The sequence below is a fragment of the Kribbella capetownensis genome (assembly GCF_004331485.1).
Taxonomy (GTDB): domain Bacteria; phylum Actinomycetota; class Actinomycetes; order Propionibacteriales; family Kribbellaceae; genus Kribbella; species Kribbella capetownensis.
Genome location: NZ_SJKD01000004.1, coordinates 1 through 114329, shown reverse-complemented (window position 1 = coordinate 114329; position 114329 = coordinate 1). Strand labels below are relative to the sequence as shown.

The window sequence follows — 114329 nt, the reverse complement described above, 5'->3', positions numbered from 1 at the left end:
TTGTGCGGGCCGACTGGGCTTCCTTGAGGGAACGCGCGAGGGCTGTGCCGGCCGCGCGCGGCGTACGGACGACGGCCCGGACGGTCTCATCGTCGACGTCGACCGGGCCCAGCACCTCGAGCCCGGCGGCAACGGGGAGCAGCGGGCGCAGGCGGGTGATGAGGTCGGCGACCGCGTCGGCGGGTCCGGTGAGTTCGGCGAGCTTGGCGGCGGGCGCGAGGCGCGCGGCCCGGCGCTCCTCGATCTCGCGAGCGGCGAAGCCTTCGGGACTCCAGCGAACGACGGCCTGGAGGGGAGGCGCCGACGGTTCGCCGACCAGGATGACCGTTCCGCCGTCGCGGGCCGGCCGGACCAGAGCCGCCGCGTTGAACCACCGCCGCACCGCTTCCTCGGGTGCGCGCAGATCCGGGCGGGCGAGCATGAGCCACGTGTCGAGCAACAGCGCCGCGCTGTAGCCTCCCTCCGCGACGGGCTCGGCGCCCGGCGTAGTGACGATGAGCGCCGGCTTGTCCGGGACGACGTCCAGCACGTTGTCGCCGCCCGACGTACGAACCACCAATCCGGGAAAGGCTCGCCCCAACTCCTCCGCCGTACGACGGGCTCCGACGACGGCGGCGCGCATCCGGGTGTCACCACACTCCGGGCAACGGTGATCTGCCGCAGGACGACCGCAGATGCTGCAACTCGGAGGCCCGCTGCCACCAGTACGACGCAATGTCCCACCACACGTCGAACACCGGGACGGCGCCCGGCAGGTCTGACACACCAGGCTCGGCAGATACCCAGCCCGCGGAACCTGCACCAGCACCGGCCCGGACCGCAGCCCCTCCCGCGCGATCTCGAACGCTCGATGCGGCAGCCGCGCCGCCCGAGCCGCCGGGTCGCGCGCGAGATCCGTGTCCGACTCCCCCGCGATGTGCACGGCCGGAGCAGCCGCCCGGATCACACTCCGATCCGCGATCAGCTCATGCGCGAACCCCGACTCGATCAACGCCGCCGAATCCACCGAGCGCGCGAACCCACCGACCAAGGCCGCACATTTCTGCCGGAACGCCCGCAGCAGCAACACCTCACGAGCGTGCGGGTACGGCGCGCGCGGCTCGGCGTACGAGTCGTCACCGTCGTCCCACAACGCGACCAGCCCGAGGTCCGCCACCGGCGCGAACGCGGCCGCCCGCGTCCCGATCACCACCCGCGCGCACCCTCGCAATGCCGTGAGGAAGGCGCGGTAGCGAGCCGTCGGCCCGAGATCCGCCGACAGTGTGACGAACCCCGCCTCGCCGAGCACCGCCGTACACGCCGCTGCCAGCCGCTCGAGATCACGCGCATCCGGTGCCAGCAGCAACGCACCCCGCCCCGACGCCGCACACACAGCCGCGGCCTGGGCGAACGCGAGCGGCCATTCGGCCCCGGGCACGGCGGTCCAGATCGCGCGCGGAGACTCCGATCGCGCGATCGCGTCCAGGAATCCAGCCGGGTACGGCGACCATTCGGAGCGCGAGGTGGACGCCGGTGGTGGCGCAGGCTGGTTGCACCGCAGCGGCTCGCCCTCGACCTTCGCGTGGCGGGGCGGCACCGCCAACCGGGTCACGTCCGCGAACACCCCGGCGTACCGATCGGCGACCGCGCGGCAGAGGTCGGCGATCTCCGGCGTCAGCACCTGCTCGGGCGACACGACCCTCCGGATCCGGACGAGCTTGCCCTCGTGGTCCGACGACTCCAGCCGCTCCAGCACGAACCCGTCCAGGTCCTTGCCGGCGAAACGCACCTTCACCCGCGCACCGGGCTGCGCCGCCGCGGCCAGATCCTCCGGCACGAGGTAGTCGAACGGCCGGTCCAGATGCGGCAGCGAGACATCGACCGCGATCCGGGCCACCGGTAACGTCTCGGTGATCCCGGCCGGCTGCTTGGTGCGGGACTTGCGAACGGTGTCCCGCAGCAGAGTCAGCTGCTCCGGCGAGTCCCCGTTCGATGTCACCGGGAAACTCTAGTCCGGTGGGACGACAGTGCGAGTGAGCACTGCCGTCCCCCTGTGGACAACTACTTGTTGATCGCGGCCTTCAGCGCCTCGACCCGGTCGGTCCGCTCCCAGGTGAAGTCCTCGCCGGTGCGGCCGAAGTGGCCGTTGCGGGCGGTCTGGGCGTAGATCGGCCGGAGCAGGTCCAGGTCGCGGATGATCGCGGCCGGACGCAGGTCGAACACCTCGCGGACCGCGTCGGCGATCTTGTCGACCGGCACGTTCTCGGTGCCGAAGGTGTCGACGTAGAAACCGACCGGCGCGGCCTTGCCGATCGCGTAGGCGACCTGGCACTCGACCCGGTCGGCCAGGCCGGCGGCGACGATGTTCTTCGCCACCCAGCGCATCGCGTAGGCTGCGGAACGGTCCACCTTCGACGGGTCCTTGCCGGAGAACGCGCCACCACCGTGCCGCGCCATCCCGCCGTAGGTGTCGATGATGATCTTGCGGCCGGTCAGCCCGGCGTCACCCATCGGGCCACCGACCTCGAACCGGCCGGTCGGGTTCACCAGCAGCTTGTAGCCGGCCGAGTCGATGTCGAACTGCTCGAGCACCGGGTCGACCACATGCTTCTTGATGTCCGGCGTCAGCATCGAGTCCAGGCTGATGTCGGCCGCGTGCTGGCTGGACACCACCACGGTGTCGATCCGGACCGCCTTGTCACCGTCGTACTCGACCGTGACCTGGGTCTTGCCGTCCGGCCGCAGGTACGCCAGTGTGCCGTCCTTGCGAGCCTCGGACAGCCGCTCGGACAGCCGGTGCGCGATGGTGATCGGCAGCGGCATCAACTCGGGCGTCTCGTTCGACGCGTAGCCGAACATCAGGCCCTGGTCGCCTGCCCCCTGCAGGTCCAGCTCGTCGCTCGACGCGTCCGAACGCTTCTCGTACGCCGTGTCCACGCCCTGGGCGATGTCCGGCGACTGGCTGCCGATGGCGACCTGCACCCCACAGGACGCACCGTCGAAGCCTTTCAGCGACGAGTCGTAGCCGATCTCGAGGATGCGTGCCCGCACGATCCCCGGGATGTCGACGTACGCCGTCGTGGTGACCTCACCCGCGACGACGACCAGCCCGGTGGTGATCAAGGTCTCCACCGCGACCCGGCTGCGCGGGTCCTCGGCCAGCAGGGCATCGAGAATGGAGTCGCTGATCTGGTCAGCGATCTTGTCCGGGTGACCTTCGGTCACGGACTCGGACGTGAAAAGGCGCCTCGCCACAGTTCTCCCTCGGATTCCTCTTGTGCCACGCGGCTGTCTGCGGCAGCCGTGCGATCCCCCCATGCACCGGCGGTTGGCGATGCATCTTGGGAAGTATGCCAGCAGTTTCCGCCCGCGTCCCGGTGACGCTCCGAATTCATCCACCATACGGGACTCGGCGCCATATCGTGGACACCGGGTCGGGTTTCAGGCGTGCGGGCCAACCGCTACGTCGCCCACGGTGAGCGACGGTGTGCAGGCCAGGATCGCAGCCGACCGGTCCACCTCGGTCTCCAGCTGCCGGCGCCGGGTGCGGTTGAGGGAGGTGAGCACCTCGACGGTCACCTGCAGCGTCCGACCGGCCTTCTTGTGGTGCCAGACGCCCGCGACGATGCCGTCGATCAGCACCAGCGGGTAGTTGCCGGCCTGGCCGCGCGCGAGAGCTCTCGTGAATGCCTTGCCCGGGAACAGCAGTTCTCTGGGGTAACTGCCGACGCCGTACGCATCGAAGTACGGCAACAGCCTGACGCCTCGCGGGGGCTCGTCGTCGAAGTGACCGTCGCCGGGTGCGTGCCAGGCGGGCTGGCCGTCGAGCTCGACCTGCGGGAGGCCGGCGAAGTACGGCTTCACGAAGGTCGGCGTGGTGTTGAGCCAGCGGGCGAACTGCTGCGGCGTCGCGGGGCCGTACGAGTGCAGGTAGCGGTGGAGAAGCTCGGTGAGCGCTGCGTCGCCGTTCATCGGCTCGAAGGGCTGGAAGCGGTGCGGATTCGTGTACGTCGTCTTGCGGCCGCGGTTGGGTCCGTAGCAGAGGAAGCCGGCGTTGGCCGCGGCCGAGATCGCCTGCCGCCACCGTGGCCAGTAGCCCTGGAACGCCGGCATCACCAGGTCGCCAGCCCAGGGCCTAGTACGCCGTACGACCTCGTCGGAGAGTTCGTCGACGGTCAGGTCGTCGTGAACGAGCGCTTGACCGACGGCGACGATGACCTCGGCGGTCTGCTCCGGAGTCATCCGCATGAAGGGCGGCGCGAGCGAGGTCGGCAGAGCGGAGAGTGCCCCCGTCCACATCGGCAGATCGTCGAGCGGCAGCAGATGCACGGTCCCGCGCGGCCCGAACGTCTTCACAAGTCCGTCGGCCTGCTGCACCGTCTCCCGCGTGGCGTCCGCGAGCCGGAGAGCCACCGACATCTCCCCCGCCGACAACACCTGCGCATGCGCCCCACACATGGCCCGTACGACGTCGACCGCAGTGGCACCGGGGTCGGTCAGGTGGTGTCGCTCCATCCGCCGAGCAACGACGCCCTGCCAGCTGATCTCCATACCCCGACGTTAACCGCCGAAGAGGACAGAACCTGGCCTCTACTTCCAGCGCGCGGCGGCCAAGTCCAGATCACCCTCATTTCACTACTTCTGGTTTTCTTCACTTCCAGTGCGCGGCGACCAGGTTCCAGATCACACCCATTTCACAACTTCTGGTTTTCTTCACTTCCAGTGCGCGGCGACCAGGTTCCAGATCACTCCCGCCAGTGCGTCCTTGCTGCCCGAAGGGACCGGGAGAGCGCCGCCGTCGCGGTCGAGGATGACGGCCTCGTTGGTGTCGCTGCCGAAGACCTTGCCGCCGGACACGTCGTTCACGACCAGCAGGTCGCAGCCCTTGCGCTCGAGCTTGGCTCGACCGAGCTCGAGCACCGAATGCTCCGCGTCGCCGGTCTCGGCGCCGAAGCCGACGATCACCTGATCGGCCCGGCCGCGGTCGTGCGAGATGGTCTGCAGGATGTCCGGATTCTGCACCAGGCTGACCGCGGGGACGGAGCCGTCCGCGGTCTTCTTGATCTTGTGCTCCGCGACGTCGGCCGGGCGGAAGTCGGCCGGTGCCGCCGCCATCACGATCGCGTCCGCATCGGCAGCGCGGCTGGTGATTTCGTCGTACAGATCCCGCGTGCTCGTCACCGGGACGAGCTGTACCCCGGCCGGATCGGGCAGCTCGGAGTTCGCCGCGACCAGAGTGACCTTGGCGCCGCGTGCGGCGGCGATGCGGGCCAGGGCGTAGCCCTGCTTGCCGGACGAGGAGTTGCCGAGGTAGCGGACCGGGTCGAGGTGTTCGCGGGTCCCGCCGGCGCTGACCAGGACGTGCTTGCCGGTGAGGTCGGCGACCTCATGACCGGCCGCGCGGGAGGCCTCGTCGGCGAGCATCAGCTGGCTGATCGCGAAGATCTCCGACGGCTCGGGCAACCGGCCGCGGCCGGTGTCCGTGCCGGTGAGCCGGCCGACGGCAGGGTCGAGCACCGTGATGCCGCGGGACCGCAGCGTCGCGACGTTCGCCTGGGTAGCCGGGTGCTCCCACATCTCGGTGTGCATCGCGGCCGCGAACAGGATCGGGCAGCGCGCGGTCAGCAGCGTGTTGGTGAGCAGGTCGTCGGCCAGGCCGTGCGCGGCCTTGGCGATCAGGTTGGCCGTTGCCGGAGCGACCACGACGAGCTCAGCAGCCTTGCCGATCCGGACGTGCGGGACCTCATGCACGTTGTCGAACGGATCGGCCGTCACCGGCTGACCGGACAGCGCGGCCCAGGTCGCCGCGCCGACGAACTCCAGCGCACCCGCGGTCGGAACCACCCGCACACTGTGCCCGGACTCGGTCAGCCGTCGCAGCAGGTCACAGACCTTGTACGCCGCGATACCGCCGCCGACCCCGAGCACCACGTTCGGCCGGCCCGTGCCGGCGGACCCGGTCGCCATCGCCGGAGAACTACTCGGACTTCTCCGCGGCGGCGGCTTCCGCCTCGGCCTCGGGGTCGATGTCGGTGCAGGTCAGCACGCCGTCGTTGATCTCGCGCATGGCGATCGAGAGCGGCTTCTCCTGTACGTGGGTCTCGACCAGCGGCCCGACGTACTCGAGCAGGCCTTCGCCTAGCTGCGAGTAGTAGGCGTTGATCTGCCGCGCCCGCTTGGCCGAGTACAGCACCAGCTTGTACTTGGAGTCGGTGCGGGTGAGCAGGTCGTCGATCGGCGGGGACGTGATGCCGATGGCGACGGGCTGGTTGCCAGACAAGGTCAGCTCTTTCCAGAGATGGAGGGTGATCGAATCAACTTTACCAACTGATCAGCGGCTTCCCGAACCGACGCGTTCACGATCGTCGCGTCGAACTCCTTCTCGGCGGCCAGCTCGACCGTCGCGGTCTCGAGCCGGCGCTCCCGCTCCTGCGCAGTCTCGGTGCCGCGGAAGACCAGGCGCCGGACCAACTCGTCCCAGCTCGGCGGTGCCAGGAAGACGAACTGTGCCTCCGGCATCGTCTCGCGGACCTGGCGGGCACCCTGCAGGTCGATCTCGAGCAGGGCCGGCCGGCCCTCGGCCAGTTTGTCGAGCACCGGCTGCTTCGGGGTGCCGTAGCGGGCCGCCTTGTGCACCACCGCCCACTCCAGCAACTCACCGTCGGCGATCATCCGGTCGAACTCGGCGTCGGACACGAACAGGTAGTGCACGCCGTGCACCTCGTTCGGCCGGGGCTTGCGGGTCGTGGCCGACACGGAGATCCAGATGTCGGGGTAGCGTTCCCGGACGTCGGCGGCCACCGTGCCCTTCCCGACCGCGGTCGGCCCGGCGAGCACCGTCAGCACGGCTCCCCCACTCGTCGACTTGCCGGTCCGGCCGGAACCGGCCGGGTTGTCAGTCTGGTTCCTCGGGTGCGTGGTCATCGTCACACCAGTGTCCAACGAGCCGGGGAGAACTTCGGTTCGGCTCACTCGGCGAATTCGCGCTCGAGCGCGGCGATCTGGTTCGAGCCGAGGCCGCGCACCCGCCGCGTCTCCGAGATCCCCGCCCGCTCCATGATCTGCTGGGCGCGGACCTTGCCCACGCCGGGGATGCACTGCAGCAGCGCGCTCACCCGCATCTTGCCGATCACGTCGTTCTTCTGCCCCTCGTGGAGCACCTCCGTCGGAGACGCTCCCGAATGCCGGATCCGGTTCTTGATCTCGGCTCGCTCACGCCGCGCCGCCGCGGCCTTGTCCAGAGCCGCCGCTCGCTGCTCCGGGGTCAAAGAAGGAAGTGGCACCGTTTCACCTGTCCCGTTGTGTGGCTTCGCAAGGGAACCTAACACGGCTACAGGCGCCTCCAGCGCTCAATCGGCCATGTTCAGGCCCGCTGCGGGCGGAGTCGGCGGCCAGGCGGCGGATTGGATCGATCAGACGGTCAGTTCAGGGCCGGAACGTCGACCTTGCAGGAGTCCTTCGCGTGCGTGCTGATCGCCTTGTACGCCGTCATCACGGTGCCGGTCTCCTTGCTCAGGCGAGCCAGTTCGACCCGGTCCGAGCCCGCCTTCTGGGCCTTCTCGGCGAAGCCGACCACGACGCCCCAGTCGTCCTTCACGTCCGCGGGGGCGGAATCGCGCAACTTCTTGGCGTCCTCGAGGATCTTCACGTAGTCGGCCGGCTTCTGCGGGTCGACGTTCACCGCGTTGGCGGCGTACCCGGCGAGATCGACGCAGTAGGCCTGCTCCTCGGTGCAGGCGGTCAGCGTGGCGGTACCGGCGATGACGGTGGCGGCCAGGGCGAGGGTGCGCTTCATGCCAGCCGAGGCTACCGGCGGTGACCAAATCATCAGAAACGAATACTTTCCGCAGCCAGACCAGGACGGCGGGGACGGCCGCCGTCCTGGCGGGTCAGCCGTCGATGGTGACCTTGCAGGTGTCCTTGGCCTGCTTGGCGATGGCGGCGCCGGCCGACGCGACCTTCTCGCCGTCGTTCTTGCCCAGCTCGGCCAGCTTGGTCATGTCGCCGTTCGCCTCTTTGGCCTTCTCGGCGTAGTCGAGCACGACCTTCCAGTCGTCCTTCAGGTCGTCCGGCGCCGACTTGGACACCTTCTTCGCCTCGTCGAGCATCTTGCCGACCGCCTCGGAGTCCTTGATGTCGAGGTGCTTGGCCGCCTCGGCGTAGTTCTGGAGCTCGCTGCAGTAATCGCCACCCGAGCACGCCGTCAGCGTGCCGATGCCCAGGGTCAGTACCGCCGCGAGGGCCGCCACCTTACGCAAATTGCGTTCCTTACTCTGCTGCGAGGAGACCGTCACTCCCCGTCAGCGGACAGCTTTCCGGACCGTGGGGTCACAGCTCCGACAGAGATCGCGACGGCGTTGGCGGTCACGATCACCGCGATCGCGATCCAGTCGATCGGACCGAGGTGCTGATCGAGGACCACCAGTCCGACCAGGGCGGCCAGCACCGGGTTCACGCTCATGAAGACGCCGAAGAACTGCGCCGGCACCCGGCGCAGCGTCAGCAGGTCCACCAGGAACGGCACCGCCGACGACAGCACTCCGGCGACCAGCGCGTACGACACCGCCGCAACCGTCGGTGGGTGCTGCCAGAGCACGAGCACACCGATCGGGACGTACACCAGAGCGGACACCCCCGCCGCCGCGGCCGATCCGGTCACACCCGGCAACTCACGCCCGACGATCCCGTTCAGCAGGATGTAGCAGGCCCAGCAGACCGCCGCCAGCAACCCGAGGGCGATGCCGAGGTAGTCCGACGTCGCCTGCGGCCGGGTAAGCAGCAGGACCGCGGGTGCGGCAGTCAACGCGCACAACAGATCGACCATCCGCCGCGACCCGAGCAACGCCACCGCCAACGGGCCGAGGAACTCCAGCGTCACCGCCAGCCCGAGGCCGATCCGGTCGATCGCCGTGTAGAGCGACAGGTTCATCACCGCGAACACGGCGGCCAGCGCCAGCACCGCCCGCCACTGCCGCTTGGTGATGGTCCACAGCTTCGGCCGACCGACCGCCAGCAACACAGCCCCAGCCATCCACTGCCGGACAGCCACCACGCTGACCGGCCCGATGACCGGAAAGGCGAGCGCGGCGACAGACGCACCTACCTGAGTCGACAGCCCGCTCCCGAGCATCATCGCTACCCCACCCAGCCGACCTCTCTGCATGCTCAGAGGTTCCGTGCCGCCGCGTCTTCGGCAAAATGCATCAACGCAGCGATCTATACGCTGTGGTTATGGATCTCGAGCTCCGGCATCTGCGCTGCCTGGTCGCGGTGGTGGACACCGGGACGTTCACGGACGCGGCGATCGAGCTGCGGGTCTCGCAGGCCGCGGTGTCGCGGAACCTGCTCGCGCTGGAGGGCCGGTTGGGAGTTCGGTTGCTGCACCGGACCAGCCGATCGGTGACGCCGACAACCGCAGGTGTGCAGGTCCTCGCGCGAGCTCGCCAGATCCTCAACGACGTCGACGAGTTGGTGGCCGAGGCGACGACCGGGCATACGCGGTTGCGGATCGGGCATGCGTGGTCGGCGATGGGACGTCATACGGCCGAGTTCCAGCGGCGATGGGCGGCTGAGCATCCGGAGATCGAGCTGCAGTTGATCCGGACCAACACATCGACCGGCGGCCTCGCGGAAGGACTGTGCGATCTCGCGGTCGTCCGCACGCACATCGACCTGCGCCGGTTCGCGCACGCCACAGTCGCCCAGGAACGCCGGTACTGCGCGCTGCCCGCCGACGACCCGCTTGCCCGCAAACGCACCGTCACGCTCGACCAACTCCGCGACCGCGTCCTGGTGATCGACCGAAGGACCGGCAGTACGACGGCCGACCTCTGGCCCGAGGAAGCGCGCCCACGGATCGAATACACCCAGGACGTCGACGACTGGTTGTCCGCCATCGCGTCCGGCCGCTGTGTCGGTGTCACTCCGCAGGCGACGACAACGCAGTACCGCCGGGATGGCGTCGTCTACCGCCCGCTTCGCGACGCACCGCCAGTCGATGTCCACTTGATCTGGCACCGTCAGGACCCGCACCCCGCGACCCAGGCGGCTGTCGACCTCCTGTCCGGCCTGTATCAAGAGTCCACGAGCTCGACCAACTGACGGCGGTCGTTCACGCCCCAAAACACGTTGCGAACCCGCTCGATGCGACCCACCGGCCAGCGCTCGGCGATCCGCTTCACCTCCGGGTCCTCGATCCCCGCTGCGAGCGCGCCCGGGAAGTCACCCCAGACCACCTTGAACGGCCGGCCACACATCTGCTCGACCCCGAGCTCGACAGGCGGCGTGATCTCCAGCCGGTTGTGGAGTTCACAGATCGGCCGGTACGCCGCCATCAGCGCGGCCTCTCGCTCCTGCCACGTCCCGGCCCGCAGCACGTCGCGGAGCAGCGGTCCGACCGTCGGACCACAGGACAGCCGGCTGAACGCCGTACCGAACCACTTCCGGTACGGCGCGTACTGCCGCTCCAGCAGGAAACACAACTGCATCAGGTCGCGGACGAGTTGCGCACCGATCAGAGCCGATCCGAGCTCGTCCCCGGCATATCCGGCCCGGCCGACCAGATTCATCTCCGGGTGCACGCACCACCAGGCCGCGATCATCAAATAGCGCCAGACGTCCGGTGGATAGTAATTCAACCGGTCCCGCACGGCCTGCAACCCGATCTCGTCGTGAAAGACCGCACCGGCCGTGTGCTGCCGCAGGATCGGCTCCGGGAACGTCAGCCAATCCCGGGCCACGAGTTCCTGATCCGGATCGAATCCCACCTGCTTCTGGAAGTACGACCGGAGCGTGTGCACCTCGACGATCGCGGGCCGCCCCTCGAACCTGTCCGGCACATCCGGCTCCAGCGTGACGCCCTCCCGTACGAAGAGCAGCGCCCGCGGCTCCCAGTTGTGGTCGCCCGACATCTCGTCGTCGAACCCGAGCACCTCCGAGCCGCGACCCATCAGCCCCGCACTGTGCGGTACGCCGACAACCGGCCGGACCTTCTCCTGATAGAAACGCCGACTCAATTCCACCCCAGAAATGAACATACCGGAAAGATCGCATGCCGACGCGGTGGAATTCAAGAAAAAACACCAAATGACGCGAAATTCATCGCGCCATTTGGTAAATCAAATTCTACCGGAACAGACCGGCCTTTGTCAGTAACCCAGCACGGTCCGGAACGCGTCGTTGGCGCGGTCGGCCGCGTCCTGCAACGCACCGATGCCCGGACCGGCACCGAGGATCTCGCGCGAACTGGACGGTACGACGTTGCGCACCGCCGACCCGAAGACCGCCGCCAGGCCCTCGGCCGTGCCGCCCTGCGCACCAAGCCCCGGCGCCAGCAGCGGACCGTTGATGTCGAGGACCTCCTCGGTCGGCTTGATGGTCGCACCAACGACCGCACCGAACGACCCCAGCCCGTCAGCGTCGGCGTTGAGCGATCGCAGCCCGTCCAGCACGGCGCCCGCCACCGTCGGACCGTCGGCAGTGCGAGCCGACTGGAACTGCGGTCCCTCCGGGTTCGACGTCAACGCGAGCACGAACAGACCAGCGCCGGACTCCCGCGCCACATCGATGGCCGGCTGCAGCGACCCGAACCCGAGGTACGGGCTGACCGTCAGCGCGTCGCACGCGAGCGGCGCCTTCTCCGCCAGGTACGCGGCCGCGTACCCGTCCATCGTCGAGCCGATGTCACCGCGCTTCGCGTCGATGATCACCAGCGCGCCGGCCTCCCGCAGCCGGATCGTCGCTTCCTGGAGTACGGCGATCCCCTCCGACCCGAACCGCTCGAAGAACGCCGACTGCGGCTTGAACACCGCGACGCGGTCCGCCAGCGCATTCACCACGCCGTACGTGAATGTCGCGAGGCCGTGCGGGTCGTCGGGCAGATCCCAGGCGGCCAGCAGATGTGCGTGCGGGTCGATGCCCACGCACAGTGGGCCGCGGGTGTCCATGGCGGCCCGGAGCCGGGCGCCGAAGGGTAGGTTGCTCATCTCGCTCATCTCACTCCCCGATTGATCTGACGGACAAGACCGGGGCCGCGGTAGATCAGCCCGGTGTAGATCTGGACGAGACTGGCACCGGCGTCGAACAGCCGGGTCGCGTCGGCGGAGTCGAGAATGCCGCCGACCCCGATGATCGGCAACGCTCCCCCGGTCTCCGCATGGATGTGGGCGACCGTCTTGGCCGCCGTCTCGGTCAGCGGCCGCCCGGACAAGCCGCCGGTTTCGGACGCCAGCGGGTGCGACTCCACCCCGGGCCGGCCGATCGTGGTGTTGGTGGCGATGATCCCGGCGATGCCGACGTCGGTGCAGACCCGCAGCAGTTCGTCGATCGCCGACGAGGTCAGGTCCGGCGCGATCTTCACCAGGATCGGCTTCCCGTCCAGACCGCAGACGCTCAACGACGAAGCTTCAGCCCGCAGCGCCGTCAGCAGCTCCCGAAGGTGCCCGGCATCCTGCAGGGAGCGCAGCCCCGGCGTGTTCGGCGACGACACGTTGACCGCGAAGTAGTCGCCGTACCGGTAGAGCCGTCGCAGCGAGGTCACGTAGTCCTCGACGGCATCCTGGAGCGGGGTCACCTTCGATTTCCCGATCGAGACGCCCAGCGGATAGCCGAGCGGCCCGTACGCCGCCAGCCGGGCAGCGAGTGCCTCGGAGCCCAGGTTGTTGAACCCCATCCGGTTGATCACGGCCTCGTGCTCGACCAGCCGGAACAGCCGCGGCTTCTCGTTCCCGGGCTGCGGGTGCGCGGTGACCGTCCCGACCTCGACGAAGCCGAACCCGAGCGCCCGCCAGGCCGGCAGCGCGATCCCGTTCTTGTCCATGCCCGCGGCCAGGCCGACGGCGCCCGGGAAGCGGACGCCGAAGACCGTCCGCTCCGAGCCGGTCTGGATACGCGACATCACGCGGACGACACCCGGGACGCGGCCCAGCCGTCGCAGGGCGTTGAGCGTCTGCTCGTGCGCGACCTCGGCGTCGCCCTTCCCCAGGCGGTACAGGACCGGCCGGACGACGCGGCCATACGCCGACCGCCTAGACACCGCGGATCCTCGGCACCCAGTCCTGCAGCGACCGTACGCCGATGTCGCCGGCCCGCTGCGCCTCGATCCCCTGCACCGCGGCCGCCAGCCCCTGCACCGTGGTGATGCACGGGATGTTCCGGGCCACCGCGGCGCTGCGGATCTCGTAGCCGTCCAGGCGGGGCGAACCGCCCTGGGTGATCCCGATCGGGGTGTTGACGATCAGGTCGAGTTCGCCGTCGTGGACCATCTGGACGATGGTCGGCTCGCCGTTCGGGCCCGGTCCCTGGCTGTTCTTGCGGACCGTGATCGCCTCGACCCCGTTGCGGCGCAGTACGTCGGCCGTCCCGTCGGTCGCGTAGATCTCGAAGCCGAGATCGGCCAGCCGCTTCACCGGGAAGATCATGTGCCGCTTGTCCCGGTTCGCCACCGACACGAACACCTTGCCGGCGCCGGGCAGCGGCTGCGACGCCCCCGCCTGCGACTTGGCGAACGCCGTGCCGAAGGTGTCGTCGATCCCCATCACCTCACCGGTCGAACGCATCTCCGGCCCGAGGACGGTGTCCACCGACCGGCCGTCGACGGTCCGGAACCGGTTGAACGGCATCACGGCTTCCTTCACCGCGATCGGCGTCGAGGTCGGCAGCGTCCCGCCGTCGCCCTCGGCCGGCAGCATGCCCTCGTCGCGCAGCGACGCGATCGTGGCACCGAGCATCACCCGGGCGGCCGCCTTCGCCAGCGGCGTCGCGGTCGCCTTCGAGACGAACGGCACGGTCCGGGACGCGCGCGGGTTGGCCTCCAGCACGTAGAGCACGTCGCCGGCCAGCGCGTACTGCACGTTCAGCAGCCCGCGTACGCCGACGCCGCGCGCGATCGCCTCGGTCGACTGGCGGATCTTCTCGATGTCCGCGTTCCCGAGCGTGATCGGCGGCAACGCGCAGGACGAGTCGCCGGAGTGCACCCCGGCCTCCTCGATGTGCTCCATCACGCCGCCCAGGAACAACTCGTCGCCGTCGAACAGCCCGTCCACGTCGATCTCGACCGCGTCGTCGAGGAACCGGTCGATCAGCACCGGGTGCTCCCACGACCCCGTGCCACCGCTCAGCCGTCCCAGCGCCGCGGTCAGTTCGGCCTCGCTGTAGACGATCTCCATCCCGCGGCCGCCCAGCACGTACGACGGCCGCACGAGCACCGGGAACCCGATCTCCTCGGCAACCTCACGCGCCTCGTCGGCCGACATCGCCGTACCGTGCTTCGGCGCCGGCAGGGCCGCGTCGGCGAGCACCTTGCCGAACGCGCCCCGCTCCTCGGCCAGGTGGATGGCCTCCGGCGACGTACCCACGATCGGTACGCCGGCGTCCGCGAGCCGCTGGGCCAGACCCAGTGGCGTCTGCCCGCCGAGCTGCACGATCACTCCGGCGACCGGTCCGGCCTGCATCTCGGCGTACACGATCTCGAGCACGTCCTCACAGGTGAGCGGCTCGAAGTACAGGCGGTCCGAGGTGTCGTAGTCGGTCGAGACCGTCTCCGGGTTGCAGTTGACCATCACGGTGCAGTAGCCCGCCTCGCGCAGCGCCATCGACGCGTGCACACAGGAGTAGTCGAACTCGATCCCCTGCCCGATCCGGTTCGGCCCCGATCCGAGGATCAGCACCGCCGGCTCGGTCCGCGGCGCCACCTCGGTCTCCTCGTCGTACGACGAGTAGTGGTACGGCGTCTCGGCCTTGAACTCGGCCGCACAGGTGTCGACCGTCTTGTAGACCGGCCGGATCCCGAGCGCCTGCCGGACCCCGCGGACGACGTCCTCGGTCAGCCCGCGGATCTCGGCGAGCTGCAGGTCGGAGAACCCGTGCCGCTTCGCCAGTCGCAGTACCTCGGGCGTGAGCCGCGGCGCGGCCGCGGTCTGCAGGGCGATCTCGTGGATCAGGTAGAGCTGGTCCACGAACCACGGGTCGATCTTCGTCGCGTCGAAGACCTGCTCCGGCGTCGCACCGGCCCGGATCGCGTCCATGATGGTCCGCAGCCGGCCGTCGTGCGGCGTCTTGATTGCCTCGAGCAACGGCTCCAGCTCGGTCGCGGGCCGGCTGGCCCAGGAGAACCGGGCCTCCGGCTTCTCCAGCGAGCGCAGCGCCTTCTGCAGCGCCTCGGTGTAGTTGCGCCCGATCGCCATCGCTTCGCCGACGCTCTTCATGTGCGTGGTCAGCGTCGCGTCCGCGGCCGGGAACTTCTCGAACGCGAACCGCGGCACCTTCACCACCACGTAGTCCAGCGTCGGCTCGAAGCTGGCCGGCGTCTGCCGGGTGATGTCGTTCGGGATCTCGTCCAGGGTGTAGCCGATCGCCACCTTGGCGGCGATCTTGGCGATCGGGAAGCCGGTCGCCTTCGACGCCAGCGCGGACGAGCGGGACACCCGCGGGTTCATCTCGATCACGATCAACCGGCCGTCGGCCGGGTTCACCGCGAACTGGATGTTGCAGCCGCCGGTGTCGACGCCGACCTCGCGGATGATGCCGATGGCGAGGTCCCGCATGACCTGGTACTCGCGGTCGGTCAGCGTCATCGCCGGTGCGACCGTGACCGAGTCGCCGGTGTGCACGCCCATCGGGTCGACGTTCTCGATCGAGCAGATGATCACGACGTTGTCGGCCTTGTCGCGCATCACCTCCAGCTCGTACTCCTTCCAGCCGAGGATCGACTCCTCGATCAGTACCTCGGTGGTCGGGCTGGCCTGCAGTCCGGCGCCCGCGATCCGGCGCAGGTCCGCCTCGTCGTACGCCATCCCGGAGCCGACGCCGCCCATCGTGAACGACGGCCGCACCACCAGCGGGTAGCCGAGCTCGGCGGCCGCACCGAACACGTCGTCCAGCGTGTGACAGATCCGCGACCGCGCGACCTCCGCGCCGAGCTTCTCGACGATCTGCTTGAACGACTGCCGGTTCTCACCACGCTGGATCGCGTCGACCGACGCCCCGATCAGCTCGACGCCGTACTTCTCCAGTACGCCGTTGTCGTGCAGGGCGATCGCCGCGTTCAGCGCGGTCTGGCCGCCAAGGGTCGCGAGCAGTGCGTTCGGGCGCTCCTTCTCGATCACCTTCTCGACGTACTCCGGCGTGATCGGCTCGACGTAGGTGGCGTCGGCGAACTCCGGGTCCGTCATGATCGTGGCCGGGTTGGAGTTGACCAGGACGACCCGGAACCCCTCCTCGCGCAGCACCCGGCAGGCCTGGGTCCCGGAGTAGTCGAACTCGCAGGCCTGACCGATCACGATCGGACCGGAGCCGATCACCAGGACCGACTCGATGTCTGTACGCCGCGGCATCAGGCCCTACCTTCCATCAGTTCGACGAAGCGATCGAACAGGTACGCCGAGTCGTGTGGACCCGCCGCCGCTTCCGGGTGGTACTGCACCGAGAAGGCCAGCACGCGACCGTCCTGCCCGGTCAGCTTCAGCCCTTCGACCACGTTGTCGTTGAGGGAGACATGGCTGACTTCAGCCGTTCCGTACTCGGTCTCGACGGTCTCCCCGATCGGCGCGTCCACCGCGAACCCGTGATTCTGCGCGGTGATCTCGACCTTGCCGGTGGCCCGGTCGAGCACCGGCTGGTTGATCCCGCGGTGCCCGTACTTGAGCTTGAACGTGCCCAGTCCGAGCGCCCGGCCGAAGACCTGGTTGCCGAAGCAGATCCCGAAGTACGGCTTCCCCCGCTGCAGCAGGGCCTTGAGCAGGTCCGTCGGGTGCTCGGTGGTCTCCGGGTCGCCCGGGCCGTTGCTCATGAAGATGCCGTCCGGGTTCACCGCCAGCACCTCCTCCAGCGTCGCGGTGGCCGGCAGCACGTGCACCTCGATGCCGCGCTCGGCCATCCGCTTCGGCGTCATCGACTTGATCCCGAGGTCGAGCGCGACCACGGTGAACCGCTTCTCGCCTTCGGCCGGGATCACGTAGGGCTCGAAGGTGGTGACCTCGGAGGCCAGGTCCGCTCCAACCATCGGCGGCTGCTGCAGAACCTTCTCCAGCAGCGCTGCCGGGTCGAGGATCTCGGTGGAGATCCCGGCCCGCATCGCGCCGCGCTCGCGCAGGTGCCGGGTCAGGGCCCGGGTGTCGATCCCGGCGATCCCGACGATGCCCTGGCCCTTGAGCTGGTCGTCGAGCGAGCGGGTGGCGCGCCAGTTCGACGGCACCCGGGCCGGGTCGCGGACGACGTACCCGGCCACCCAGATCCGCTGCGACTCGTCGTCCTCGTCGTTCACCCCGGTGTTGCCGATGTGCGGTGCGGTCTGGGTGACGATCTGGCGGTGGTACGACGGGTCGGTCAGCGTCTCCTGGTAGCCGGTCATCCCGGTGGTGAACACCGCCTCGCCGAACGTCTCGCCGGTCGCCCCGTACGACGTACCGGTGAATGCCCGGCCGTCCTCCAGGACCAGCAGTGCTGGATTATGGGCGGTCTGGCTCATCTTTGCTCGACTCCGATCAGGGTCGCGATGGTTTCGGTCAGCGGGGCAGTGTCTGCCTTGCGGCGGGGGCGGAAGCCGGTGTCGAGCTCGCGACCGTCGTGGTTCCAGGTGACCACCACCAGGCCGGACTTCTCCGCGGTCACCTTGCCGGCGATGCCACGGTCGGTCCGGACGGCCGTCAGGTGGTCCGCGGGGATGAACACATCCGCCGCGCCCTGCCGGTGGAAGATCAGGCCGGCCGCACTGACGGCGAGGTCCGCGGTACTGCGGACGCCCAGTTCGTGCACGGCGATCCGGTCCATCCAGTCGCCGGCCGAGGTGGTGGCGACGTAGACGCCCTCCACGCCTCTGGTCTTGTCGTTCTCGGGCACCGCAGGCAGCGGTGCCAGCTCGGCCTGCCGGGCCTGGCGGTTCCGCCAGCCCCGGAGCATGCCGTAGTAGGCCAACGCAAGCACCACCAGCGTGCCGAGGATGCCCAGGAAGTCCTTCACCGGGCCGGCTTTCCGTTCAGGACGGTCGGCCTACCGCGCAGGAACGTGGCCACCACCCGGCCCGGCAGGGTCATCCCCTCGAACGGCGTGTTCCGCGACAGCGACGTCGACTCCGACGGTACGACGGTCCGCTCGACCGCCGGATCGATCAGTACGACGTTGGCCGGCGCACCGGCCTCGAGCGGACGGCCGTGGTCACCGATCTGGCCGATCTCGGCCGGGCGGTAGCTCATCCGGTCGGCCACCTCGGCCCAGGTCAGCAGCTTGGTGTCGACCATCGCGTGCTGGACCACGCTCAGCGCGGTCTCCAGACCGATCATGCCGGGCGACGCCGCGCTCCACTCGCAGTCCTTGTCCTCGACCGGGTGTGGCGCGTGGTCGGTGGCGACGATGTCGATCGTCCCGTCGGCCAGGCCCTCACGAACCGCCTCGACGTCCTCCTTGGTCCGCAGCGGCGGGTTCACCTTGTAGACCGGGTTGTAGGAGGCGGCCAGATCCTCGGTCAGCAGCAGGTGGTGCGGGGTGACCTCGGCGGTCACGTCCAGCCCGCGCTGCTTCGCCGCCCGGACGATCTCCACCGAGCCCTTGGTGGACAGGTGACAGATGTGCAGCTTCGAGCCGACGTGCGCGTTGAGCAGGATGTCGCGGGCGATGATCGCCTCCTCCGCGACGCTCGGCCAGCCGGTCAGACCAAGGACGCCGGAGAGCGCTCCTTCGTTCATCTGCGCACCTTGGGTCAGCCGCGGCTCCTGCGCGTGCTGGGCGATCACGCCGCCGAACGCCTTCACGTACTCCAGCGCCCGGCGCATCAGCGCGGCGTCCCAGACGCAGTCGCCGTCATCGGAAAACACCCGCACTCGGGCCGCCGAGTCCGCCATCGCGCCGAGCTCCGCGAGCTGCGACCCCTGCCGGCCGACCGTGACCGCGCCGATCGGGACCACATCGGCGTACCCACCCTCGCGGCCGAGACGCCAGACCTGCTCGACGACACCGGCGGTGTCGGCAACCGGGTCGGTGTTGGCCATCGCGAACACCGCGGTGAACCCGCCCACCGCGGCGGCGCGGGTGCCGGTCAGGACGGTCTCCGCGTCCTCCCGGCCGGGCTCGCGCAGGTGCGTGTGCAGGTCGACCAGCCCGGGCAGCGCGATCAGACCCCTGGCGTCGATCGTCTCGACCTCCGCGGGCGTGTCGAGGTTGGTGCCGACAGCAACGATCTCGCCGTTGTCCAGCAGCAGATCCGCGACCTCACCGCCCACGATCTTGGCTCCGGTGATCAGGTACGCGGTCATGCGGTGGGCTCCTCTTGGTTGCTTCCGGACAGCAGTAGGTACAGCACGGCCATGCGGATGGCCACTCCGTTGCTGACCTGCTCGACGATGACCGAGCGGGTCGAGTCCGCGACGTCGGCGCTGATCTCCATGCCGCGGTTCATCGGGCCGGGGTGCAGCACGATCGCCTCGTCCGGCAACTGCGCCATCCGGTGCACGTCGAGCCCGTAGCGGCGGGTGTACTCGCGGGCGCTCGGGAAGAACGCGTCGTTCATCCGCTCCCGCTGCACCCGCAGCATCATCACCGCGTCGCTCTTCGGCAGCGCGGCATCCAGGTCGTACGACGTGACGCACGGCCAGCTCGTCATGTCGACGGGCAGCAGCGTCGGCGGCGCCACGACGGTGACGTCCGCACCGAGCGTGGACAGCAGCAGCACGTTGGACCGGGCGACGCGGGAGTGCAGGACGTCGCCGACGATCGTGATCCGGCGGCCCTCCAGCGAGCCGAGGTGACGGCGCATCGTGAAGGCATCGAGCAGCGCCTGGGTCGGGTGCTCGTGGGTGCCGTCACCGGCGTTGACCACCGAGCCGGTCATCCAGCCCGATGTGGCGAGCAGGTGCGGCGCGCCGGACGAGCCGTGCCGGCAGACCACTCCGTCGGCGCCCATCGCCTGCAGGGTGAGCGCGGTGTCCTTCAGGCTCTCGCCCTTGCTTACGCTGGAGCCCTTGGCGGAGAAGTTGATCACGTCCGCCGACAGCCGCTTGGCGGCCGCCTCGAACGAGATCCGGGTCCGGGTGGAGTCCTCGAAGAACAGGTTCACCACGGTCCGGCCGCGCAGCGCGGGCAGCTTCTTGATCGGGCGGTCGGCCAGCGACCGCATCTCCTCGGCGGTGTCCAGGATCAGGTTCGCCTCGTCCCGGCTCAGATCCCCCGCACTCAGCAGGTGCTTCATCATGCCTTCGCCCCCGTTCCGGTCTTGTCCGCGATCAGTACCGCGTCGGCTCCGTCGTACTCGGTGAGGTGGACGGTGACGCGCTCGACCAGGGAGGTCGGCAGGTTCTTGCCCACGTAGTCGGCGCGGATCGGCAGTTCGCGGTGGCCGCGGTCGACCAGAACGGCGAGCTGGACCGCCCGCGGCCGGCCGATGTCGCCGATCGCGTCCAGCGCGGCCCGGATGGTGCGGCCGGAGAACAGCACGTCGTCGACCAGCACCACCACCTTGCCGTCGATGCCACCGGGCGGGATGTCGGTGTGCTCCAGACCGCGGGGTGGTTTCAGCCGGATGTCATCGCGGTACATGGTCACATCGAGTGACCCTGTCGGCACGCTCTGCCCCTCGACCGCCGCGATCCGGTCGGAGACACGCCGGGCCAGACCGACGCCTCGGGTGGGGATGCCGAGCAGGACGACCGGGTCGGCACCGCGGTTGCGCTCGAGGATCTCGTGCGCGATCCGGGTCAATGCCCGGGAAATGTCGGAAGCGTCCAGGACCGTGCGGGGCGCCGGTTTCGGCGCGGCCGCGACGTCTGGGGACTCTGCGCTGTGGGCAGGGCTCATCGCTACCGTTCCTCCTTTCCCGCCTCTCTGGACGGGTCTTTAAAGGACGTTCGGACCGCTTGACATGGTATCGGATGTGACACGCCGTCTTGACGCTGGCCTCTGGCCCGGAATATTGTTACTCTGTGTAATCGAGGGGGGTTTCACCGACCGGCCCGTTCCGGCGGGCCGGACTAGACGAAACTAGTCGGAGGGAAGAACCAGCGTGCCTAGCGAATACGCGAAGACACTGGGTGGCAAGCTACGTGCCATCCGCCAGCAGCAGGGACTGTCGCTGCATGGCGTGGAAGAGAAGTCCAAGGGTCGCTGGAAGGCGGTCGTCGTCGGCTCGTACGAGCGCGGCGATCGAGCCGTCACGGTCCAGAAGCTCGCGGAGCTCGCCGATTTCTACGGCGTGCCGATCCGTGAACTGCTGCCTGGTTCCGCCAGCGCGGCCGCTGCGGCTGCCGCTCCGCCCCGGTTGATCCTCGACCTGGAGGCTCTGCAACACCTCGACGCGAGTGAGGCCGGTCCGCTGACGCGGTACGCGGCCACGATCCAGGCTCAGCGCGGGGACTACAACGGCAAGGTGCTGTCGATCCGTCAGGACGACATGCGCACGCTCGCGGTGATCTACGACGAGTCGCCGACGACTCTGACCGAGCGCTTCATCTCCTGGGGAGTTCTGAACCCGGAGGCGAAGGGCGACGTCGAGGAGTCCGAGGTAGCCGGCGCCTGAAGCGAGGCGTGAGAGACGGTCGGGGCTCGTAGCAGCTGGCCCGCGGCCGCCCGCCCGCTCCCTTCCGGGGCCGGGCTCGACCAGAAGAGGCAGGAACGCAGTACCGAGAACGCAATACCGCAAAATGCAGGACCAGTGGCGGGCACCACCTCATCCGCCGCACCAGGCCGGGGCCGTTCCCCCCGCGCCACACCACGGGGACGCCAAGCCGGCCCGGGACCGTACCGAGACGGTCACCGGGCCCCGATTCCCGGCAGGGCTCGCCCCCCTCGTTCCTCGGTCAGACGCCCAGAGTGGGCTTCAACTGCAGCAGTCTTGCCAGCAGGCCGTTCACGAACGCCGGCGACTCGTCCGTCGACAGGTCGCGCGCCATCGCGACCGCTTCGCTCACTGCGACCACATCCGGCACCTGGTCGTCGAACAGCAGCTCGTAGGTGCCGATCCGCAGGATGTTGCGATCGACCGCGGGCATCCGGTCCAGCGACCAGCCCACCGAGTGCGTCTGGAGCAGGTCGTCGATCACGTCGATGTGCTTCGCGACACCCTCGACCAGCGCCACGGTGAACTCGTTCACCGGCGGGTCGTTGTCCGCCACCCGGTCGGCCAGGGTGCCGCCGACCGGCAGCCCCCTGACCTCGGACTCGAACAGCACGTCGAGTGCGCGTTTACGGGCCTTGCTACGGGCAGACATGTTCTGTTGTCAGCTCTCTCGAACGTCAGGAGGTGACGCGGCCGAGGTAGTCCCCGGTGCGGGTGTCGACCTTGACCTTCTCGCCGGTGGTCAGGAACAGCGGGACCTGGATGTCGTAGCCGGTCTCCAGCTTGGCCGGCTTGGTGCCGCCGCTGGAGCGGTCGCCCTGCAGACCCGGCTCGGTGTACTCGACCGTGAGCTCGACCGAGGCCGGGAGCTCGACGTACAGCGGCAGGTCGTCGTGCACCGCCACGATGGCGTCCTGGTTCTCCAGCAGGAAGTGGGAGGCGTCGCCGACCACCTCGGGCTGGATCTGCAGCTGGTCGTAGGTGGACTTGTCCATGAAGACGTACGCCGAGCCGTCGTTGTAGAGATAGGTCATGTCGCGCTTGTCGACCTGGGCCACCTCGACCTTGACGTCGGCGTTGAACGTCTTGTCGACCACCTTGCCGGACAGCACGTTCTTCAGCTTCGTCCGGACCACGGCGCCGCCCTTGCCCGGCTTGTGGTGCTGGAACCAGACCACGGACCACAGCTGCCCGTCCAGGTCGAGCACCATGCCGTTCTTGAGGTCGTTCGTCGTTGCCACGCGGGTATGCCCTTCGAAATCGATCAGCGGTCAGAGTGCGTCCGGGGACTCAGCGCCGTCGCGAGCAGCTACTCGGCGGAGTGCCGCGCAGTAGGCGCTGAGTTCCCGGACGCGCTCTAGCAGTGGATTGTAGCGGTCACAGCCGGCATCCTCCGATTCCGTGGTCGCGGCGTAATGTGGGCGGCCCCCGTCGACCCGTAGGCTTGGCTTCCGGACGTGACGACCGGGAGGTCAGCCGTGGAGTTCGCGATCTTCGTCGTGATCATGATCATCGTCAGCCTGGTCGCCAAGGCCAAGCAGCAGAGCAAGGGAAGCGGTACGCCGAACGCCCGCGTCCAGGCGGTGATCAACCGGATCCAGGCCGAGGTGCAGAAGAACGGCGGCCCGCCGCTCGAGCTCGGGCCGAAGTACGCGCAGTACGCCCAGCCTGCACAGCCCGTCCAGCCGCAGCAGTACCAGCCGCCGGCTCCGTACCCGCAGATCCAGTTCCAGCAGCGTCAGAAGGCTCCCCGGCAGGATGTGGACACCCGGGTGCGGGAGTTGATGACGGCGGGCCACGAGGTGGGCGCGGTCCGGCTGCTCTCCGACGAATTGGACATGGGCCTGCTCGAAGCCCAGGACTACGCCCGCTCCCTGGTCGCTCCGGCCGGCACCAAGCCCACGGGGACCCAGAGCAAACCGGCGCAGAACAAGCCGGCGCCGAAGACCCCTGAGCCTGAGGCTGAGGCCGACGAGGACACCCGGTACATCGGCTCGGCCGCGTTCGCCGAGTCGATCTTCGACCTGGACCGCGGCGAGGAGACCTGGGCCAGCGGCTGGGTCGACAAGCCGGAGCCCGATGACCGTTCGGACATCGACGAGCTCTGGGAGACGGTCCGGAACGCAGCGCGCCCCGGAACTACTCCGGCCAGTTGACGGTGACGCTGCTGTGCCGCCGGTCGATGTGGAAACCGGCGGGCAGTTCGGTGCCCGCCGCGTCGATCCGGTAGCGCGGCCCGGGACCGTGCCGGAGCCGCCGGTTCCAGATCCGCACCTGGTCGATCAGCCGATCGATCAGGTCGTCCGCGTCCGGGCCGTGGCCGTTCACCCCGAGTTCCATGTGCGACTCCGGCCGCCGCCGGGCCGGACACGACGTCAGATACGCGACGCTGTCGCCGGTCGCCACCGCTGCCGCTCCCCAGTGCGGCGATGGCGTGACCACGCCTTCCTCCTGCAGCGATCGCTCCGCGGACAGAACGCAGTACCCGGGCAGGGTGCTGGCCAGCCAGAGCTGGAGGTCCGACAGTTGCTCCTCGCGGTTGACCACGACGCCTGACCAGACTTGCTCGCGCGGCTGGTCCAGGACCCCGTCGAACGGGTGCTCCTCCGGCACCTGATCCTCGTCGAAGCTCACGCTCGCCGCGTCGCCCCAGATCGAGATCAGTCGCTCGTAGTTCGCGCCCGCTCCCTGCATGGAAACGAAACCGCACGGCGTCGTCGACCGGCTCTCCAGATGCTCATCCACCCGATCGAACGCGATCGACCGCGTCTGCCCCCGCAACCGCAGCGGTACGACGATCCGGCCGCCGGCGCCGAGCTGGTCGCTCCAGGCCGGCGCGATGTCCCAGGCCGTCACGGTCACCACGATCCGGTCGTACGGCGCGTCCTCCGGCACGCCGAACTCCCCATCGGCCTCGACCACCCGGACGTCGCCGTACCCGGCGTCGTCGAGCACGACCCGGGCCCGATCGGTGACCTCGGGGTCGATGTCGACCGTGGTCACGGCGCCTTTCGGCCCGGCCAGTTCACGCAGCAGCGCGGCGTTGTAGCCGCCGGAACCGATCTCCAGCACGCGATCGCCGGGACGGACATCGGCCTGCTCCAGCATCAGCGCGACGATGCTCGGCTGCGACACCGAACTGATCACCACCCCGGCCGCGTTGCGCTTCATCAGTACGACGTCGTCGGCGTACGCGATGTCGAGGCTGCTCTGCGGAACGAACAGGTGCCGCGGCACCGCCGCGAAGGCCGCCGCCACCCGCTCGTCCCGAATGGTGCCTTCGGCAACCAGATGGCGGGTCAGCGCGGCCCGCAGCGCATCGGCCTGGGCCGCGTCGCTGCGCTGATCGGTCATGCATCCAGCGTAGTCGCGGGCCACCTCGGGCAGCGGGGCCGCCCGATCGGCTGTACTGCGCTAGTTGTGATGTCCAGGGAGGTTGTCCTGGACATCACAGCTAAATCAGGCCCGCACGGAGGGCGTAGGCGACGGCGTGCGAGCGGTTCCGCAGTTGCAGGCGGCTGGTGACGTCGTGCAGGACGTTCTTCACCGTCCGCTCGGAGTAGGACAGCTCCCGGGCGATCTCCTGGGTGTCCTTGCCGTCGGCCACCAGGCGCAGTACCTGCGTCTCGCGGTCCGACAGCCCGGAGTGCGACAGCCCGCGGGGTGCGACCACGTGCCGCTGCATCCGCGACACCTGACCGAGCAAGCGGCCGAGCAGATCGGGTGGCAGGCTGCCGTCACCCGCGGCCGCGGACTGCACCAGGTGCACGATGCGGTCGGCCGTCGCCTCGGTCCGCCGGAGTACGCCGGACACCCCCAGTTCGACCGCGGTCATCAGCGCGTCGTCGTCGATCACGCTGCCGATCAGCACGGTACGGCGACACCCCCGCTGGATGGCGGACCGGAGCACCTGGACCGCGGCCGTGTCCAGCGAGTCGACGGCGATCAGGGCAACCGCTGGCGGGGCGGTGCGCTGGTCGGTCGACTGGCTGTGCAGCGCGGCCAGGTCGGTCTCGTTGATCAGCGCAACCTCCGGCCGCTGCCTGAGCGCATGCACGAGCCCGAACTGCGACAGCGGATCCAGCGCTTTCACCCAGACCGGAATACGGTGTTGCGTCGTCATACTCGTCACTCCCCCAGAGCGTTGATGAACGGAACGGATCACACGAACCCCCAAGATCGTCGAATCCGATCGTGCCCCCTGGCCTTCAGCCAGCCTTAAGAACTGGTGACGGCCACAACACGACCCGATCCCCAGCGTGAGGCATCCACATTTCAGCGGCATCTCAGCCTGATCTCTTGGCCGCGTCGCCGCCCCCGGCCGGCCCCACACTCCCTAGATGCCCGAAAGGGCACTTTGGTTCGAATCAGGCGGTGAGAGAGGTGATCGCGCGCAGCGCGAGGCGGTAGGAATCGGCGCCGAATCCGGCGATGGTGCCGGTGGCCACGCCCGCGACGACGCTGGTGTGGCGGAACTCCTCGCGAGTGGCGGGGTTGGTCAGGTGGATCTCGATCAGGGGCGCCGTGCGCTGCGAGCAGGCGTCGCGCAGGGCGTAGGAGTAGTGGGTGAAGGCCGCCGGGTTCAGCACCACGGGGATCTTGCCGTCGGCCGCCTCGTGCAGCCAGTGGACCAGTTCGGCCTCGTCGTCGGTCTGCCGCACCTCGACGTCCAGCCCGAGTTCGGCGCCGGTCTTCTCGCAGTCGGCCACCAGGTCGGCGAACGTCGTGGCGCCGTACACGTCGGGCTCGCGCGACCCGAGCCGCCCGAGGTTCGGCCCGTTCAGTACCAGCACCCGCCGCCCACTCACGTCAGTCACGGCTCCACCCTAGTGGTCAGCCTGGCGAAGGCTGCGTCGGCTTCCGCGACCGCCGCCGGGTAGCGATCCGCGGCGGAACTGCCGGCATGAATGGCCGACCAGTTGCGCCGGGCCAGCACCCTCTGGACCGCCACGACCTGGGCAGCCGTCAACTCGGCCGTCGCGTCTCCCCCGAGCGCCTCTGCCAGCGCACGCTCGTCCTCGTCCATGAACTCGTGCATCCGCGTCGACAGCGCCGGCGTGGTGAAGACGAGACGGTGATACGCGAGCACCTGAGGTACGTCGTTCAGCCCGGTGACCGGATCGCGCCGCTCCAGCCCGGCCAGGAAGTGCCGATGCAGCGCGTCGATCGGCGACCCCTCGGCGGCCTCGACGACCCGCGCGGCCTCGTGCTGGTGATCGGCGATCCGGTGCAGCACCAGGTCCTGCTTGGTCGCGAAGTACTTGAACAGCGTCGGCTTGGAGACCTCGACCGCCGCCGCGATGTCCGCGACCGAGACCTCGTCGAAGCCGTGCTCGAGGAACAACGCGATCGCCGCCTGCGACAGCGCGTCGTACGTCTGCTGCTTCTTCCGCTCCCTGAGTCCGGTCACAGGGATCATGTTAACTTGGACAAAAGATTGACCGGGTTAAGGTTTTCTAGGAGGGCGATGCAGGACCTCGACGACGAGCGCGCGTACGCCGAGCGGTGCCGGGAGGCACTGCGGCGGATGGTGGCCGGCGCCCGGGAGAACGTGGTGATCGGCGAGGACACCTGGGGCGACCGGTACACGGCCGAGCGCCTCGGCTTCTACCTCAAGACGCTCGCCCGCGGACGCGGAGCTCGAGTCACTCGCGGAAGCGCTCCGCGTGGATGGCATCGAGACGACCGCGCCGGACGGTGACGGCCGGGTCGCGATGGTTCCGGCGAGCCTGGCCAAGGGACTCGAGTACGACCACGTCATCGCGGTCGAGCCGGCCACCATCATCGAGGCCGAGCCGCGCGGCCTGAACCGTCTCTACGTCATCCTGACCACAGCGGTGTCGAGATTGGACGTGCTGCACTGCCGCGACCTTCCGTCGCAGCTGGAGGGAACCGAGGCCTGACAGCCGGACTCTCCCGGGTATGAGCACACCAACCCTGGGGGTGGCGATGGGGTACAGCCGCTCGGTCGCCGGGGGCCTCGGACAGGATCTGGTGACCGCGGACACGGCATGACCTGTACACGGTCACCAGAAGGTGTTCACAGTCCCACCCGCCGAACGGACCACCGGCGGTCTCCCACTCCGGACGCCAGCTCCTCGCCCGCCCATTGCTCGGAAACTTTTCGCCGCCCGACGGCAACTTGTTTCCGAGTAGCGCATCAACCCGATGCGCCGACAAGGCCGACCGACCTTGTGCACCGATCAACCACCCAAGGGTCGCTCAGGTGGTTGACCCGTGCACAGAGTCACCTAGGGCGTCGAGCTCCAAGGTGCGCCGGGTCCGCCCATGCGGCTGGCGTACGGCGTGCCTTGGAGCAGCTCACCGCGATAGACCGGCTTGTCGGTGAAGGACGAGGCGTAGATGGCGGCCGCGAGCTCGAGGGTGTTGCGCGCCTCGGCCAGTGTGACCGGCGTGGGGGCGCCGGACGTCAGGGCATCCAGGACGGCGGCGTACTGGGCGGCATGGCCGCTCGGTACGTCGACGGCATCGGCGGACCAGGCGGTGGCGACCGCCTCCTGGCCGGGCGCCGGCGTGACGGACCAGTTCTCGTCCTTGTAGCCGTAGAGGTGCTCGAGCTCGACCGTCGCGTTCTCGTAGTCGAAGCGCAGTTGTGAGGTCTGCCGTGCTGACACCAGCGAGTTCACGACCGACGCGACAGCGCCGTTCTCGAACGTCACGAGTGCCATCGAGACGTCCTCGGTCTGCGTGGGGCGCGCCTGCCGGGCGGCCAGCGCGGTCACCTTCTGCCAGGGTCCGAGGATCGACAGCAGCAGATCGAACTGGTGGATCCCGTGCCCCATCGTCGGCCCCCCGCCCTCGACCTCGAACGTCCCGCGCCACGGTACGGCGAAGTACGCGTCGTCCCGGTACCAAACGGTGTTGCACAGGGCAACCAATGGCCGGCCGAGGACACCCTCGTCCGCGAGCCGCCGCAACCGCACCGCCCCGGACCCGAACCGGTGCTGGAACACGCAGGCGACCTGCGCGGACGACTTGGCCTCCGCGTCGATCAGTTCGTCGAGCTCGTCCAGCGACAGCGTCGGCGGCTTCTCCATGAACACGTCGACGCCCGCCGCCAGACACTCCACCGCCAACGGCACGTGCGAGTTCGGCGGCGTACACAGATGGACCAGGTCGACTCCCCCGGCCGCGAGCAGCTCGGTCAGGCTCGGATACACCGCGGGGATGTCCCACGCGGCCGCGAACTCCTTGGCCCGATCCAGGTCGACGTCGACGGCCGCGACGAGCTCGGCGCGGTCCGGGTGGGAGGTGACCGCGCGCGCGTGGGAGCGAGCGATCCCGCCGGTGCCGACGATTGCGATCCGGTGCTTGCGGTCAGACATAGAGTGCCCTTCGGGAAGCTGGAAAGCCTTTTCCAAAATCCTCGGACGGATTCCACCGATGTACAACTCGGACCCGCGCGTTGACCGGTTCCGGCCGCTCAGCTGACTTCGGCGTACGCGGCGATCAGCAGGCTGGGGTCGGGCGCCTCGAGGATCGTCGGCCGGGCCAACGCGTCCAGGACGACGAAGCGGAGCCTGTCGGCCCGGGTCTTCTTGTCGAGCTTCATCGCGTCCTGCAGGTGCGGCCAGGCGTCGGCGCGGTACGTCACCGGCAGTCCCAGCGACTCGAGTACGGCGCGATGCCGGTCGGCCGTGGCGTCGTCGAGACGACCGGCCGCGCGGGCCAGCTCGGCGACGAACACCATGCCGATGCTGATCGCGGCGCCGTGCCGCCACTTGTACCGCTCGACGCGCTCGATCGCGTGGCCGAGTGTGTGCCCGTAGTTCAGCGCCTCCCGGCCGATCGCTCGCCCGGCCGTCGTGGTCCGCTCGCGCAGATCCGCACCGACCGTGTCCGCCTTCACCTGGATCGACCGCGCGATCAGTTCCTCGGTCGCGTCGTACGACGGGCCCGCGGCGCCGGCCGGGTCCTTCTCCACCAGGTCGAGGATCACCGGGTCCGCGATGAACCCGCACTTCACCACCTCGGCGAGACCACTGACGTAGTCGTTGCGGGGCAGGGTCTCGAGCGCGGCCAGGTCGCACAGCACGCCGGCCGGCTCCCAGAACGCGCCGACCAGGTTCTTGCCCTCGGCTGTGTTGATGCCGGTCTTGCCACCCACGGCCGCGTCAACCATGCCGAGCAGAGTGGTCGGAATGTGCACGACCGTCACGCCGCGCAGCCAGGTCGCCGCAACGAAGCCGGCCAGGTCAGTCGTTGTACCGCCGCCGATGCTGACGATCGCGTCCGAGCGGGTAAACCCGGCCTGCCCGAGCACCGACCAGCAGTAGGCCAGCACCTCCGCGGTCTTCGCATCCTCGGCGTCCGGGATCTCGATCGCGTGGGCCGTGTACCCGGAGCCGGTCAGGTCGTCGCGGATCGCGTCGCCACTCGTCCGCAGCGCGCGCGGGTGGATCACGGCGACCCGCTGCACGCCCTCGCCCAGCAGCCCCGGCAGCTCACCGAGCAGATTGTTGCCGATGACAACGTCGTACGGCGCTGCCGCGGCGACCCGGATCCTGGTCGGCTCAGCGGTCATCCGAGCTGCTCCTGGATCTCGTCGGCGATCTGCTCCGGGGTCTTGTCGTCGGTCAGCACGGTCAGCTTGGCGACCTCGCCGTACAGCGGGCGACGCGCTTCCATCAGGTTGCGCAGCTGGGTGCGGACGTTGCCGAGCAGCAGTGGACGGGCCACGCCGAGGCCGACCCGCTTGGCCGCTTCGCCGAGGCTGACGTCGAGGAAGACGACGTTGTGGCCGGCGAGGTCGGCGCGGGTGTCGGCGTCGAGGATCGCGCCGCCACCGAGCGACAGCACCTCGCCGCCGGACTGCAGCGCGGCAACGATCGCGGCCCGCTCGAGCGCTCGGAAGTGCGGCTCGCCCTCGTCGACGAAGATGTCCGAGATCGGCTTGCCCGCGTCCGCCGCGACATCGGTGTCGGTGTCGCGGTGGGTGGTCTTCAGCCGCTCGGCGAGCAACGCGGCGATGGTCGACTTGCCCGAACCAGGCGGGCCGACGAGAACGACAACCGGACTCACTGCTCTGCCCACTCCCGCGGCGTGATGGTCGACGGCAGGCTCGCCAGGTACGACTTGTGGTTGCGCGAGGACTCGGCCACCGAGTCGCCGCCGAACTTCTCCAGCGCGACCTCGGCCAGGACCAGCGCCACCATCGCCTCCGCCACGATGCCAGCGGCCGGTACGGCGCAGACGTCGGAACGCTGGTGATGCGCGGCCGCGGCCTCGCCGGTGCTGGTGTCGATCGTGCGCAGCGCCCGCGGCACGGTCGCGATCGGCTTCATCGCGGCGCGCACCCGCAGCGTCTCGCCGGTGCTCATGCCGCCCTCGGTGCCGCCGGAGCGGCCGCTGGTCCGGCGGACCATGCCGTCCTCGGCGACGATCTCGTCGTGCGCCTGCGAGCCCGGCGTACGGGCCAGCTCGAAGCCGTCGCCGAGCTCGACGCCCTTGATCGCCTGGATGCCCATCAGCGCACCGGCCAGCTTGGAGTCCAGCCGGCGGTCCCAGTGCACGTAGCTGCCGAGGCCGGGCGGGAGGCCGTCCACGACCACCTCGACCACGCCGCCGAGCGTGTCGCCGGCCTTCTGCGCGGCGTCGATCTCGGCCACCATCGCCTTGCTCGCGTCCGCGTCCAGGCAGCGCACCGGGTCCGCGTCCAGCTTCGCGACATCGTCGTACGCCGGGATCACGCCGTACGGCGCCTTGACGGTGCCGAGCTCGACCACGTGGCTGACGATCGTCACGCCGTACGCCTGCCGGAGGAACCGGGCCGCGACCTCGCCGAGCGCGACCCGGGCCGCGGTCTCGCGGGCGCTGGCCCGCTCGAGCACCGGGCGGGCCTCGTCGAAGCCGTACTTCTGCATGCCGGCCAGATCCGCGTGGCCGGGGCGCGGGCGGGTCAGCGGCGCGTTCCGGGCCAGGTCCGCCAGCGTGGCCTGGTCGACCGGGTCCGGGCTCATCACCTGCTCCCACTTCGGCCACTCGGTGTTGCCGACCTGGATCGCGACCGGGCTGCCCAGGCTCAGACCGTGCCGGAACCCGCCGACGAACGTCACCTCGTCCCGCTCGAACTTCATCCGGGCGCCGCGGCCGTACCCCAGCCGACGACGAGCCAAGGCGTCGGCCACGTCATCAGTCGTGACCTGAACACCAGCGGGAAGACCTTCGAGTACGGCGACGAGCGCTTGTCCGTGCGACTCGCCGGCGGTAAGCCAGCGCAGCATGCCGCAATCCTCCCACGCCCATCCCAACCCTCAGACCCCGGTCTCATCCGCCCCGTCCCCGAACGGATTGAGCAACTCAGTGGCAGGTGTCGGGTTCTTGGGTCAGGCCGTCTCGGACGGAGAGGACGAGGTCGACGGTTTTGACGATGGCGGAGGTGTCGCAGGAGGTGGAGGTGGTGGCTGCTTGACCGCCGGTGATCGCGGCGCCGGCCAGGGCGGTGGTGGCCAGCGCCGCCACGGCCAGGCGCCCGGCGGTACGACGGAATGCGGGGGTCATCATGCGCTCCTCGGCGATCGTTGTGTCCTACCAACGACCGTAGAAGCCGGACGGCGCCGGCAAACGGGCCTTGGAACCCGTCTTGGGGGTAGCGCTGACACCACCATCGCCAGGTTCTGACATGGCTGCGTTCCCCGGGGTGGTGAGTCAGGGGGCTTCGATCGACAGCTTGTGGTGGAAGACGTTGCGCGGGTCCCACTTCGCCTTGAGCTGCTGCAGCCGCGGGTAGTTCCCGAGGTAGTACAGGTCGTGCCACGGCACACCGGACTTGTTGTACGCCGGATCGGCCAGATCCGTGTCCGGGTAGTTGATGTACGACCCGGCGTTGGTCTCGTTCGGCACCGGCACACCGCCGGTGTCGCGGTAGACATCGGCGTACAGCTTCCGCACCCAGGCGAGCTGCTTGGCGTCCTCGGCCGGGTCGTTCCACGTCGCGGTGGCCACCATCTTGCACATGACGTTGCGCTGGGCCGTCGCGGTCGCGCCGGACGGCACGGTGTTCACCTTGCCGCCGTACGGCACGAACAGCACCGACGAGTCGGGCCCGTTGTACGACGGATCCGTCAAGCCCTTGTACAGCGTGATGAGCTGCGCGTCGGTGAAGCCCTTCCGCAGGTAGCCCGCCTTGTACTTGCCGCGCCCCGGCGCCGGCGTATCCGCGATCGACCTCTGCATGGTGGTGTGCAGGAACGGGCCTGCGCCGACCTCGACAATCTGCGGCTTGGAGTCCAGGCCCTCGATCATCGCGGCGTTGAACGCCTTCATCAGCCCCGCGGCGTTCGGCACCGCCGCGTCGAGCTGCGTCGACAGCAGGAAGTTCCCAGCGGCCGAGGTGGTGAGGATCAGCGGGCTGTAGAGCGTCGCGTACGGCGAGTCGGCGGTGTTGTTCTTCTCGTAGAAGTCGAAGAAGTTGCGCAGCGCCCGGACGAACCCGGCCTGCCCGATCGTCTTCCAGTCGTACACGATCAGGCTGGACAGCAGCGCGGCCGGTGCCTTGGGCAACGACTCGGACGGCTCCCGCCCGGACGCGCCGTTGGTGCGCATCAGGTAGCGGGTGACGACACCGAAGTTCCCGCCGCCACCGCCGGTGTGCGCCCACCACAGGTCCTTGTAGGCGTTGTCGCGCGTGGCGACCACCGAGCGGGCCCGGCCGTGTGCGTCCACGACCACGACCTCCACGCCGTACAGGTGGTCCACGACGGATCCGTACTTGCGCGACAGCGGTCCGTACCCGCCACCGCTGAAGTGACCGCCGACCCCGACGCCGAGGCAGCCACCGCCGGGCACGGTCACGCCCCAGCCGTAGAACAGTTCCTTGTAGACGGTCTCGAGCGTCGCGCCCGCGCCGATCGAGAAGGCCCGGTAGCGGGTGTCGAACGTGACTTCGTCGTACGTCGACATGTCCAGCAGCACCTCGATGTCGCTGCTGTCCACGAAGTCCTCGAAGCAGTGCCCACCGCCGCGGACCGCGATCCGCTTGCCGGACCGGACGGCGTCCTGCACGGCGTCGACGGCGTCCTCGGTCGACCGGATCACGCGCGCGTACTCGGGCTTGCCGACGAACCGCCGGTTCGTGCCGCGCTGTACCAGGTCCTGGTACCGCGCGTCGCTCGGCCGGATCTTCTCACCCTTGCCGGCACCGCTCGCGACACCACCGGCGACCGCGGCGGACGCGGTCCCGGGAACGGCGAGTGCGGCGCCGGCGACGGCGGTCCCGGCCAACAGGCTTCGACGAGTGACTGGCATGTGTTTCCTCCCCAGAGATCGATTGCTTCGAGCCTAGAAAGGAGCCCGCTGCGCACACATCAGCCATCTGGCGGACCCGGCGCCTCAGCTATCCGACGTACAACTGCTCCAGCGGACCGCCGAGCAGTACGCCGCCGAGCGCGCCGATCAGCATGAACGGACCGAACGGGACCATCTGCTTGCGCTTCATCACGCGCGCCGCGATCAGCGCGATCCCGACCAGGGCACCGATGAAGAATCCGCCGTACAACCCGCTGATGAACTCTCCCCACCCGAGCCACCCGAGCGGCAGCCCGAGCAGCCCGGACAACCGGACGTCACCGAATCCGACCCCACTCGGAAACACGAACCACAGCACGTAGAACACCGCGAACCCGATCACGCCCGCGATCACGGCCCGGCGTAACGCACCCCAGTCCCCCGATCCCGCCGAGGCACCGATCAGCGCGACGCCGACCACGGCGTACGACGGCCAGATGATCGCCGACGGCAGGTACCGCGTCCTCGCGTCGATGTAGCCGAGCACCGCGCCGGAGATCGCCATCAACAGCCAGGCCGGCAACACCGCGGTGATCCCGAGCATCCACCCGAGCAGCCCACCGGACACGGCCGCCAGCGCGCCACACCAGTACGCCGCCCGCGCCACGGCCAGGTCGGCGTACGGGATCTTGGTATCGCCTTCCTCGAGCAACGGCTCGGGGATTCGCCGCATCAGCCAGGGACCGAGCACGAACGCGGCCGGTCCGCAGAGGACGACACCGGCCCCTGCGGCGAGCAACGCGTTGTCAGCCGGCACGATGCAGGAGCCTAGACGATGTCGGTCGGCCGCCCCGGACGGTCTGTGGACGACCGCCGCACCAGCACCCGCGCGATCACCGCCGCAGCGGCGCCGATCAGCAGTACGCCGCCGAGGAGCACGCCGATCGTGCTCAGCAGACCGTCGTTGCGGGTGACGTACTCGATCCGCTGGAACTCGTCATCGGTCGCCGCCCGGTCGAAGGTGAAGTCGCTGGTGATCTTGCTCGGGTCGCGATAGGTGACCGCGTACGCCGTGAGGAAGTCGGCCGGCGCCTCCATCGCATCGTCCTGGACGCGGCCGGCGTAGAGCAGCTCCGGCCGCACGTCCGCATCCGGCAGCTTCGTCGCGTCCACGCGATGCGCCGAGGCGACGTACACCGTGACCGTCTGCGCGGTTGATGCGCCCTTGCTCAGCCGCATCGGGTAGACGATCCGGTCCGACGCGAACGTCAACCGCAGCGGCGGCGTCTCGCCACTGATCCTCTCGCCGCCGGTCTTGGGTGCGAGCTTCACGGCAACGATCTCCCAGCCCTCGCTGAGGTACGGCGTCAGGTTCGCGGCCAGCCCGGCCGGTACGACGTACCCGGTCGTGCGCAGCCAGTCCGTCACCGCGGACCCGGTCGATCCGCCGAGCCGGACGACCTGGAACGGACCGAGCACCATCTGCTCGCGCACGTCCACCCCGGACCCGGGCGCGGCGGCACCGGCGGTGTCACCACCTGCCATGATCCCGAGGTTCCGGAACGGCCAGTAGGTCTTGCGCTCGACGACCTTCGGACGGGTCATCCGGTTCAGCCGGTAGAACAGGTCGGGGTCGCCGAGTTCGACCTTCGCCGCCGCCGGCACAGGCATGATCCAGGCCGCCTTCTTCGACGAACCGTTGATTGCCATCGACAAGGTGATCTGCTCGGTGCCCGCGTCGTGCCGGACCAGGGCATGCTCGCCGTACGCTCGGGCCTGTGACTGGGCGTCGGGTAAGTAGCCGCCGCAGGCGCACGCCCAGGCGGGAGTCACGCCCGCCGCAACGAATCCGGCCGCCAGCATTCCTGCGAGAACCCGCCACAATCTCATGGCGGGAGAGTAGCTAGCCGAGGGTGTAAGCAGTGTGGAAGAAGTTCGCCGGGTCGTATTTCTGCTTGACCGTCTGCAGCCGGGCAAGGCTCGCAGCGTAGTACGTGCTCACGGAACGGCCGGTCTCGACGTAGTTCACGTAGCCGCCGGCCGAGAACTTCTGGACCGCGCGATGCCCGTTGCTGACGAAGGTCTGCGCGATCCGCAACTGCGCCGTACTCGGATGCGCCGCCGTCCCGGAGTACCACTGGATCACGCCGAGCGCGGACCGCCACGGCCAGGACGCACCACCGGCCGGCTGCTTGGCCGCCTGCCCACCGAGTGGGTCGATGATCGCCGACGCCGGCGTCTTGGCCCGCGCGGCCGCCTTCACGGCACCGAGCAGCGCGGTGATCGTCGCCGCATCCATCGGCCCCTTGACTACGTCGGACCCGGCCAGGAACCCGGATCGCGGGCTGGTGGTCCCGCCACCGAGGTACTTCACCGCCTCCAGGTGCGTCTTCACGGTGATCGACCGGACCGTTGCCTTCGACCCCACGAACGACTCCAGCTGCGCGGCTGCGGCCGACGCGTTGCCGGTGGTGGAGATCCCGAGCACATGGATCGACAGCGTTCCGTTGCTCCGGGCATCGATGTGCAGGTTGCCCCAGGAGGTGACCGGCGCGGTCTGGGCGAACTTCTGCCAGCCGCTGACCACAGCCGCCGCCTTCGACTCCGGCCAGGTCAGCCGGAAGAATCCGATCTTGGTGGCCGGAATCGTGGCCATCCGGAACGACGTGACCACGCCGAGGTTCCCGCCGCCACTCCCCCGCAGCGCCCAGAACAGATCGGGATCGACGGTCGCGCTGACGTTGTGCGCCTTGCCGTCGGCCGTGATCACGCCCATCGAGACGATCCGGTCACAGGTCAGGCCGAAGGTCCGTGTGTGGATCCCCATCCCGCCACCGAGGGCCAGCCCCGCGACGCCGACCGTCGGACAGGTCCCCGTCGGCAGTGAGCGTCCGTACTTGTCCAGGAACGCGTGCACGTCGTACAGGCGTGCTCCGGCGCCGACGGTGAGGATGCCGTTCGCGTAGCTCATCCCGCGCATCGCACCGAGGTCGAGCATCAGGCCCTTGCTGATGGTGGACGCGCCGACATACGAGTGCCCGCCGCCCTTCGGGACCAGGGCGAGCTTGTTGTTGCGGGCGAACAGGATCGACTTCTGTACGTCCGTGGCGTTCGCTGCCTTGACCACGCAGGCCGGCTGGACGGAGTCCCAGCGTGGGTTGAAGAGTTGGTGCGAGGCGGCGTACCCGGAGGACGCGGGAAGGTACACGCGGCCGGTCAGCGAATGAGCGAGGCTGTTCCAGTTCGGGGCGGCCACCGTGAGGCCGTTCGAGGCGCCGGCACTGGCGTCCTTGGTGTCGGTGCAGCTGGTCAGCGCGGCGGCGGCGAGAACACCGCCTGCCTTCAGTACCGTCCGGCGGTCAAGCTGGCTCACGATCGTCGAGCTCCTCACGGGCAGCGGACCTCATGGCCGCCAGTGGTGCGGGCGACCTACCGGTCATCATCTCCACCTGGAGGACCGCCTGATGCACGAGGAGATCAAGGCCGTTCAACAGCTCTGTACCGATCCGGTGCGCCGCGATCGCGAGCTGTGTCGGCCACGGGTGGTACGCCACGTCGAACACCACCGGCGCAACACCCGCGAAGTGGTAGGCCCACGGGTCGACGGCGCCGCCCGGCAGCGTCGAGACGCACAGGTCGAACCCGCCGATCTGCTCGACCTGCGAGAAGTCCGCGACCGAGGTCTTCAGTCCGAGCTCGGCCGCGAGGTCCAGCAGCCGCTCGGCCGTGGAGAGGTCGCGTACGACGACCGTCACCTCGCTGACCGTCAACCCACGCAAGGCGGCCAGCGTGGATGCGGCGGTCGCGCCGCCACCGAGCACGACGGCCGATTCCGCGGCGGTGATCCCACGCTCGGCGAACGCGTTCACCAGTCCGGGGACGTCGGTGTTGTGCGCCGAGCGGGAGCCATCCGGCTCGAACAGCATCGTGTTCGCCGCACCAATCAGCTCCGCGACCGGGTCGACCGTGTCGACCAGGTCCAGCGCGACGCGCTTCAGCGGCATCGTCAAGGACAGCCCGCGCACGTCGTCCCCGAGTGACGCGACGAAACCGCGCAACTCGTCTTCCCCGATCTCGAAGGCGTCGTACCCCCAGTCCAGGCCGAGCCCGGCGTACGCGGCCCGGTGCATCGCCGGCGACAGCGAGTGCGCAATCGGCGAACCGAGCACGGCACAACGGGTCATCAGCACCGGCCCTTGTGCGCCGCGCACCAGGTCTGCAGCTTCTTCACGTTCTGCAGGTGTTCGTCCGCCGAGCTCGCGAACGCGGTCTCGCCGGTGTCCAGGTTGACCAACGTGAAGTACATCCACGAGCCCGCCGCCGGGTTGATCGCCGCCCGCAGCGTGTCCTTGGTCGGCGAGTTGATCGGCGTCGGCGGCAGCCCCTTCACCTTGTACGTGTTGTACGGCGAGTCGATTTCGCGCTGCTCGGACGACGTGAACACCCCGCCGTCCCGGCCGACCACGTAGTGGATGGTCGAGTCCATCTGCAGCATCTTGCCGGCCTGCAGCCGGTTGTAGATCACCCGTGCGACCTTCGCGTAGTCCTGCGGCCGGTTCGTCTCGGCACCGATGATGCTGGCCACGATGACCGCCTGGTACGGATCGAGCTTCTTGCGCTGGGCGGTCTTCACCAGGTCCAGCGCGGCCGCGTTCTTCGCGTACTGCGCCGTCATCAGCTTGAGGATCGTGTACGCCGTCGCACCCTTCGGGATGTCGTACGTGCCCGGGTACAGGAAGCCCTCGGGGTTGTACTTCGCGTACGCCGGCAGGCCGAGCGCGGCGGGCTTGGCCATCGCCGCCGCGGCGGCGCCGGCCGGCAGCTTGAGCTTGGACTTCTGCAGGGTGTCGCTGACCTCGGCCTTGGTCTGGCCGGAGCGGAAGCTGATCCGGGTGATCAGGATCGACTTGGCCGGATTCAGCATCAGTTCGAGGGCGGCCTTGGCCGACATCTCCTTGTGCAGGGTGTACGTCCCGGCCTGCACCTGACGCGACCGCGGATCGTCGCGGGCGGCCCGCTCGAAGGCGCGGGCACTCTTCACCACACCCTTCTTCTCCAGTGTGTCCGCGATCGACTGCGAACTCTGGCCCTGGGTGATCTCGACGACCACGGAACCGGTGCCTTCGCCGGTGTAGTCCGGCGCGGCGAACATCTGCTCGAGCGCGTCCTTGCCCTTGCCGAAACCGATCACAGCGCCGGCCACCAGCGAGCCGACGACCAGCAGCGAGATCAGTCCGGCGAAGCAGCCGAACCCGCGGCGGGCGCGGGCCTTGCGGCGGTTCGCCCGGCGCTCGACCCGGCTCTCCGGCCGCAGTCCGAGACCGGAGCCCAGGTCTTCGCTCTCGTTCAGATCTTCGTCCAGCGATGGTCTGTTCACAGGGGCCTCCCGGGCGGGTTGCCGGACTCGCGCTCGAGGTCGAGCGCGTGTTGCAGAATCACGACCGCCGCGGCCTGGTCGACCACCGCGCGTCGCTTGGAACCCTTCTTTCCCCGTTCGCGCAGCATCCGCTCGGCCGTCACCGTGGTGAACCGCTCGTCCACCAGCCGCACCTCCGGCCCCGAGTTCCCCTCCCGCACCTTGTCTCGCACCTGTTCCGCCGTCTCCCGGATCTTCACCGCCGCCGGCCCCTCGCCCCCGGACAGGGAGCGGGGCAGACCGACCACGATCTCGACCGCCTCCAGTTCGGCGGCGAGTGCCGCGATCCTATCCAGATCGCCGGGGCCACGGCGGACCGTCTCCACCGGAGTGGCCAGGATTCCGTGCGGATCGCTGCTGGCGACGCCGATCCTGGCGTCGCCGATATCCAGCGCGAGCCGCACGCCCCGGCGCATCAGCGAGCCCCCGGGTGTGCCGATCGGACCATCAGGGTCAACCCGTGACCAGCTGGCCGACGGTGTGTTCCACCGCGCTCAGCGCGTCCTCGGCACCCGACGGATCGGTGCCGCCACCCTGCGCGACATCGTCCTTGCCGCCGCCGCGACCGCCCAGCTTCTCGGCCGCGACCCGGACCAGGTCGCCCGCCTTCAGCCGCCACTCGCGGGCGGTGTCGTTCAGGGCGATCACCACACCGGGCTTGCCGTCGTTCACGCTCAGGATGGCGATGACCGCCGGCTTGTCGGCCGGCATCCGGCCGCGCACGTCCAGCGCCAGCTTGCGCAGGTCGCCGCCGTTCACGCCGTCCGGCGCGCGATGGCCGACGTACTGGACTCCGAAGACGTCCTTCGGGTTCGCGGCGAGCTCGGCGCCGGCGGCCAGGACCTGGCCGGCCCGGACCCGCTCGAGCTCCTTCTCCGCGGCCCGCAGCCGCTCGGACAGGTCCGCCACCTTCGCGGGCAGCTCCTCCGGGCGGGTCTTCAGGTTCTCGCTGAGCAGCCGGATCAGTGCGCGCTCGCGGCCGAGGTAGTGCAGCGCTTCCATGCCGACGAACGCCTCCAGCCGGCGCACACCGGCACCGACCGACGCCTCGCTGGTGATGGTCAGCGCACCGACCTGCGACGAGTGCTTGACGTGCGTGCCACCGCAGAGCTCACGCGACCAGGGGCCGCCGATCTCGACGACGCGGACCGACTCGTCGTACGTCTCGCCGAACAGCGCCAGCGCACCCCAGTCCCGGGCTTCCGGCAGCGACATGTACTGCGCGGACACCGGGAGGTCCTGGCGGACGGCGAGGTTTGCGACCTCTTCGATCTCGGTCCGGGTGGACTGGTCCAGCGCCGACGACCAGGCGAAGTCGAGCCGCAGGTAGCCGGGCTTGTTGTACGAACCGCTCTGCAGCGCGTTCGGGCCGAGCACCTGGCGCAGCGCCGCGTGCACGACGTGCGTGCCGGAGTGTGCCTGGCAGGCGGAGACGCGCCACTCGTGGTCGACCTCGGCGTGCACGTCCTGGCCGGGCCGCAGTACTCCCTCGACCACCTCGACCTTGTGCACGATCAGGCCCTTGACCGGCCGCTGGACGTCGAGCACCTTCAGCTTCACGCCGTCGGCGACGATCAGGCCCTCATCGGCGATCTGGCCACCGGACTCGGCATAGAAGGGCGTCTTCTCCAGCACGACCTCGACGGTCTCGCCCTGCTCGGCGGCGTCGGAGACGACGCCCTCACGCAGCAGGCCGCGGACCTGGGAGTCGGTGGACAGCTCCTGGTACCCGGTGAACTCGGTGACGCCCTTCTCGCGCAGCTCCCGGTAGCCCGAGGTGTCCGCGTGACCGGCCTTCTTCGCGCGCGCGTCCGCCTTGGCCCGCTCGCGCTGCTCCTTCATCAGGGACTTGAAGCCCTCGGTGTCGACCTGCAGGCCCTGCTCGGCGGCCATCTCGATGGTCAGGTCGATCGGGAAGCCGTAGGTGTCGTGCAGCTGGAACGCCTTCGAGCCTTCGAGCTGGTGCGCACCGCCGGCCTTGGTCTCGCGCACGGCGACGTCGAAGATGCTCGTCCCGGCCGTGAGAGTACGCCGGAACGCCTCCTCCTCGGCGTACGCGACCTGGCTGATCCGGCCGAAGTCGGGCTCCAGCTCGGGGTACGACTTCTTCATCTGCTCGAGGCTGACCGGCAGCAGCTCGACCAGGCTCGGGTCCTCGTAGCCGAGCAGGCGCATCGAACGGATCGCGCGGCGGAGCAGCCGGCGCAGTACGTAGCCGCCCTGCTCGTTGCCGGGGTTCACGCCGTCGCCGATCAGCATCATCGCGCTGCGGACGTGGTCGGCGACCACCCGGAACCGCACGTCGTCGACGTGGTCGGCGCCGTACTTGCGGCCGCTCAGGTCGGCGGCCCGCTCGATGACGGGGTAGATCTCGTCGATCTCGTACATGTTGTCGACGCCCTGCAGCAGGTACGCGACGCGCTCCAGGCCGAGGCCGGTGTCGATGTTCTTCTTCGGCAGCTCACCGAGGATCTCGTAGCCGTCCTTGCCGCCGCCCTCGCCGCGGATGTTCTGCATGAAGACCAGGTTCCAGAACTCCAGGTAGCGGTCGCCCGCCTCCCAGTCCCGGTCGGCGCCGAACTCCGGGCCGCGGTCGATCAGGATCTCCGAGCACGGGCCGCACGGGCCGGGGATGCCCATCGACCAGAAGTTGTCCTTCATGCCGAGCCGGACGATCCGGTCGTCGGGCAGGCCGGCGATCCGCTTCCACAGGTCGATCGCCTCGTCGTCGTCGTAGTACACCGACGCGTACAGGACCGACTCGTCGAAGCCGTAGCCGCCGTCGTTCTGCGGCCGGGTGACCAGGTCCCAGGCGTACTCGATCGCCTTCTCCTTGAAGTAGTCGCCGAAGGAGAAGTTGCCGTTCATCTGGAAGAACGTGCCGTGCCGGGTGGTCTTGCCGACCTCGTCGATGTCGAGGGTGCGGACACACTTCTGCACACTGGTCGCCCGCGGGTACGGCGGCGTCTGCTGGCCGACGAAGTACGGGACGAACTGGGCCATGCCGGCCACGTTGAACAGCAGGTTCGGGTCCGGCGACGGCAGTGGCGCACTCGGCACCACAGTGTGGCCCCGGTCCTCGAAGTACTGCAAGAACCGCCGCCTGATCTCACTGGTTTCCATGGGTGTTACCGGTAATCCTCACGCTGCGTCGTGTCAGTTGGGTTGGGTGCGGTGTCGATGCCCAGCGCGTCACGCAGCTCCGTCTCGCGCTCGGCCATGCCCTCGCGGACCTGGTCGCCGAAATGCCGGACCGCCGAGGCCAGCTTGGCCGCGGACTCCTGCAGGCCCTCCGGCGCGAGCACCTGGGCCCGCTTCTTCAGCCGGGTCACCGCATAGACACCGACGGCGATACCGATGATCAACCAGAAGATCCGCTTCACCGGACGTCACCTCGCTTGCGCGCCTTGCGCTCCGCTTTCATCTCTTCCTTCACCCGCCGGGACACGTCCCGGCGCTGGCTCTCGCCCAAGGCCCGGCGCACGCCGTACGTGAACGCGGCCGCCTTCACCAGCGGGCCGCCGGCGGTGGCCGAGAACAACGACATCAGTGCGGCCGCGTTGGTGGTCACGGTGGTCGCGTTGTCGGTGATGGTGTCGACCTTGGCCAGCTGAGCGTTCGTGGTGGACACGGTGGTGGTCACTTCGCCGAGCAGCGGGACGGTCTCGTCGGACACGCCCTTCACAAGGATCCGGGTCTCGTCGAAGACCTTGCCCAGCTTCAGGATCGGATAGGCCAGCAGGCCCACCAGGATGAGCAGCGCGCAGGCGGCTATCAACCCGGCGACTTCACCGACGCTCATGGAAACGATCCACCTTCCCGTTGCGACCACGTGGACCGCCCGACCTTATCGCGCGGCGTAGTCGCACTCCGCTCCAGGACACCATCCCTCACATCACAGTCGCCCACCAAACCGCGTCAACGGGGGTCGGTGTGGGTGGCCACTGTCAGGGACTGGGCGTCGGGTCCGCCGGGGTGGTGCTGGGCTCCGGCGTACTGGGGCTCGGCTCCGTTGGAGTGGCGCTCGGCTCCGTTGGAGTGGCGCTCGGCTGCGTCGGAGTCGTGCTCGGATCCGTTGGCGTGGTGCCGGGATCGGTCGGGGACGGCGTGCTCGGGCTTGGTGTGGTCGGTTGGGCCGGTGTGGTCGGTGTGCTCGGCTGGGTCGGGGACGGCTCAGACGGTGCAGGGCTGGTCGGCCGGCCTGGCGGTTGGGTCGAGGACGGCATCGTCGGCGCGGACGAGGTCGACCGCGGCGACGCTGATGGTGACCATGGCGGCTTCGGTGCGCTGGGAGTTGCCGCGGCCTGCGTCGGAGTGAACCAACCCGCAGCGGGGTTGGCGAGTTTCTCCTTGTTCGCCGTCGGCTCCTGCGTGGGACTGGCCGGCCCGAGGTGCGGCCGGTATCCGGTGACGTCGCCGTGCGGTGACTCGGACGCCGTACTCGTGGAGGTGCTCGGCGACGACGCCGCGATCGACGGTGTGCTGCTGGTCGAGTCAGGTGACGAGAACGGCCCGAAGATCAGCAGGCCGGTCAGCACCAGCACGATCGCCGCGACTCCGGCGATCTTCAGTGCGGGCGGTCTTCCGGTTTTTCGGTGACGAGCGAAGGGCGGGTTGTACTGCCTCACAACGAAGAGCCTTTCACCCCCAGGTCGCCTAGCAGCCTACCGACCTGGTTCATCCGCTTGAGCGGGCCCCCGCGTACTCAGTCGAAGCTGACAGTGAGTGCCTGCACGGTTCCGTCGGGTGCCCAGGTCAGGTCCATCGTGCCGGTGTCGCCGCCGGCCCAACGGAACTTCACGTTGTCGTCGTCCGCTCCTTCGAGCGTCATCGTCTCGGTCGGAGGGTTCTCCCGGTACGCCGCGGCGATCGCCGGACGGCCCTCGAACGGTCCGGCCGGGACGCCGACGAAGGACATCCCGGCGTCGGCCGCGAAACGCTGGGCGAACGTGTCCCAGTCGCCGCTGGTGACGGCGTGGTTGAAGGCGTCCACGTGCTCGGTGGTCCGGCTCATTTGCGGTCCCTCAGGATCTTGCGGATGTTGGCGACCCGATCCGCGTACGCCGCCTCACCGCCACGGCGGGTGGGTTTGTAGTAGTCGGTCCCGTCGATCACGTCGGGCGCGTACTGCTGCGGGACGATGCCGCGCGGGTCGTCGTGCGAGTACTGGTACGAGCTGCCGTGGCCGATCTTCTTCGCCCCGGCGTAGTGGGCGTCGCGCAGATGCGGCGGGACCGGGCCGACCTTCCCCGCCTTCACATCCGCGATGGCCGCGTCGACGGCCATGATGACCGCGTTGGACTTCGGTGCCAGGGCCAACGCAACAACGGCCTGGGCGAGGTTGATCCGCGCCTCCGGCATACCAATCAACTGCACCGCGTCGGCCGCGGCGACCGCGACACCGAGGGCGGTCGGGTCGCCCATGCCGATGTCCTCGCTCGCCGAGATCACCAGCCTGCGCGCGATGAACCGCGGGTCCTCGCCGGCCTCGATCATCCGGGCCAGATAGTGCATCGCCGCGTCCACGTCCGAACCACGGATCGACTTGATCAACGCCGACGCCACGTCGTAGTGCTGATCGCCGGCCCGGTCGTACCGCACCGCGGCCCGATCGACCGCCGTCTCCAACGTCTTCAGGTCGATGATCTTGGCGTCCTTGGCCCGTGCACCGCCGGCGGCAGCTTCCAGATAGGTCAGCGCCCGGCGAGCATCTCCCCCAGCCATCCGGAGCAGGTGCGCCCGCGAGTCCTCGGCCAACTCGAACTCGGCGTTCAGCCCGCGCTCGTCGGTCAGCGCCCGATCCAGCAGTACGGCGATGTCGTCGTCGGTGAGGGACTCGAGGGTGAGAAGCAAGGATCTCGACAGCAGCGGAGAGATGACGGAGAAGAACGGGTTCTCGGTGGTCGCGGCGACGAGCGTCACCCACCGGTTCTCCACACCTGGCAGCAGCGCGTCCTGCTGCGCCTTCGTGAACCGGTGCACCTCGTCGATGAACAGCACCGTCTCCACTGAACCCGACGGCTTGGAGAGCTCACGGCGTGCGCCGTCGATCACCTGCCGGACGTCCTTGACCCCTGCGGTGACGGCCGACAGCTCGACGAACTTCCGGTTGGTCTGATGCGACACCACCGCCGCGATCGTCGTCTTGCCCGTGCCGGGAGGACCCCACAGCAGCAGCGACATCGGCTGGTCACCTTCCACCAGCCGCCTCAGCGGTGATCCAGGCGCCAGCAAGTGCTGCTGCCCCACCAGCTCGTCCAGACTCCGCGGCCGCATCCGCACGGCCAACGGAGCGGCAGTGTGGTCGACGTCGGCGAGGCTGCCACCCCCACGAGCAGGGGCAGGCGCGCCTGGCAGATCGAACAGACCTTCACTCACGCCCTGAGCCTAACCAACCGCACCGACACTCGGATCCGTCGAGGTCAGGAGCGCTCCAGCTGGTCCACGAATCGCCGCGGGCCGAAGACCAGGTGAATGGTCCCGCTGCGCCGAAGCAGCACATGAGTCGGGACCTGCAGGGCCACGATGGTGGCCACCGTGATGATCGGCTCCAGCGCCGGTACGACGGACAGCGGCAGTGTGTACGTGAGCACGACCCGGAGCACCGCGTCGATGATCGAGAAGATCCCCCAGAGCACCGTGATCCGGCGCCAGGCGAGCCGGAAGCGCGGGTCCTCGTCGTACAGGCGGTCCATGACGGCGGCCCGCCTCGGCATGACCGCCCGGGTGAAGGTGTAGCAGAGCGGCTGAGGATGCCTGAGTGACCACAGCGTCACGCCGGCGAACGGAAGGCTGATCCACGCTCCGCGCACGAGCAGGATGCGGGCATCCCCACCGAGCCACGCGATGACCGCGCTCCCGACCAGGCTGAAGATCACCGCCGTACTTACCAAGTCGGCACGACGCTGGCGCACCAGCGAGGCCACCGAGCTGACCAACGCCGGTACGGTGCTGATCAGTAGCGCGGTCACGTTGCTGACGCCGGCGGCTCGGAGGCCGTAGAACAGCGCAACGGGGATCGCGATGTCGAGAACGAGGAGCCACGGGCGGCCGGACCGGGAGGACATGACCTGAGACTCGCCCAACAGGCCGCCACCCGGCATCGGGCCGATGGCTGCCCCGACCAAGCCCTTCGGATCACCCCCTAGACCAAAGTCGGGGGTGACTCCTTACTTCTTGCTGTCCTTGGGGTCTTCCTCGTCGTCGTCATCGGCTTCGCGGAGTTCTTCCGGGAGGTCCTCGTCGTCCGCGTCCCGCAACTCCTCCGGCAGTTCGTCCTCGTCGAACTCCTCCGGAAGGATCTCCTCGGCCTCAGCCACCGACTCGGGCTTGATCGCGTTCCGCAGCCGCCCGAGGATCCGGTCCGCCTCGGTGCCGAACGGGTTGTCGTTGATCAGATACGTCCACGTCGCCGTCGGCCGCGGCACCCCGGAGGCCGCCTCGTCCAGCCCCTCGGACGTGATCTCAGCCGTCTTGAACGTCTCCGCCGCGTCCGTCCACGAGTCCGCGACCAACGTGTCGAACGACGCGATCGCGGACTTGTTGAACTCGTCGATCGGCTTCAGGTGGACGATGCCGCCGGCCAACGACCGCAGGTGGATGCCTTCGCGCAGGTCGGCCAGGTACGCCAGGTGGTCGGTCCAGCGCCGGTCCAGGTGGTGCAGCGCGATCCGCCGGGCCGCGTCCTTGACCGTGTCCTCGCCGACCTCTTCGACCAGTTCGTCGTACCGCTCCTTGGCCTTCTCGGCCAGCTCGGCGGCGGCAAGGTCCTCGGTCAGGACCTTCTCGCGGGTGTCGAGGAGGATCGCGCGCTGCTGACCGGTGAGCCGGTGATACGACCAGGTGGTCCGGTGCAGCTCCGCGTTGGCGCCGTCGGCGACGCGCTGCGCGTGCTCGAGAACGCCGAGCGACTTGCGGTCGGTGAGCCGGCCCGTGTCGTCCGGATGCGGTCGCAGGCCGGACGACACGGAGTACCGGGTGACGAGCTCGTCGGCGAGGCTGGCGAAGAAGAGCGATCCGCCCGGGTCACCCTGGCGTCCGGCGCGACCGCGCAGCTGGTCGTCGAGGCGTCGCGACGCGTGCAGGCCGGTGCCGATGACGTACAGACCGCCGAGCTCGATGGCCTTGTCCTTGTCGTGCGTCTCGTCCCGGCCGCCGAGGCGGATGTCCGTTCCGCGACCGGCCATCTGCGTGGACACGGTCACCGTCCCGGGTACGCCGGCCTCGGCGATGATCGCCGCTTCCTCTGCGTCGTTCTTCGCGTTCAGTACGACGTGCTGGATCTCGGCGGCCTCGAGCCGGTCGCTCAGCTGCTCGGACTCCTCCACGCTGTGGGTGCCGATCAGGATCGGCCGCCCGGCCTCGTGCACCTCGGCGATGTGCTCGACCAGGGCGACGTTCTTCTGCTCGATCGTCAGGTACAGCCGGTCCGGGTCGTCGATCCGGATGTTCGGCTTGTTGGGCGGTACGACGGCCACGTCGACCTCGTAGAACTCCTGCAGCGACTCCCCGACGACAACCGCCGTACCGGTCATGCCGCACAGAGTCTTGTAGCCCTTCACCAGCGCCTGCACGGTGATGCTGTCGAGCACCTCACCGGAGTCGCTGACCGGCACGGCCTCCTTGGCCTCGACCGCGGCCTGCAGACCGTCGGGCCAGCGCTGCAGCTTGGCGATCCGGCCCCGGTTGTTGTTGATCAGGCTGACCTTGCCGTCGCGGACCAGGTAGTCGACGTCCTTGCGCAGCAACACCTCGGCGTGCAGCGCGACGTTGATCTGGGTCAGCCGATCGAGGTTGTCGTCCTCGTACAGGTTGATCCCCTCGAGCGCCGCCTCGACCTTGTCGGTGCCCTTGTCCGTCAGCGCAACCGTCCGGCCGTCGCCGTCGATCTCGTAGTCCACCCCGGCCCGCAGCGTCCGGACCAGCTGGACGACGTCCTCGTCGAGCTCCTCGGTCCGGGTCGCACCGGCCAGCACCAGCGGCACCCGGGCCTCGTCGATCAGCACCGAGTCGGCCTCGTCCACCAGCGCCACGTCCAGCTCCGCCGTGACCCGGTCGGCGACGTCGGTGACGAGGCGGTCTCGCAGTACGTCGAACCCGACCTCGCTCACCGGGACGTAACAGACCTCCGCCTCGTACGCCGTACGCCGTTCGTCCGGCGTGGACGCCTGGCCGATGTGCGACACGGTGACCCCGAGCAGCTCGTACACCGGGCCCATCCACTCGGCGTCGCGGCGGGCCAGGTAGTCGTTCACGGCGAGGATCTGGACCTTGCGGCCACCGACCGCGTAGCCGGCCGCGGCGATCGCACCGGCCAGCGTCTTGCCCTCACCGGTGGCCATCTCCACCACGCGGCCCTGCAGCATCGCCAGCGCGCCGACGACCTGGCCGTCGAACGCCCGCTCGCCGATCGCGCGGTTGCCCGCGTCCCGGGCCAGCGCGAGGAACTCGATCTGCTCGTCCTCGTGCAGGCCACCGGTGGTCCGCAGCTCGCCTACCGCCTCGGTGAGCTCCTCGTCGGTCAGAGCGACGACGGACTCCTCCGCCTCACCGACCAGCTGGGTGAGCCGCTCGTACGGGCCGAGATCGATCGAACCGGGGCGCTGCAGGAGCCGGCGGAAGCGTGACGCGATTTTCAGTGCCATGATGACCGCAACGTACAGCGTCGCGCCGTCGTTCCGTAGCACACCCCCGGGTGTCAGCTCCCGGCGCCGTCAGCAACCTGGTTCCCACTCGTACGGCGTGGTCGTCGTGACGCCGTACAGACCCAGCTTCTGCAGGATCGGGCGGGAGTTCTCGGACGCGTCCACTCGCAGGAATTCGTAGCCGCGTTCCTTCGCCAGCCGGGCCCGGTGCACGAGGACGGCGCTGTACAGCCCTTGCCGCCGCCACTCCGGCAGCGTCCCGCCGCCCCAGAGGCTCGCGAATCCGGTGCCTGGATGGAACCGGACCCAGGCGGCGGTCAGCGCCGGTCCGTCCGGTCCCTTGAGCGCGTCCTCGACCAGAAACACCGACAGCCGGTCCGGGAACATCCGCGCCTCCGCCGCCAGCCGCTCCTCGATCCGCTCGAGCCCGTTGTGCCACAGCGTGTCCATCAGTACAGCGATCCGGTGGTAGTCGCCCGGGCCATCGGCCTCCCGCAACCGCACCTTCGACGGCAACGCGGACGGCCGCTGCAGGATCCGGTCCACCTCACCGAGGATGAGCGTCTCCGGCTCGCCCTTGACGAACCCCGCCCGGGCCAGCCGGTCGCCGAGGTCGGCCGGTTCGTCGTACGCGTACGTCTTCCACTCGAACGGCAGCCCGCGGTCGCGGAAGAACTCCAACTGGCCGGCGATCACCGCGTCCGGGTCGTCGCCCAGACCGCGCGGCGTCTCGACGAACCCCGCTCCATCCGGTCCCTCGACGTACGACCGGTGCACCAGGCCGTCGTGTTCCTGCTTCCAGCCGGGGATCGTGTCGGCGTCCGGGAGGCGGATCCGGCGGTGGAACTCGTCGAGCAGTTCATCAGGGGTCATCGGCACATCGTGCCCGATCGACTACCTGAAATCACCAGATTTGAAGGCCAACCAGTTCGCCACTGGTCTCGTCCAAGTAAGTGTCCTCAAAGGGGGGAACATCATGAACATCCACCGCATCACTCGCAAGACGATCCTCGCCGCCGTCGCCTGCCTGGCGATCCCCGCGGCCGCGGTCGCCGCACCGGCCGTCATCGGCTCCACTTCCGCCCCCCGCACCACCTCGACCGCAACCCTCGCCGCCGCGTCCTGCCCGACCGGCTGGGGCTCGTTGCCCGAGGCGAACAATCGGATGACGCAGGCACCGGTCACCGCCGTTCGCACCGGACGGCACGCCTGCTTCGACCGGCTCGTCGTCGACATCCGCGGCCGCGTGCCCGGGTACGACGTCCGCTATGTCAGCAACGTCTTCACCGACGGCGCCGGCCACCTCGTCCCACTGCGCGGTGGGGCGAAGCTGCAACTCGTCGTCCACGCACCGTCGTACGACGCGGCTGGGCGATCGACGTACAACCCGGCCACGCCGCGCGAGTTGTCCACGGTGGCGGGCTACAGCACGTTCCGCCAGGTGGCGCTCGCCGGCAGCTTCGAGGGCCAGACCACGTTCGGCGTCGGCGTGCGCGCCAGGCTCCCGTTCCGTGTCTTCACCCTGGCCGGTCCAGGGTCGAACACCCGCCTCGTGCTCGACGTGGCCCACCACTGGTAAGCCCCCACCCAGCGGTCGCCCGGATCCTCCTCCGGGCGACCGCGCTGTTTGCTTGCCTACAGCACTCGGTTGAGCAGGTCGTAGAAGGAGTTGGCGAGGATCAGCTCATAGGGATCGGTCAGCAACGGCGCGAGTTCGGCCATGTCCGACGGCGTCCACGACCACGCGCCGATCAGGCCCGAGACGAACAACGGGCTCGCACCGTCCCAGTTCGCGATCCGCTGGTCGAGCGCGGCCTTGAACTCGGCCGCCTTGCCCGGCGCGCCCCAGGCGTTGGTGATCGGCAGACCACCCTGCCGAACCACCAGCGGGTCGCCGTCCCAGGTCTGCATGATCCCCTTCACCGGCGTGTACTTCGCGAACCCCGCGGCGATCTCCTCGGACAACAGGATCCACTTGCCGTCCTGCCGGCTGCTGTACGAATACACCTGGTCGAGGCCGGTACGACGCATGAAGCCGCCGGTCATCTGCAGATACTGCGTCAGTTCCTCGGGCTTCCACGAGCCGGGGTAGGCGTAGCCGCCGCCGGACGGACCGCAGACGAGCAGGTCGTTGGACGTCGCCGTCCGCTGGAAGTAGCTGTACAGTCCCGGACCGGTCTCGGCCAGCAGCGGGCTGATCGTCCAGTTGGTCGGCACCTGACCGCGCTTCGGGTCGTCCCAGATGTCGCGCAGCCGGCGCTGGCAGTACTGGATGTTGTCGCCCTCGCCGAAGGTCAGGGTCACATAGACCTTGTTCTTGGGCTTCGTGATCCGCCGGACCGGGCGGACCTTGTCCGAGATCGGCGCCTGGAAACCGGAGTGGACCGTGCCGTTCATGTAGAAGTCGGCCGCGACCACCGGCGAACCGCCCTGCGAGGCGAGGTCGACCCCGTCCCACTCACCGGCCACATCGTTGGCGAACCAGCCCATGTACGGCGCGAGCGTGGGCCACTTGGCAAAGTGCTCGATCAGCAACTCCCCCGTCTCGCCGGACGGCGGCAGCCAGCTCACCATGGCCTTGGTCGCCACCACATAGTCGCGGAAGTACGGGAAGGCCTCGATCCGCGTGGGGGCAGTGTCGGTGGCCGTGACCAGGTACTGGTTCCACATGGTCACGGTGACGACGAGCGACGTCGTACCGGCCGGTGGTTCGAACCGATAGATGAAGTAGCCGCCGCCGTCGCTGAAGCGGTTGGCGTCCCCGCCGATCGACGAGTTGACGCCGTCGAACAGGTACGGCTCCTCCTCCGGCGTACCAGGAAGGAAGTGCGCGATCTCGGTGCCGTTCGCCTTCACCGTGACCTCGGAGACCGAAGGACCCCAGCCGTCGTCGGTGAACGAGTCCTGGAACCGGACGAACACGGCCTCCTTGCCGAGCTTGGCCGACACGTCGAGGTCGTAGTTGCCCTTGTTCGACGAGTCCCGGATCTGCTCGGTCTCCCGCGCAATCTCCTGCCACTGCACGTTCTCCACCGCGACCACCCGGGTCGGCGGCAGTCCGGCGAGCAGCTTCTTCGTGACGCGCGGGAACAGGTTGTCGAGCTGCCACCGGTACGTCTTCAACCGGTCGTCGTCGAACATCCCGCGCAAGTCCTTCACGATCCGCAGCCCGTGCGCCTTGACCTGGTCCGCGTCGGCGACGACCGCATTCTCCAAGCCGGCCAGGGTTGTGGCGACGTTCAGCGAGTCGGGTACGGCGGGGTCGTGCACGATCGCACCGCGGACGCGGTTGCGGTACTTGGCGACCAGGTCCAGCGGGTTCTTGTACAGCTTCGTGGGCAAGTGCATGTCGGCCAGCCACTTGGCGTCCGGCGTGCTCATGGTGCCCGTGTCGTAAAGGAAGTACAGCTCGGGCTCGGTACGGTTGACGACGCCTTGCAACGTTGTCAGCAATGTCTGGTCTCCACCGCTGAGTTTGCTGACGTCGCCGTAATCCAGGTGTTTCGGGCGGCTGAACACCGGCAGCAGCCGAGCGGGGCTGCCGGACGTCGATGAAGTCGCAGCCTGTGCGCCAGATGCGAGGGCCGGAACCATCCCGAACCCACCCACCGTCACGGCACCGCTGCCCGCCAGGAACGTTCGTCTCGACACCATCGTGACCACTCCCTGTCGTTGACATCGATGTCAAATCAGCCGGGACAGTAGCAACCCGACGACACCGTGTACAGAGCTCACTACAACGTTGACCCAAGAATCTGGAATCGTTTCCGAGACTGGTCTGTCCCACGCGGCTACGCAGCCGCCCACCGCGCCCCTCTCGGCACGCAAGCACACCCCACACCGAGCTGAACAGCTTCGTTCGCTTACTGGTCTCGGGTGCTGTCGGCCTTCGTTGGGCGCTTGAGGGTCACCTTGCTGGGAACAGCGGCCAGTGCGGATCGAGCCCTTTGGTCGACAAACCGGGTGACCAGCTGTTGCGCGACGCCCAGCACAATGGCGTAGGCCAGGATCTGTCCCTGGCTGTCCAGGTCGGACAGGCCAGGCACGAACTCGCCATGAATGAGAACGAGTCCACCGATCGCCGTGAGTGCACCGGCAGGCAGTTTGAAAAGCGCCAGTGAAACCGGGATTCCATAGGGCGTAGAGGTCGCGGTCGTGCGAAGGTTCTGGACGGCGAGTGTGGCTGACAGAGCGCCGCCCAGGATTCCCATCAGGGCGACGATCGTGACATCGCCAGAGTCCGGAGAGGTCCCAGCTGTTGAAGGGCAGGCATTCGCGAAACAGAGTGGGATCGCGGTTGGATGCGCAGCGGCTGTCAGGCATATCGCGACAACGAGAGCGGTCAGCAGCAGCGTCGCCACGACCAAAACATTCCTGACGTGGCGAAGGCGGGCGTGCTGCTCGTCCGCGGCTTCGTACGAAACCTTCATGGCCTCGCGGAATGCAGCCCGCCGCGAGTGCAGTCCCGGTCCGTCGGCCGCTCGATGGGGGTACCGTCCGGCCAACCGCTTGGAACGCTGGCCGGCGCTCTCCGCACGCTCTGACCCGCTGTGCTGCCGACGACCGAAGAGGGACTCGGCCTCGACGCGGCGCTGATCCGTCGGTGCGAAGCAGGTTTGCATCCGCGCCAACACGCCCGGGCTGTGCGCCGAGATGTCCTCATCGGTGTAGAGCTCGACCAGTTGGACTTCTGCCAGGTGAAGGCTGAGAAACGCTCCCTCGACGTGCGCACCGGACCATCGGCTCGTGAACCTCACTCTCGTACGACGGTGCGGTTCACCCGCGCCTTCCGCCATGCCGACGCAGAGGAGTGCGTGTTCGAGGCGATCGTTGATCGCGCGGCCGATCGCGACTTCACGTGCACTGCCAGCGGTCGAAAGCCGCTCGATTTCACCGCGAACAAACCCCGCTTTGGCGATCACTTGTTCTTGCCAGGCCGCCAACCGACGTGACCGATTAGCCATAAAGCCCTCCCCGCGGGAGGTTTCTCCCAGAGTCCCTCAGCTAACAGAATATCCGACGCTCACCCGCATGCGAATATCAGAGAAAGAAGACGGGAGAACGCTTGATTTCAACCGCTTCCAACACCACGGGTCAGGTTTCGGGGGTGATGGGGATGGTGCCGGCGGCTACTGCTGTGGCCAGGCGGTTGTGGTCGCGGGCGAGGGTCCAGCCGCGCCCGGCCATAGGCCTTCCGCCCCTGCACTGCGGGAACTGCGGTACCCAGGGTGCCCAGCCCGCCCCCACCCATAACTCCAGACCGCCACACCCGCCGCCGCGACGGCAGTGCAGCATTTCCGTCCAGGCTCGCTCGGCTTATGGCGTGTACCGGTCACTCCGCTGGTCTGGGGTTCTGGGGTGGTTGGCGTTGAAGCGCGCCTTCTTCTGACGATTCCCGCAGGTGTTCATGTCGCACCACCTGCGGGTGCGGCTTTGGCTGGTGTCGAAGAAGGCGGCCTGGCAGGTTGGCGATGCGCACAAGGCCAGCTTTCCGTCTCGTTCGCCGGCGATGATGCTGATCGCGTCGGCAGCGATCACGCTGAGGGCATCTTCCACACGGGAAGCCGAGCTCAGCTGCCATCGCCGCTTCCCCTCGGGCGTCAGGACCGCCGCGGCCCGACCCTGAACGCTGCAGTCATTGATGACTTGGACAGCTGCTGCAGGGAGAGCGTCCTGGATCGCGGCCGCTGTCGCAGCGGCGTGAATCGACTCCCTCAGTTCGCGGGCGCGGTCGAGTTGTGCAGTGGTGCAGGAGTCGACGGCGAGGCCATTCACTGCCAGCCAGTCGACGAGTCGCTGCGGTGTGGGAATGCGCTCCACAGCGTTGCCATGACGCTCCGACAGAGTCCCCGTGAAGCTGGTCGCCAGCACCGTACCGAGGCGGAAGTCGGGGAAGGCAGCATGCATGGAACCACCTTAGCTGGTTGCACGTCGGCGTGAAGGCGTGTTAGAACCATCTTAGACGGTTCGCATCAGTTCGTAGCGAGTTCCACGACGACCAGGAGGTCTCATGCCCCGTCTAGCCAGCGACGTACAAGCCTTCGAAGCCCACGCAACCGACGCTGACCTCGACGATCTGCGCGCGCGATTGGCCGCTGCGCGACTGCCGGAGGCCGAGACGGTCTATCGCGCCGGGCCTGACCCGCACCGATGGGATCAGGGCGTTCCGCTCGCCGATCTCGTCGAGGTCGCGAGCTACTGGCGCACCGGGTACGACTGGCGCTCGTTCGAAGCGCGCCTCGACCGGATCGGCCAGTTCCGCACGACCATTGATGATCTGGGGATCCACTTCCTGCACCGCCGATCCGCGCGCGCAGATGCCACTCCGCTGATCATGACGCACGGCTGGCCAGGCAGCATTGCCGAGTTCGTCGATGTGGTGGACGAGTTGGCAGATCCGAAAGATGCCGACACGCCGGCGTTCCACGTCGTGGTCCCGTCGCTACCCGGCTTTGGCTACAGCGACAAGCCGGCCACGACCGGGTGGGGAACCGAAAAGATCGCGGCCGCTTGGGTGGGACTGATGGCAAGGCTCGGCTACAGCAAGTTCGTAGCCCACGGCGGCGACTGGGGAGGCGTGATCACCACGGTCCTCGCCGGCAGGTTCCCGGAGCATGTTCTCGGCATCCACACCGTGTTGGCGCAGGCACCGCCCGGACTGACAACGGACGGGCTGACGGCGGCCGAGCGCCAGTGGACCGAGGAAACCCACGATTTCTGGCGCCACCGCGCGGCGTACGCGAAGCAGCAGGCGACCCGGCCGCAGACCATCGGCTACTCGCTCGTCGACTCACCGGTCGGGCTTCTGGCCTGGCTCCTCGACAAGTTCGCCGAATGGTCGGACACCGAAGACAGCCCGTTCGAGCGGATTTCCAGAGACCGCCTTCTTGACGACGTCACCCTGTATTGGCTGACGCGGACCGGCGCATCGGCGGCCCGCATCTACTACGAAAGCCACAACTCGCTCGACCCCGAACTTCGGGTCGACGTACCGGCAGCCATCAGCATCTATCCCCGCGACATCGAGAAGTGTCCGCGCCCCTGGGCACAGGAGCGGTACCGGCAGATCGTCCGCTGGCGGACACCCGAGGCCGGGGGCCATTTCCCGTCGCTCGAGGTTCCCGGGTATTTCGTCAAAGACCTGCAAGAAGGCCTCGCGGCAGTCCTGGCCGCCAACCTTTCGCGTGAATAGCTACGGCGTGCACATTCAGAGTTCGGACAGCTGCACGCTCCGGTGACTACGCCGTGAGGCGGTCCGCCTCGGCCAGCAGTAGATCGCCAAAAGGCTGAAAGCCGATACTGCAGGCGTAGACGCCACTGACCACTCGGTGGATGGTTCCCCATTCCCAGATGGCGGTGACATCCACGCCCGTGCGCGAAGCCAGTTGCTCAGTCCGCGCCCAGAGGTCATCGCCGAGGTCCGGATTGCAACGCACGATGGTGCCGAGATCGCACGCCGGTTCGGCCCGCAGCCCGGCTGGATCGATCAGCTTGTAGCTGCCGTCACTTGCCTGCAGGGCATTCATCTCGTGGATATCACCGTGGACCAGAACGGCGGACCGATCGTCGTGGGCAACGCGACGACGATCCATGCAGTTCAGCGCGTCCGCCACAGTGGCCGGCGAACACGGTCGCCCCGCCTGCTCCCACAGTTTTGGCAACCGATCGGCGTACTGCTCAGCCAACTTCGCGCCGGTTGGAAGGTCAACGTCGGGATCGATCGGACGCCACAGGCGAACCGCCACTTCGCACAGCAAGGTGTGGCGGCTTGCAGGGTCGGCCACGACGTCGTACATCGGAGCCCCGAGGCGCTCCAGCAGAAGGGCTTGTCGACCCAGGTCTTCGGCCAACAGGTTGGCGGATCCCTCTCCGTTCGCCAGGCGCAACGCCATGGCCTCGTGCCCGACGTCGTGACCGGGCACACCGATCTTGAGGACCGCCGGAGTACCGTCAGCAAGCGTCACCTCGACGGCCAGGGCGGCGTGACCGCCCTGGAAGCTGGACCCGATCACCAGAGACCACTCCTGGGCCAGCGAGTCGACCACGCCTGGCAGCTCGTCCAACCAGGATTCGTTCCCGTCGGCGATGACCTTCTTACGGACCTGGTCAGGAATGTCGAGGCTCATACCGCCAACCTAACCTCGGACTTTCGCCGTGAATTACCCGCAGGCGGTTGTTCGCGTGACGGCCACCGATCGATCGCGGTGGAGAACATTCCCACTCAGATCACTAGCCGACTGAGACGACGCGGTCGGGTCGGCCGCCTGGGGTGATGGTCACTTCGTGGACCGCGCCGCCCTCCGTGGTCATGCGGATCCGGTCAGGGGCTGTCCACACGGTCTCGCTGAGTTCGTTGTGTTCGGCGTCGCCGTTGAAGTAGCCGACACTCCAGCGGCGCTCGAGCGGCGGGTTCCCCTGGTAGACGTAGACGCACCAAACCGGGTCGAGAAAACTGCTCGTCTCGACCACGATCAGCCGGCGGTCGCCGCGGCCGGGTGCCGACTCGGTCTTTACCTCCTCGCCCGGGCCACCGAAGATCGCGGAGACCCAGCTACCGAGAAGCAACGCCGGGATGCCGACGACGAGCAGTATGGCGACCAGAGGCACGCGCAGCTTGGAGTCCTTCAGCCCCAAGAGGACCGCTCCGGTCAGCGCGGCCAGCGCGAGCCACGCCAGAAGAAGGACGCCCTCGCGAAGCCCGAGCAGCAGGACGAGCGCACCCTCGCCTCCCGACTCGAGCCCAACGACGATCGCCGAGCCGAGCACGACTGCCGCCGCCAGCAGTAGGACGGCCGACGGTCTGCGATAGCGCGTGAAATTCATGGTGCCCCGATCAACATGAACCACGCAGACTACTGCTCCACCGGGTCGTGATCTGGCGAGGTGGCGGGTGGCACGGCTGGGTGGTCTGCGGTTGTCGTGGACACGGTCGCCTGTGGGAGGGGGCGAGGTCAGCCGTCAACGCGTGTGAGGAAGGAGCGCGCGTGAACTGGACTCAGCAGGCTTACCAGGCTCGGTGGAGGATTTCGGTGGCTTCGGCCTGGCTGAGGCCGGCTCGGTGGGCGGCTCGGGCGAAGACGGTGGCGGCGGCGCGGGTTTCCTCGTCGTCGACCCGGCTGCGGGAGGCGAGGACGAAGGTGCCGTTCCGCCCGCGGGTCTCGACCAGACGATCGGCCTCGAGTTCCTTGTACGCACGCGCCACCGTGTTCACCGCCAACCCAAGATCCCCCGCCAGTTGCCGGACCGTCGGCAACCGCGTCCCCTGCGCCAACTGACCAGCCCGGATCAGACCGTCGATCTGGTCCTTGACCTGTTCGTACGGCGGTTTGGCCGCGCCTGGGTCGACCGCGATGATCATCCGACGACCCGGTGCACTCGTCGTAGGCCGCGGCGGCTGGCGGCTGCCGTCCACATCACACATAAGAGCCTCACGGCCACCACGAATAGCACCACGGACAGCGGTTCGGCAAAGGCTGGGGCGGCTGACGGCCACTGGAAGGACATCGGGATCGACGCTCCGAGCAGCGCCGTAGTGGATCGCGGTCTCGATCGGACTCAGGTAGTCACTCAGCCAGCGAGGCCGCAGTGCGGCCATCGGGGTCCATCGGTCCGCGACGCCCGGACGGTCCGGTAGCTGAGTCCAAGCGTCGCGATGCCGCCAGCAGGCGCCGCCTCCACGGGATCGGGATCGGGCTCGGGCGGCAGGCTGCCGCGGCCGACCAACCGGTTGACCTCCGTCTGCGCGGCCCTCCGGCGCCGCGTCCACAGCACCCCAGTGGCCAGCACCATCAAGTGAAGTCCGCCGGGGTGTACGGCCTCGGCTCCACCAGGACCAACCAGTTGCCGGAGTTGTCGCGCAGTACAGCCTCCACGCCGTACGGGCGGTCGGACGGCTCCTGGATGTACTCGACGCCCTTGGCGACCAGCTCGGCGAAGGTCTTGTGGCAGTCGTCGGTGGCCATGCCGAACCCGTGCATGGAGCCCTTGGCCATGATCCGGCGGATCGAATCCGCGGACTCGGCGTCCATCGGCGGCCCGGGCAGCATCAGCGCGAGCTCGAGCTCGCGATGGTCGGCCTGATGCACCGTGCACCAGCGGAAGTCCTCGCTGAGCGTGATGTCGTCCCCCACCGCGAACCCGAGCTTGTCGGTGTAGAACGCCTTCGCCTCGTCGATGTCGTTGACGTAGACCGTGACCAAGCTGACGTTGGTGATCACTGTTCCTCCTCATCGTTGGTACGACGGTAGGCCTCGCCAGACCCGGCGTGCTTCTCCGGAATTGCGGAGTTCAACCCGAGCATGAACACGAAGCAGCCCGGGATCCGCGCACCCGTCTGGGTCCGCTGGTACTGCGTCGGCGTCATCTCGACCAGCTCGGTGAAGCGCTGCGAGAACGACCCCAGGCTGCTGTACCCGACCAGGCCGCACACCTCGGTCACGGTCAGGTTGGTCGCCCGCAACAGATCGGTGGCCCGCTCGATCCGCCGGCGGGTGACGTACTGCATCGGAGTCTCGCCGTACTCGGCCGCGAAGCACCGCAGGAAGTGGTACTTCGAGACGCCCGCGGCGGCTGCCAGCCCAGCCAGGTCGAGCGGCTCGGCATAGTTGCGATCGGCAACATCCCGGGCACGGCGCAGATGCGCCAGCAGCTCCACCGGTACGACGGGCCGCATCACTCCCCCTTCTTTCGGTGTGGACCGAAGGTTTGGAGACTACCGGCCGATTCGTGAAGCTGGCGTGTATGAGAGTCGGACAAGGCGGGACCGGACCTGGGCCACACACACCGGACGGCAGTGCGATCGAACTCTACGAGGTCACACCGGCACACGGTGAGGACGAGTTGATCAACGCCGCGATCGAACCGGGCAGCAGCATCCTCGAGCTCGGCTGCGGTACCGGGCGAATCACCCGGCCGCTGCTCGCCCTCGGGCATCAGGTGGTCGCGGTCGACGAATCACCCGACATGGTCGCGCGGGTCACCGAGACCGAGACGATCTGCTCGACGATCGGCGACCTCCGGCTGGACCGCCGTTTCGACGTGGTGCTGATGATGTCGTATTTGATCAACGTCGCCGACGACGAGGAACGCCTGCGCCTGCTGCGCACCTGCGCGCACCACGTCCGCCCGGGCGGCGCTGTCCTCCTCCAGCAGCAGGTCCCCGGGATGCTCCGCGGTCCCACCGTGATGGTGAACGACCACCGCCGCCTGGTCGTTTCCGACGTCGAGGAGCTCCCCGGCAACCGCCAGGCGGCGACGCTGACCCACACGATCGGCGATCGCTCCTGGTCGCAGCGGATCCTGACCCAGAACCTCAGCGACGACCAGCTGTCAGCCCAGCTGACCGACGCTGGGCTGACACTGGCCGAATACCTGACCCCCGACAAGACCTGGGTCCGAGCGCGACCGATCTGACCGCGGCAACCTGACAGGATCTCGCGGACCCTGTTGGGTATGGCCATGACTTCGAGCCGGCGCAGTCAGCCGCCCGCTGCCGCGCGCGACGGCGATCTGTGGGACGCGCTGCGTCGTGCGGAGCCGGAGGCGCTCGGTGAGCTGTTCAGCCGCTACGCCGGCGTCGTACACGCCTTCGCGGTCCGGCACACGGGCTCGTACGCCTCCGCGGATGACGCCGTACAGGCGACGTTCATCAACGCGTGGCGGCAGTTCACCCGGTCCGATCCTGGTCCGTTGCGGTACGACAGCGCCCGACCGTGGCTCCTCGCGATCGCACGCAACGAGCTGCGGAACACCACCCGGGCCCGCCGACGGCTGACGCAGTTCCTCAGCCGGCAGCCGGCGCCGCTGCACCAACCGGACCACGCGGAGGCGGTCGCAGCCCGGGTGGACTCGGAGAAGCACATCCAGGCGGTCCGGGCAGCGCTTGCCGCCCTCCCTGTGCACGAACGCGAGACGATCGAGCTCGTCTATTGGGCAGAGCTTTCCGTGGCCGAGGCCGCCGCCGTACTGGGAGTCGCGGAAGGGACCGTCAAGGCGCGTCTCTCGCGCGCCCGTCACCGCCTGCCCGCCTTGCTGGAGGAGAACCGATGAACCTTCTGACACCGCCTCCGGTCGAGAAGCTCGACGCCGAGTACGCCGACCAGGTTCGGCGCGATCTGGTTCGCAAGGCCCGCAAGCGGCAGCGCCCGGCCTGGGTTCCGGTGGTCGCGGCTGCCTGCGGGATGGCAGTCATCACCACCGCGGTCGTTCTGTTGAGCCGGCCCGGCGACGACTCGGGTGCACCAGCCGCGAACACCTCCGCGCCGACAGCCACACCGACAGTCGTGCAGGTCCCGCCCGCGAAGTCAGCCCGCGTCTCCCTCGACCTCGGCCAGGCCACAGCGAGCGAGGCGAGAGCGGCTGCCCGGAACTGCCTGGCCGACCTGAGCCCGCGTGAGGGCGGCAACGCCCCGGCGAAGCCGCAGGACGCCGACTCAGCGACCGTGCGCCAAGCTCGCTGGATCAAGACCATGGCCGGGTCCGGCGTTGCGAAGATCCTGATGCAGACCTTCACCACCGCGAAGGGCTACTGGTTCCAGTGCCTGGGGGACGACCTGGTGCGGTCGCGGCCGAGCGCAGACTCACGGGGCGGCCTGAACGTGGCCGATCCGGTCCTCGGGGACTGGAGGCTCCAGCAGGGCACCGAAGCAGGCGGTCCGCTGCTGCTCGCCGAGTACTCCTTCGTGACCCTACCGAGCGTCGTCCGGATGGAACTGCGGATCCGGTGGACCGCCGGCGCCTCACCCTGGTACGGCGTGACGTTCTCGGACGGCGCCGGCTACATCGCGGCCTCGCAACTCGGTGCTGTCGCGAAACGGGGGGAGATGGAGGTCGACGTCCGCGCCTTCGACACCACGGGCAAGCAGGTCTTCAGCGACGTCGAGTACGGCTGAGGCGGCCGCCGGCCGGACCATCGGGGGGGTCCGGCCGGCTCGCCTCGGCTGTAGAGGGGTCAGCCGAGGCCGCCGCCGTTCTTGGCGAGGGCGTCGAACTGAGTGCGGGTCAGCTTGCTGGTGTCGCCGGCGAGCTTGGCCGGGCGGGTGCAGATGACTCCGCCGGGGACGGATCCGGTGAGATAGCGGATCGCGTTCTTGAACGAGTCGCAGCGCCGCTGGTCCTCCGCGCCGGCCGGGTAGCCGATGGCCGCGTTGACCCGGCCCATGTCGAGGTTGTCGGCGTACGGATTGATGTTGCGGGCAACGGTCCAGTACCAGCGCGCGATCGGCGCGCTCCACTGCAGCGACAGCGCGAGGTCCGGGTTGCCGAGCAGGTCGATACCGAGGTACTGGCCGGCCGGGCCGTAGTTGAAGTCGCCGGTCAGCTGGATGTAGCCGCGGCCGCCGTACGGGCGGGTATCGCCGATCTCACGGATGTTGTACTCCAGCCGCGACTCGTGCACCAGCGTGGCCAGGAACGCGGCCTTGCGGTACGGCGTGTTGATGCTGGCGTCCCGCATCGCCTGGTTCAGCGACGGCAATCCGGTCTGGACGATCGACGGGTTCGCGATCCGGGTGCCGAACATCGCCTGGACGTCGGCCAGCGTGATGTCACCGGCCGGCGGCGGGACCTCGCCGTCGCAGTCCGGCACGCCGGGCAACTTGTCCTCGGGAATCGCGACGTACGCGACGGTGACGTACCCGCCGAGGGCCGGTACGTGCGCCCACCACCTGCTCGAACCGCCGGAGACGGTGACCAGGTCACCCTCCTTCTGGCAGTCCACGTCGATGGACGTCGGACCGGCCAGCGTCCCGACGACGGCGGACGACAGGTAGGCGTCGGCGCGGACGTTCACGCCGGTGCCGTAGGTCTGGAAGACGGTCGCGTACGCCGGTGACGCGGCGACCAAGGCGGTCGCGGTGATGCCTAGACAGGCGAACACCGCAGTGAGCAGACGACGCATGAGCACTCCCGGGGCGGAAGGAGACGGGCGGCGCCGTGAAAAGCTGACCAAGCCTTCTCACGACGCCGCCAGTTTCCTTCACGACCGGGTCGAGCTCAACCCTTTCGACTACGACTTGTCCTTCGGCTCCGGCTTCGCGTCGACGCCGGCCTCCTTGCGCTGCGCGGCGGTGATCGGCGCCGGCGCGGCGGTCAGCGGGTCGTACCCGCCGCCGGACTTCGGGAACGCGATCACGTCGCGGATCGACTCGGTGCCGGCCAGCAGCGCGGTGATCCGGTCCCAGCCGAACGCGATCCCGCCGTGCGGCGGCGCGCCGAACTTGAACGCGTCGAGCAGGAAGCCGAACTTCTCCGAAGCCTCCTCGTCGGTCAGGCCCATCACCTTGAAGACCCGCTTCTGCACGTCCTCGCGGTGGATACGAATCGACCCGCCGCCGATCTCGTTGCCGTTGCAGACGATGTCGTACGCGTATGCCAGCGCCGAGCCCGGGTCGGTGTCGAAGGTCTCCAGCGAGTCCGGCTTCGGCGAGGTGAAGGCGTGGTGGACCGCGGTCCAGGCACCCGAACCGACGGCAACGTCACCGGCGGCGGTCGCCTCATCGGCCGGCTCGAACAGCGGCGCGTCGACGACCCACACGAACGACCAGGTCGACTCGTCGATCAATCCACCGCGGCGGCCGATCTCCAACCGGGCCGCGCCGAGCAGCGCCCGCGACGACTTGACCGGGCCAGCAGCGAAGAAGATGCAGTCACCCGGCTTCGCACCAACGTGGTCGGCGATGCCCGCGCGCTCCTCGTCGGACAGGTTCTTGGCCACCGGGCCGCCGAGCTCGCCGTCCTGACCGACCAGGACGTACGCGAGACCCTTGGCGCCGCGCTGCTTGGCCCAGTCCTGCCACGCGTCCAGCTGCTTGCGCGGCTGGTCCGCTCCCCCGGGCATCACGACGGCACCGACGTACGGCGCCTGGAACACCCGGAACGGCGTGTTCTTGAAGTACTCCGTGCACTCCACCAGCTCCAGGCCCATCCGCAGGTCCGGCTTGTCGCTGCCGAACCGCGCCATCGCCTCGGCGTACGTCATCCGCGGGATCGGCGTCTGGACGTCGTACCCGACCAGCTTCCAGAGCGCGGTCAGGACCTCTTCGGACAGCGCGATGATGTCGTCCTGGTCGACGAAGCTCATCTCGATGTCGAGCTGGGTGAACTCCGGCTGCCGGTCGGCGCGGAAGTCCTCGTCGCGGTAGCAGCGGGCGATCTGGAAGTACCGCTCCATCCCGGCCACCATCAGCAACTGCTTGAACAGCTGCGGCGACTGCGGCAGCGCGTACCAGCTGCCCGGCTGCAGGCGAGCGGGCACGAGGAAGTCGCGCGCGCCTTCCGGCGTGGAGCGGGTCAGCGTCGGCGTCTCGATCTCGACGAAGTCGTGCTTGGCCAGCACCTCGCGAGCCGCCTTGTTCACGTCGCTGCGCAGGCGGATCGCCGTACCCGGGCCCTGGCGGCGCAGGTCGAGGTACCGGTACTTCAGCCGGACCTCTTCGTTCACCGGAGTCGCGTGGTGCTCCTCGACCGGGAACGGCAGCGGGGCGGCCTCGTTCAGCACCTCGACCTCGGTGGTGATGATCTCGATCTCGCCGGTCGGGAGATTCGGGTTCGCGTTGCCCTCCGGGCGGAGCGCGACCTCGCCGACGATCTTCAGGCAGTACTCCGAGCGCAGGCCGTGCGCGGCGTCCTCGTCGCGGATGACCACCTGCACGGTGCCGGTCGAGTCGCGCAGGTCGATGAAGGCCACGCCACCGTGATCGCGCCGCCGCGCCACCCAGCCCGCCAGGATCACGGTCTGCCCGGTGTGCTCGGCGCGCAACGAGCCTGCGGAATGGGTACGGATCACGAGTTCTCCTGGGTAGTGGTGTCGAGCTGTGTCGATTCAGTGCGTGGACGAATGTCGGCCTCGGGCGGCGTCCAGGTCGCGGCGTCGGCGGGCACCTGCTCACCGCTGCGGATGTCCTTGACCTCGGGACCGTTCTCGGTGCTGAACCAGACGAACGGGATCCCCCGCCGGTCCGCGAACCGGATCTGCTTGCCGAACTTCGCCGCGGCCGGCGCCACCTCGACCGGGATCCCCCGGCCGCGCAGCGTCGCCGCGGTCCGCATCGCCTCGGCCCGGTCCTCTTCCGCGGTCAGGGCCACGAGTACGGCGGTCGGCGTACTGCGGGTGCCCTTGAGCAGCCCCTGGCTGACCAGCCGGTGCACCAGCCGGGACACGCCGATCGAGATCCCCACACCCGGGTACGTCGTTTTGCCGTCGGACGCGAGGGCGTCGTACCGGCCGCCGCCACCGACCGACCCGAACGACTCCTGGCCGACCAGGTAGAGCTCGTAGACCGCGCCGGTGTAGTAGTCCAGGCCGCGGGCGATCCGCAGGTCGGCCATCAGCAGGCCGGGCGCGTGCTCGGCGGCCGCCGCCATCACGTGGCTCAGCTGCTCGAGGCCCTCGTCCAGCGTCGGGTGCTCGACGCCCAGCGCGCGGACCTGATCGGCGAACGACGTGTCCGTACTGGAGATGTCGGCCAGTTGCACCGCGAGCCGCGCCTGCTTGTCGGTCGCACCCGCCTCCATCAGCCGCTCGACGACCTTCTCCGGGCCGATCTTGTCGATCTTGTCGACGATCCGCAGCACCGAGGTGACGTCGTCCAGACCGAGGCCGCGGTAGAAGCCCTCGGGGATCTTGCGGTTGTTGACCTTGATCACGAACTCCGGCACCGGCAGCCGGCGCAGCGCGTCGGCGATCACCAGCGGTAGCTCGACCTCGTAGTGGTTCGGCAGCTCGCCGGAGTCGATGATGTCGACGTCGGCCTGGGTGAACTCGCGGTAGCGGCCCTCCTGCGGGCGCTCACCCCGCCAGACCTTCTGGATCTGGTAGCGGCGGAACGGGAAGACCAGGTTGCCGCTGTGCTCCAGCACGTAGCGCGCGAACGGCACGGTCAGGTCGAAGTGCAGTCCGAGCGCCGCGTCCTCGTCGGCGCCGGCCGCGAGGCGCCGTACGCCGTAGATCTCCTTGTCCGCATCCTCGCCCTGGTTGGACAAACGCTCGACCGGCTCGACCGCGCGGGTCTCGATCGACGCGAACCCGTGCAGTTCGAACGTCTCCCGGATCACGTCGAGGAACTGCTGCTCGACGATGCGATCTGCCGGCAAAAACTCGGGGAACCCGCTGAGTGGGGTCACCTTGCTCATGGTTTCGGTATCTCCAGGTCCTGCAAGTAGGGGTTGGTCGCCTTCTCTCGGCCGATCGTGGTCTGGCCACCATGACCCGGCAGGACGACGATCTCGTCGCGCATCGGCAGGATCTTGGTGGCCAACGTATGCAGCATGGCCGGATGGTCGCCGCCAGGCAGATCCGTCCGGCCGATCGACCCGGCGAACAACACGTCACCGGAGAAAAGAATTGCGGGCACGGCTCCGTTGTTTTCCGGCCCGTCGTACGGCGTGGTGAACGTGACCGAACCCCGGGTGTGCCCCGGCGTGTGGTCCACGGTGAAGCCGAGGCCGGCCAGCTCGAGGCTCAGGCCGTCCTTGAGTTCGGAGACGTCGTCAGGCTCGGCGAACTCGTGGTTGCCGCCCAGCAGCATCCGGGCCGTCTCCGGGCTGAGGCCGGCCATCGGGTCGGTCAGCAGGTGCCGGTCGTCCGGGTGGATCCAGGCGGTCGCGGCGTACGTCCCGCAGACCGGCAGGACCGAGAACATGTGGTCGATGTGACCGTGTGTGAGCAGAACGGCGACCGGTTTGAGCTTGTTCTCCCGGACCACCTGCTCGACGCCCGCGGCCGCGTCCTGGCCCGGGTCGACAACGATGCATTCCGCGCCCTGGCCGGTGGCGACGACGTAACAGTTCGTACCCCACGACCCCGCGGGGAACCCGGCGATGAGCACGACTGACCTTCCTGGAACGGTTCGGGACCACCCAAGGCTACCGGTGGTTCGTCGTGCAGAACGAACCGGATTGTGACGCAACACCGTTGCGTCCGCGACGGGAGTTTGTGATTGTTCAGGGATAAGCGTCGAGAAAGCGCCTCGACGCGCCCGGACAGGCCGTGATCGCGTGGTTGGACCAGGGACTGACCAGAATGGGCACGAGCGCAGTACATACCGCCGGAAGGGGCGAGTTGTGGCCGGAGAGAGCTGGGGCCGGGTAGCGGAGGACGGAACGGTCTTCGTACGGACCAAGGACGGTGAACGCGCGGTCGGCCAGTGGCCGGACGCCAAGCCAGAGGAGGCCCTCGCCTTCTACACCCGCCGGTACGACGCCTTGGCGTTCGAGGTGGATCTGCTCGAACAGCGGGTCCAGGCGGGCACCGTGTCGCCCGACGACGCCCGCGCCGCGGTGAAGAAGGTGACCAGCTCGATCGAGGAGGCCCAGGCGGTCGGCGATCTCGACGGCCTGCGGACCCGGCTCGAGGCGCTCACCCCGCTCGTCGCCCAGCAGCGCGAGCGGCGCAAGGCCGAACGCGCCGCGAAGGTCGAGGAAGCGCGCTCCGCCAAGACCAAGATCGCCACCGAGGCCGAGACCATCGCAGCCGGCACCGACTGGCGCCACGGCGTCACCCGCCTGCGCGAACTACTCGACGAGTGGAAGGCGCTGCCGCGGCTGGACAAGTCGTCGGACGATGAGCTGTGGCACCGCTTCTCGTCCGCGCGGACGACGTACACCCGGCATCGCAAGCAGCACTTCGCCGAGCTGTCCTCCAAGCGTGAGGAGGCGGCTGTGGTGAAGGAGCGGCTCGCGGCCGAGGCGGAGACGCTCGCGGGGTCGACCGAGTGGGGTCCGACGTCGGGCCGCTTCCGGGATCTGATGCGGCAGTGGAAGGCCGCCGGGCCTGCGCCGCGCGAGGTGGACGACAAGCTGTGGGCGCGCTTCCGCGCCGCCCAGGACACGTTCTTCGGTGCGCGCGACGCCATCCAGGCCGAGGAGAACGCCGAGCAGGTCGAGAACCTCCGCGCCAAAGAGGCCCTGCTGGTGGAGATCGAGACGATCCTGCCGGTGGACGACGCGAAGGCCGCCCGCGAGCAGTTGCGCGAGTACCTCGACCGCTGGGACCAGATCGGCAAGGTCCCGCGCGACGCGATGCGCTCCGTAGACTCCCGCCTGCGCGCCGTTGAGCAGGCCGTCAAGGCCGCCGAAGACGAGGTCTGGAACCGCAGCAACCCCGAGGCCCGCGCCCGAGCCGAGGCGACCGTCAAGCAACTCCAGTCCCTCATCGCCGACCTGGAGAAGCAAGCCGCCAAGGCCGAATCCCAAGGCAACACCCGCAAAGCCACCGAAGCCCGCGAAGCCATAGCCGCCCGCCGGGAATGGCTAACCCAAGCCCAAAACGCCCTCACCGACTTCAGCTGAAGCCTGTGGATGACGTTCAGCACGCAGCAGCCTAGTTAAGCCATCCTGTCCGGATGCTGCCTGCTGAACTGCCCCTGTACTTCTGTGGCATCCCTTTCCGCGCCTACCAGGTCGGCCGCAAGCTCCGTTGGCTCCTGGCGCGCGGCGAGATCCGCCAAGTCATGCGCGGGGTGTACGTCGACATCCGGGTGCCGGACTCCCCCGCGCTCCGAGCTGACTCACTGCGCCTCGTCGTACCACCCGAGGCTGTCGTGCGGGGCCGAGCCGCCGCGTGGCTGCACGGGATCGACACGACGGCGTTGAGCCCCGAGCCCGCGATCAGCCCGCAGTGGACCTCCCATCCCTGCCCAACTGTCGAAGTGCTGGGCCTCAAGGTAATCACGCCTGCCGCGACTGCAATTGAACTCGCGCAGCACCTGGACCGCCCCTTCGCGCTGTCTGCTGTGGACGCTCTCCTGCACTCCCAGGTCGTCAGTCGGCAACAGTTGGAAAGCGCGGCCGCGGCGTACTTCCCCGAGCACAGCAACTCCCAGGGGCGGCAGATTTTGACCTACGCAGACGCCCGCGCAGCGTCGCCGGGTGAGTCGTGGCTACGGCTGCGATTGATTGACGCCGGCTTCGGACGGCCCGATCTCCAAGTCCGCGTGGACGGCCGGAACCGCACCTACCGTCTGGACCTCGGCTACCCCGATCGGCCAGTGGATGGGAAGCGGTTGGGGCTCGAGTACGACAGCGACCAGTGGCACTCCACGCACAAACAACAGTTGCGCGACGAGACCCGCCGCACCGAACTGGACGCCCTTGGCTGGCACGTCATCCCTGTCCGGCGAACCGACCTCTGGGGCAGCTACCCCGCCCTCGAACTCGCCGTAGGCGCCTTCCTTTGCCGGCAGCCTCGGTTGCCTCGGCGGTGGTGACGGGTGGTGGGTCGGCAGGTCAGGTCGGTGGGGACAGCCCGGTCTGACCTGCCGATTGCTCTAGGACCTATCGCACGGTGCGGGGGGTGGCTGCGGGCCTCCGGTTGATGCGGCGGTGATAGAGGAACGCCAGGCCCACAAGGGTGATGGCGCCGGCTGAGGAACGGAGGATGAGGTCGTTGTAGGTGTGGGTGGGTGCTGCGGCGGTGGTGTCGTAGCCGCCGGCTTTGCCTTCGGTGGAATAGGGGGTGCCGGGGAGTTTGTCGTTGTAGCGGGTGGAGATGAGGTCGTTGTAGGCGGCGACGGTGATCGGGAAACGGCCGATGGACTTGATGGCGGAGGGGTTGAGGGGGCGGATCTGGGTGCCGGTGACGGCGTACCAGGCGCCGATCTGAGGCTCGGTGAAGACGAGCGCGCCTCGGGCCGCGGCGAACATGCGGGCTTCCGTGTCGCCGCTCGCCACGTTGACCGCCTGCCAACTGCCGGTGGCCGGGTCGGGAGCGGTGTAGACCGTCAACGCCTGACCTCCTTTGCTGGCGGGCGTCGCGGCATACCAGAAGGTCGCCACCGGCGCCGAGGCGTCGCGAACGAAAGCGGGGTTCAGCGCGTACACCGCGTGGGTGTCCGGCGAGACCGTGGCCGCGGTCTTCGCCGCTCCGGCCGGGACCTTGCCCAGCAGGCTGAGGGCCGTCGGCGAATGCGCCGCGGTGGTTGCCTTTGACAACTCATTGCCGGACACCGGCTCGGGACCGGCCGCGCCGGCAGCAGCACCGACGGTCAGAGCAAGGCCGAGACCGACGGCCAGTACGGCGCCGAGACGGAGCAGGATGTTCTTCGGGCGGGGCATGTCAGGCTCCGATCCGGTACAGGGAGTGGGTCCAGGTGAACTGCGAGTTGGACCGGTACCAGTTGTACGTCGAGTAGTTGTAGCGCGGGTCGTCCGGCCAGGGGTTGTAGTACTCGAGGGTGGAATCGGAGGAGTCGTATCCGATGATGTCCATCATGTGGCCGCCGCCCGACGACCAGCCGATGCGCGTCATCACCGGCCGCCCGGCCGCGATCTCGCTGACGAGCGTGCTGAAGCTGAGCGTTGACGAGACGTAGCTCCCGGCGCTGATCCCGATCGACCGGAACGCCCGCTGGTCGTTCGCCAGCGTGGCCTGGTTGTTCGGACACGTCACGTTCATGCTGTTGCCGAAGGCCAGGTTGCAGAACTGGTTCTGCGAGTACGGCCTCCCGTAGAACGCGGCGATGCTGTTGCCGGTGGCGGCCCAGCACCAGTTCGACTTCTGCTGCGCCTGCCCGGTGACGTTGAGGTAGTAGCTGGCGGGCGCGGCCGAGGCCGGCGGAGCGAGCGGTACCAGCGTGGCCAGGCTGATGATCATTGCCAGAAGCAATGACCAGGTACGGCGGGGGCGGAGCCTGCGCATGGATCCTCCTTCGGTGGGTTGGAAGAGGTCCATCGTCAGGAGCACACCCGTGCCCGGCAACAACTGGCGAACCGCCCGAGTGCCGCTGTGAACGCCAGGCAACCGTGAACAGCGTGTGACGAACTACTGCCGGACAGTGCTGTGAATGTTTACACTGACCGGCGGGACCCAAGGAGCATCACCATGATCGAATCGTCGGTGCGGCCTGTGACTCCGGAGACGTCGTTCGCCGAGGCGCTGCGGCAGGCGATCGCGCGCCGTGGCCTGGCCCTGAACCGGATCCGCACGCATCTGGCCGACCGCGGGCTCCACGTCGGCGTCGCGACGCTCAGCACCTGGCAGAGTGGCCGCCGGATCCCGCGCGAGGACTCGCTGGCCGTCATCAGTGCGCTCGAGGAGCTCCTCCACCTGCCGCCCGGCTGGCTCACGGTCCGCATCCCGCCGGCCCGCAGCGAACCGGCCGCCACGACGCCGCCGTACGCCGTCGTCGACTACGCCGTGTCCCTCACCCGGCTGCTCGATCGACTCCGCCGGGACGCCCACGGCCGGCTCCGCACTCTCACCGTGCTCGACGAGATCCGCCTCGGCCCGGACCGGAGCGCCCAACGGAGACGGGTGACGCAGAGCGTTGTCGCCGTGGAGCCGGTGGATCGGCTCATCATCGCGCACCAGGGCGAACCCGGGTGCGACGTCGACCAGCTCGCCCTGCACGCGGTGAGCGGCTGCCGGACCGGCCGGGTCGCGCGTGCTCCCGAGGCCGGCGCGATGCTGGCCGAACTCCTGCTGGATCGCCTTCTCGCCGTCGGCGACACGGCCGTCGTGCACTACGAGATCGAGGACCGGACCGGCCTGCCGTCGGTGGACTACCAGCGGTTCAGCGAGTGGGGCGGGGCGCACTACGTCCTCGAGGTGCAGTTCGACCGGGCTGCTCTGCCGGTCCGCGTGAACGAGTTCCGTCGCCGGCACACCAGCGGCCCCGATCTCCTGCGCCGCGACCTGATGCTCACCGCCGACGGCCGCGCACACGTCGTGGAGCCGTCCGCCGATCCCGGCACAGTCGGAATCGCGTGGGAGTGGGACTAGGCCGTGAAGCCCGCGTGGACGTGGTCGTGGTGGGTTTGGTCGGAGAAGAAGGCGGCGCCGGAGAGTTGGTACGGGCCGCCGACGTTGTAGGAGCCGAGGGATTCGGCGGCACGCATGTACGACGTGATCAGCGCGCGTGAGGTGCCTGGGGCAACGACCGCGTGGCCGTTGATCTGCCAGGTGTCGAAGGCCCGGCCGCGCGGATGGTCGCTGGGGCGACTGGTCCCGAAGACGTTGATCGGATGGCCGGAGCGGATCACGCTGATGCCGATGCGGTAGGTCTTCGCAAGCTCGAGCATCGTCCGCAACACACTGTCGTGCACCTGCCCCGAGCGGATGTCCGCCGCGGACGCAGGCGGGAGTGCGATGCGCCCACTGGCCAGCACCTGCCGAGCATCCGCCGACAACCGGGACGCCGCCGCTCCAGGTTGCGCTGGATGCGTCGCGGTCACCCGCCAGCTCCCGCCCGACCTGCTCAGCCGTACGTCGACCGTCGTGCCGCTGGTCACGACGCGTCCGCCAGCAATCGAGTACACACGGCAAGGCACCAACACACTCGCCGAGTCGCTTAGGATCCCGCCGTACTGCGCGTCGATCACGTCAACCGCAGCGCCTGGCCGCCCCAGCAGCTTCACCACCGCCGCCACCGCGGCCCGCTTGACCTCCGGATGGATCTCCCCCGCGCCCGGTACCCACAGGCGCACTGACGGCAGCGCAACCGTCGGACGCGGGGTAACAGAGGCCTTCGGAGGCGGAGTCGTCGAAGGTGGGGCCGGCGTAGGTGGGGCCGTCGGAGGTGCACCTGAGGTCGGCGTACTCGAAGAAGCTGAGGTCGTTGGAGCCGGGCTCGCAGGACTGCTGCAGCCGGCCAGCAATCCGGCCCCGACGATCAGCAGACTGCGGCGTTTCACGAACAGACTCGGCAGTCCGTGTAGTCACCCAGGAACAACCCATGCTCACGGCAACGAGTGAACGCCGTAGCGGCCGGCTCCGGATCCCACATCCGCGGCAGCTCCACCGCTTCAGCCGGCGGCCGGTAGTCCCGCACCACTTCCTCGTAGTCCGCCAGATACTTCTCCGCGTACGGCGGTTCGTACGACAGCATCTCCCACCGGAACCGCGCCTTCGCCAACCCGATCACCCGCAGCAGAAACCCACGCTCCGCCTCCCAGCCGACCGACGGCCACGGCAACTCGTCCAGATCGAAGCTCTCATTGCCCAGCCCGATCCGCGAATTGCACAAGAGCAACGCGAATCCGCGCTGGAAATCGGTCTCCGCCAGCTCGCACGCTGCCAGCGCGAGCACGTCCAGGAACACGTCCGAACCACCGTTGGACAGCCGCACCCGCGGCCCGGCGTCCGAACTGCCGAAAGCGTTGCCCACCGCCCCTACTGAGTCACGCGGTAGACGTCGAAGACGCCTTCGACGGATCGGACTGCCTTGAGGACGTGCCCGAGGTGGGTCGGGTCGCCCATCTCGAAGGTGAAGCGGGACTTGGCGATCCGGTCCCGGGTCGTGGTCAGCGCCGCGGACAGGATGTTCACGTGGTAGTCGGACAGCACGCGGGTGATGTCGGACAGCAGCCGCGCCCGGTCCAGCGCCTCGACCTGGATCGCGACCAGGAAGACGGACTGGGCAGTCGGGGCCCACTCGACCTCGACGATCCGCTCCGGCTGGGTCTGCAGGTTCTCGACGTTCGCGCAGTCCGCCCGGTGCACCGAGACGCCGGCGCCGCGGGTGATCCAGCCGATGATCTCGTCGCCCGGAACCGGCGTACAGCAGCGCGCCAGCTTGGACAGGATGTCGGTCGCGCCCTTGACGATGACACCAGCATCGCCACGAGCCGTCCGCTTCCGCCGCTCACGCGTGGCCGGCAGGTGGACGCCCTCGGCCAGGTCCTCGGCCGCGCCCTCCTCACCGCCGTACGTCTCGATCAGACGGCGTACGACGGCCTGTGCGCTGACGTGACTCTCGCCGACCGCGGCGTACAGGCCGGTGACGTCCGGGTAGCGCAGCGAGTTCGCCACCGCGGTGAGGGTCTCGTGCGACAGCAGGCGCTGCAGCGGCAGGCCTTCCTTGCGCAACTGCTTGGCGATCGCGTCCTTGCCGTGCTCGATCGCCTCGTCCCGGCGCTCCTTGGAGAACCAGTGCTTGATCTTGTTCCGCGCTCGCGGACTCTTCACGAAGGACAGCCAGTCGCGGGACGGGCCTGCGCCCTGCGCCTTCGAGGTGAAGACCTCGACGACGTCGCCGTTCTCGAGCGTGCTCTCCAGCGGCACCAGGCGGCCGTTCACCCGGGCGCCGATGCAGCGGTGCCCGACCTCGGTGTGGATCGCGTACGCGAAGTCGACCGGCGACGAGCCGGTCGGCAGCGACATCACGTCACCGCGCGGGGTGAAGACGTACACCTCGGAGTTGTTGATCTCGAACCGCAGCGAGTCGAGGAACTCCGACGGGTCGGAGGTCTCCCTCTGCCAGTCGACCAACTGCCGGACCCACGGCATCTCGTTGGGCCCGCCGATCTCGGCGCTGGACGAACCGGCCGCCTCGGGCACACCCGAGGTCGGGTCCTCCTTGTACTTCCAGTGCGCGGCGATGCCGTACTCGGCCCGCCGGTGCATCGAGAAGGACCGGATCTGCAGCTCCACCGGCTTGCCCTGCGGGCCGATCACCGTGGTGTGCAGCGACTGGTACATGTTGAACTTCGGCATCGCGATGTAGTCCTTGAACCGGCCGGGCACCGGATTCCACCGCGCGTGCAGGATGCCGAGCGCGGCGTAGCAGTCCCGGACCGACTCGACCAGCACGCGAATGCCGACCAGGTCGTAGATGTCGCCGAACTCGCGGCCGCGGACGATCATCTTCTGGTAGATCGAGTAATAGTGCTTCGGCCGGCCGGTGACGGTCGCCTTCACCTTGGCCGCGCGCAGGTCCTCGTGCACCTGGTCGATCACGGACGCCAGATACTCGTCCCGCGACGGTGCGCGCTCGGCGACCAGCCGGACGATCTCGTCGTACACCTTCGGGTGCAGGGTCGAGAAGGACAGGTCCTCGAGCTCCCACTTGATCGTGTTCATACCGAGCCGGTGCGCCAGCGGGGCGTAGATCTCGAGCGTCTCGCGGGCCTTGCGCTCCTGCTTCTCCTGCCGCAGGAAGCCGAGTGTGCGCATGTTGTGCAGCCGGTCGGCGAGCTTGATGACCAGCACCCGGATGTCCTTGGACATCGCGACCACCATCTTGCGGATGGTCTCGGCCTGCGCTGACTCTCCGTAGCGAACCTTCTCCAGTTTGGTGACGCCGTCGACCAGCATGGCGATCTCTTCGCCGAAGTCCTGGGTCAGCTCGTCCACCGTGTACGGCGTGTCCTCGACGGTGTCGTGGAGCAGCGCGGCGCACAGGGTCGGCGCGGTCATACCGAGCTCGGCCAGAATCGTCGCGACGGCGAGCGGGTGGGTGATGTACGCGTCACCGCTCTTGCGCATCTGGCCGGTGTGGTACTTCTCCGCGGTCCGGTAGGCGCGCTCGATCATGCCGAGATCGGCCTTCGGGTGGGTCGCCCGGACGACCCGGAACAGCGGCTCGAGCATGGGCGCCCGGTTCGGGTGCCTGGTGCCGCCGAGGCGGGCCAGACGAGCCCGGACGCGGGCTGGAGCGATCCGCGGCGGTTGAGCGGCAGGCGGCACCGGCGCCGGGCGCACCGGTGACGGCGCGCGCGGAGGCTCCTGCGGTGCAACGTTCGGCACCGCTGATGCAATCGCCGGGTCTTCGCCCACGTTGTGTCCCTCCGCCGACAGAGCACCAGTCTAGGGGGCGTGGGCCAACGAGGCAGAAATACCCTGTGGACAACACGCCGGGTCAACTCCCGGTCGCGGAGAGTTTGCCCGGAATCGGAACTGTCAGACGGTGACGAGGGCGCTCAACTGCTCCCCCGCCAGCCGCTTGCGGCCCGGGAGGAACGAGAGTTCGAGCAGGACCGCCGTATCGACCACCTCGGCCTCGCAGCGGCGGATCAGGCGCAGACAGGCCTCGACCGTCCCGCCGGTGGCGAGTACGTCGTCGATCACGAGCACCCGGTCACCCGGCGTGAACGCGTCCTGGTGCACCTCGATGGTCGCCTCGCCGTACTCCAGCGCGTACGACTCCTCGTATGTCGCGGCCGGCAGCTTGCCCTTCTTGCGCACCGGCACGAACCCGGCACCGAGGGCCAGCGCGACCGGGGCGGCCAGGATGAACCCGCGCGCCTCGATCCCGACCACCTTGTCGACCACCGGGTTGCCATCGTCGTCACGCCCGAACGCGGCCAGCGCGTCGACCACCTGGGCGAACCCGCTGTGGTCGGCCAGCAGCGGGGTGATGTCCTTGAACACCACCCCCTGCTGCGGGTAGTCCGGGATGTCGCGAATGCCGTCGGCGAGGACCTGCTCCAGCGTCCGCATCGTCACTTGCCGCGCTTCGAGCGCGGCTTGCGTGACGGCTGCGGACGTCCGGCCGCGGTCGCCTTCATCGGGCGTGGCGCCGGCGTCGGCGCCGTACCAGCCGGCCGGTCCTGCTTGCGCGGCGCGTCTTGTACGGCGCTCCGCGCGGCAACCGCCCCAGCACCAGGACCGGCGCCGGCAGTCGCCACGGCCGGAGCCGGAGTACCGGCGGCCGCGGTCTGCGCCCGCTTGGCCATCACCCGGCGGTGCAGCGCCTGCATGCCCGGCTCACGCTCCTTGAAGACCGCGAGCAGAGCCGGAGCGATGAAGATCGACGAGTACGCACCGACCGCGATACCGACGAACAGCGCCAGCGACAGGTCCTTCAGCGGCCCGGTCCCGAGCACGACCGTACCGACGACCAGGATCGCGCCGACCGGCAGGAGCGCCGTGATCGTCGTGTTGATCGAGCGGACGACGGTCTGGTTGACGGCCAGGTTGGTCGCGTCGGAGTACGTGTACCGGTTGGACCCGGTGATGCCCCGGGTGTTCTCCCGCACCTTGTCGAACACCACGACCGTGTCGTACAGCGAGTAACCCAGGATCGTCAGTACGCCGATCACGGTGGCCGGGGTGACGTCGAAGCCGATGATCGCGTAGATCCCGACCGTGATCGTCACGTCGTGGATCAGCGCGATGATGGCGGCCATCGAGGCCTTGGGTTCTCGGAAGTACAGCCAGATCACCGCGAACACCAGGACCAGGAACACGATCAGCGCCAGGATCGCCTTGTTCGCGATCTGCTTGCCCCAGGAGGCGCCGATCTGCTGCGAGGTCACCTGGTCGATCGGTACGCCGGCCTCCTTGGCGACCGCGGCCCGCACCTTCGCGATGTCGTCCTGCCCGAGCGGCTTGGTCTGCACCCGCACCGCGCCGTCACCGATGGTCGTGACGACCGGGTCGCCGAGGTCCTTGGCGTTGGTCGCCTTCACCGCGTCGGTGAAGTTCTGCACCGTGTCGCCGGTGACCTTGACCTTCGCCTGGTACTCGACACCGCCCTTGAACTCGATACCGAGCGCCAGGCCGCGGGCGAACAGGCCGGCCAGCGACACGATCACCAGGATCGCGGAGACGCTGAACCAGAGCTTGCGATGACCGATGAAGTCGTAGGAGACGTCACCGCGGTGCAGCTTGGCACCGAGTTGTCCGAGCTTCGACATCAGACCTCCCCTCCGACCGGCTTGCGCGTCGACGGCGTCTTGCGCGGCCGCACCGTCGGTTTCATCTGACCTGGCAGCCGTTCCACACCGAGATGCTCCGGATCCAGACCGGACAGCTTGTGCCCGTGGCCGAAGAAGTCGGTCCGGGCCAGCAGCGTGACCACCGGCTTGGTGAACATGAAGACGATCAGCAGGTCGATCAGCGTGGTCAGGCCGAGCGTGAACGCGAAGCCCTTCACGCTGCCGATGGCGAGGACGTAGAGGACCACCGCGGCCAGCAGCGAGATCGAGTCGGCCGCGATGATGGTGTGCTTGGCCCGGGCCCAGCCGGTCTCGACCGACGAGCGCAGGCTGCGGCCCTCGCGGACTTCGTCGCGGAGTCGTTCGAAGTAGATGATGAACGAGTCCGCGGTGATACCGACAGCGACGATCAGACCCGCGATACCGGCCAGGCTCAGCGTGAATCCGATCGCCTTGCCGAGCAGGATCACCGAGGCGCCGGTCAGTACGCCGGCGGTCGCGAGCGACGCGACCACGACGATGCCCAGACCGCGGTAGTACAGGAACGAGAAGATCACGACCAGGGCCAGACCGATGAGGCCTGCCCAGATGCCGGCCGACAGCTGGTCACCACCGAGCTGCGGCGACACCGTCTCGACCGAGGAGATGTCGAACGAGACCGGCAGCGCGCCGTACTTCAGCACGTTCGCCAGGTCGCGGGCCTCGGTCTCGGTGAAGGTACCGGTGATCTGTGCCTGGCCGCCGGGGATCGGCTGCGCGACGCTCGGGGTCGAGATGGTCTCGCCGTCCAGCACGATCGCGAACAGGTTCTGGCCCTCGCCGCGCTGGGAGATGGCCGTCGTCGCGTCGAGGAACTTGTCGCCGCCCTCGCCGGTGAACTTCAGGTTGACCTGCCACTGGAAGCCGCCCTGCGGGATGCCCGCAGTGGCGTCGGACAGGTCGGTGCCCTTCATGATCGCCGGACCGAGCAGGAACTTGGACGTCTTCTCCCGGTTGCAGGAGAACAACGGCTTGTTCGGGTCGTCGTTCTGCTGCGCGACGTCCTTGTCGTCGCACGTGAACGCCGCGAACGCCGCCTGGGTGGCCGCGTCCGGCGTGTACTTGAGCGGGTCACCGGCAGCGGCCGGCGTGCTCGGCGTCGCCGCCGGAGTGCTCGGCTTGGCGGTCGCCGGGGTGCTCGGCTTCGGGGTCGGCGTCGGCGTGGCGTTGCCGAGGGCGCTGCTCCAGGCCCGGCCGTTCGGCGTGTTCGCCGGCGTACTGGGCTTGACCGTCGTGCTCGGCTTGGGCGTCGTCGTCGGCTTGGGCGTCGTGGCCGGCGTACCCGTGGGAGTGGGCGTCGGTGCCGGCGCCGGCGCTGTCGACTGGGCGTCGTACACGACCCGGAAGTAGAGCAGCGCGGTCTGACCGACCTGCTTCACCAGGGCGTCCTGCGTGGCACCCGGCACGGCCACGTTGATGTGGTTCGCGCCGGAGGTGGTGATGTCGGCTTCCGCGACACCCGCACCGTTGACCCGCTGGGAGATGATGTTCTTCGCCTCGTTCAGCTGGTCGGCGGTCACCGAACCGCCACCGGCGAGGGAATTGGCCGTCAGCGTGATGGTGGTACCACCGCGCAGGTCCAAACCGAGCTTGGGCTTCCACGTCTTGGTGAGCCCCATGATCCCGAACAGCAGGACCACAATGACCCCCAATACGATCAGTAGCCGCGCGGGGCGGGATGTCGTCGTCGTTGCCACGTCAGTTTCAACCTTTGTGCTTCTGGGCGCGCCACACCATCTTGTGGACGCTGATGACCGCGCCGCACTCCGTCAGGGGCGGTGGATCAGTTCTCGGTGTGCGTCGGCGGGAGCTTCGGCGCGTCCTGCACCTTGTCCGCGGCCTTGTCCTTGCCGGCGTCCGGTACGTCGACAGAGTCCTTCCCGGCCTCGGCGAGGTCGTCGCCGGCCGGCTCCTCGATCGTCGTCGGGTCCTCCTCCGGGACCACCCGGCCGACCGCGGCCTTGACCACTTGCACCAGCACGCCCTCGGAGATCTCCAGCGTCACGTACTCGTCGTCGGTCTCCTCGACGATCCCGACCAGGCCACTGGTCGTGATCACCTTCGTGCCCGGGGTGAGCGCGGCCACGGTCTGGGCCTGGCGCGCCCGCTGCTTGCGCTGGGTGCGGCTCATGAACCAGATCATCCCGACGATCAGAATCAGCGGAAGCAGGAAGGTGAAGGCGGAGCCACCGCCCCCGGAAGAGGCGAGCGGTACGGCGATGAGTTGCATCGGGACTCAGAATCCTTCGTCGTTGGGAGTACGGGCGTCCGGCACGCTCTGCAAGCGCGCAGGTCGCAGCGGAATGACCTTAGGTCAGGCCACCGGGGAGTCTAGCCGTGGGCGGCAACAAGTACCTCATGACACCGGGTCACGTTTGCGTTACTCGACTCGGCCGGCGGACCGATCAACACACAGTATTCAGTCTTCGTCAAAAAGCGTGTCCGCGAACGTCGCGCCCTTCGGGACTTTCAGGCCGATGTGCCGCCAGGCCGCGGGCGTGGCGACGCGACCACGCGGCGTACGGGCCAGATAGCCCGACCGGACCAGGAATGGTTCGGCCACTTCCTCCACAGTCTCACGTTCTTCGCCGACCGCAACAGCCAGCGTGGAAAGACCCACCGGACCGCCTCCGAATCGGCGGCACAAGGCGTCCAGGACCGACCGGTCCAGCCGATCCAGGCCCATCTTGTCCACTTCGTAGAGCTCGAGGGCCGCTTTCGACAATGCGAGCGTGATGATTCCGTCCGCTCGCACCTCTGCGTAATCGCGGACCCGGCGAAGCAGCCGGTTCGCGATGCGCGGCGTACCGCGGGATCTGGACGCAATCTCGGCCGCGCCCTCCGGCGTGATGTCGACGTCGAGCAGCGCGGCCGACCGATTCGCGATCTTCTCCAGCTCGGCGGCCTCGTAGAACTCCAAGTGACCGGTGAATCCGAACCGGTCACGCAGCGGCCCCGGCAGCAGCCCGGCCCGCGTGGTCGCGCCGACCAGAGTGAACGGCGGAATTTCGAGGGGAATCGCGGTCGCGCCCGGTCCCTTGCCGACGATCACGTCGACGCGGAAGTCCTCCATCGCCATATAGAGCAATTCCTCGGCGGGGCGGGACATCCGGTGGATCTCGTCGAGGAACAGGACTTCGCCCTCGCTCAGACCGGACAGGATCGCGGCCAGGTCACCGGCATGCTGGATCGCCGGCCCGCTGGTAATCCGCAGCGGCGCGGACAACTCGCTGGCGATGATCATCGCCAGCGTCGTCTTGCCTAGGCCGGGCGGCCCGGACAGCAGGACGTGATCCGGCGTTCGGTTGCGCCCCCGCGCCGCGTGCAGCACGAGCTCGAGTTGCTCGCTGACGCGCCGCTGGCCGCCGAACTCGGCCAGCGTGCGCGGCCGCAGCGCGGACTCGATCTTGCGTTCCTCGAGGTCCACCGCGTCCGCGGACACCAGCGGCCGGACGTTGTCCTCCATGGATCAAGCCTTCGAGAGCACGCGCAGCGCGGCGCGGAGCAGGTCGGGAACAGACGGATTCGGGTTGTCGGCAGCCAGCGGCGACACTGCGGTCACGGCGTCCTCCGCATCGCGGGTCGACCAGCCCAGGCCCACCAGACCGGCATGCACCTGGTCCCGCCAGGCTTCGGCGGACTGCAGCGGCCTGCCGGTCACCGTCTTCGACGGCGCACCGATCTTGTCCTTCAGCTCCAGCACGATCCGCTGCGCACCCTTCTTGCCGATCCCCGGAACCTTCACCAGTACGGCGAGATCCTCGGAGGCAACGGCTTGGCGCAACTGGTCCGGGCTGAGCACGGCGAGTGCGGCCTGGGCCAGCTTCGGCCCGACTCCGGACGCCGTCTGCAGCAACTCGAACAGGCTCTTCTCGTCGTCGTCGGCAAACCCGTACAGCGTCAGGGAATCCTCGCGCACCACCATCGAGGTGGACACCCGCGCCTCTTGCCCGGGACGCAATCCCGCCAGCGTGCCCGGGTGACAAAACACCTGCAGGCCCACTCCCCCGACCTCGATCACGGCACTGTCCACCCCGATTGCCGCCACCGGGCCGCGCACGAACGCGATCATCCCCGACCTCCTCGCACGACCGTGCTCATCTCTTGCTCTCCTGCGCCGCTACTGCCGCACGCAGTCTGGCCACCTGCAGACGCGATTGCGCCTGTGCCATGGCCTCCAGATTCGACCGGCTGGCGGCTGCTTCCTGCAGCTTGCTGGTCACGCCGCCGCGCCACACCTGACAGATCGCCAGCGCCAACGCGTCGGCGGCGTCGGCGGGCGTCGGACGCTCGGCCAGCTTGAGGATCCGGGTGACCATCGTCGTCACCTGCTCCTTGCCCGCCCGTCCCGAACCAGTGACCGCCGCCTTCACCTCGCTCGGCGTGTGCAGCGAAACCGGCAGACCACGCCGAGCAGCCACCACCATCGCGACCCCCGAAGCCTGCGCCGTCCCCATCACCGTGCGGACGTTGTGCTGTGCAAACACCCGCTCGACCGCGACCGCATCCGGCCTGTGCTCGGTGATCCACTCGTCCAGCTCGGCCTCGATCTGCACGAGCCGCCGGGACACGTCCAGCTCGGCCGGCGTCCGGATCACACCGACGGCAACCAGCGCCGGCGGTTTGCCCGGGGTGCCCTCGACGACGCCGAGGCCGCACCGGGTCAGTCCCGGGTCGACGCCGAGCACGCGCATGGACCACCTCCGAACGTTTGTTCGACAACCCTAACGGCCGCCCGCGAGGCCCCGGAAATCGACGCGCCGCCGCGCCTCAGAAGAAGTCGAGCATGTACGCCGTGGGGCCGCCGAAGGCCGTGTCGATGGCTTGATCGGCAGTGCTTGGGCCCGTGGCCAATCCCGCCGATCGCAGGGTGTTGAGCGGCGTACCGGCGTACAGAGCAGCCAGTCCACGCGGGCCGAGGCGCAGTGCGTCACCAGACTGCTGTGCAGACGTGAGACTGCCGGAGCCGTCGGCAACGGACAGGTGCCAGTCGGCCGTGTTCGCCGGCAGGTCGGGGTCGTCGATCCGCACGTCGACCTCCAGGGCTGCACCGGACGCGAACCCGCGCGCCGCGATCGCGGCCGGGGCGTCGAGCAGCCTGAGCATCCAGCGCGAGACGTTCGCGGTGGAGTCCGCTTCGTGCTCGGCCATCAGGTTGATCGGATCGGTCGGCGGGGTGTACGCGTGCACCGTGCGGGCGATCGACGCACCGGATCCGACCGTCGTCCACAACGCCCGCGTGGTCTCCTCGGACCCGGCGATCAGTTCGTCGACGGACAGGTTCTGCTCGGACCAGTTGTAGACGACGAAACCGTCGTCGGCGACGTACGCGAAGTTGGTCTCGTCCTCCAGCCAGGACTCCACCTGGGCGAGCGGCCAGATCAGCGGACCGTTGGATCGGCGGCCCTCATGCACCTTGCTGGCCAGGTCGATGACCAGCTGAGCATCCTCCCGCCCGGCCTTCCGCAGCGTCACACCCTTCCCGCCGAGTGACCGCAGGTCGGAGGACTGGAAGGAGAACTTGTAGCGACCGCCGCCGAACTCGTATCCCAGATGCCGATAGAGCACAGTCGTCGCCGGATAGAGCCCGGACAGCGGACAGCCCATCTCGACACTGCGCTGCAGCACCCCGCGCATCAGCATGCTGCCGACTCCGCGACCGCGGTACTCCGGCGACACCACCACGCCCGCGATACCGGCCATCGGGACCCGTCGGCCGCCCCACCACTGCTGGAAGGGCCAGATCCGGGCCGCCGCGACGACCACGGCCCCGTCGGCCACTCCGACGTACCGGCCGTCCTCGATGAACCGCAGCGCATCCTTGCGCCACTCGTCCTTGTCCCCACCCGGCCCGAACGACCGCAGCCGGACCTCCCACACCGAGTCCAGATCAGCCTCGGAAACATCCACCACCCGCAGCGCATCCATCACGCCGAAGACCCTACGTGAGCCCTCGGCGGGCTGCTCACTATTACCTCCGGTCCGTCACCATTACTTCCGGTCCGTCACCCAGAGGTGGATGGTGCCCTGGACAACAACTGTGCCGTCGTCCCGCGTCGCCTGGACCCGCACCGGCACATCCGGCCCTGCCGTCCAAGCGTCCGGATCCGTCTCAGCCGAGCAGGTCAGATCGGACGTCGACTTGGCCAGGTACGCAACCTCCATGCCCTTCGGCAGCCAGCGTTTCCCCACCGGAACGGTCGCCTCCGCCAACGCCCCCATCGCCGCCTCGAGACCGTTACACACGGCAATCGCATGCACCGTACCGATGTGGTTCTGCACCGCCCGCCGCTTCGGCAACACCAGCGCCGCGTAGTTGGGACTCACCTGCACGAACCGCGGCCGAATCGACCGAAAGTACGGCGCCCGCCACGTGAACGCCCGCGAAAACACCCGCTCCCCACCCGGCAGCCCCCGCAACCGCTCCCACATCCCCAACACCCGACTCGCCATGCGCTTACGTTACCCACGAGTCACATAACCCCGCCACCATGGATTGGATAGCATCGCGCCGGCCCGTGTTGTCCGCCGAACACCTCGCGCATGTAACCGGTGCGCGGCCCGCCGCCGAAGGCGGCCAGAAAGGCAGCCGCCGGGGAGCGGTGTCCTTTCCCGACCGACGGTAGGTCTCCGATCGGCTCGCCCGCAGCTGTCCGCTGGCACGTCCGACGGCCTAGCTGGAGCTAAGGACAGGAGGTAGTCGACGACGAGTCGCCGCCGCCCGCTCACCGGGCCGAGCCGAGACCCAGATTCTTGGACTACCTCCTGTCCTTAGGTACGACGCCCGGCCAGAGGGCAGCCACCACAAGCCGGCGTCCTCTCCCGTCCAACCGGCAGTGCATCCGCCGATCACCTCGCGCGTGTGACCGGTGTGCGGCTCGCCGCCGGAGGCGGCCACAAGAGCAGCTGCGGCGTAGCGGTGTCCTTCCAGCCGAGGGGGTGGTCTTCGTTGCGGGGGCTGAGGTGAGGATTTAGACGATTCAATGTGGGGTGGATAGAGTGGCTGGGACGAGGATCTACGGCCGCGACCGGGGGACGATGGCAACGCCGAGCATCAAAGAGGTCGCGCATCGCGCGGGTGTGTCGGTCGGGACGGTCAGCAACGTACTGAATCGGCCGTGGATCGTGGCTCCTGCGACCAGGCAGCGCGTGCAGGACAGCATTCGCGCGCTGGGGTTTGTGCGTAATGAGGCTGCTCGGCACCTGCGCGCCGGCAAGAGCCGAACGGTTGGGCTGGTCGTGCTCGACGTGGCGAACCCGTTCTTCACCGACCTTGCCGAGGGCGCCGAAGCGCTGGCCTACGAGCACGACACCGTGGTGATGCTGTGCAACAGCAAGACCGATCCGGTCCGCGAAGGGCACCATCTCGACCAGCTCGAGCAGCAGCGTGTGATGGGGATCCTGATCACACCGTTCGACAGCAACGATCCACGGCTGACGGCGTTGGTCTCGCGCGGTACGCCGGTCGTCCTCGTGGACCGTGCCGCGGATCGCGGGTTCTGTTCGGTGTCGGTCGATGATCAGCTGGGCGGACGGCTCGCCGGGAACCACCTGATCGAGTCCGGACATCGCCGGATCGCCTTTATCGGTGGGCCTTTCACCATGCAGCAGGTCTCCGACCGGATGGCTGGGTTCGCCGCCACGGTCGAGCGGGCCGACGACGTCGAGTTGCAGCGGTACGAGGTCGACGTGATGGGTGTCGTGGAGGGCCGCGCGATCGGCGAGAAGATCGCGGCGCTTCCACCGCGGTCCCGGCCGACCGCCGCCTTCCTGGCCAACGATCTGCTCGCGCTCGGCTTCCTGCAGGCGATGTCGGTCGCCGGTCTGCAGGTCCCCCGCGACATGGCGATTGTCGGGTACGACGACATCGACTTCGCGCGGGCAGCCGCCGTACCGCTGTCGTCGGTGCGGCAGCCGGCAGAGATGCTCGGGCGGTCGGCGATGGAGTTGCTGCAGGAAGAGGTCGAGGCGGCCGAGCAGCACCGGCACCGGCAGGTGATCTTCCAGCCCGACCTGATCGTCCGCGAGTCCAGCGACCACACCCGGCGCGGCAAATGAGCGACCACACGCAGCAGACGCCGGACGACCAGACCCCAGCGCAGCAGATGCCCGGCGTCCAGATCCCAGCGCGGCAGGTGCTGTACGAGAATCCTCTCGCGTCTGAAGCCGATCTCCAGGGCTTCCGGCTCGAGGGGGATGGCGCCGTCTCGTTCCCGCTCGGCCGGCTGCGGCTGGAGAGTACGCGACCGCCCGAGGAGGGGCAGGACGCGAACGTCGTGCTGTGGTGTCCCGAGGACTTCCCGCCGGACATCACCGTCGAGTGGGACTTCTGGCCGATCCACGAGCCCGGCCTCTGCATCCTGTTCTTCCACGCGAAGGGCCGCCGCGGCGAGGATCTCTTCGACCTCGCGCCGAGGACCGGCCCGTACGAGCAGTACCACCACGGCGACCTCGACACGTACCACGTCTCGTACTTCCGCCGTCGCTGGCCGGCCGAGCGCGCGTTCCACACCTGCAACCTGCGCAAGAGCTACGGCTTCCACCTCGTCGCGCAGGGCGCGGACCCGATCCCCGGCGTCCAGGACGCCCAAGGTCCTTACAAACTGAGGCTTTCGGTCCATCGCGGCGAGATCACGTTCGCGGTCAACGACCTGGTCAGTTTCCAGTGGTACGACGACCAGCCGCTGACCGGCGGCCGGCTCGGCTTCCGCCAGATGGCGCCGCTCATCGGCGAGTACGCGAACCTGCGGATTTCCCGCTCCTGACTGCGACTTCAAGCAGTCCGCACGTCCCCGCCTGACCGTTCTCCGACAAACGCTTTCCCAGCCGTTGACAATTGAGACGATTCAACCATATGGTCACATCACTTTTCGCCCGAATCACCCTCGTCACAAGGCAGGGACCCGCATGAATCACCAACCCGACAAGGCCTTCCGCCGGCCTGATGGCGGCCCATGATGAGCGCGACCGGTTGGTCGATCCGGCTGTACGAGGCCGCGGACGAGGTCGTCTGGGCGATCAAGTTGAACGCGCTGTGGATCGGCTTCACCCTGGTCGGCGGTGTCGCGCTGGGTATCGGCCCGGCGACGCTCGCAGCATATTCATTGGCCAGACGCAGGTCTTCCGGTGAATCGTTTCATGCATTGCCTGCCTTCCGTACGGCGTTCCGCCACGAGTTCCGCCGCGGCTGCCTCGTCGTACTCCCACTGGTCGCGGCCGCGGTCCTGCTGATCGGCAACTACCTGTACTTCGCGTCGCTCGGGACCAAGGCGTCACTCCCCCGGCTGGCCAGCCTCGTAGCCCTGGTCGCGCTCGGTGTGATCGCCGCCTACCTGCTCCCGATGGCCGTGCACTACGACCTCCGGGTCCGCGAGTTGTTGCCCAAGGCATCGTTGGTCGCGCTCGCGCGGCCGGCCTCGTCCCTGGTCCTGCTGTTCGTCGCGGTGTCCATCGCCTACGTCTCCAGCCGGTTCCCCGTTCTCGGGATCGTGCTGGCCGGCGGCGGCTGGATCCAGCTCAACACCTGGTTCTGCCTGCGCTTCTTCGCCGAGAACGAGGCGCGCCTGCACCTGAAAGGGAACTCATGACCATCTTCTCCCGACGGCGTCTCGCCGTCGCAGTCGCCGCCTCGACGGCACTGCTCGCCGCGTCTGCCTGCTCCGGCGGCGACGACAGCAAAGGCCAGGCGGCCAGTGACGAGCTGACCGTGATGGCGCCACTGTTCGGCACCGCACCCGACCCCGGCGGCGAACTGCAGCAGGCGGTCGAGAAGCAGATCGGCAAGAAGCTCAAGATCACCTGGGTGCCGAACGCCGAGTACGGCGACAAGTCGAACGTCACGTTCGCCTCGGACAAGATCCCGGACGTGATGGTGGTGAACGAGAAGGGCCCGTCGTTCCTCAAGGCGGCCGAGGCCGGCGCGTTCTGGGACCTGACCGGCAAGCTCGACAAGTACCCGAACCTCAAGCCGGACAACGAGCAGCGGGCGAAGAACTCACAGACCAACGGCAAGACCTACGGCATCTACCGGGACCGCCCGCTGCTGCGGTCGGGCATCGTGATCCGCAAGGACTGGCTGGCCAAACTCGGGCTCAAGGAACCCCAGAGCGTCGACGACCTCTATGCGATCGCCAAGGCGTTCACCGAGCGCGACCCGGACGGGAACGGCAAGAAGGACACCTACGGCCTGATCATCCCGAAGTGGCCCGGCAACTACGCCAGTGCGAGCCCGTACGACGTGGTCGAGACCTGGTTCGGCGCACCGAACGGGTGGGGTGAGCGCGACGGCAAGCTGGTCCCCGGCTTCGACACTCCGGAGTTCCTGGCTGCCAACGAGTGGTTGCGTCGGTGGGTCAAGGAGGGCCTGGTCAATCCGGACTTCGCCACCTTGGACAGCGCGAACTGGAACGACCCGTTCGTCCAGGGCAAGGGCGGCATGATCATCGACGTCAATGTCCGCGCCACCCAGTTGCTCGACCTGTTCAAGGAGAAGAACCCGAAGGACTTCGACAAGGTCACGCTGGTCGGCAACCTGAAGGGTCCGGACGGCGAGAAGCACTCCTACCCGTTCACCGGCTACAACATGGTGATCGCGATCTCCAAGCAGCACGTGCGGACCGATGAGCAACTCGACCAGGTCCTGCAGACGCTGGACAAGCTCGAGTCCAAGGAGGGCTCGGTCCTGCTGGCCAACGGCATCGAAGGCCGCAACTTCAAGGCCGACGGACAGTACGCCGTACCGATCAACGAGACCGATCCGAAGGTCAAGGCGATCCAGAACGACGTGGACAAGGCCTTCATCCAACTCGGCACCCGGGCCGGTGTCGGCATCGGTGCGTACCAGCCGCGGCCGAACGACGCGACCAGCCGGGCGATGCGGGAGAGTTTCGACGTCCTGATGAACGAGGACCTGAAGACGGCAGTCTTCAACCCCGCACTCAGCATCGTCGCGCCGACCGCGGTCTCGAAGGGTCAGACGCTGGACACGATCATCCCGGACGCCCGGATCAAGTACCTGTCAGGTGCGATCACCGAGGACCAGCTGAAGGCGCAGATCAAGCGCTGGTACGACAGCGGCGGCACGCAGATCGCCACGGAGGTCAACGACCTGGCCGCCAAGGCCGGCGGCTGACAGATGGCCACCGATCTGGTCCCGAGCCAGGTGGTGCCGCCGTCGGCGGAGGCCACCCCGGAGGCGCCGCGCCGCAAGCGGCGCCCCCGGCCGGTGCCGCTGTGGCGGGACCTGTTGCGCTACCGCTGGCTCTACCTGTTGCTGCTGCCCGGTCTGGTGTACTTCGTCGTCTTCAAGTACCTGCCGATGTACGGCCTGACCATCGCGTTCAAGGACTACGTGCCGTTCCTGGGGTACTCCGGCAGTGAGTGGGTCGGCCTGAAGCACTTCCAGGAGTTGTTCACCGGACCGGACTTCGGCCGGTTGATGTTCAACACTCTGCTGCTCGCATTGTTGACAATAGTCTTCGTCTTCCCGGCGCCGATCGTCGTCGCGCTGATGCTGAACGAACTCCGGCTCCGCGTGCTGAAGCGCTCTGTGCAGTCGCTGATCTACATCCCGCACTTCCTGTCCTGGACGATCGTCGCGTCGCTGACCTATCTGCTCTTCTCCGTGGACTTCGGCGTGATCGCGAACTGGATCCACGGCCTGGTTGGCGGGCAGAAGACCGACTACGTCGCCCAGGCCGACTGGTTCCGGCCGCTGATCGTGCTGCAGTTGCTGTGGAAGCAGACCGGCTGGGGCACGATCATCTACCTGGCCGCACTGGCCGGGGTCGACTCGCAGCTGTACGAGGCGGCAAGGGTCGATGGTGCCGGGCGTTGGCGGCAGTTCTGGCACATCACGCTGCCGGCGATCCGGCCGACGATCGTGGTGATGGCGATCCTGACCTCGGGCCACCTGATGGACTCCGGCTTCGAGCAGATCTGGCTGATGACCACATCACTGAACCGCGATGTCGCCGACGTCTTCGACACCTTCGTCTACTACATCGGCATCACCCAGGGTTCGTTCAGCTATGCGACCGCCGTCGGCCTGTTCAAGGGAGTGGTCGGCGTGGTCCTGATCTTCGGCTCCAACCTGCTGGCCAAGCGGCTGGGCCAGCGTGGGCTGTTCTGAGGAGACGACATGAAACAACGGGTCCGGTACTACGACTCGGCCGGCAGCCGGGTGTTCGACGTACTGAATGTCGTATTGCTGACCGGTCTGGCGATCGTCACGGTCCTGCCGCTGCTGTACGTACTGGCGGGGTCGTTCGCGACCGAGTCCGAGATCAGCTCGCGGCCGTTCTTCCTGTGGCCGCACCGGTTCGTGACCGACACGTACCACTACATCTTCTCGACCGACACCTTCGTGCGCGCCTTGCTGACCACGATCGCCGTGACCGCGGTCGGCACGGTGATCCAGCTGGCGCTCACCTTGACCATGGCCTATCCGCTGGCCAAGCGGTTCCTGCCCGGCCGCGCGTTGATGCTGAACCTGGTCATCTTCACGCTGGTGTTCAGCGGCGGCATGATCCCGACGTACCTGGTGGTGCGTGATCTCGGCCTGCTGGACAGCTACTGGGCGCTGATCCTGCCACTGGCGATCAACCCGTTCTACCTGATCGTGGTGAAGAGCTTCTTCCAGGAGTTGCCCGAGGCACTCGAGGAAGCGGCCCGGATCGACGGGTGCAACGAGCTGAACGTGTTCCTGCGGATCGTGCTGCCGCTGTCGAAGCCGATCATCGCGACGTTCTCGCTGTTCTACGCGGTCGGCATCTGGAACGACTACATGTCGCCATTGCTCTACATCGACGACAGCAAGAAATGGACTCTGCAGATGATCGTCCGCCAGTTGACCGCGGCGAACGCGGACTCGGCGAACGTACTGCAGCAGTTGGAGACCGTCACGTTCCCCGAGCAGGGCCTGAAGTTCGCGGTCGTGGTGGTCGCGACGCTGCCGATCCTGTTCTTCTACCCGTTCCTGCAGAAGCACTTCGCCAAAGGCGTCCTGATCGGATCGGTGAAAGAATGACCACACTGCAATGGCTTGAAACTCCTTGCCGGCAAGGCGTTTCCTGGGGTGTGCCCTGGCCGCGCGGCACCGTTGCCGAGGGCACACACTTCGCCCTGACAGACGGCACGCCGGTGCAGAGCTGGACCACCGCGACCTGGCCCGACGGCTCGATCAAGTGGTCGGCGCACGCGATCGGGCCGTCCGAGCACCCGGAGTCGTCGTACGAGCTCGTGCCGGGTCAAGAGCCGACCACGCCGAGTACGCCGGTCCGGGTCGAGCGGACGGCGGACGGCGTGCGGGCGACCACCGGTCAGGTCACGTGGACGCTCACCAAGCCGCTGCTGATCGCGTCCATTGTCGACAACGACCAGGAGGTCGTGCGCGACGTACGGCTGGTCAGCATTCGCCAGGATGCGCCGGACGAGGATCTGACCCGCAATCGCCAGCAGACGACGGCGATTGTTGACAATATTATCGTCGAACAAGACGGACCCGTGCGGGCCGTCATCAAGCTGGACGGCAAGCACGGTGACTGGCTGCCGTTCTCGGTCCGCCTCTACTTCTATGCTGGTGCGACCGACGTACGCATCGTGCACAGCTTCATCTGGGACGGCGAGCCGGACCGGGACTTCCTGGCCGGGCTGGGGCTCAGTGCGGACGTGGCGATGCGCGACGAGCCGCACAACCGGCACATCCGCCTGGCCGGCCCATCCGGCTTCCTCACCGAGGCGGTCCGCGGCCTGACCGGTCTACGCCGCGACCCAGGCGAGGAGGTACGTCGTGCGCAGGTCGCCGGCCGCGAGGTCGAGGACATCCCGAACCCCGAGGTGTCGGACCGGCTGCACCTGATCCCGCAGTGGAACGACTACACGCTGGACCAGAGCAGCGCCGACGGCTTCACCCTGCGCAAGCGCACCGGATCGGAGCACGCCTGGGTCACGATCCCGGCCGGCACCAGATCACCTGGCTACGGGTACGTCGGTGGTGTCAGCGGCGGACTCGGATTCGGGCTCCGCGATTTCTGGAAGCTGCACCCGACCCGCCTGGACATCCGCAACGCGGCCACCGACGTGGCCACCGCGACGGTGTGGATGTGGTCGCCCAGCGCGCCGGCAATGGACGTGCGCTACTGGCACGACGGCATGGACCAGGACAGCTACGCCGAACAACTCGAAGGCCTCGAGATCACCTACGAGGACTACGAACCCGGCTTCGGCAACGCGCACGGCATCGCCCGGACGCACGAGCTGACGCTACGAGTGCACGACACCACTCCGTCGGCAGACGACCTCGCCGAGCACGTTGCGCTGCTCAACTCCCCCGGTCTGCTCGCGGCGGCGCCGGCACGGTTCCTGGAGGCCGGCGTCTTCGGCAGCTGGAGTCTGCCGACCGCCGACGACCAGGACATCGAGGCGCGGCTGAACTTCCTGTTCCAGTACTACGTCGGTCAGCGCGAGGACCGGCGTTGGTACGGCTTCTGGGACTACGGCGACGTCATGCACACCTACGACCGCGATCGCCACACCTGGCGGTACGACGTCGGCGGGTACGCGTGGGACAACTCGGAGCTGTCGCCGGACCTCTGGCTCTGGTACCAGTTCCTGCGGACCGGCCGGGCGGACGTGTTCCGGTTCGCCGAGGCGATGACCCGGCATACCGGTGAGGTCGACGTGTTCCACCTGGGCCGATGGAAGGGCCTCGGCTCGCGGCACAACGTGCAGCACTGGGGCTGCAGCTGCAAGCAGGTCCGCATCTCCAGTGCGCTCTACCGGCGCTTCTACTACTACCTGACCGCGGACGAGCGGACCGGTGACCTGATGGACGAGCTCGCAGCGGTCGAGGAGACGCTGCTGGTCGTCGACCCGCAGCGCAAGGTGCGACCCGACGTCTACTCCCCCGATCCGCATGCGCTCTCGGTCGAACTGGGCGTGGACTGGGGCGCACTCGCAGCGGCGTGGCTGACGCGGTGGGAGCGGTACGGCGACGAGCGAGCCCGTGCGCGGCTGGTCGGAACGATGGCCGACATCGCAGCGATGCACTATGGCTTCCTCACCGGCAACGGCCGGCTCGACCTGTCCACCGGACGCTTCGACACCAGCCGGCGCGGCATCGCGGTCTCACACCTGTCCTCGCTGTTCGGACTTCCGGAGATCTGTTCGGAGCTCATCGACCTGGACCTCGACGTACCCGGGTTCGAGAAGGCGTGGCTGGACTACTGCCGTATCTACCTGGCAACACCGGAGGAGCAGACCGCTGAGGTCGGCCACCCACTCCAAGGCATCGCACTCGTCCAGGCGCACAGCCGTCTCGCCGCGTACGCCGCCGCACGCACCGGCGACGCGGAGCTGGCACGGCTGGCCTGGCGCAAGTTCTTCGTCGGCGACGGCGACCAGCTCTACCGCAGCGCCCTGCAGCGCGAGACGGACTGGAAGACGACCCACGTCAACGGTGCGTTGATGCCCGTCGAGGAGGCCGCCTTCGTCAGCACGAACTCCGCGTCGCAGTACGCACTCGCAGCGATCCAGAACCTGTCCCTGATCCCCGAGCACCGGAACATCCCCGAACACCGGAACATCCCCGAACATCCCTGAACACCGAAACGACAGAGGTGGAAAGGCATGGAGGTCTCCCGACGTACAGTCCTGGCAGGTATGGCCGCAGTCCCCGCGGCGTCCCTGCTCGACACCCGCTCCACGGCGGTGGCCGACGTACCAGAAGTGAAGCTCAGCTGGCTGGAGGGCAAGCCGACCACGGCTGCCGTCACGACCTGGGGTACGCCGTGGCCGAAGGGCGCCGTACCTGCAGACCAAACCTTCGCGCTCAAGGCCGCCGACGGCAGCGCCGTACCCGTGCAGAGCTGGCCGACGGCGTACTGGCCGGACGGCTCGCTCAAGTGGAGCGCGCACGCCATCGCAGTCGACGCACCGGCTGAGTCGTACACCCTAGGCCCCGGTACGGCGGCCGCACCGCCGCAACCGGTCACGGTCAAGAACGAGAAGACGTACGTCGATGTCGACACGGGGGTGATCAAGACCCGGATCCGCAAGAGCGGCCCGGAGCTGATCAGTCACATCTGGCGTGATGACGTGCTGATCGCGCGCAAGGGTCAGCTCGTCAACCTGAAGCAGGACAAGATCGCCGAGGACGAGGAAGGCGGCAGCGTCCGCGAACGCTACGAGAGCGACGTCACCCGCGTCACCGTCGAGCAGTCCGGCCCGGTCCGCGCGGTGGTCCGGATCGAGGGCCGGCACAAGTCGAAGAAGGGCAAGACCTGGCTGCCGTTCTCGGTCCGGTTGTACTTCGTGGCCGGTGCGGAGAACGTCCGGATGGTGCACACGTTCGTGTACGACCGCGACGGGCAGAAGGACTACATCGCCGGCCTCGGGGTGCGCTTCCGGGTGCCGATGCGCGACGCGGCGTACGACCGTCATATCCGATTCGTGGGTGAGGGCCATGGCATGGTCTCCGAAGCCGTGAAGGGGATCACCGGGTTGCGGCGTGACCCGGGTGCGACCGTGCGCGCGGCGCAGATCGCCGGGACCAAGCTGCCCGATCCGGCCACCTGGGACCAGCGCGTGACTACGCGGTTGAAGTGGATCCCCGAGTGGGGTGACTACACGCTGAGCCAGTTGAACGCCGACGGCTTCACGGTGAAGAAGCGGACCAAGAAGGGGTACGGCTGGGTCTCGGTCGACCAGGGTGGCCGCGCGTCGGGACTCGGGTACGTTGGTGGCGTGAGCGGCGGGTTCGCCTTCGGCCTGAGGGATTTCTGGCAGCGCCACCCCACGCAACTGGACATCCGGGGTGCGTACACCGAGGAGGCCGAGGTCACGGTGTGGCTGTGGTCGCCGGATGCCGGCGCGATGGACACGCGCTTCTACCACGACGGCATGGGCGAGGACACGTATCCGGAGCAGTTGGACGCTCTCGAGATCACCTACGAGGACTACGAGCCCAAGTTCGGTACGCCGTACGGGATCGCGCGGACGTCCGAGCTCACCTTCTGGGCGCTCGCGGCGACGCCGACGGCCGCCCGGCTCGGCGACCTGGCCGACCAGGTGCGGACTCCCCCGCAGCTGATCAACCCGGTGGACCAGCTCATCAGTACGCGCGTCTTCGGCGGGCTCGTCTCGCCGGTCGACCGGTCGGTGCCGGCGAGGAAGGCGATCGAGGACCACCTGGACTTCCTGTTCGACTTCTATCGCGGCCAGGTCGAGTCGCGGCACTGGTACGGGTTCTGGGACTACGGCGACATCATGCACACGTTCGACGAGGACCGGCTGGTCTGGCGGTACGACGTCGGCGGGTACGCATGGGACAACTCGGAACTGTCACCGGATCTGTGGCTCTGGTACTCGTTCCTGCGCTCCGGACGGGCCGACATCTTCCGGTTCGCCGAGGCGATGACCCGTCACACCGGCGAGGTCGACGTCTATCACCTCGGGCAGTGGGCCGGTCTGGGTACGCGGCACGGCGTACAGCACTGGGCTGACAGTGCAAAGCAACAGCGGATCAGTACGGCGATCTACCGGCGGTTCTACTACTACCTCACGGCCGACGAACGCACTGGCGATCTGCTGTCCGAGCTCGTGGACTCGGACCAGACGTTCCTGGTGCTGGATCCGCTGCGGAAGATCAGGACCGAGCCGTACGAGCCGGACCCGCACGCGCTCGCCATCGGTCTCGGCACGGACTGGAGTGGTCTGGCTGCCGCGTGGCTGACCGAGTGGGAGCGGCAGGGGCCGAAGGCAGACGTTGCCCACAGCAAGCTTCTCGGCACGATGGAAACGATCGGCGCGATGCCGAACGGCTTCGTCACCGGCGGCGGTCTGTACGACCTCGACACCGGGCGGTTCGCGCCCGTCACCGAGAAGACGGTGAGTGTGTCGCACCTCAGCGCGATGTTCGGCCAGGTGGAGATCTGCGCCGAGATCCTCGACCTGGTGGAGATGCCGGCGTTCGAGGCGGCCTGGCTGCAGTACTGCCGCCTCTTCAACGCCACCCGCGAGGAGCAGACGGCGGAGTGCGGTGCGTACTTCGGCAACCTGATCCTCCGCCAGGGCCACTCCCGGCTCACCGCGTACGCCGCCGTACGCCTGGATCGGGACGACCTGGCCGCGCGGGCGTGGAAGGAGTTCTACACCGGCGACGGCTACGGCCCGAACCTCCCGTGGGCCTCCGAAGAGGTGAAGTCGACGCTCAACCCGACGCAGGCCGCCAAGTGGGTCTCCACCAACACCACGGCCCTCTACGGCCTGGCCGCCATCCAGACGCTCGCGCTGGTCGGCGACCAGATCGTCAACCCGTAAACAGTTGGAGGGCGCGGGATCCCCGCGCCCTCCAGTAGCTGTCAATCAGCCGACCTCGGCCATGATTTCGTCGGAGACGTCGAAGTTCGCGTAGACGTTCTGGACGTCGTCGCTGTCCTCGAGCGCGTCGATCAGGCGGAAGATCTTGCCGGCGCCATCGGCGTCCAGCTCGACCGTCATCGACGGGACGAACTGCACGTCGGCCGAGTCGTAGTCGATGCCGGCGTTCTGCAGCGCGGTCCGGGCCTGGACCAGGTCGGTGGCCTCGGTGACGACCTCCCAGGACTCGCCGAGGTCGTTCACCTCCTCGGCACCGGCCTCGAGCACGGCCTCCATCACGTCGTCCTCGGACAGCGACTTGCCGTCCTGGTCCTTGGCCACGACGATGACGCCCTTGCGATTGAACAGGTACGCGACCGAGTTCGGGTCGGCCAGCGAGCCGCCGTTGCGCGTCATCGCCGTACGGACATCCGCGGCCGCGCGGTTGCGGTTGTCGGTGAGGCACTCGACCAGCATCGCCACGCCGTTCGGGCCGTAGCCCTCGTACATGATCGTCTGGTACTCCGCGCCACCGGCCTCGGCACCGGAACCACGCTTGACCGCGCGGTCGATGTTGTCGTTCGGGACCGAGGACTTCTTCGCCTTCTGGATGGCGTCGTACAGGGTCGGGTTCCCGCCAGGGTCGCCGCCGCCCATCCGGGCGGCCACCTCGATGTTCTTGATCAGCTTCGCGAAGAGCTTGCCGCGCCTCGCGTCGATGACGGCTTTCTTGTGCTTCGTGGTGGCCCACTTGGAGTGGCCTGACATGGCGAACCCAACCCTTCTACTGCTGCTACCGACTCAGAGGCCGCGGACCAGCTCGGCGAAGTAGCCGTGCAGCCTGGCGTCCCCGGTCATCTCCGGATGGAACGACGTGGCCAGCAGCCGATCGTGGCGAACGGCGACGATCCTACCCGTGGCCGGGCCTGAGCTCACGGTCGAGAGTACCTCGACGTCCCGTCCGACCCGCTCCACCCACGGTGCCCGGATGAACACGGCGTGGTACGGCGTGCCGAACCCTGGGCCCAGACCCGGGAAGTCCAGGTCCGCCTCGAACGAGTCCACCTGCCGCCCGAACGCGTTGCGGCGTACCGTCACGTCGAGTCCGCCGAGGGTCTCCTGACCCTCGATCCCGCCGGTGATCTCGTTCGCCAGCATGATCATCCCGGCGCAGGTGCCGAAGACCGGCATCCCGTCGGCGATCCGCTTCTGCAGCGGCTCGAACAGCTCGAACGCCCGCGCCAGCTTGTCCATCGTGGTCGACTCGCCGCCCGGTAGCACGAGCGCGTCCACCTGCTCCAGCTCGGACGGACGCCGTACCGGCCGCGCCTCGACGCCCACGTCGGTCAGCATCGCCAGGTGCTCCCGCACATTCCCCTGCAATGCGAACACACCGATCACAGTCATAGCGTCAGCCTTCGCTTCCAGTCGAGTGTGACCTCGATGCGGCCTTCGTCGAACGTGGCGGGGAGGTCGTGTTCGTCCAGCAGGGCGAGTACGTCCTCCAGGAGCGGCTCACCGGGTGCGACGTTCGCGGTGTCCGGATGCCAGAGCTTGAGCTCGAGCATGCTGAAGTCGACCGCGTGCCAGACGTCGGTGTCGGTGAAGAACACCAGCCCCTTGGGATCCGAAGCTGCCTCGAGCGCCTGCCGGGCGGCGTGGTGGTCCGATGTGTACCGGACCACCACGAGTCCCCGCTTCTCGAGCTCGGAGAGTACGGCGTCCAGCCGGTCCGGATCCGTCTCCGCCGGCCACTCGGCGGACTCGGCGCTCAGATCCATCACGGCCTCGCCGATGAGCAGCGGCACCAGAGCAGCCGCGTCCATCGACGGTGCGTCCTCCTGGACCGCCTCCGTCAGCGCAGCCGTGATCGTCGCGTGGTCGGCGTACCCGGACCGCACCAGGACACGAGCGAGACCGCGCAGCTCCCGCGCGGTCCGCTCGTCCACTGACTGCAGGCTGTTGGTCACCAGCCGCGCTCGGCGAGCCGGTGCGGCTGCGGGATCTCGTCGACGTTGATGCCGACCATGGCCTCGCCCAGGCCGCGGGAGACCTTGGCGAGCACGTCCGGGTCGTCGTAGAAGGTGGTGGCCTTGACGATCGCCTCGGCGCGCTGGGCCGGGTTGCCGGACTTGAAGATGCCGGAGCCGACGAACACGCCCTCGGCGCCGAGCTGCATCATCATCGCGGCGTCGGCCGGGGTGGCGATCCCGCCGGCGGTGAACAGTACGACCGGCAGCTTGCCGAGCGCAGCGACCTCCTTGACCAGCTCGTACGGCGCCTGCAGCTCCTTGGCGGCGACGTACAGCTCGTCCTCGGGGAGGCCCTGCAGCTTGCGGAGCTCCTGGCGGATCTGGCGCATGTGGGTGGTCGCGTTGGACACGTCACCCGTGCCGGCCTCGCCCTTGGAGCGGATCATCGCCGCACCCTCGGTGATCCGGCGCAGCGCCTCGCCCAGGTTGGTCGCACCGCAGACGAACGGCACGGTGAACTGCCACTTGTCGATGTGGTTGGCGTAGTCGGCCGGGGTGAGCACCTCGGACTCGTCGATGTAGTCCACACCGAGGCTCTGCAGCACCTGCGCCTCGACGAAGTGACCGATCCGGGCCTTGGCCATCACCGGGATCGAGACAGCGTTGATGATGCTGTCGATCATGTCCGGGTCGCTCATCCGGGAGACGCCGCCCTGCGCGCGGATGTCAGCCGGGACCCGCTCCAGCGCCATCACCGCGACCGCGCCGGCGTCCTCGGCGATCTTGGCCTGCTCGGCGGTGACGACGTCCATGATCACGCCGCCCTTGAGCATCTCCGCCATGCCGCGCTTGACCTTCGCGGTGCCGGTCTGGGGGCCGGTCTGGGGGGTCTGGTTCTCGGTCACTACATCCTCCTGGTCGTGGGGCTCCCCTCCAGATTAGGGGGCAGCAGGCACCGATCCTCAGTCCACCTCGGATCAAGTGGACTGAGCCAGCGCAGCGCCCAGACGGGCCACCACCAGCCGGAGCGTGGCAGGCGGCGCGGTGAACGGAATGCGGATGTGACGCCGGTCCGTGCCCTCTGGTGTGAACAGGTCACCGGCGCCCAGCAGCAGTCCGTGCTCCCTCGCCGCCTCCAGCACCCGTCGTGCGCGTACTTCGGTCAGCTCGAGCCAGAGCGTCATACCTCCGGTCGGCGTGGGCCACGCCACACCGTCGAGCGCCTTGAGACCGGCCTCGAGCGCCATCAGGTTCGCCCTCAGCCGGGTACGGCGGCGGCCGATCACCTTGTCGAGCTTCTGGATGATCGCCTGGGCCAGGAGGTCGTCGAGCGCGCTCGGCGACGCCACACTGAGCTGTGCGGCCGTGTTGATGCGTCTGCGGAGCTGCTTGCCGGTCCGGACCCAGCCGACGCGCAGTCCGCCCCACACCGTCTTCGAGAGCGAGCCGACACTCACAGTGCGCGGGTAGCGACTCAGTGGCTCGGCCTGCTCCCCGCTGGCCAGCCAGAGCGGTCGCATGGTCTCGTCGCTGATCAGCGCAGCACCGTACCTGCGGGCTATCTCGATGATCGTCGTACGGCGATCTGCCGGGATGCTCAGGCCGGTGGGGTTGTGGTTGTCGGCCTGGAGGTAGATGACCTTGGGGCGGTGCCGTCGGCAGAGGTGGGCGAGCTGGTCGGTGTCCCAGACACCTGCCGGCCAGCCGGCCACGTCGAGGTGGTGCTTGCGCAGCAGGTCGAAGGCAGCGGGGTACGTCGGTGTCTCGGTGATTGCTACGCCTGGTCCGAGATCCAGACCGGCCAGTGCGGCGTTCAGTCCGGCTGCTGCGCCGACGGTCAGCGTGAGCTGGTCTGGCTCGGTCGGCACGCCCTCGATCGTGAGGCGCTCTGCCAAGGCTTGGCGCAGTTCCAATGAGCCGCCCGGTGGCGGACCGTCGCCGCCCATGGCGTGCGGTAGTGCGTTCGCGACTACTTGGGCTGCCACTTCCGCCACGTCGTGCGGCGCCGCTGTGGTTGCGAACCGGAGGTCGAGGACCGGCTCGTCGCCCGCCGTGACTGTGGAGGCCGGCGCGATCGGGTCCAGCAGGCGGTCCAGTGGTCTCACATGGGTGCCGGAGCCTCGTTTGGTCTCCAGTACGCCGTCTGTGCGCAGGTGGTCCAGCGCCCGTACGACGGTCACCCGGCTCACGCCGAGCCGGTCGGCCAGCACGCGTTCCGAGGGGAGGCGTGAGCCGATGGACAGGTCGCCGCGCTCGATCCGGCGCAGTACCAGCGCCTCGACCTGCTCGGTCTTCGTCCCGTCCGCCGGGTCGAGATCCATCTTCCGCCACATAAGTCCAGTCTGACACCACTGGCCTGATGGGCGTCGCTCCGTCCGCTGGCTGGCGGGTTGTTCCACCGCTGACGGCTGACATCCCGCCAGCAACACGACAACCCGCTATCGGGATGGTCTGGTCGGTGGTGGGTGTCGGTGGGGGGTGTGAGGATTGGGAGGTGGACGAACGGTGGGCGATTGCGCCGGAGGAGGGTGGCGGGGCGGTGCTCGTCGCCTTGCATCCGGACGGGCAGCCTGCTGGTCCGGTGCTGCACGAGCCGTCGCTGGCGGGCGCGGTCGGTTCGCGTCCGCAGGTGTCCCGGTGGGTGTGGCGGTCCTCGGCCGAGATCTATCCACGGTTGCTGGCCGGCGGCGTACGGGTGGAGCGCTGCTACGACATCGAGAACAGCGAAGGGTTGTTGCTTGGGCATGCGGGCCGGTTGGGTGAGCCGCGCTCGGCGGCTGCGGCTTGGGGGCGGTTGAGCGGTGGGCCGGTCCCACCGGACCCGCCGCTGCGGGCCGTCGTACCGGGTGAGCAGTCGTCCTTGTTCGAGATCCAGGAGGAGCCGGTTGCGTTCGAGGCGCTGCTTCGGGTGTACGCCGATCAGCTCCGGCGGCACGGGGAGGCGGAGTACCCGGATCGGATGCGGTTGCTCACGGCATCGGAATCGTCGGGGATGCTGGTCGCCGCGGAGATGGATCGGGCCGGCTTGCCGTGGAGCTCGGACGCCCATCGCGCCGTGCTGTCCGAGCTGCTGGGTGAGCGGTTCGGCGGGACCGGAGAGCCGCGGCGGCTGACCGAGCTGGCGGACCAGGTGTCGGAGGCGTTCGGGCGGCGGGTGCGGCCGGATCTGCCCGCGGATGTGCTGAAGGCGTTCAAGCAGGCCGGGTACCAGCTGAAGTCGACCCGGCGGTGGGAGCTGGAGACGATCGATCATCCGGCGGTCGAGCCGCTGGTCGAGTACAAGAAGCTCTATCGGATCTACACGGCGAACGGATGGTCCTGGCTGCAGGACTGGGTGCATGACGGTCGGTTCCGGCCTGGGTTCGTGCCTGGAGGGACGGTCTCCGGGCGCTGGATCACCAACGGCGGTGGTGGTCTGCAGATCCCCAAGGTGATTCGTCGCGCGGTCGTCGCCGACCCCGGCTGGAGCCTCGTGGTCGCGGACGCGTCCCAACTGGAGCCGCGCATCCTGGCGGCGATCTCTCGCGACCCGGCCTTGATGGAGGTCTCGAGTGATCCCGGTGATCTCTACAAGGCCGTGTCGGACCAGGCGTTCTCGGGTGACCGCGCGAAGGCGAAGCTCGCCGTACTCGGCGCGATCTACGGCCAGACGTCCGGCGACGGCCTGAAGAACCTGGCCATGCTGCGCCGACGCTTCCCGTTGGCCGTCGCGTACGTCGACGACGCCGCACGCGCCGGCGAGGAAGGCCGCCTCGTCCGCACCTGGCTCGGCCGCACTTGCCCACCTACCGGCGCACAGCTCGACGACGCGATGCTCGAAGGTCCACCCGCAGACGAGCCGCAAACCGACGCTCGCCACGCAAGAGCCCGCGGCCGCTTCACCCGCAACTTCGTCGTCCAAGGCAGCGCCGCCGACTGGGCTCTGCTGATGCTCGCCGCCCTCCGCCAATCCCTGGCGGATCTCAAAGCCGAGCTCGTCTTCTTCCAGCACGACGAGGTCATAGTCCACTGCCCCACCGAAGAGGCCCCAGTCGTGGTCGAAGCCATCCAAGCCGCCAGCAACCTAGCCGGCACCCTCACCTTCGGCCCCACCCCGACCAACTTCGCCTTCACCACCACGACCACGAAAACCTACGCCGACGCCAAGTAATCCTCAGCCGTCGCGCCGCTCGAGAATGAGATCCACGGCCGAGTCGAGCTCCTGATCAGCCGTCAAGTGCAGGTGCGCCCGCATCACCACCCCATTCACCGACGAAGAAGTACTCGACCTGACGCTGGGCGTGCGCGTCCGACAACCCGACTCCCTCAGTCATGGACACCAGCTTGTGCACGCACCGCACCAACGTGTGCAGGCTCCGGCGCAACAGCAGGTCAGCCCCTTCGATCACCACCGCCACCGGCGTCTCGTCACGCGCCGTCAGCAGGTCCCACAACCGATCGCCGAACGCAGCCCAACTCCCCGCCCCAAGCGACGAGAACCCCAACCGCACACTCAACTCCACCAGCAGCCCGTCCTTCACATCCCCACCCTCAGGTGCCTCCGCCCGCACCACCCAGAACCCGAGCTGCCCCAACCCCCGCAGAGTCGCGTCCAGCTCCCTCGCCTCCACCAGATACGGCGCCGTCGTCAACCAAGGCATCCGAGCCTCAACATCCACCCACTCCACCCACACGCTCGACCTACCAACTCCCATGCGCGCCTCCTGCCGACCACGTCCCACCATCGCTCACGCTCGGGAGTCACGCAGGTAGGCGGTCCGGTAGGGACTATCTCGCTAACGGTGTTTCCGGCGGTGTTCATCAATAGGTTTCGGCTGCCGGGAATCGGTCGCCGAAGGTGATCGCGAACGCGTTGAGTGCTGGTTTCCAGCGCGTCGCCCATCGTGCCCGGCCGGTGCCGGTGGGGTCCAGCGAGCGGGTCACGAGGTAGAGGCATTTCAGCGCGGCCTGTTCGGTCGGGAAGTGGCCGCGGGCCCTGATCGCGCGCCGGTAGCGGGCGTTCAGGGACTCGATCGCGTTCGTGGAGCACAGGACCCGGCGGATCTCGACGTCGTAGTCCAGGAACGGGATGAACTCGTTCCAGGCGTTGTCCCACAGCCTGATCACCGCCGGGTAGCGCTGCCCCCACTTGCCGGCCAGGTCGTCGAACGCGGACCGGGCGGCGCCGGCGTTGACGGCGGTGTAGATCGGCTTGAGATCGCGGGACAGCTCGGGCCAGTGCTTGCGGGAGGTGAGTCGGAAGGTGTTGCGGATCAGGTGGATGATGCAGGTCTGCACGATCGCCGGCGGCCACACGTTCGCCACCACCTCGGGCAGGCCCTTCAGCCCGTCACAGACGACGAAGAACACGTCTCGCACGCCGCGGTTGCGCAGGTCGGTGAGCACGGCCATCCAGAACTTCGCGCCCTCACCACTGCCCGCAGTACCGGCCCACAACCCCAAAACGTCTCGCTCACCGGCCAGCGTCACGCCGATCGCGGCGTAGTACGGGCGGTTCGCGACCTGCCCGTCGCGGACCTTGACCACGATCGCGTCGATGAACACCGCCGCGTAGACCTCGTCCAATGGTCGCGTGGCCCAGTCGGTCATCTCCTCGATCACCTTGTCGGTGATCCGGCTGATCGTCTCCCGGCTGACCGAGGCACCGTAGATCTCGGCGAAGTGCGCCGCGATCTCGCCGGTGGTCAGTCCCTTGGCATACAGCGACAGCACCACCTCGTCGACACCGGACAACCGGCGTTGGCGCTTCTTCACGATCTGCGGGGTGAACGTGCCGGCCCGATCCCGCGGTACCTCGAGCTCGACCGGGCCGGAGTTCTCGGTCAGGACGGTCTTGGACCGCGACCCGTTACGCACGTTGCCCGACACCGGGGTCCCGTGCCGCTCATGGCCCAGGTGCTCGGTCATCTCCTCGTTCAACGCGGTCTCGAGCACCGCCTTGTTCAGCTGCTTGAGCAGCCCGTCCGGCCCGGTCAGCGACAGCCCCTGCTCCTTGGCCAGCCGCACCATCTCAGCCGCAGCCCGCTGCTCCGCCGACTCCTTGCCCTGCTTCCTCTTGCCTGCCACATCCGGCAGTGTCGCGGTCATAGCCGCACCTTTCCCGCCAACCACCACAGTCGGCGCGTCGGGCCGGAAACACCGTTAGACGGACAGTCCCGTCCGGTAAGCCGTAGCGGGTGAAGTTGGTGGTTTCGTAGGCGGTTATTTCGGCTATGCGGGATTGTTCGACGCGGAAGATGTCCAGGCCGAAGGGGGTGTAGGTGGGGGCGTTGGGGGGCTTGAGGTAGGCGGCGAGGGTGGGCTGGCGGTTGACGGTGGTGGGGAGGAAGCGCCAGTGGCCGCGGTACGTCGGGTCGAGGTTGGGGGCCAGGGAGCGGTGGGCTGCGGTGAGGCCTTCGAACCAGAAGGGGTACGGCGGCATGGTGATGCGGACGTCCTCGTGCATCAGCGCGACCAGGGCGTCGGGATCACCGGCTTCCCAGGCGGCGACGTACTTGCGAAGAAGGGTTCGTTCGTCGGCGGATGAGGGGGTGGCGGACCACTCGGAGCGGTGTGGGGGTAGATGGTCGCGGAGGACCGGGCGGGCGCGTTGGAGGGCTGAGTTGACGGCCGCGACGGTCAGGTCGGTGGCGTCGGCGGTCTCGCGAGCCGGCCAGCCGAGGACGTCGCGGAAGATGAGTACGGCGCGTTGCCGCGGTGGCAACTGCTGGATCGCCACCAAGAACGCCAGCTCGATCGTCTCCCGGCGTACCACCTGAGCATCCGGCTCCTCGGCGCGATCGAGCAGTACGTCGGGGAACGGTTGCAGCCACGGCAGATCGTCGCGCGGCGGAAGTGCGGTCGCCGGGAACGACGCCGGTTCGAGCTGATACGGGAGGACTCGCTGCGGACGCCGTACGTCGTCGATGCAGGCGTTGGTCGCGATCCGGTAGAGCCACGCACGCAACGATGAGCGGCCCTCGAAGTCGTCGCGTCGGCGCCACGCCCGCAGGAACGTCTCCTGGACCAGGTCCTCGGCGTCGTCGTACGAGCCGAGCATCCGGTAGCAGTGCACCCGCAGCTCATGCCGGTACCTCTCGAGGTCCTCGAAGTCGGTGCTCACCTGCCGTCCTCCAACTCGATCGTGGCCGGCATCGGCGCGTGCCCGGCCAGCCGGAACCAGCTGACCAGCCGCCGCCGACGCAGCTCGCGCGTCGACACCACGATGTCGTTGTGGAAGCGGCGTGCCAACTGGACCCGCCGCATCGCCAGGTTCAGCTCAGCGGTCCACGGCTCCACATCGGTGCCGGTGGCATGGATCGCGCGGGTCAGCGCCGACTCCCGCTGCTCGCGCTCCTCCGGCGACGCGGTCCGGGCGCGATGCGCCGCGTCGAGCAGCAGCAGGGACGACGCGGGGTCGAGCATCCCACTGCCGCCCAACTCACCGACCAGCGCGGAACGCCGGGCGAGCTCCGTGTCCAGTGACGCCCGGGCGAGCTCGACCCGGTGGTGCAGGCGATCGAGCCGCCCGGCCGTCCAGCTCGCGTAGGCGCCGAACAGCAGCAGCACCACACCGATCGCGAGCAGCGCCCAGGACACCTTCACGAATCTATTCGATCACCCCTTACGGAGCGCTGACGGACGAGGCGAATCCGGTCATCGCCACCCCCGCCGCCACTAGCGTCGGGACCATGGCTGATATCGGTGTGATCGGCGGTTCCGGCTTCTACTCGTTCCTGTCCGACGCGAAACCTGTCGTGGTCGACACCCCGTTCGGCGCGCCCAGTGAGCCGCCGGTCGTGGGCGATCTCGACGGTCGCGAGGTGGCGTTCATCCCCCGGCACGGCGCGGACCACCGCTTCCCACCGCACCGCGTCAACTATCGCGCCAACCTGTGGGCGCTCCGGTCGCTCGGCGTCCGCCAGGTCCTCGGACCGTGCGCGGTCGGCTCGCTGAAACCTGAGCTCACGCCCGGCACCTTCGTCGTCCCCGACCAGTACGTCGACCGCACCTGGGGACGAGCGCACACGGTGTACGACGAGTCGCCGGTGGTCCACACGTCGGCCGCTGACCCGTACTGCCCGGTCGGCCGATCCACGGTGATTGCTACCGGCAAGGTCGTACCGGAAGGGACGATGGTGGTGATCAACGGTCCGCGGTTCTCGACGCGTGCGGAGTCTCGTTGGCATGCCGCACAGGGCTGGTCGGTCGTCGGTATGACCGGTGCGCCCGAGGCGTCCATCGCGCGGGAACTCGCGCTCTGCTACACCTCGATCGCCGTCGTCACCGACCACGATGCCGGTGTGGAGACCGGCGGCGGCGTCACGCAGGCCGAGGTCTTCCAGGCGTTCGAGCACAGCATCGAGCGGCTGCGGAGTCTCGTCACCGACGTGATCAGTCAGCTGCCGAAGACGGACGCCGACTGCAGCTGCCGGCATGTGCTCGACGGTACGGCGGCGGAGGACGTCTGGTGAGAGTCCTACTGACCGGCGGCGCCGGCTTCATCGGCCGGCACGTCCACACCCAACTCGTTGCCGAGGGCCATGAGGTCGTCGTCCTCGACTCCTTCCGCCCCGACGTCCACGCACACAAGCCCGCGCCGCGACCCGGGCTGATCGTCGGCGACGTCCGCGACGCCGAGGTCGCCCAGAGTGCGCTCCACGGCATCGACACCGTCGTCCACCTGGCCGCGAAAGTCGGACTCGGCGTCGACCTCGACGATCTGGACGACTACGTCTCCAGCAACAGCCTCGGTACGGCGGTCCTCCTCCGCGGACTCGCGCACGCGAAGATCCGGCGCCTCGTCTACGCGAGCTCGATGGTCGTGTACGGCGAGGGCCGCTACGACTGCGACGTACACGGCCAGGTCGCGCCAGGCCCACGCCGGACCGAGGACCTCGACGCCGGCCGCTTCGAACCACCCTGCCCGCGATGCGGCGCTCAACTCCGGCCCGGTCTTGTCGAGGAGGACGCCGTACTCGATCCGCGGAACGCGTACGCCGCCAGCAAGCTCAACGGGGAACACCTTGCTACCTCCTGGGCGCGCGAGACCGAGGGGCACGTGAGCGCTCTCCGGTTTCACAACGTCTACGGCCCCGGCATGCCGCGGAACACGCCGTACGCCGGGGTCGCGGCGATCTTCCGGTCCGCGTTGGAGCGGGGCGAGGCGCCGACGGTCTTCGAGGACGGTCGGCAACGCCGTGACTTCATCCACGTCCACGACATCGCCACCGCCGTGAGCGCCGCCGCGGGAGCGCTGTCCGAGCGATTCACCGCCTACAACGTCGGTAGCGGCACGATCCACACGATCGGAGACGTCGCCGCCGAACTCGCCCGCGCCTACAACGGCCCGACCCCGGTCACCACCGGGCAATACCGCCTCGGCGACGTCCGCCACATCACCGCGAACTCCGATCGCCTCCGCGACCACCTCGGCTGGAAGCCGACCTACGACCTAGCCACCGGCCTGGCCGACCTCCTCCGATCCCCAGACCCAGCCCCGGCCTGAGCCGGAGGTGAAGAAGAGCCGAGCGATGGCGCGCACAGCTGAACCGAAGGAACCCAGCTCCGCGGTGAGCTGGGCGGGCTCAGCTCGGCGTTGAGCTGGAGAGCGTCAGTTGTTGGCGGAGACCGGGGGTAGGTCTATTTGGAAGGCGCAGCCGCCGGCGACGTTGGTGACGCCGATGGTGCCGTCGTGGGATTCGACGACGCCACGGGCGATCGCCAGGCCCAGGCCGCCGCCGCTCGAGCCGGCTGCGTTGGCGGGCGTGCGTTGCTCGTCGCCGCGCCAGCCGACGTCGAAGACGCGGTCCAGATCGTCGGTGGGAATCCCGCCACACGCGTCGGTTACCGCGAGGCGGACGCGGCCATCGGCCTCGCGGTCGACTGTCAGCGTGACCGTCCCGCCGGATTCGGTGTGACGGATCGCGTTGCCGACCAGGTTTGTCACCGCTCGGGTCAGCTCATCCGGATCGCCTTGCACGGCGAGTCGATCGTCACCACCCGGCGTCGAGAGCGCTAGCCGTACGCCGAACGCCCGTGCGTGCTCCCCGTTCTCCCCCGCCACATCCTCCGCGAGCTCGCGCAGACTGACTGCGGACCGCCGCCGCGGCAACGGCGCCGCGGACAACCGCGACAGCTCGAACAAGTCGTCCACCAGCCCGGTCATCCGATCGACCGTTGATCGCATCTGCCGCAGCGCCCCTGGTACGTCGTCGACCACGCCGTCCTCGAGTCCCTCCGACACGGCCCGCAACCCGGCGAGCGGCGTACGAAGATCGTGCGACATGAACGCGACCAGCTCCCGCCGGCTGGACTCGAGTGCACGCTCACGCTCGTTGGACGCGGCGAGCTTGCGCCGCGTCAGCTCCAGCTCCTCCGTGAGCGCCGCCAACTCTGCGGGGACCGCGCCGCTGCGCACCTCCGACGGCTCGTACGACGTGCCCAGATGGCGCAACCGCCGGCCGACCTCGCGTGAACCGGTGCTGATCCATTGACCCAGGAGCACCGACATCCCGAGCCCGAGCAGGGCCGCGAACGCCAGCGTCCACAGCACCACCCACGAGTCGTGCTCGGAGATGAACATCGCCCGCACGCTCTGCATGACCGCGGCGAGCGCGGCCGCCATCGGTGCAAGCGCCGCCACGATCATCGTGATGCGCAGCGAACGACGCCGGAACTGCCACAGGATCGCGCCACCGATCGCCGCGACCACCAGCGTCCACAGCGTGGTGAGCGCGAGGATCGTGACCATGTCTCGATTCATTCGGCATCACCGACGAACCGGTAGCCCGTCCGCGGCACGGTCAGCACCAGCCGCGGATCGGACGGATCCGCTTCGATCTTCTCCCGCAACCGGCGTACGTGGACCGTGACCGTCGAGGAATCGCCGAAGTCCCAGCCCCAGACCCGCCGGAGTAACTCGGCCTTCGTGTACGCCTTGCCCGCGTGCGACACCAGGAACGCCAGCAGATCGAATTCGCGGTGCGTCAGCGACAGCTCGTTGCCGTCCAGAGAGGCGAGCCGGGCAGCGGTATCGATCGTGACCGGTCCCGCGCTCAGCTTCGTCGGGGTCAGATCGAGGCCGGCCAGCCGTTCCTCGCGGCGCAGCATCGCCTGCACCCGCAGCGTGAGCTCGCGCGGGCTGAACGGCTTGACCACGTAGTCGTCCGCGCCGACCTCGAGGCCGACCAGGCGGTCCTCCTCCTCGCCCCGGGCGGACAGCATGATTACCGCGGCCCCGTCGTCGGCCGCGCGCATCCGGCGCAGCACCTCCAGCCCGGACAGTCCGGGCAGCATCACGTCCAGGACGACGACCGACGGCTTCCACTGCTGCCAGACCTCGACCGCCGCGATACCGTCCGGAACCACCCGGGCGTCGTACCCGGCCTTGGTCAGGTACGCCGAGACGACGTTGGACACGGTCGGGTCGTCGTCGACCACGAGTACACGAGTAGCCACGATCAGAGCCTAGATGTTCCGGGGACGGGCCGAGCCCGGTGCTCCCTGGGTGACACCGGACGTAAGCGAGCCGTAGTCAGGTCCGGCGCCCGACGGCAGGCGATTGTCCCTACGGTCGAAGAGTGTCAGTCGATCTCATCCTGCCGTGCCTGAACGAGGCGGCGGCGCTGCCCTGGATCCTCGAACGGCTGCCCGTGGGCGTCCGGGCCGTTGTCGTCGACAACGGTTCCACCGACGGGTCGCCCGAGATCGCCGCGCGCTTCGGCGCGTCGGTGGTCCGGTGCGAGGTTCGCGGGTACGGCGCCGCGTGTCATGCCGGTCTCGAAGCGGCCGAGGCGGAGGTGGTGGCGTTCATGGACGCGGACGCATCGCTCGATCCGCTGCAGCTGGACCGGGTGACAGCACCGGTCCTCGCGGGCGCGGTCGATCTGATGGTGGGACGCCGTAGGGCGCTCACCCGGCGTTCTTGGCCGTGGCACCTGCGGCTGGCGAATGCCGAGCTGTCCCGGCGGATCAGACGCCGTACCGGAGTTGCGTTGCACGACCTCGGACCGATGCGGGCCGCGCGCCGGTCCGCGTTGCTGGGTCTGGATCTGCGTGACCGGCGGTCCGGCTATCCGCTGGAGACCGTGGTCCGTGCCGCGGAGGCCGGCTGGCGGATCGCCGAGGTTGATGTGGACTACCTGCCTCGATCCGGGCGTTCCAAGGTCACCGGTACGCCGCTCGGCGCTGCCCGGGCCGTGCTCGACATGTCGAAGGTGCTGGCCGGATGAACCGCGGCACTCTGATCGTCATCGCGAAGGAACCGGTGGCGGGCCGGGTCAAGACACGGCTGCAGACCGAGTTCACCGCGCACGAGGCCGCGGCGCTGGCGCGGGCGTCGCTGGTCGACACCCTCAACACGGTCCGGTCGGCGCGCGCATCCCGCCGTGTCCTTGCGCTCGACGGCGATCCAGGGCCTTGGCTCCCGGAGGGTTTCGAGGTGATCGGACAGCGCGGCGACGGGCTCGACGAGCGGTTGGCCGCGGCCTTCGAGGACGCCTTCGACGGTACGCCGATGGTGCTTGTCGGGATGGATACGCCGCAGCTCACGGCTGATCTGCTGAGTGTTCGGTGGTCCGGGTACGACGCGGTGCTCGGGCTGACTGAGGACGGCGGCTACTGGTGCCTTGGATTGCGCAAGCCGGATCCTCGCGCGCTGATCGGCGTACCGATGTCGACGGATCACACCGGGCGGGATCAGCTCCGGCGGCTGCAGGATCTCGGGCTGCGGGTGCTGATGCTGCCGACGTTGCGAGACATGGACACGCCTCGGGACGCGTCGGTGATCGCGGCGGCGCATCCGTCGTTGCGGATGTCGCGGTTGTACCGGCGGTTGCAGCACGCGGCACATCCGGGGTTGCTGTTCGAGCAGGCGTTGGGCGGTACGACGAGGGTGGTTGCTACCGGCATCGATGGGCGGACTGTGCCCTCGTTGTCGGAGCTGGATCGGTGGCGGTCTCCGGCGGATGAGGTGGATCGGCTGGCGCTGAGCCGGTGCGAGGGGCCGGTGCTGGACGTCGGGTGTGGGCCTGGGCGGATCGTGACTGCACTGGCGGAGCGTGGGATCCCTGCGCTTGGGGTGGACATCTCGCCGCGGGCGGTTTCGCTGACGACGTCGCGTGGTGCGGCTGCGCTGCGGCGGCCGGTGCAGGAGCGGCTTCCGGGTGAGGGGCGTTGGGGCAGCGTTCTGTTGATGGACGGGAACATCGGCATCGGCGGGGACCCGGCCGACCTGCTGCGGCGCTGTGCCGAATTGGTCCGGCCGGACGGGCTGGTCCTGGTCGAGGTCGATCCCGACGACGATCTGGACGAGACTGCTCCGATCGTCCTGCGCAGTTCCACCGGGCGACGGTCGACTCCGTTGCCGTGGGCAAGGGTAGGAACCCGCGCCCTCCTTCGCCACGCCCACGCCGTACGCCTCCACCCGACCGAAGACTGGCGCGCCGGCCACCGAGCCTTCCTGACCCTCCGCCCCACCGCCTGATGCCTGGACGGGTGAGTTCGGGGATGGCCCTGGTTGCTGGGGGTGTGGCGGTGGGCGTTGCTTCGGTGGTGATTCTCGCAGCGAACAAGCAGTGGTGGCCCAATCTCCTGTTGGTGGTGGGGAGTTTGGTGGTTGCGGGGGTGGTGTGGCGGTTCGGCCGGCGGCTGGGAGTGGTGGCGGTTGTGGTGGTTGCTGGGGTTTGTCAGGTGCCTGGCTTGATGCACGCGCCGATCACCAGCACGGATGCTTATCGGTACGTGTGGGACGGGCGGGTGCAGTTGTCGGGGAGCTCGCCGTACTCGCATGTGCCGTTGGACGACGCGTTGGCGCAGCTGAGGGACCCGGTGCTGTTTCCAGGGTTGTCACCCGCAGAGAGATCGGGAGTGACCGGTCCCCCGCGCCTCCCGAAGGATCCGGCGGCACTCGCCGCCTTGTCCACCGACGATCCCAGGACGCGGATCAATCGGCCCCGGGTTCCGACCATCTACCCGCCTGTCGCGCAGGCGTACGTCACCGTGGTCGCCTTCGTCACCCCGTGGTCCGCAGGCACCCTAGGGCTCCAACTCGCCGCCGCGTTGCTCGCGATCGCGCTCACCTGGCTACTCGCGGTAGGCGGCCGCGATCCGCGCTGGGCCGCGTTGTGGGGTTGGTCACCGATCGTCGCCCTCGAAGCCGGCAACGCCGCGCACATCGACGTCCTCGCCGCAGTCCTGATCACAGCGGCGGTGATGACCTCCGCCCGCCGCCCGAAACTCGCCGGCCTGATACTCGGCGCCGCCGCCAGCGTCAAGCTCCTGCCGTTGCTACTCCTCCCAGCCTTCCGCAAACGCTCCGGCCTCGTTGCCGTCAGCACCTTTGCCGCGTCGTACATCCCACACCTGATTGCCGCAGGCCCCTTGGTCCTGGGTTTCCTCCCCGGCTACCTCACCCAGGAAGGGTTCTCCGACGGCAGCTCCCGATCCGCGATTCTCGCGCTCCTGCTGCCTCCTGAGGCCCGTCAACTCGCCGCGGCCGCCCTCGCGATCGGCCTCGCCGCCCTGGCCTTCCACCGCGCCCGCCACGAGCCGATCGCGATCACCTGCTGCTGGCTGTACGGCGCCGCCCTCCTCGTCGCCACCCCGACGTACCCCTGGTACGGCCTCCCGCTGATCGCCCTCGCGGCCCTGGCCCGCCGCCCCGAATGGCTCGCCGTACCACTGGCGTCGTACCTGGCCTACGGGAGCTTCGGGCACGAGACCCGGCAGAGCCTGATCTACGTCGCCGCCGCTGTCATCGTCGCCACCGGACTAACGCTGCGTCACAGATCCGTTACACCAAAGCGGTTTGACGCGATCGCGGCCACCACCAACACTGATCGGCGTGACGAAACGCATCGCCCTCGCAACCTCGGCGGATCACGCTGAGCTGCACGCGCATGACCTCCCCCTCGTCGACGCCCTCCGTACCGCCGGCCTCGACCCGGTCCCCGAGGTCTGGACCGACCCGTCGGTCGACTGGTCGGCGTACGACGGGATCCTGCTCCGCTCGGTGTGGGACTACCACCTGCGGTACGACGAGTTCACCGAATGGCTCGCGCTCGTCGACAAGGGCGGCGTACCGGTCTTCAACGACAGTGGTCTGGTCCGCTGGAATGGCGACAAGCGCTACCTGCTGGAACTGCGCGAACGCGGCGTCGCGATCGTGCCGTCGCAAATCGCGGCCGGTGCCTGCCTGCGCGAGGTCGTCGCCGGGCTCGACGGCCGGGAGATCGTGATCAAGCCGACCGTGAGCGCGACCGCCCGCCACACCGTCCGCGGCGTGGCCGGCTCCCCCGAGCTCACCCGGGCGATCGACGAACTCCCCGACATCGTGTACCTGGTCCAGCCGTTCCTGCCCGAGATCCAGACCAACGGCGAGTGGTCGCTGATGTTCATCGACGGCGAGTTCACCCACGCCGTCGTGAAGCGCCCGGCGGCCGGCGACTACCGCGTCCAGGAGGAGTACGGCGGCCACGCGACGGTCACCGAGCCGTCGCCGGCCATCCTCGAGAGCGCCCAAGCGGCTCTGCAAGCGGCCGGTCCCACGCCGGTCTATGCCCGCATCGACGGCGTCGTCGTCAACGGCCGCTTCCTCCTGATGGAGCTCGAGCTGATCGAGCCCTACCTCTACCTCCCCCAGTCCCCCGGGGCGACCCACAAACTCGCCGCCACCGTCGCCGCCCGCCTGTAGAAAACCAGGGCGGATAAGGTCGGGAGCATGCCGACGCTCGATGACATCCGCCTGGCCGCGCAGCAGCTGCAGGGCCGCATCCACCGCACGCCGATGGTCACCTCGACAGCGCTCAACCAGCGCTTCGGCGCAGACCTGGTGCTGAAGGCCGAGCTGTTCCAGAAGACGGGCAGCTTCAAGGTCCGCGGCCTGCTCACCAAGCTGCTGCGGTTGAGCCCCGAAGAGCGCGAGCGCGGCGTCATCACGGTCTCGGCCGGCAACGCGGCCGGCGCGCTCGCCTGGGCCGCCCGGGACGCCGGCGTACCGGCCACCGTGGTGATGGCGACCACCGCCGTACAGGCCAAGGTCGACGCGGCCCGCGGGTACGGCGCCACGGTCGAACTCGTCGAGGGCGACCTGATGGGTCAGTACGAGCGGATCCGGGACGAGCGGAAGCTCACCGGCGTACACCCGTTCGACGACGAGGACGTGATCACCGGTCACGGCAGCCTCGGCCTCGAACTCCTCGAGGACCGCCCGGATCTCGACACCGTCCTGGTCCCGGTGGGCGGCGGCGGCCTGATCTCCGGCGTCGCGCTCGCGGTCAAGCTGGTCAGGCCGGAGATCCGCGTGATCGGCATCGAGCCCGAGCAGGCGGACGTCGTCAGCCGCAGCCTCGCGGCCGGCGAACCGCAGAAGCTCCCGACCGCACGCTCGATCGCCGACGGCCTCGCCGCGCCGGTCTGCGGCACACGCAACTTCCCGCTGATCCAGCAGTACGTCGACGAGGTCGTCCGCGTCAGCGAGGACGCACTGCTCGAGGCGACGCGGCTCGTCATGTCGCGGACCAAGCTCGCGCTGGAGCCCGCGGCCGCAGCGCCGTTCGCCGCGATGATCGAGGGCAGCATCCAGCCGGCCGGGGTCACCGCCAGCGTGGTCAGCGGCGGCAACCTCGACGTAGCGAAGCTGATGCTCTAGGTGTACCCGGCCAGGGGGTTGGTTGCGGTTGGGGTCACTGGGTCGATGTAGCGCGTCTGGTGGGGAGGCGCACGATATCCCGGGTGATGGTGGTGTGGACGTGCAGCACTCATCAACGTTTCTGTCGGGCGAC

General features: G+C 68.5%; 112 protein-coding genes (1 of these 112 running past the window's edge). 30 read left to right on the top strand and 82 right to left on the bottom strand.

Translation table 11 applies throughout. The annotated features are described in order from the left end of the window. The 10 genes from E0H75_RS18895 to E0H75_RS18850 all read right to left on the bottom strand — a co-directional run. Positions 1–1978, bottom strand: the 5' portion of a protein-coding gene (locus tag E0H75_RS18895; protein ID WP_131514897.1) for a primosomal protein N'. 56 nt of this gene lie to the left of the window's left edge; only the first 1978 of its 2034 coding nucleotides appear in the window; its start codon is at positions 1976–1978; the stop codon falls past the left edge of the window. A 62-nt stretch (positions 1979–2040) separates the two neighbouring features. Then, complete coding sequence (metK, locus tag E0H75_RS18890) at positions 2041–3234, bottom strand: methionine adenosyltransferase (protein WP_131514896.1); 1194 nt, start codon at positions 3232–3234, stop codon at positions 2041–2043. A 186-nt stretch (positions 3235–3420) separates the two neighbouring features. Further along, entirely contained in the window at positions 3421–4530 is a 1110-nt protein-coding gene (locus E0H75_RS18885) for a winged helix DNA-binding domain-containing protein (protein WP_131514895.1), read from the bottom strand. 162 nt (positions 4531–4692) lie between these two features. Further along, the gene (coaBC, locus tag E0H75_RS18880) at positions 4693–5946 is read right to left on the bottom strand and encodes a bifunctional phosphopantothenoylcysteine decarboxylase/phosphopantothenate--cysteine ligase CoaBC (RefSeq protein WP_131514894.1); all 1254 of its coding nucleotides are present in this window, start codon (positions 5944–5946) and stop codon (positions 4693–4695) included. A 10-nt stretch (positions 5947–5956) separates the two neighbouring features. After that, positions 5957–6259 carry a DNA-directed RNA polymerase subunit omega gene (rpoZ, locus tag E0H75_RS18875; protein WP_131514893.1) on the bottom strand — a complete coding sequence of 101 codons (303 nt, stop codon included), beginning with the start codon at positions 6257–6259 and terminating at the stop codon, positions 5957–5959. Positions 6260–6261: 2 nt separating this feature from the next. Then, a complete protein-coding gene (gene gmk / locus E0H75_RS18870) occupies positions 6262–6903 on the bottom strand; it encodes a guanylate kinase (protein ID WP_238163125.1) in 642 nt (213 codons plus the stop codon). A 44-nt stretch (positions 6904–6947) separates the two neighbouring features. After that, positions 6948–7262 (bottom strand): integration host factor, actinobacterial type, encoded by a 315-nt coding sequence (gene mihF, locus E0H75_RS18865; RefSeq protein ID WP_131514891.1) that lies wholly within the window; start codon positions 7260–7262, stop codon positions 6948–6950. A 137-nt stretch (positions 7263–7399) separates the two neighbouring features. Continuing rightward, positions 7400–7774 carry a hypothetical protein gene (locus E0H75_RS18860; RefSeq protein WP_131353643.1) on the bottom strand — a complete coding sequence of 125 codons (375 nt, stop codon included), beginning with the start codon at positions 7772–7774 and terminating at the stop codon, positions 7400–7402. 94 nt (positions 7775–7868) lie between these two features. Next, positions 7869–8228, bottom strand: a complete 360-nt coding sequence (locus E0H75_RS18855; RefSeq protein WP_238163181.1) for a hypothetical protein — start codon at positions 8226–8228, stop codon at positions 7869–7871. A 41-nt stretch (positions 8229–8269) separates the two neighbouring features. Beyond that, positions 8270–9142 (bottom strand): EamA family transporter, encoded by an 873-nt coding sequence (locus E0H75_RS18850; protein WP_202873048.1) that lies wholly within the window; start codon positions 9140–9142, stop codon positions 8270–8272. A 68-nt stretch (positions 9143–9210) separates the two neighbouring features. On the opposite strand from E0H75_RS18850, the gene E0H75_RS18845 reads away from it, so the two are divergent. Beyond that, the gene (locus tag E0H75_RS18845) at positions 9211–10080 is read left to right on the top strand and encodes a LysR family transcriptional regulator (protein WP_131514889.1); all 870 of its coding nucleotides are present in this window, start codon (positions 9211–9213) and stop codon (positions 10078–10080) included. Here E0H75_RS18845 and E0H75_RS18840 read toward each other — a convergent pair. From E0H75_RS18840 to pyrR, 9 genes are all read right to left on the bottom strand, one after another. Beyond that, complete coding sequence (locus E0H75_RS18840; protein WP_202873047.1) at positions 10053–11000, bottom strand: DUF4037 domain-containing protein; 948 nt, start codon at positions 10998–11000, stop codon at positions 10053–10055. The two genes, E0H75_RS18845 and E0H75_RS18840, sit on opposite strands and share 28 nt — an antisense overlap. 126 nt (positions 11001–11126) lie before the next feature. Next, positions 11127–11963 (bottom strand): orotidine-5'-phosphate decarboxylase, encoded by an 837-nt coding sequence (gene pyrF / locus E0H75_RS18835; RefSeq protein WP_131514887.1) that lies wholly within the window; start codon positions 11961–11963, stop codon positions 11127–11129. Positions 11964–11968: 5 nt separating this feature from the next. Next, complete coding sequence (locus E0H75_RS18830; protein WP_131514886.1) at positions 11969–13012, bottom strand: quinone-dependent dihydroorotate dehydrogenase; 1044 nt, start codon at positions 13010–13012, stop codon at positions 11969–11971. Beyond that, positions 13005–16310: a carbamoyl-phosphate synthase large subunit gene (gene carB / locus E0H75_RS18825; protein ID WP_131514885.1), complete on the bottom strand. Its 3306-nt coding sequence runs from the start codon at positions 16308–16310 to the stop codon at positions 13005–13007. The genes E0H75_RS18830 and carB overlap by 8 nt, the downstream gene beginning before the upstream one ends. Further along, positions 16310–17443 carry a glutamine-hydrolyzing carbamoyl-phosphate synthase small subunit gene (gene carA, locus E0H75_RS18820; RefSeq protein WP_131514884.1) on the bottom strand — a complete coding sequence of 378 codons (1134 nt, stop codon included), beginning with the start codon at positions 17441–17443 and terminating at the stop codon, positions 16310–16312. The genes carB and carA overlap by 1 nt, the downstream gene beginning before the upstream one ends. Then, on the bottom strand, positions 17440–17934 hold the full coding sequence (locus E0H75_RS18815; RefSeq protein ID WP_131514883.1) for a PH-like domain-containing protein: 495 nt from the start codon (positions 17932–17934) through the stop codon (positions 17440–17442). The genes carA and E0H75_RS18815 overlap by 4 nt, the downstream gene beginning before the upstream one ends. Then, positions 17931–19223: a dihydroorotase gene (locus tag E0H75_RS18810; RefSeq protein WP_131514882.1), complete on the bottom strand. Its 1293-nt coding sequence runs from the start codon at positions 19221–19223 to the stop codon at positions 17931–17933. Before E0H75_RS18810 ends, E0H75_RS18815 begins: the two co-directional genes overlap by 4 nt. Further along, positions 19220–20155: an aspartate carbamoyltransferase catalytic subunit gene (locus E0H75_RS18805; protein WP_202873097.1), complete on the bottom strand. Its 936-nt coding sequence runs from the start codon at positions 20153–20155 to the stop codon at positions 19220–19222. Before E0H75_RS18805 ends, E0H75_RS18810 begins: the two co-directional genes overlap by 4 nt. Beyond that, a complete protein-coding gene (pyrR, locus tag E0H75_RS18800; RefSeq protein ID WP_131514880.1) occupies positions 20155–20760 on the bottom strand; it encodes a bifunctional pyr operon transcriptional regulator/uracil phosphoribosyltransferase PyrR in 606 nt (201 codons plus the stop codon). Before pyrR ends, E0H75_RS18805 begins: the two co-directional genes overlap by 1 nt. Positions 20761–20965: 205 nt before the next feature. On the opposite strand from pyrR, the gene bldD reads away from it, so the two are divergent. Then, positions 20966–21478 carry a transcriptional regulator BldD gene (gene bldD / locus E0H75_RS18795; protein ID WP_131353620.1) on the top strand — a complete coding sequence of 171 codons (513 nt, stop codon included), beginning with the start codon at positions 20966–20968 and terminating at the stop codon, positions 21476–21478. 280 nt (positions 21479–21758) lie between these two features. On the opposite strand, the gene nusB is transcribed toward bldD, so the two are convergent. Continuing rightward, the gene (gene nusB / locus E0H75_RS18790) at positions 21759–22169 is read right to left on the bottom strand and encodes a transcription antitermination factor NusB (RefSeq protein ID WP_131514879.1); all 411 of its coding nucleotides are present in this window, start codon (positions 22167–22169) and stop codon (positions 21759–21761) included. 25 nt (positions 22170–22194) lie between these two features. Then, a complete protein-coding gene (efp, locus tag E0H75_RS18785) occupies positions 22195–22758 on the bottom strand; it encodes an elongation factor P (RefSeq protein WP_131353616.1) in 564 nt (187 codons plus the stop codon). A gap of 216 nt (positions 22759–22974) precedes the next feature. Here efp and E0H75_RS18780 point away from each other — a divergent pair, with 216 nt between their 5' ends. After that, complete coding sequence (locus tag E0H75_RS18780; RefSeq protein ID WP_131514878.1) at positions 22975–23673, top strand: hypothetical protein; 699 nt, start codon at positions 22975–22977, stop codon at positions 23671–23673. Here the strand turns inward: E0H75_RS18780 and fxlM are convergent. From fxlM to E0H75_RS18760, 4 genes are all read right to left on the bottom strand, one after another. Further along, the gene (gene fxlM / locus E0H75_RS18775; RefSeq protein WP_131514877.1) at positions 23657–24871 is read right to left on the bottom strand and encodes a methyltransferase, FxLD system; all 1215 of its coding nucleotides are present in this window, start codon (positions 24869–24871) and stop codon (positions 23657–23659) included. The genes E0H75_RS18780 and fxlM overlap by 17 nt on opposite strands. A 100-nt stretch (positions 24872–24971) precedes the next feature. Continuing rightward, on the bottom strand, positions 24972–25640 hold the full coding sequence (locus tag E0H75_RS18770; RefSeq protein WP_131514876.1) for a helix-turn-helix transcriptional regulator: 669 nt from the start codon (positions 25638–25640) through the stop codon (positions 24972–24974). Between the two features lie 244 nt (positions 25641–25884). Further along, positions 25885–26325, bottom strand: coding sequence for a type II 3-dehydroquinate dehydratase (gene aroQ / locus E0H75_RS18765; RefSeq protein WP_165553916.1), 441 nt, complete (start codon positions 26323–26325; stop codon positions 25885–25887). Between the two features lie 5 nt (positions 26326–26330). Then, positions 26331–26936, bottom strand: coding sequence for a TetR/AcrR family transcriptional regulator (locus tag E0H75_RS18760; RefSeq protein ID WP_202873046.1), 606 nt, complete (start codon positions 26934–26936; stop codon positions 26331–26333). A 48-nt stretch (positions 26937–26984) separates the two neighbouring features. Here E0H75_RS18760 and E0H75_RS18755 point away from each other — a divergent pair, with 48 nt between their 5' ends. Both E0H75_RS18755 and E0H75_RS18750 read left to right on the top strand, forming a co-directional pair. Further along, positions 26985–27218 (top strand): hypothetical protein, encoded by a 234-nt coding sequence (locus tag E0H75_RS18755; protein ID WP_131514874.1) that lies wholly within the window; start codon positions 26985–26987, stop codon positions 27216–27218. Next, positions 27184–27420: a hypothetical protein gene (locus E0H75_RS18750; RefSeq protein WP_202873045.1), complete on the top strand. Its 237-nt coding sequence runs from the start codon at positions 27184–27186 to the stop codon at positions 27418–27420. Before E0H75_RS18755 ends, E0H75_RS18750 begins: the two co-directional genes overlap by 35 nt. Positions 27421–27768: 348 nt before the next feature. Here E0H75_RS18750 and E0H75_RS18745 read toward each other — a convergent pair whose 3' ends face one another. From E0H75_RS18745 to E0H75_RS18675, 15 genes are all read right to left on the bottom strand, one after another. Further along, positions 27769–28863: a Gfo/Idh/MocA family protein gene (locus E0H75_RS18745; protein WP_131514873.1), complete on the bottom strand. Its 1095-nt coding sequence runs from the start codon at positions 28861–28863 to the stop codon at positions 27769–27771. A gap of 98 nt (positions 28864–28961) precedes the next feature. After that, complete coding sequence (gene aroB, locus E0H75_RS18740; RefSeq protein ID WP_131514872.1) at positions 28962–30062, bottom strand: 3-dehydroquinate synthase; 1101 nt, start codon at positions 30060–30062, stop codon at positions 28962–28964. After that, the gene (locus E0H75_RS18735; RefSeq protein ID WP_131514871.1) at positions 30059–30559 is read right to left on the bottom strand and encodes a shikimate kinase; all 501 of its coding nucleotides are present in this window, start codon (positions 30557–30559) and stop codon (positions 30059–30061) included. Before E0H75_RS18735 ends, aroB begins: the two co-directional genes overlap by 4 nt. After that, positions 30556–31761, bottom strand: a complete 1206-nt coding sequence (gene aroC / locus E0H75_RS18730; RefSeq protein WP_131514870.1) for a chorismate synthase — start codon at positions 31759–31761, stop codon at positions 30556–30558. The genes E0H75_RS18735 and aroC overlap by 4 nt, the downstream gene beginning before the upstream one ends. 76 nt (positions 31762–31837) lie before the next feature. Further along, positions 31838–32038, bottom strand: a complete 201-nt coding sequence (locus E0H75_RS18725; RefSeq protein ID WP_131514869.1) for a hypothetical protein — start codon at positions 32036–32038, stop codon at positions 31838–31840. A gap of 147 nt (positions 32039–32185) precedes the next feature. Continuing rightward, positions 32186–33784: an FAD-binding oxidoreductase gene (locus E0H75_RS18720; protein ID WP_131514868.1), complete on the bottom strand. Its 1599-nt coding sequence runs from the start codon at positions 33782–33784 to the stop codon at positions 32186–32188. Between the two features lie 88 nt (positions 33785–33872). Next, positions 33873–34580 carry a prepilin peptidase gene (locus E0H75_RS18715; protein WP_238163124.1) on the bottom strand — a complete coding sequence of 236 codons (708 nt, stop codon included), beginning with the start codon at positions 34578–34580 and terminating at the stop codon, positions 33873–33875. An 11-nt stretch (positions 34581–34591) separates the two neighbouring features. After that, positions 34592–35653 (bottom strand): DUF2330 domain-containing protein, encoded by a 1062-nt coding sequence (locus tag E0H75_RS18710; protein ID WP_131514866.1) that lies wholly within the window; start codon positions 35651–35653, stop codon positions 34592–34594. A gap of 13 nt (positions 35654–35666) precedes the next feature. Then, positions 35667–37136 carry an FAD-binding oxidoreductase gene (locus E0H75_RS18705; RefSeq protein WP_131514865.1) on the bottom strand — a complete coding sequence of 490 codons (1470 nt, stop codon included), beginning with the start codon at positions 37134–37136 and terminating at the stop codon, positions 35667–35669. Beyond that, positions 37123–37947: a shikimate dehydrogenase gene (locus tag E0H75_RS18700; protein ID WP_131514864.1), complete on the bottom strand. Its 825-nt coding sequence runs from the start codon at positions 37945–37947 to the stop codon at positions 37123–37125. The genes E0H75_RS18705 and E0H75_RS18700 overlap by 14 nt, the downstream gene beginning before the upstream one ends. Beyond that, a complete protein-coding gene (gene mltG / locus E0H75_RS18695; RefSeq protein WP_131514863.1) occupies positions 37947–39140 on the bottom strand; it encodes an endolytic transglycosylase MltG in 1194 nt (397 codons plus the stop codon). The genes E0H75_RS18700 and mltG overlap by 1 nt, the downstream gene beginning before the upstream one ends. Next, a complete protein-coding gene (ruvX, locus tag E0H75_RS18690) occupies positions 39137–39595 on the bottom strand; it encodes a Holliday junction resolvase RuvX (protein WP_131353577.1) in 459 nt (152 codons plus the stop codon). The genes mltG and ruvX overlap by 4 nt, the downstream gene beginning before the upstream one ends. Before the next feature lie 37 nt (positions 39596–39632). After that, a complete protein-coding gene (gene alaS / locus E0H75_RS18685) occupies positions 39633–42302 on the bottom strand; it encodes an alanine--tRNA ligase (protein WP_131514862.1) in 2670 nt (889 codons plus the stop codon). A 5-nt stretch (positions 42303–42307) separates the two neighbouring features. Continuing rightward, positions 42308–42562: a DUF6167 family protein gene (locus E0H75_RS18680; protein ID WP_131353573.1), complete on the bottom strand. Its 255-nt coding sequence runs from the start codon at positions 42560–42562 to the stop codon at positions 42308–42310. Next, a complete protein-coding gene (locus tag E0H75_RS18675; protein WP_131514861.1) occupies positions 42559–42981 on the bottom strand; it encodes a DUF948 domain-containing protein in 423 nt (140 codons plus the stop codon). Before E0H75_RS18675 ends, E0H75_RS18680 begins: the two co-directional genes overlap by 4 nt. Positions 42982–43112: 131 nt before the next feature. Here E0H75_RS18675 and E0H75_RS18670 point away from each other — a divergent pair, with 131 nt between their 5' ends. Beyond that, positions 43113–43778 carry a hypothetical protein gene (locus E0H75_RS18670; RefSeq protein WP_131514860.1) on the top strand — a complete coding sequence of 222 codons (666 nt, stop codon included), beginning with the start codon at positions 43113–43115 and terminating at the stop codon, positions 43776–43778. Positions 43779–43884: 106 nt separating this feature from the next. Here the strand turns inward: E0H75_RS18670 and E0H75_RS18665 are convergent, their stop codons facing one another. The 5 genes from E0H75_RS18665 to E0H75_RS18645 form a co-directional block, all read right to left on the bottom strand. Further along, positions 43885–44193: a nuclear transport factor 2 family protein gene (locus tag E0H75_RS18665; protein WP_131514859.1), complete on the bottom strand. Its 309-nt coding sequence runs from the start codon at positions 44191–44193 to the stop codon at positions 43885–43887. After that, complete coding sequence (locus E0H75_RS18660; RefSeq protein WP_131514858.1) at positions 44190–45557, bottom strand: replication-associated recombination protein A; 1368 nt, start codon at positions 45555–45557, stop codon at positions 44190–44192. Before E0H75_RS18660 ends, E0H75_RS18665 begins: the two co-directional genes overlap by 4 nt. 44 nt (positions 45558–45601) lie before the next feature. Next, on the bottom strand, positions 45602–46246 hold the full coding sequence (locus E0H75_RS18655) for a VC0807 family protein (RefSeq protein WP_131514857.1): 645 nt from the start codon (positions 46244–46246) through the stop codon (positions 45602–45604). A 102-nt stretch (positions 46247–46348) separates the two neighbouring features. After that, the gene (gene secA2 / locus E0H75_RS18650) at positions 46349–48823 is read right to left on the bottom strand and encodes an accessory Sec system translocase SecA2 (RefSeq protein WP_131514856.1); all 2475 of its coding nucleotides are present in this window, start codon (positions 48821–48823) and stop codon (positions 46349–46351) included. 69 nt (positions 48824–48892) lie between these two features. Beyond that, entirely contained in the window at positions 48893–49696 is an 804-nt protein-coding gene (locus E0H75_RS18645) for a GNAT family N-acetyltransferase (protein ID WP_131514855.1), read from the bottom strand. Between the two features lie 103 nt (positions 49697–49799). On the opposite strand from E0H75_RS18645, the gene E0H75_RS18640 reads away from it, so the two are divergent. Next, positions 49800–50402, top strand: coding sequence for an AMIN-like domain-containing (lipo)protein (locus E0H75_RS18640; protein WP_131514854.1), 603 nt, complete (start codon positions 49800–49802; stop codon positions 50400–50402). Between the two features lie 56 nt (positions 50403–50458). Here E0H75_RS18640 and E0H75_RS18635 read toward each other — a convergent pair whose 3' ends face one another. The 3 genes from E0H75_RS18635 to E0H75_RS18625 all read right to left on the bottom strand — a co-directional run bounded on the left by E0H75_RS18635 (position 50459) and on the right by E0H75_RS18625 (position 54730). Next, positions 50459–52477 carry a GxGYxYP domain-containing protein gene (locus tag E0H75_RS18635; RefSeq protein ID WP_131514853.1) on the bottom strand — a complete coding sequence of 673 codons (2019 nt, stop codon included), beginning with the start codon at positions 52475–52477 and terminating at the stop codon, positions 50459–50461. Positions 52478–52686: 209 nt separating this feature from the next. After that, the gene (locus E0H75_RS18630; protein WP_131514852.1) at positions 52687–53787 is read right to left on the bottom strand and encodes a hypothetical protein; all 1101 of its coding nucleotides are present in this window, start codon (positions 53785–53787) and stop codon (positions 52687–52689) included. 352 nt (positions 53788–54139) lie between these two features. Continuing rightward, positions 54140–54730 (bottom strand): CGNR zinc finger domain-containing protein, encoded by a 591-nt coding sequence (locus tag E0H75_RS18625; protein ID WP_131514851.1) that lies wholly within the window; start codon positions 54728–54730, stop codon positions 54140–54142. Between the two features lie 103 nt (positions 54731–54833). Here E0H75_RS18625 and E0H75_RS18620 point away from each other — a divergent pair, with 103 nt between their 5' ends. Continuing rightward, on the top strand, positions 54834–56015 hold the full coding sequence (locus E0H75_RS18620) for an epoxide hydrolase family protein (RefSeq protein WP_131514850.1): 1182 nt from the start codon (positions 54834–54836) through the stop codon (positions 56013–56015). Positions 56016–56061: 46 nt separating this feature from the next. On the opposite strand, the gene E0H75_RS18615 is transcribed toward E0H75_RS18620, so the two are convergent. The 5 genes from E0H75_RS18615 to E0H75_RS18595 all read right to left on the bottom strand — a co-directional run bounded on the left by E0H75_RS18615 (position 56062) and on the right by E0H75_RS18595 (position 59495). Then, the gene (locus E0H75_RS18615; RefSeq protein WP_131514849.1) at positions 56062–56949 is read right to left on the bottom strand and encodes an aminoglycoside phosphotransferase family protein; all 888 of its coding nucleotides are present in this window, start codon (positions 56947–56949) and stop codon (positions 56062–56064) included. Positions 56950–57052: 103 nt separating this feature from the next. Next, positions 57053–57646: a hypothetical protein gene (locus E0H75_RS18610; RefSeq protein WP_131514848.1), complete on the bottom strand. Its 594-nt coding sequence runs from the start codon at positions 57644–57646 to the stop codon at positions 57053–57055. 181 nt (positions 57647–57827) lie between these two features. After that, positions 57828–58181 carry a GntR family transcriptional regulator gene (locus tag E0H75_RS18605; RefSeq protein WP_131514847.1) on the bottom strand — a complete coding sequence of 118 codons (354 nt, stop codon included), beginning with the start codon at positions 58179–58181 and terminating at the stop codon, positions 57828–57830. 430 nt (positions 58182–58611) lie between these two features. Continuing rightward, on the bottom strand, positions 58612–59040 hold the full coding sequence (locus tag E0H75_RS18600) for a VOC family protein (RefSeq protein ID WP_131514846.1): 429 nt from the start codon (positions 59038–59040) through the stop codon (positions 58612–58614). Next, complete coding sequence (locus E0H75_RS18595; RefSeq protein WP_131514845.1) at positions 59037–59495, bottom strand: helix-turn-helix transcriptional regulator; 459 nt, start codon at positions 59493–59495, stop codon at positions 59037–59039. Before E0H75_RS18595 ends, E0H75_RS18600 begins: the two co-directional genes overlap by 4 nt. A 68-nt stretch (positions 59496–59563) precedes the next feature. On the opposite strand from E0H75_RS18595, the gene E0H75_RS18590 reads away from it, so the two are divergent. From E0H75_RS18590 to E0H75_RS18580, 3 genes are read left to right on the top strand one after another with little or no spacing between them, the layout of a single operon-like run. Beyond that, the gene (locus E0H75_RS18590; protein ID WP_131514844.1) at positions 59564–60235 is read left to right on the top strand and encodes a class I SAM-dependent methyltransferase; all 672 of its coding nucleotides are present in this window, start codon (positions 59564–59566) and stop codon (positions 60233–60235) included. 39 nt (positions 60236–60274) lie between these two features. Further along, positions 60275–60871 (top strand): RNA polymerase sigma factor, encoded by a 597-nt coding sequence (locus E0H75_RS18585; protein WP_238163123.1) that lies wholly within the window; start codon positions 60275–60277, stop codon positions 60869–60871. Continuing rightward, positions 60868–61713, top strand: coding sequence for a hypothetical protein (locus E0H75_RS18580; protein ID WP_131514843.1), 846 nt, complete (start codon positions 60868–60870; stop codon positions 61711–61713). The genes E0H75_RS18585 and E0H75_RS18580 overlap by 4 nt, the downstream gene beginning before the upstream one ends. 59 nt (positions 61714–61772) lie before the next feature. Here E0H75_RS18580 and E0H75_RS18575 read toward each other — a convergent pair whose 3' ends face one another. The 4 genes from E0H75_RS18575 to E0H75_RS18560 all read right to left on the bottom strand — a co-directional run bounded on the left by E0H75_RS18575 (position 61773) and on the right by E0H75_RS18560 (position 66648). Continuing rightward, on the bottom strand, positions 61773–62720 hold the full coding sequence (locus tag E0H75_RS18575) for a glycoside hydrolase family 19 protein (RefSeq protein WP_131514842.1): 948 nt from the start codon (positions 62718–62720) through the stop codon (positions 61773–61775). A 108-nt stretch (positions 62721–62828) separates the two neighbouring features. Further along, positions 62829–64607 (bottom strand): aspartate--tRNA ligase, encoded by a 1779-nt coding sequence (gene aspS / locus E0H75_RS18570; protein ID WP_131514841.1) that lies wholly within the window; start codon positions 64605–64607, stop codon positions 62829–62831. Beyond that, on the bottom strand, positions 64604–65953 hold the full coding sequence (gene hisS / locus E0H75_RS18565; protein WP_131514840.1) for a histidine--tRNA ligase: 1350 nt from the start codon (positions 65951–65953) through the stop codon (positions 64604–64606). The genes aspS and hisS overlap by 4 nt, the downstream gene beginning before the upstream one ends. After that, positions 65950–66648, bottom strand: a complete 699-nt coding sequence (locus tag E0H75_RS18560) for an MBL fold metallo-hydrolase (protein WP_131514839.1) — start codon at positions 66646–66648, stop codon at positions 65950–65952. The genes hisS and E0H75_RS18560 overlap by 4 nt, the downstream gene beginning before the upstream one ends. Positions 66649–66883: 235 nt before the next feature. Here E0H75_RS18560 and E0H75_RS18555 point away from each other — a divergent pair, with 235 nt between their 5' ends. After that, positions 66884–68110, top strand: coding sequence for a DUF349 domain-containing protein (locus tag E0H75_RS18555; protein ID WP_131514838.1), 1227 nt, complete (start codon positions 66884–66886; stop codon positions 68108–68110). A 53-nt stretch (positions 68111–68163) separates the two neighbouring features. Continuing rightward, positions 68164–69027 (top strand): hypothetical protein, encoded by an 864-nt coding sequence (locus E0H75_RS18550; protein ID WP_131514837.1) that lies wholly within the window; start codon positions 68164–68166, stop codon positions 69025–69027. A 67-nt stretch (positions 69028–69094) separates the two neighbouring features. On the opposite strand, the gene E0H75_RS18545 is transcribed toward E0H75_RS18550, so the two are convergent. Together E0H75_RS18545 and E0H75_RS18540 are read right to left on the bottom strand one after the other, a co-directional pair. Continuing rightward, a complete protein-coding gene (locus E0H75_RS18545; RefSeq protein WP_131514836.1) occupies positions 69095–69874 on the bottom strand; it encodes a hypothetical protein in 780 nt (259 codons plus the stop codon). Position 69875: 1 nt separating this feature from the next. Then, complete coding sequence (locus E0H75_RS18540) at positions 69876–70457, bottom strand: papain-like cysteine protease family protein (RefSeq protein ID WP_131514835.1); 582 nt, start codon at positions 70455–70457, stop codon at positions 69876–69878. A gap of 183 nt (positions 70458–70640) precedes the next feature. Here E0H75_RS18540 and E0H75_RS18535 point away from each other — a divergent pair, with 183 nt between their 5' ends. After that, complete coding sequence (locus E0H75_RS18535; protein ID WP_131514834.1) at positions 70641–71540, top strand: hypothetical protein; 900 nt, start codon at positions 70641–70643, stop codon at positions 71538–71540. Here E0H75_RS18535 and E0H75_RS18530 read toward each other — a convergent pair. The 12 genes from E0H75_RS18530 to E0H75_RS18475 form a co-directional block, all read right to left on the bottom strand. Next, entirely contained in the window at positions 71537–72244 is a 708-nt protein-coding gene (locus E0H75_RS18530) for a hypothetical protein (RefSeq protein WP_238163122.1), read from the bottom strand. The two genes, E0H75_RS18535 and E0H75_RS18530, sit on opposite strands and share 4 nt — an antisense overlap. A gap of 203 nt (positions 72245–72447) precedes the next feature. Further along, on the bottom strand, positions 72448–72924 hold the full coding sequence (locus tag E0H75_RS18525; RefSeq protein WP_131514833.1) for a hypothetical protein: 477 nt from the start codon (positions 72922–72924) through the stop codon (positions 72448–72450). A 5-nt stretch (positions 72925–72929) separates the two neighbouring features. Then, positions 72930–75128: a RelA/SpoT family protein gene (locus tag E0H75_RS18520; RefSeq protein ID WP_202873044.1), complete on the bottom strand. Its 2199-nt coding sequence runs from the start codon at positions 75126–75128 to the stop codon at positions 72930–72932. A gap of 309 nt (positions 75129–75437) precedes the next feature. After that, a complete protein-coding gene (locus tag E0H75_RS18515) occupies positions 75438–75977 on the bottom strand; it encodes an adenine phosphoribosyltransferase (protein ID WP_131515407.1) in 540 nt (179 codons plus the stop codon). Positions 75978–75979: 2 nt separating this feature from the next. Then, complete coding sequence (secF, locus tag E0H75_RS18510; protein ID WP_131514831.1) at positions 75980–77176, bottom strand: protein translocase subunit SecF; 1197 nt, start codon at positions 77174–77176, stop codon at positions 75980–75982. Next, complete coding sequence (gene secD, locus E0H75_RS18505; RefSeq protein ID WP_131514830.1) at positions 77176–78933, bottom strand: protein translocase subunit SecD; 1758 nt, start codon at positions 78931–78933, stop codon at positions 77176–77178. Before secD ends, secF begins: the two co-directional genes overlap by 1 nt. Before the next feature lie 86 nt (positions 78934–79019). Further along, positions 79020–79466 carry a preprotein translocase subunit YajC gene (yajC, locus tag E0H75_RS18500; protein ID WP_131514829.1) on the bottom strand — a complete coding sequence of 149 codons (447 nt, stop codon included), beginning with the start codon at positions 79464–79466 and terminating at the stop codon, positions 79020–79022. A 189-nt stretch (positions 79467–79655) separates the two neighbouring features. Then, positions 79656–80702 (bottom strand): Holliday junction branch migration DNA helicase RuvB, encoded by a 1047-nt coding sequence (gene ruvB, locus E0H75_RS18495; protein ID WP_131514828.1) that lies wholly within the window; start codon positions 80700–80702, stop codon positions 79656–79658. Between the two features lie 3 nt (positions 80703–80705). Further along, positions 80706–81308, bottom strand: a complete 603-nt coding sequence (gene ruvA / locus E0H75_RS18490; protein ID WP_131514827.1) for a Holliday junction branch migration protein RuvA — start codon at positions 81306–81308, stop codon at positions 80706–80708. Positions 81309–81333: 25 nt separating this feature from the next. Next, positions 81334–81930 (bottom strand): crossover junction endodeoxyribonuclease RuvC, encoded by a 597-nt coding sequence (gene ruvC / locus E0H75_RS18485; protein WP_131514826.1) that lies wholly within the window; start codon positions 81928–81930, stop codon positions 81334–81336. A 76-nt stretch (positions 81931–82006) separates the two neighbouring features. Continuing rightward, positions 82007–83164: a GNAT family N-acetyltransferase gene (locus E0H75_RS18480; RefSeq protein ID WP_238163178.1), complete on the bottom strand. Its 1158-nt coding sequence runs from the start codon at positions 83162–83164 to the stop codon at positions 82007–82009. A 63-nt stretch (positions 83165–83227) separates the two neighbouring features. Then, complete coding sequence (locus E0H75_RS18475; RefSeq protein WP_131514824.1) at positions 83228–83689, bottom strand: hotdog fold domain-containing protein; 462 nt, start codon at positions 83687–83689, stop codon at positions 83228–83230. Positions 83690–84235: 546 nt separating this feature from the next. Here E0H75_RS18475 and E0H75_RS18470 point away from each other — a divergent pair. The 8 genes from E0H75_RS18470 (at position 84236) to E0H75_RS18435 (ending at position 95554) form a co-directional block, all read left to right on the top strand. Beyond that, positions 84236–85294: a LacI family DNA-binding transcriptional regulator gene (locus E0H75_RS18470; protein WP_238163121.1), complete on the top strand. Its 1059-nt coding sequence runs from the start codon at positions 84236–84238 to the stop codon at positions 85292–85294. After that, positions 85291–86001 carry a DUF1961 family protein gene (locus E0H75_RS18465; protein ID WP_238163120.1) on the top strand — a complete coding sequence of 237 codons (711 nt, stop codon included), beginning with the start codon at positions 85291–85293 and terminating at the stop codon, positions 85999–86001. Before E0H75_RS18470 ends, E0H75_RS18465 begins: the two co-directional genes overlap by 4 nt. A gap of 192 nt (positions 86002–86193) precedes the next feature. Further along, entirely contained in the window at positions 86194–86823 is a 630-nt protein-coding gene (locus E0H75_RS18460) for a YesL family protein (protein ID WP_131514823.1), read from the top strand. Further along, complete coding sequence (locus E0H75_RS18455; RefSeq protein ID WP_131514822.1) at positions 86820–88367, top strand: extracellular solute-binding protein; 1548 nt, start codon at positions 86820–86822, stop codon at positions 88365–88367. The genes E0H75_RS18460 and E0H75_RS18455 overlap by 4 nt, the downstream gene beginning before the upstream one ends. Positions 88368–88370: 3 nt before the next feature. After that, on the top strand, positions 88371–89366 hold the full coding sequence (locus E0H75_RS18450) for an ABC transporter permease (RefSeq protein WP_131514821.1): 996 nt from the start codon (positions 88371–88373) through the stop codon (positions 89364–89366). Between the two features lie 9 nt (positions 89367–89375). Continuing rightward, a complete protein-coding gene (locus tag E0H75_RS18445; RefSeq protein WP_131514820.1) occupies positions 89376–90263 on the top strand; it encodes a carbohydrate ABC transporter permease in 888 nt (295 codons plus the stop codon). Next, entirely contained in the window at positions 90260–92836 is a 2577-nt protein-coding gene (locus E0H75_RS18440; RefSeq protein ID WP_131514819.1) for an exo-rhamnogalacturonan lyase family protein, read from the top strand. The genes E0H75_RS18445 and E0H75_RS18440 overlap by 4 nt, the downstream gene beginning before the upstream one ends. 60 nt (positions 92837–92896) lie before the next feature. Beyond that, positions 92897–95554, top strand: a complete 2658-nt coding sequence (locus E0H75_RS18435; protein WP_238163119.1) for an exo-rhamnogalacturonan lyase family protein — start codon at positions 92897–92899, stop codon at positions 95552–95554. Positions 95555–95599: 45 nt separating this feature from the next. Here the strand turns inward: E0H75_RS18435 and E0H75_RS18430 are convergent, their stop codons facing one another. The 5 genes from E0H75_RS18430 to E0H75_RS18410 form a co-directional block, all read right to left on the bottom strand. After that, positions 95600–96361 (bottom strand): YebC/PmpR family DNA-binding transcriptional regulator, encoded by a 762-nt coding sequence (locus E0H75_RS18430; protein WP_131514817.1) that lies wholly within the window; start codon positions 96359–96361, stop codon positions 95600–95602. Between the two features lie 33 nt (positions 96362–96394). Beyond that, entirely contained in the window at positions 96395–97000 is a 606-nt protein-coding gene (gene pdxT / locus E0H75_RS18425) for a pyridoxal 5'-phosphate synthase glutaminase subunit PdxT (RefSeq protein WP_131514816.1), read from the bottom strand. Then, a complete protein-coding gene (locus E0H75_RS18420; RefSeq protein WP_238163118.1) occupies positions 96997–97542 on the bottom strand; it encodes a DUF6891 domain-containing protein in 546 nt (181 codons plus the stop codon). The genes pdxT and E0H75_RS18420 overlap by 4 nt, the downstream gene beginning before the upstream one ends. Before the next feature lie 17 nt (positions 97543–97559). After that, positions 97560–98471, bottom strand: coding sequence for a pyridoxal 5'-phosphate synthase lyase subunit PdxS (gene pdxS, locus E0H75_RS18415; RefSeq protein WP_131514815.1), 912 nt, complete (start codon positions 98469–98471; stop codon positions 97560–97562). A gap of 72 nt (positions 98472–98543) precedes the next feature. Continuing rightward, entirely contained in the window at positions 98544–99899 is a 1356-nt protein-coding gene (locus tag E0H75_RS18410) for an aminotransferase-like domain-containing protein (protein ID WP_131514814.1), read from the bottom strand. 161 nt (positions 99900–100060) lie between these two features. Between E0H75_RS18410 and E0H75_RS18405 the strand changes: the two genes are divergently transcribed. After that, positions 100061–101716: a bifunctional 3'-5' exonuclease/DNA polymerase gene (locus tag E0H75_RS18405; protein ID WP_131514813.1), complete on the top strand. Its 1656-nt coding sequence runs from the start codon at positions 100061–100063 to the stop codon at positions 101714–101716. Between the two features lie 55 nt (positions 101717–101771). Here the strand turns inward: E0H75_RS18405 and E0H75_RS18400 are convergent, their stop codons facing one another. From E0H75_RS18400 to E0H75_RS18385, 4 genes are all read right to left on the bottom strand, one after another. After that, positions 101772–102224: a hypothetical protein gene (locus E0H75_RS18400; protein ID WP_165553842.1), complete on the bottom strand. Its 453-nt coding sequence runs from the start codon at positions 102222–102224 to the stop codon at positions 101772–101774. Between the two features lie 142 nt (positions 102225–102366). Next, the gene (locus tag E0H75_RS18395; protein WP_131514811.1) at positions 102367–103653 is read right to left on the bottom strand and encodes an IS256 family transposase; all 1287 of its coding nucleotides are present in this window, start codon (positions 103651–103653) and stop codon (positions 102367–102369) included. Beyond that, positions 103577–104668, bottom strand: a complete 1092-nt coding sequence (locus tag E0H75_RS18390) for an RNA polymerase subunit sigma-70 (RefSeq protein ID WP_131514810.1) — start codon at positions 104666–104668, stop codon at positions 103577–103579. The genes E0H75_RS18395 and E0H75_RS18390 overlap by 77 nt, the downstream gene beginning before the upstream one ends. After that, entirely contained in the window at positions 104665–105150 is a 486-nt protein-coding gene (locus E0H75_RS18385) for a hypothetical protein (RefSeq protein WP_202873043.1), read from the bottom strand. The genes E0H75_RS18390 and E0H75_RS18385 overlap by 4 nt, the downstream gene beginning before the upstream one ends. 86 nt (positions 105151–105236) lie before the next feature. Here E0H75_RS18385 and E0H75_RS18380 point away from each other — a divergent pair, with 86 nt between their 5' ends. Together E0H75_RS18380 and E0H75_RS18375 are read left to right on the top strand one after the other, a co-directional pair. Next, positions 105237–106019, top strand: a complete 783-nt coding sequence (locus E0H75_RS18380; RefSeq protein ID WP_131514809.1) for an S-methyl-5'-thioadenosine phosphorylase — start codon at positions 105237–105239, stop codon at positions 106017–106019. Next, positions 106016–107053 carry an NAD-dependent epimerase/dehydratase family protein gene (locus E0H75_RS18375; protein WP_131514808.1) on the top strand — a complete coding sequence of 346 codons (1038 nt, stop codon included), beginning with the start codon at positions 106016–106018 and terminating at the stop codon, positions 107051–107053. The genes E0H75_RS18380 and E0H75_RS18375 overlap by 4 nt, the downstream gene beginning before the upstream one ends. Positions 107054–107158: 105 nt before the next feature. Here the strand turns inward: E0H75_RS18375 and E0H75_RS18370 are convergent, their stop codons facing one another. Continuing rightward, positions 107159–108310 carry a sensor histidine kinase gene (locus tag E0H75_RS18370; protein ID WP_131514807.1) on the bottom strand — a complete coding sequence of 384 codons (1152 nt, stop codon included), beginning with the start codon at positions 108308–108310 and terminating at the stop codon, positions 107159–107161. Beyond that, on the bottom strand, positions 108307–109005 hold the full coding sequence (locus E0H75_RS18365; RefSeq protein WP_131514806.1) for a response regulator transcription factor: 699 nt from the start codon (positions 109003–109005) through the stop codon (positions 108307–108309). The genes E0H75_RS18370 and E0H75_RS18365 overlap by 4 nt, the downstream gene beginning before the upstream one ends. A 122-nt stretch (positions 109006–109127) precedes the next feature. On the opposite strand from E0H75_RS18365, the gene E0H75_RS18360 reads away from it, so the two are divergent. Genes E0H75_RS18360 through E0H75_RS18340 form a run of 5 tightly spaced genes read left to right on the top strand, consistent with a single transcriptional unit; the run spans position 109128 to position 114196 of the window. Beyond that, positions 109128–109778, top strand: coding sequence for a glycosyltransferase family 2 protein (locus E0H75_RS18360; RefSeq protein ID WP_131514805.1), 651 nt, complete (start codon positions 109128–109130; stop codon positions 109776–109778). Beyond that, a complete protein-coding gene (locus tag E0H75_RS43600) occupies positions 109775–111031 on the top strand; it encodes a DUF2064 domain-containing protein (protein WP_131514804.1) in 1257 nt (418 codons plus the stop codon). The genes E0H75_RS18360 and E0H75_RS43600 overlap by 4 nt, the downstream gene beginning before the upstream one ends. A 50-nt stretch (positions 111032–111081) precedes the next feature. Continuing rightward, positions 111082–112434 carry an MptA/MptB family glycosyltransferase gene (locus E0H75_RS18350; protein ID WP_165553840.1) on the top strand — a complete coding sequence of 451 codons (1353 nt, stop codon included), beginning with the start codon at positions 111082–111084 and terminating at the stop codon, positions 112432–112434. Next, positions 112391–113239 carry an ATP-grasp domain-containing protein gene (locus E0H75_RS18345; protein WP_131514802.1) on the top strand — a complete coding sequence of 283 codons (849 nt, stop codon included), beginning with the start codon at positions 112391–112393 and terminating at the stop codon, positions 113237–113239. The genes E0H75_RS18350 and E0H75_RS18345 overlap by 44 nt, the downstream gene beginning before the upstream one ends. A 27-nt stretch (positions 113240–113266) precedes the next feature. Then, a complete protein-coding gene (locus E0H75_RS18340) occupies positions 113267–114196 on the top strand; it encodes a threonine ammonia-lyase (protein ID WP_131514801.1) in 930 nt (309 codons plus the stop codon). Positions 114197–114329 lie beyond the last annotated feature (133 nt).

Bases quoted from the DNA above. Each gene is read 5' to 3' on its own strand.
- yajC (WP_131514829.1), bottom strand. From the start codon at position 79,466: ATGCAACTCATCGCCGTACCGCTCGCCTCTTCCGGGGGCGGTGGCTCC.
- secF (WP_131514831.1), bottom strand. From the start codon at position 77,176: ATGTCGAAGCTCGGACAACTCGGTGCCAAGCTGCACCGCGGTGACGTC.
- E0H75_RS18455 (WP_131514822.1), top strand. From the start codon at position 86,820: ATGACCATCTTCTCCCGACGGCGTCTCGCCGTCGCAGTCGCCGCCTCG.
- carB (WP_131514885.1), bottom strand. From the start codon at position 16,310: ATGCCGCGGCGTACAGACATCGAGTCGGTCCTGGTGATCGGCTCCGGT.
- E0H75_RS18590 (WP_131514844.1), top strand. From the start codon at position 59,564: ATGAGAGTCGGACAAGGCGGGACCGGACCTGGGCCACACACACCGGAC.
- coaBC (WP_131514894.1), bottom strand. From the start codon at position 5,946: ATGGCGACCGGGTCCGCCGGCACGGGCCGGCCGAACGTGGTGCTCGGG.
- E0H75_RS18585 (WP_238163123.1), top strand. From the start codon at position 60,275: ATGGCCATGACTTCGAGCCGGCGCAGTCAGCCGCCCGCTGCCGCGCGC.
- E0H75_RS18635 (WP_131514853.1), bottom strand. From the start codon at position 52,477: ATGGTGTCGAGACGAACGTTCCTGGCGGGCAGCGGTGCCGTGACGGTG.
- E0H75_RS18850 (WP_202873048.1), bottom strand. From the start codon at position 9,142: ATGCAGAGAGGTCGGCTGGGTGGGGTAGCGATGATGCTCGGGAGCGGG.
- E0H75_RS18655 (WP_131514857.1), bottom strand. From the start codon at position 46,246: ATGTCCTCCCGGTCCGGCCGCCCGTGGCTCCTCGTTCTCGACATCGCG.
- E0H75_RS18540 (WP_131514835.1), bottom strand. From the start codon at position 70,457: ATGCGCAGGCTCCGCCCCCGCCGTACCTGGTCATTGCTTCTGGCAATG.
- E0H75_RS18450 (WP_131514821.1), top strand. From the start codon at position 88,371: ATGGCCACCGATCTGGTCCCGAGCCAGGTGGTGCCGCCGTCGGCGGAG.
- E0H75_RS18885 (WP_131514895.1), bottom strand. From the start codon at position 4,530: ATGGAGATCAGCTGGCAGGGCGTCGTTGCTCGGCGGATGGAGCGACAC.
- E0H75_RS18615 (WP_131514849.1), bottom strand. From the start codon at position 56,949: ATGAGCCTCGACATTCCTGACCAGGTCCGTAAGAAGGTCATCGCCGAC.
- E0H75_RS18745 (WP_131514873.1), bottom strand. From the start codon at position 28,863: ATGTCTGACCGCAAGCACCGGATCGCAATCGTCGGCACCGGCGGGATC.
- E0H75_RS18480 (WP_238163178.1), bottom strand. From the start codon at position 83,164: ATGGATGCGCTGCGGGTGGTGGATGTTTCCGAGGCTGATCTGGACTCG.
- E0H75_RS18810 (WP_131514882.1), bottom strand. From the start codon at position 19,223: ATGACCGCGTACCTGATCACCGGAGCCAAGATCGTGGGCGGTGAGGTC.
- E0H75_RS18770 (WP_131514876.1), bottom strand. From the start codon at position 25,640: ATGACGACGCAACACCGTATTCCGGTCTGGGTGAAAGCGCTGGATCCG.
- E0H75_RS18535 (WP_131514834.1), top strand. From the start codon at position 70,641: ATGATCGAATCGTCGGTGCGGCCTGTGACTCCGGAGACGTCGTTCGCC.
- pyrF (WP_131514887.1), bottom strand. From the start codon at position 11,963: ATGAGCAACCTACCCTTCGGCGCCCGGCTCCGGGCCGCCATGGACACC.
- E0H75_RS18430 (WP_131514817.1), bottom strand. From the start codon at position 96,361: ATGTCAGGCCACTCCAAGTGGGCCACCACGAAGCACAAGAAAGCCGTC.
- E0H75_RS18440 (WP_131514819.1), top strand. From the start codon at position 90,260: ATGACCACACTGCAATGGCTTGAAACTCCTTGCCGGCAAGGCGTTTCC.
- E0H75_RS18370 (WP_131514807.1), bottom strand. From the start codon at position 108,310: ATGAATCGAGACATGGTCACGATCCTCGCGCTCACCACGCTGTGGACG.
- E0H75_RS18665 (WP_131514859.1), bottom strand. From the start codon at position 44,193: ATGAGCCGGACCACCGAGCACGTGGACGCCTTCAACCACGCCGTCACC.
- E0H75_RS18605 (WP_131514847.1), bottom strand. From the start codon at position 58,181: ATGATCATCGCGGTCGACCCAGGCGCGGCCAAACCGCCGTACGAACAG.
- E0H75_RS18630 (WP_131514852.1), bottom strand. From the start codon at position 53,787: ATGGCTAATCGGTCACGTCGGTTGGCGGCCTGGCAAGAACAAGTGATC.
- E0H75_RS18595 (WP_131514845.1), bottom strand. From the start codon at position 59,495: ATGCGGCCCGTCGTACCGGTGGAGCTGCTGGCGCATCTGCGCCGTGCC.
- E0H75_RS18515 (WP_131515407.1), bottom strand. From the start codon at position 75,977: ATGCGGACGCTGGAGCAGGTCCTCGCCGACGGCATTCGCGACATCCCG.
- E0H75_RS18760 (WP_202873046.1), bottom strand. From the start codon at position 26,936: ATGATCCCTGTGACCGGACTCAGGGAGCGGAAGAAGCAGCAGACGTAC.
- E0H75_RS18805 (WP_202873097.1), bottom strand. From the start codon at position 20,155: ATGAAGCACCTGCTGAGTGCGGGGGATCTGAGCCGGGACGAGGCGAAC.
- E0H75_RS18675 (WP_131514861.1), bottom strand. From the start codon at position 42,981: ATGAGCGTCGGTGAAGTCGCCGGGTTGATAGCCGCCTGCGCGCTGCTC.
- hisS (WP_131514840.1), bottom strand. From the start codon at position 65,953: ATGAGCAAGGTGACCCCACTCAGCGGGTTCCCCGAGTTTTTGCCGGCA.
- E0H75_RS18700 (WP_131514864.1), bottom strand. From the start codon at position 37,947: ATGACCCGTTGTGCCGTGCTCGGTTCGCCGATTGCGCACTCGCTGTCG.
- secA2 (WP_131514856.1), bottom strand. From the start codon at position 48,823: ATGGCACTGAAAATCGCGTCACGCTTCCGCCGGCTCCTGCAGCGCCCC.
- E0H75_RS18410 (WP_131514814.1), bottom strand. From the start codon at position 99,899: ATGTGGCGGAAGATGGATCTCGACCCGGCGGACGGGACGAAGACCGAG.
- E0H75_RS18720 (WP_131514868.1), bottom strand. From the start codon at position 33,784: ATGCCAGTCACTCGTCGAAGCCTGTTGGCCGGGACCGCCGTCGCCGGC.
- E0H75_RS18755 (WP_131514874.1), top strand. From the start codon at position 26,985: ATGCAGGACCTCGACGACGAGCGCGCGTACGCCGAGCGGTGCCGGGAG.
- E0H75_RS18545 (WP_131514836.1), bottom strand. From the start codon at position 69,874: ATGCCCCGCCCGAAGAACATCCTGCTCCGTCTCGGCGCCGTACTGGCC.
- aroB (WP_131514872.1), bottom strand. From the start codon at position 30,062: ATGACCGCTGAGCCGACCAGGATCCGGGTCGCCGCGGCAGCGCCGTAC.
- E0H75_RS18725 (WP_131514869.1), bottom strand. From the start codon at position 32,038: ATGACCCCCGCATTCCGTCGTACCGCCGGGCGCCTGGCCGTGGCGGCG.
- E0H75_RS18380 (WP_131514809.1), top strand. From the start codon at position 105,237: ATGGCTGATATCGGTGTGATCGGCGGTTCCGGCTTCTACTCGTTCCTG.
- E0H75_RS18625 (WP_131514851.1), bottom strand. From the start codon at position 54,730: ATGCATGCTGCCTTCCCCGACTTCCGCCTCGGTACGGTGCTGGCGACC.
- gmk (WP_238163125.1), bottom strand. From the start codon at position 6,903: ATGACCACGCACCCGAGGAACCAGACTGACAACCCGGCCGGTTCCGGC.
- nusB (WP_131514879.1), bottom strand. From the start codon at position 22,169: ATGTCTGCCCGTAGCAAGGCCCGTAAACGCGCACTCGACGTGCTGTTC.
- ruvB (WP_131514828.1), bottom strand. From the start codon at position 80,702: ATGGAGGACAACGTCCGGCCGCTGGTGTCCGCGGACGCGGTGGACCTC.
- E0H75_RS18575 (WP_131514842.1), bottom strand. From the start codon at position 62,720: ATGCGTCGTCTGCTCACTGCGGTGTTCGCCTGTCTAGGCATCACCGCG.
- E0H75_RS18520 (WP_202873044.1), bottom strand. From the start codon at position 75,128: ATGCTCGAGCCGCTGTTCCGGGTCGTCCGGGCGACCCACCCGAAGGCC.
- carA (WP_131514884.1), bottom strand. From the start codon at position 17,443: ATGAGCCAGACCGCCCATAATCCAGCACTGCTGGTCCTGGAGGACGGC.
- E0H75_RS18435 (WP_238163119.1), top strand. From the start codon at position 92,897: ATGGCCGCAGTCCCCGCGGCGTCCCTGCTCGACACCCGCTCCACGGCG.
- E0H75_RS43600 (WP_131514804.1), top strand. From the start codon at position 109,775: ATGAACCGCGGCACTCTGATCGTCATCGCGAAGGAACCGGTGGCGGGC.
- E0H75_RS18460 (WP_131514823.1), top strand. From the start codon at position 86,194: ATGAGCGCGACCGGTTGGTCGATCCGGCTGTACGAGGCCGCGGACGAG.
- fxlM (WP_131514877.1), bottom strand. From the start codon at position 24,871: ATGACCGATCAGCGCAGCGACGCGGCCCAGGCCGATGCGCTGCGGGCC.
- E0H75_RS18610 (WP_131514848.1), bottom strand. From the start codon at position 57,646: ATGAATTTCACGCGCTATCGCAGACCGTCGGCCGTCCTACTGCTGGCG.
- E0H75_RS18465 (WP_238163120.1), top strand. From the start codon at position 85,291: ATGAGCGACCACACGCAGCAGACGCCGGACGACCAGACCCCAGCGCAG.
- E0H75_RS18710 (WP_131514866.1), bottom strand. From the start codon at position 35,653: ATGAGATTGTGGCGGGTTCTCGCAGGAATGCTGGCGGCCGGATTCGTT.
- aroC (WP_131514870.1), bottom strand. From the start codon at position 31,761: ATGCTGCGCTGGCTTACCGCCGGCGAGTCGCACGGACAAGCGCTCGTC.
- pyrR (WP_131514880.1), bottom strand. From the start codon at position 20,760: ATGAGCCCTGCCCACAGCGCAGAGTCCCCAGACGTCGCGGCCGCGCCG.
- E0H75_RS18550 (WP_131514837.1), top strand. From the start codon at position 68,164: ATGCTGCCTGCTGAACTGCCCCTGTACTTCTGTGGCATCCCTTTCCGC.
- alaS (WP_131514862.1), bottom strand. From the start codon at position 42,302: ATGGAAACCAGTGAGATCAGGCGGCGGTTCTTGCAGTACTTCGAGGAC.
- E0H75_RS18645 (WP_131514855.1), bottom strand. From the start codon at position 49,696: ATGACCCCTGATGAACTGCTCGACGAGTTCCACCGCCGGATCCGCCTC.
- E0H75_RS18620 (WP_131514850.1), top strand. From the start codon at position 54,834: ATGCCCCGTCTAGCCAGCGACGTACAAGCCTTCGAAGCCCACGCAACC.
- E0H75_RS18845 (WP_131514889.1), top strand. From the start codon at position 9,211: ATGGATCTCGAGCTCCGGCATCTGCGCTGCCTGGTCGCGGTGGTGGAC.
- pdxT (WP_131514816.1), bottom strand. From the start codon at position 97,000: ATGACTGTGATCGGTGTGTTCGCATTGCAGGGGAATGTGCGGGAGCAC.
- E0H75_RS18475 (WP_131514824.1), bottom strand. From the start codon at position 83,689: ATGGCGAGTCGGGTGTTGGGGATGTGGGAGCGGTTGCGGGGGCTGCCG.
- E0H75_RS18860 (WP_131353643.1), bottom strand. From the start codon at position 7,774: ATGAAGCGCACCCTCGCCCTGGCCGCCACCGTCATCGCCGGTACCGCC.
- E0H75_RS18340 (WP_131514801.1), top strand. From the start codon at position 113,267: ATGCCGACGCTCGATGACATCCGCCTGGCCGCGCAGCAGCTGCAGGGC.
- ruvA (WP_131514827.1), bottom strand. From the start codon at position 81,308: ATGATCGCGTTCGTGCGCGGCCCGGTGGCGGCAATCGGGGTGGACAGT.
- ruvC (WP_131514826.1), bottom strand. From the start codon at position 81,930: ATGCGCGTGCTCGGCGTCGACCCGGGACTGACCCGGTGCGGCCTCGGC.
- E0H75_RS18395 (WP_131514811.1), bottom strand. From the start codon at position 103,653: ATGACCGCGACACTGCCGGATGTGGCAGGCAAGAGGAAGCAGGGCAAG.
- ruvX (WP_131353577.1), bottom strand. From the start codon at position 39,595: ATGCGCCGGGGCGTGCGGCTCGCGCTGGATATCGGCGACGCCAGGATC.
- E0H75_RS18640 (WP_131514854.1), top strand. From the start codon at position 49,800: ATGAACATCCACCGCATCACTCGCAAGACGATCCTCGCCGCCGTCGCC.
- E0H75_RS18580 (WP_131514843.1), top strand. From the start codon at position 60,868: ATGAACCTTCTGACACCGCCTCCGGTCGAGAAGCTCGACGCCGAGTAC.
- E0H75_RS18445 (WP_131514820.1), top strand. From the start codon at position 89,376: ATGAAACAACGGGTCCGGTACTACGACTCGGCCGGCAGCCGGGTGTTC.